This window comes from Pseudomonas graminis, from assembly GCF_004364335.1.
GTDB classification, from domain to species: domain Bacteria; phylum Pseudomonadota; class Gammaproteobacteria; order Pseudomonadales; family Pseudomonadaceae; genus Aquipseudomonas; species Aquipseudomonas graminis_D.
This window is the reverse complement of sequence record NZ_SOCR01000003.1, coordinates 1-113,107: the sequence shown is the minus strand read 5'-3', so window position 1 is coordinate 113,107 and position 113,107 is coordinate 1. Positions and strand designations below refer to the sequence as shown.

Below are 113,107 nucleotides of genomic sequence, written 5' to 3'. Positions count from 1 at the left end.
GGCATGTGCGCGCTGTCGGAATACCATTTCGCACGGATGTTCCGCGAAAGCTTCGGCCTGCCGCCCCATCAATACCTGCTCGCCCGACGCCTCAACCGCGCCCGGGAACTGCTGCGTTCGACGCGCAAGCCGTTTGGCGAGATTGCCCTGGAATGCGGCTTCGCGAGTGCCAGCCACTTCAGCAACCGGTTCAAACAGTCAGTCGGCGCAACGGCAAGTGAGTACCGGGCGGCGTTTCAGTCGCGTTAAAACTCCAGCGTCGTCGCCATCACCACCTGCCGCGAATCCCCCAGCGACACGAAATAACGGCTCACCGCCGAGCTGTAATAGGTGCGATCGAACAGGTTTTTCACGTTCAGCTGAAACTTCACTTTTTGCCCGTCCAGTCGGATTTCGTAGGTGGCGAACGCATCGGCGACGGTGTAGCCGGGCAGGTCAAAGTCATTGTCGGGATTGCCTGCACGGTCGCCGACGTAATGGGCGCCTGCGCCCGCTCGCAGCCGGCTGGCGCCCAACACCGCGCCAAAATCGTACACCGCTGAGACCGAACCGCTGTGCCGGGGCACATTCTGCAAGCGGTTGCCCTTCAGGGTCGGGTCCTCAACCATCCAGGCGTCGGTAAAGGCATAACCGCCAATCAGGCTCCAGCGTTCCGAAAGCTGCCCGCTGACGTCCAGCTCCATACCCCGCGAGCGCACCTGCCCCGCCGTGGTATACACGGTTTCTGCCGTTAGCGAGTCAAAATTCGCCACCAAAACGTTGCGCTTTCGGATGTCGAACAGCGCCAGCGTCGCACTGATGCCATCGCAAGCATCCCACTTGGCGCCCAGCTCCCACGCCTTCGATTCTTCGGGCAGGGTCGCCGAATCCAGCACGGTGCCGCCCGCCAGCGCGGCGATGCTGGAGTTGGGCTTGAACGCTTCGGTGTAACTGCCATACACCGACAGCTCATCGCTGTAGCGGTAAACGAGGCCCGCTCGCGGAATCCACTTCTGCCCGTTCAAATCCGTATTGCGCATGAACGGCTCGCCTTTACCGGCCTGCTGGTCGAACACTTGATAGCGCGCACCCGCGACGAAAATCCAGCGATCGGTGAGGTGCACGGAGTCCTGAGCAAACACCGAGTCGCTGCGCAGGATGTCGAGCTGATGGCTGTCCGCCGCACTGACCTGAGTGCCCTCCGCTTCCTGGCCATACACCGGATTCACATAGCTGAACGTGCTTTGGCTTTTCTGGCGGATCAGTTCACCGCGCGCGACTTTGCGGTATTCGTCATCAACGCCGATCAGCACCTCGTGCCGCATGCCGGCCAGCGAGGTGTCGCCGCTCAAGGTGAGGGTGGTGAAGCGATCGGTGCTCAGGGCGTTGCCGGTGCCGTCGATGGAGCGGGTCAGCGTGCCGGTTGCCGGGTCGACGGCGGTCACCCGCACCTGGCTGGCGTCGTAGGTCTCGCGGTTGTAGCTGTAACCGAGGTGGCCTTTCCAGGTGTCGTTGAACGTGTGGTCGAGCTCGAATCGATACAGATCCGAGCGCCCTTCCATGTTGTTGAACGGCTCGTCCAGACGGCGGGTCGCGGGCATGTTCAACGCACGGTTGGTACGCGGATCGATCGCCGTGCCGCGATCAAACGGCGAGAGAAATTCCCGGTGCTCGTAGGACGCCAGCACTTCGGTGTCATCGCCATACCAGGCAAGCGACGGCGCCACCAACGATTCACGGTGCACGCCATAATTGCGCCAGTAATCTTCGTCTTCGTGGTCAACGATCAAGCGATACGCCAGCCCGGTCGACGCCCCTTCAGCGCCGCCGATGGCGCCCGTGCTGTCAAATGTTCCGCCGCTGCCGTTCTTGCCTGCGCCGTAGCTTGAACCCCGGGCCGTGAGGGCGTTGGCCGACTGCAACTGTGGGCGCTTGCTGACCACATTGATGACCCCGCCGGGGTCCTGAATGCCATACAGCAGAGACGCCGGACCTTTGAGGACTTCGACGCGCTCGGCCGTGGCATTCAGGTTGCGGCCCTGCACCACCGGCATGCCATCGCGCATGATCGAACCGTCGCGGTTGTCGCCAAACCCGCGTTTCATCAGCGTGTCCTGGGTGCTGCCGAGGGTGTTGCCCTGGGTCACGCCACTCACGTTGGCCAGCGCATCGTCGAGGTTGCGCGGCGCCTGGTCGTTGAGCACTTGCGCGGGGACGACACTGACCGCCTGCGGGTTTTCCAGCGGTGGCGTGGCGCTGCGCATCACCGATGTCTCGGCTGGCAGCTGATAGCGGTAGCCGCTGGTGCGTGTGGAATCGATCTGCGTTGCGCCAAGGGAGACCGCGCCCTCAGCGGGCCGGGACTGCAGCGTAAAAGTGTCGTCGGTGGCGCGGCGGAATGTGAGAGCGGACGTTCCCAGCAGAATGCGTAACGCCTGTTCCGCACTGAACGAGCCGATCAACGCAGGAGCATCGACCGCGTAGGGCGCATCCTGGGTATAAATCACCCCAAGCCCTGTCACTCGACTGAAATCCCTGAGCGCTTGCGGCAGCGGTTTGGCCGGGATCGAAAAGTTGTAGGCGGGCACGGCTGCCTGAGCGCATGCGCTCCAGACCGCCACCACCGAAACGCCACACCAGCTTCTCACATCGTTCAACCCCGTTTGAATGCGACACACGCCAACCACTCGCTGTTGATCAGCGGATCACAATTACCCGCCCCAGCGCTTCGTACTGCTCAAAACCCACGACGGATTTCAACGCCGCCAGCACAGCCAGCGGATCGCGACTGGGGAAGCTGCCGCTGACAGTCTTCGCCGCCAGCTGATCGTTAAGCAAAATGATCCGGCCCGGGTAATAACGGTTGAGGTCGTTGATCACATCAGCGAGGGGTGTGCGGGCGTAATTGAGCCAGCCCTGACGCCAGGCCAACTGGCTTTCGCTGTCCACAGGCTGCGGCTCGCCGGTTCGCTCACGGTCATAACGGGCCCGCTGACCTGCCGTCAGGATCTGCTGCGGCGCATCGGCGGCAGCCTTCACCCCAACGCGCCCGGAAAGTACGGTGACTTGCGCACCGGCAGGCTGCAGGCGCACCTCGAACTGCGTGCCCAGCACCCGGGTTTCCCCGCGTCCGCCATCGACCACAAACGGCTCGCCGGTGTGGGTGACTTGAAAGAATGCAGCGCCACGGCGCAACTCGACGTGCCGCTCACCTGCGTCGAAATGCACGGCGATCGCGCTGTCGGCGTCCATCGTCACCTGCGAGCCGTCGGCCAGGGTCACGGTCCGGACCTGTCCAGGCTCCGACACATAGTCGGCGGCAAGATCATCCGCCCAGCGCTGCGGATTCCAGCCAAGCCCGACGCTCACCATCAGCACCAGACACGCCGCCATCGCCAGCGCCGATCCCCAGCGCGGCAGCCTTCGCGGCGTGGGCGCGTCCATTTTTCGCAGCAAGGCATCGAGCGCGATGGTGTCTTCGCCGGCCAGGGTGGCGGCAGGCTCTTCGCTGAGTTCCCACAGTACTTGTGCCTGAGCGTACGCCTCGGCATGGGCAGGATCGGCGTGCAGCCAACGGCTGAAACGCGCCTGATCGGCGACCGTCGGTTGGTTGTGCAACACGCTGAGCCAGCTCAGGGCCACGGTGTGAGGATCGGCATTCGGATGAGGAACTGAGTTCATCGACGCACGCCCCCGGATTTCCCACCCAGGGGCAAATCCCGAGCAACGTCCTGATTGACGCTCGCCTTGCAGGTCTGGAGGGCGCGCATCATGTGCTTCTCCACGGCACTCTGCGAAAGGCCCATGGCCTTCGCGATTTCGGCGTACTTGCGCCCGTGGATACGGTTGAGCAGAAAGATCTGCCGGGTTTTCTCCGGCAATCCGCGTAACGCCGTTTCGATATGGCGCAGATCGTTGCTCGCCTCCAGCGCCGCCTGAGGTTCGTCAGTCTCGGGCCGATGCGCGTCAGGCAGCAGCTCGTCGCTGAGCCGGGCGCGGGTGCTCTCATTGCGCAGATGGTCAATGGCGATATTGCCAGCGCAGCGCAGCAAGTACGTGTTGAGCTCCTCGACCTGCACCAGCGGACGCCGCCAGAACCTGAGAAACAGGTCCTGCACCAGGTCGGCCGCCGTCGCCCGGCAACCCACTCTTCGGCTCACCAGCGCCTCCATTTGCGGACGCTGGGACAGAAAAACCTCCAGAAACCGCGCGCGTGCAGCCTTCGGCGCCTCGTGGTCGAGGTCCTGACACGTTGAGTTCGAGGACGGAGGCGGATCGATCATGGTTGTGGCACGAGGTTGGGAAGGATGCGAGGCGCGATATTAATGATAAATATTCTCATGCGCAAAAGATCTCCGACGAATCTCGCAACAAATCTGCAGCGCCTGAAATGAGGCCGTGAAAAGGCTCAGCCCAGTAAAAATGGACTTGCCGGTCGAGTTCCCGCATTGGCGAAATATATTCTCGGTTCCAAGGGGTTGAATTGTTCGTGGATCGGCGCCAACACTGTGAATGAGGGCAGACGAAAAACACCTCGTCCAGACTCTCCCGAGCAAGCCAAAGTAAGGGAAGAACTATGCAAATCCAGGTCAACAGCGATAACCACATCGAAAACAGCGTCCGTCTGGAGGAGTGGGTACGAACCACGGTTGAAACTACGCTCGAACGATACGAAGAGGATCTGACCCGCGTTGAAGTCCACATCAACGACGAAAACGGCGACAAGCCCGGCCCGCACGACATCCGTTGCCAGATGGAAGCCCGGCCAAAAGGACACCAACCCATTTCCGTTACCCACAAGGCCGATTCGATCGATCAGGCAGTGGATGGAGCGGCGGTCAAACTGGACCACGCCCTGGAGCATCTTTTCGGAAAACTGCGCGGCAACAAACGAGGCGCGGCTCCGGTGATTGAAAGCGATCTGGATGACGAGCCCGTCAGTGCTGACGCGTTGCTCGAAGAAGAATTTCTCGAGAAGGATGAAGCGTTGCACGGCTGATGCAGCAGCCTTGAAGCTCTGAACTGCTGAACGAGGGGCGGGCCGGGAAACGGGCCCGCCCCTTTTTTCGCGTGCTCATCAAGCGCCAAGCGCTCGCCCTGTGAGCTGCGCTAAACATGCGGCGTGTTCACCCACCAACCTTTCGCACACAAAGAACGCATGAGGCGCGCAAATGGTGCCGAGTGGGAATTGGCCAAGCAGTTGGCCAGTACAAGATGGACCGCCCAAACAGTGACCTGCTTCTCGATTCAGGGCCTTGCGGTCCGCCTACTGGGAGCATCCGCGCCTTTCGTCCCTTGTGGCCCAAACCCTGCAAGCTTTGTATCGTCGAGCTTACACCTCACCTGCACGCCGCAGACCTATTGGCTTCGGACGCAGTGACTCGCCCAATGAGACGACGTTTCAACGGACCACTTATGGATATCACCGCGACTTCAGCGAGAGCGGCCAAGGCAGGAATCATTAACCGTTGATCGGCTTCGCGAACTAAAGGGATTCACCCCCAGTCAATTTATGCAGATCGTTAACAGGTAACAGGCCATGGACAACCCTTTTCAACTGATCACCGACGCCTTCCATCCCGACTACCGGGTCAACCTGAGCATCCAGGGCCTTGACGGGACCATCATGCTGACGCTGTCGAATGAGTCAGGTGTGGTCGCCAAACGCCTGCTCAGTGCCGAGCAACGCAACTCGCCCAAGCGTCTGCGTCGTTTAATCGAAAGCATTCAGTTCGGCATCGCCATCGAACAGGGCCATAGCGCCATCAAGATCCTGGCAGCCATGACCGACGGCGACCTCAAGCAACTCTCGCCACCGCCCACTCGAGCCAGCTTCCTCCGCCGTCCGCAGCTGACTGCCGGCATCTGAATTTTGATGCGCCTGGAGTGAGGTGATATCTATCGCCTCGCCAGCGCAGCCTCTTCGTTACGTGAATCCCGATGCGCCCTGCCACCCGCCGACGATCGCCTGCTCCCCTGTAAGTCCCGCCGATTCAGCCCCCAGACAGAAAGCACCTGTTACAACAAACCTGTAGCAAGCCGGCTGCCCCGTGACACAACAAAACGGCGAGCAGCAGAGTCTGGACAAGTCTGAGGTGACGATATGTCTCTACGATACATAGCGCTGATTGGCGCGCTGGCCCTGGCGACCGGGTGCGTGGAAGAAAGAGTGGTGCACGAGCGGCGAGTCGTAGACCGACCCGCGCCGCGCGCCGAATACGTCGAAGTCGTCGCCCCGCAAGCGCCGCCCGTGCGCGTCATCGAAGAAGAACCGGCGCCGCGTCCGGGCTACGTCTGGTCCCGCGGCTACTGGCGCTGGAACGGGAACCGCTACGTCGCCGAGCACGGCCACTGGGAAGCAATACGGCCGGGCTATCGCTATCAACATCCGTACTGGGAAAGCCGAGGCGATGGCTGGCATTACCATGTTGGGGTGTGGGTGAACTGACCGTTCTTTGCACATGAAGATGCCCCGTTGAGACGGGGCATTTTTTATGGGGTTGGGGGAGGATGGCCACCGGAGAGCAGTGAGTTGATTGCAAACAATGGCATGCACTGCGCGCTAAAGCTCTCCCACGCAAAGTCGCACTCGCTATAGCACCTTGCCAATATCACGAGAATCACGACCGCAGATAACGGCGATCAGCTAAAGTCTGTAGCGAGCGAAATCGGCGATCAGGATTGAGCATGGACATTCAGGCGTTGAGACAGACCGCAATCGAGTTACGCAAGCAATTAGAACGGTATAAAGAAAAGGAACCGGCAGCACTCGCTTTGTATGAGCATATGGAGCCTTTAATATCGGCCGCCGAGCGAGGTGAGATTAATACCCAGGTCGAAGCACGAGACATACCAGGCCATCGAATTATGGATGAATCAAACCTCCGAAAATATCGCGATCTTTCTGAAGCTTACAGCAATTTTTATGTCGAACTTATCGAAGGCCGCGGCTCGGATACGCTCAAGATGATTGAAGAAATCATGAAAAAGGTCAGGAAGTAATCCAGGCCCGTCTGGTGATGCGTATGGATGGGAAAGGCCGTCGCCACGCCCCTGTCACCAGTCCTCGGCGGCGGCTGACAACTACATGCATACCAAACGCCAGGAACTACGCCAGACAAACTTTGAATGAGTCCTTAACAATAAGGACTCATCCCGTCCCTACTCCACTTTCTCCTGCACCGACGGATACTTCGACGAAGAATACCTCACCACCAGAATCGAGAATGCCAGCAACAGCACGCCACCACAGACGTAGATAATCCCCAAATCCGGCGCTTTGTGGTGCGACACGTCACTGATCAGCAAGCGAATCAACGCGGTCACCCCGATGTAGAGCAAGAAGCGCAGGGGCATGTGGTTGGTCTTGAAATAAATCCCGACCATCGCGCCCAGTTCGAGGTAGATGAACAGCAGCAAAATATCGTCCACGGCGATGTATTCTTGCCCGAGCATGCCAATGAAGGCTTTTATCGCGGCGTAAGCGGTAACCGCCCCGATACCGAACAGCGCCAGATAGTGAAACGCTTCAACGGCCAAATTGCCCAGGCTGTTGGCACCGCCATGCAGCCTGGCCCGCATCCGATCTGCCCATTTCACACCCGCCATCCCTTACCTCCCCTGACCAAACCAAAATTGTTCATAACGAGCGCTGCGCTTCAGAGCAGCGGTGGATCTGTCGACGCAGGGCTATGGCCGCATTGATGTTCACGATGTGCTTCCTTGGGTGACCCGGACCGGATGATGCTCCCCGCGCATGACGGTTTGCTCGTGCGCGAGGTATCCGAAGGCAAGCATTAATAGGGCCATCGGCTAAGGTTGAGAACGTGACCAGTTGTCGCAAGGCCACGCTAGGCAAAAAAGTGAGCGCCCACCCCCTACCCAAGCTGCGGCGATTCACCTATGCTGCGCACTGTATAAATAAACAGTAAAAAGACGGAGCACGCTGTCTTTGCATCATCCGTCGGCCGAAGCGTTGAGCGCCCGGGCTGATCCCTTACAACTCTGGAAATGACGACGAGGCCAACAATGGCTGTTGAAACCCTTTACCGCAGTACCCGTGATTTGGAGACTACGTTCGTGGACCGCAAACTCGCCGATGCCCATGATCAGATGCTGGAACTGGCAGAACTGCTCACCGATGTGTTGATGAAGAACGTCGCCGGGCTCTCCGAAAAACACGCCGAAGACGCCAGTATTTTCATGGCAAAAAACCGCGCCGTCTTCGCTGCCGCGTTCAAAAGCAATGCCCTGGCACTCAACGAGCTGGCACCCGCGGCGGAGCCGACAGAGTAATCAGGCCCGCAACTTCGGCTGCAGCCAGTTGAAGGCCGGCTTGCCACCGAAACGATTCAGTCCGTGTCCAGCAGCCGCTCTGCCAGCTCATCTGCGACCCGTGCGGGTGAGCGCTTTTCAGCTTGCGCATGGGCGAACACCTCGGTCAGCCGGGTGCCGATTTGCGTCAGATGCGCGGTAATGCTGCCCGGGCTTTGTCCCTGGTGATGCAGGGCGACATAAATCAGGCCGCCGGAGTTGATCACATAATCCGGTGCATACAGAATGCCGCGGGCTTCCAGTTGGTCGGCAATCGCAGCGCAGCTCAACTGGTTATTGGCGCCACCCGCGACGGCGGCACAACGCAACTTGGTCACACTGTGGCTGTTGAGCACGCCGCCCAGCCCGCACGGCGCAAGGATGTCGCAAGGGGTGCTGAGCAGCGCTTCGCTGGCAATCGGCTTGGCGCCCAACTGCTCCATGGCAAGTTGCACCTTGCCACTGTCCAGATCAGCCACCAGCAACTCGGCGCCCGCCGCATGCAACTGCTCCGCGAGGGCGTAACCCACATGTCCCAGCCCCTGAATCGCCACGCGCAGACCTTCCAGGTTTTCGCTGCCCAGCCTTGCCATGGCCGTGGTACGGATCCCGGCGTACAACCCCAGCGCAGTGTGCGCAGACGGGTCGCCGACGGCCGTGGTGCTGGTGACGTGCGGGGTGAATTGGGCGATGCAGTCCATGTCCTCTCGCGACGTGCCGCTGTCCATGGCCGTGACGTAACGGCCGTCGAGGGATTGCACGAATCGCCCGAACGCCTCGAACAAGGCAGCCCGATCAGGCACGTGGGCGGGCTGCATGATCACTGCCGTTCCACCGCCCAGTGACAATCCGGCCAGTACGGCTTTGTAGCTCATGTTCCTGGCCAGCTGGATGGCGTCTTCGATGGCACTCTCTTCATTTGGATAGGAGAGGTAGCGACAGCCCCCCATTGCCGGACCTTTCTGGCTGCTGTGGATCGCGATCACCGCCTTCAGGCCGGTGCGCGGCTCAACCATCATGTGCAGTGATTGCACGCGTGAGCTTTGCATGAGAGCGAACATGGGCACTGCTCCCCTTTTTCGTACTGGCGAGTATAGGCGCTGGTTGAAAAAAAGAAGGCCGGCCCCGGGCGGATCCGGACGACGGACTGCCGTTGGCCGCGCGCGATCAATCAACGCTGGACGAAGGCAGCGGCCAGGGATAAAACAGAGTCATCCCGTTTATTCTTCTCAGCCGTCTTATCCTGCCGGAGAAGTCGATGAATCCGCGCCAGCAATGCCTTGCCTGTCTAGAACGGACCCCGCCGTCTACCTTCGAAGCGGCTTCATGGATCGCCACTGAGCACGACAGCCAGGTTGACTTTAAGGTCATCTGCGACGAGCTCACCGCTCTGCAACGCAGCGTCGGCGCGGCGCTTCCTTTGTTGCCGGCCACAGAGCTAGCCCAGCCCTTGCTGCGGCAACTGGCGACGCTGGGATTTCAGCAAGACGATGCTGCTCAGCCTAAACCCCAGGCTGCCTTGATTCACAAGGTCCTTGAACGTCGTCGCGGCCAACCTCTGGGGCTGGCGCTGGTTGCGCTGGAAATAGCGAAGCGACTGGAGATTCCGTTGGAAGGCGTGAACTTCCCGGGGCATTTTCTGCTGCGTGTGCCCGGTGCCGACCATACGCTGGACCCTTGTGGCGGACGCAGGCTCTACCCCAAAGACTGGCGGGAATTGTTGCTGCGTCAGTTTGGCGCGGACATGCCGCTCAAGGCCGAGCACATGAAAACCGCGACCCCAGCGGCGATGCTGCAGCGGCTGTCGCGAAACCTGCGGTATCTGCATCAGCTAAACGACGATTTGATCGCCGCCCTCAAAGACGCGACCCGGGTGATGGAACTGGGCCAGGCCAACACCAGCGATTACCTCGCCCGCGCCAGCCTGTACCGGCAGCTGGAATGCCCGCAGGCCGAACGGTTCGACCTGGAGCATGCATTGATGTTGAGTGATGACCCGGTTCAACGGGTGCGGCTCACTCAGCGTCTGGTTCAGCTGCCCGGTATGGGCGCGCTGCACTGAACATCAGGAGCGAGCCAGCGACCCAGAGCTGTTCTTCGCCTTTTCCAGTTGTTTCAACTTTTCGGCCTTGCGGATCGATCGTGCCTGTCTGCCTGCCTTGAATGCACCGAAGGCCGCTTTGGCGAAATAGCCCCGCGCGCGCGCTCGGTCGCCATCCTGGTAAGCCTGAACGCCGCGATACAGATCCACCGCAGCGTGCAGGGCCGTCCACACCAGCTTAGTCATCGGGTTAAGGTCAGCCAGATAACCGCCGTATTTACGTATGAATGTATACGTGTTGAGCAAGCGTCGTTCGGCAACGCTCTCGGTTTGGGCATCAATATCAACGATCAAGTGCTGCACGGCGATACCGTGCAGCCCTTCCAGGCTTTTGATCGGAGTTGAATGGCTGACCATGTACGGATTGCCATCTATCACCGATGACATCTCGAGCTTTTGCATGAGCGAGCCAATGATGCGCTGGGCTCTGTAAGGGACCCGATCATAGTAATAACGACTCATGCCTGGCCGCGCAACGGAGCGCACGACGTCTTCTTCCTGACGAAACAGATGGCCGTCCGGCGCCCCTGGGGTGTAGACCCATGCTCCCAGCCGGGCATTGTCCTGGGCCGGTTTGAAAACGTAGATGCCGGCAAAGGCTTTGTGCTCCATCATCAGCAGATGGAAAGATCCAGGCGTCTGGGCCGTGTTACCGACAATGCTGCTGTCCAGGCTTGAGGCCATTCTGACAAGCCACATGTACTGATCGGGAGTCAGCCGGCCTGCGATGTATTCGGTCAGCGCGTCACGGCGCAGCTCATAATGTGTCTTGCGCGCGAAGAGAGCGCGAACCCTGGGTGGCGGCGAGTTGGTCAGCCCTTGCGTATGCCGGCGCAACTCGGCGATGTACTCATCGGCATAATTGGACCCGCGGATCATTTCATCCACGAACGCCCCCGAAAGCGCGGACACATCCTGGCCAATGGAGGAATACACAGCGGCATCGGGGGCGAAGGCATAGTCTTCTTCCGAGTAACCCACCATGAACAGGTCGGTCAGGCACCGTAGCGTCGTGTACCGCCCAAAATCCGGCTCCCCATCGCCCGTGCTGCCGTCCAGATCAAAAAACACGGTGTCCGGGTCGATGCGCCCCGGTACTCCAGAGGCCTTCAGATGCTTGTCGATCAAGCGCTCGCACTCCTGACGGGCAGCGGCGCGCCATGGAATGACGCCGAAACTGTCATAGGCTTTCTGCAGCGCCGAGACCCGCTGTTCCAACACCACCGCCGCCATCCGATCCTGCCGGGTGATGTGTGGCGCACGAGCGCTGGAGACGATTCGATTGCGGGTCAGCATCTGCTCGATCTTGTAGTGACTCAAGCTCGACATCGCCTCAGTGAAGGAGGAAGCGTTGACGGTGACGAACAGCACACTGTCAACATTCCAGGCTGAAGGCTTCAACCGAAGGCTTTCAATGTAGGGCACCACGTGCTGGTCGGCATTAACCACGGTCTGATCCAGCAGGTACTGGGCCCCGCGGGCGCTGGCCGTCCAGCCGCCAACTTCAAACGACAACTTGCGCCAGCTGTCGAAATCGAACAGATCGCGTCCACTCGGATGTCCCGGGGCGTAGAGCACATAAAACGCGTCATCGCCGTGGGTCTCCCTGATGACCACCACATCTTCCAGTCTGCGGTCGCCGCCCTTCAGATACAGGCCACCGACACTCAAGGCGCGGCTGCTGCCGAGGTTCGACTGCGCTTGCTCGACCAACGCGAGACCACGATCGGAAAGATGACCCTGGAGTTTCGCCGCCCACGCGCTCAAGGCGATTGTGCTGGCACGCAACGCCGCCATGGCGTCCAGTGTGGTCTGGTCGCGATAACGACGCTCCAGTTCGCTCTCGAAGCGTTGTTTCAGATCAAGATCTTTCAGCAAGCGGCAGATGAACTCGAAGTCCAGTCGCGAGTGTGCATACGCAGGATCAACCTCGACATTAGGTCCCCGTTGCAGGTCGAGCTCCGGCAGGCCATTGAGGGCAAACCCTAACAATGTATCGGTGTAGACAGCGTTGAGCGGCCCGCTGGCGAACGCCATTTCGTCCGGCAGATTGATCGTCACTTTTGCCGGATCAACGGTAAAGCCCAGATGCTTCATCAAATAAGCAGCGATTTCGTTGCGGGCGAAGATTTCGGGCGACTCGGTGCCAGCCATCTGCGCCTGCATCAGCGCTTCACATCGTGACTGCTCGGCGGCGAGCCTGTCGTAGCGATGCCGATCTTCAGCGGCAGCGAACCTGATCCCATCGGGCAGACGTCGCTCCTGAATGAACGCCAGCAGGGCGAGGTAGCGGACGTTCAATGCCTCATCCAGATCGTCAAGGCGGCTGGCGTCATCGAACATTTGCAACCGTGCCTCGAACTCGGCGTCCATCGACGGAGCATCCGCGAGCAGATGGTTGATGTCGCGCAGCTGTTTTTCACGCAAGCGAGTCATCCAGTGGCTCGCGGGCTTTTCTTTGAGCCGCGAATATTCTACTTGCAGGGCGCCTGCCGGGATGCTGTCCAGCGACATCTGGTCGGCGAGGGACAGGCACCCTGCCAGCAGATACCGAGTGGCATCCTGCTCCAGACGGTGTGTCAGCGCGGCGCTCATTTCACTGACTGTGGCGAACTTCTCCACGCCGGCCGCCGGGGTGAGGAGATAGATGCCCCCATGACTGCCATCGGCAGTCAGCGGCATGACATCGACATCGTTCGCAGTCGCTGCGTAAACCCCTGCAAGGGGCAGCAGTGTCCCTTGCGGGGTGCGCAACGACAGGCCATAACGACCGTTGGCATCGGTGTCCCCGACAACACGCAACAGACGGGTCTCGTCTTGAGCGTCCAGTTCGCCGCGGCCCTTGGCCAGTCGAATGGCGTGCCCGTAAATCCAGGACTGCAATGTCCCGAAGACTTCCTCACGTGTGCCGGTAACGGCACTTTCACCGGGAATGGATTTGAACGTCGGCTCGTCCACTTCCCAATACGCATTGAGTCTGAACTTCAAATAGCCGGGCAATTGTGAGATCAGGTCCTCGCACATTGCCCTGAACGCTCCAACGCCAAACCCCGGCAACGTATAGGCGACATGGGAGGAATCTTTACGCGTCGAGAGAACGGCCTGTGGGTCATCCAGGTAAACCCTGTCCCCCATGAGGGCGTGTAGCAGGACATCAGTCAGACAGAGCGGGGCGGGATCGGCTCCCCCGGCATCCTCCCTGTGAATGAAAAGCGCGTCGGGATTGGGAAATGGCCTGAGTCGACCAAGTTGTTCGGCCAGCATTTGCCTGGCAGCCTCGCGCACAGTGGGAGCCTGACGCAGTTGCGAAACGATCAGCGCTGACAGCTCGGCCTCGTGATTGGCGTGATCGAGCAGCGAACTCGGCTTCGTATCGGTGTCATTGTTGAAAATATGATCAGTCATCTTATACAGCTCCATGATGACCGCCCTCGCCACCAAGGCATCCAGCCAAAGTGTGAAATACGTGAGCAGTCCAAAAGAGCTGTTATTAAAAGTGCTGCACCGCTGACCGATGGAATAACTATTGATGCCACGCGGCTGTGTGCGTCGACGGTTTATGCGGGAAAAGGGCCCCTTTCAACGCCGCCCGTGGAGTCATCCTACTGTTGCTGCGGCTGTAAAACTGCATGTCATAAAGCGCGCTGTTTCAGTGACAGCAAACCCCTTAACCTTCGCGCCATCCGAGCACAGCCCCTAACGCCTTCGCAGGAACGCCGTTTTTGAACGGACAGGATGTGCTTGCCCCTTGTCACCGACGTTGTGTTTTGAAGCTCCTGGATTCAACGTCTTATTTGGCCGCTGCGATTGCAGCGGCTTTTTTTTGCTTTGGGGTCAGTGACGATTTCCAGAGTCTTTATGCTTGCGATGGTCCATCCTCCCTCTCAAAAACAAAGCTCAGAAAAATCCCACAGCATTTCTAGCGACATTCCTACGCGATGTTCTGTTTAAACATTAGTCATCGGCGAGGTGGAGACACCGCGCGACGATACCCAACAATAAATGGCTAATGGAGCTCTTAACATGTTCAAGAAAAACTGACCTCGCTGATTCTGGTGGCAAGTCTGGCGTCGCTTGCTGGTGTAGCAACAGCCGAACCAGCTGCAATCAACTTGAATTTCTGCACCAAGATTTCAGGCGCTATCCCGGCCGGCACCGTTAACCCGAATGAGGAGCGGGTGATCTACGGACCGTACACGGTGACTTGCGGGACGACTTCCCATCACTTCAACGTGACAGGCGCTTCAGGGCAAGTTCCTGTGTTCGTCCAACAGCTTCAAGGGGGAAATTGGTCTTCGATAACTAGACCGATGTACGACCCATCAGGCTTGTTCGGTGCTGGCACATTCCGGCTGGTGATCGATAATCGACAAAGTCCTAAGTCAACCAGCTACTCCGGAAGCTACGTCGTCCCCATGTAACAGCTGAAGGCCTGGGGCACATTGGCTGTGTCCCGGGCCGCACCTACATCCCTCAGGCGCGAATATTCACCAATGAGCGCTCACGAGGACGCTTTGCATGTTCCTCCAGCGCCATCAGCACAGAAACAGCGGTATTCAGATCCACCACGGCGCCTCTCGCCATTTCATTGCCTTGCTTGATAGAGTCCTGCAGTCGATCGAATTGCTGGGTGAAGAACTCATACGCATTGACCTCCTTATCCATATTAATCTCGTTTCCTAGCGCATCGAACTCGACATTGATGCTAGACATAGAGCCAATAAGGTCTCCATCGATAATTCCTTGCTCGGCCAGTAGAACGCCGATTTCCATCAGTTGCCTGTTACTGGTCTTACGAGGATCAAATCCAGACAGATTGATGTTCAAGCCCTCCAGCTTTTTAACATCAGGAATGCTCTTGTCCGCCCAGTACTGACGCACCTTCTGCTTAACCGCCTCCTCTTGAGGATTGAGGCCGGAGCGCACGTTAAATTGCTTGTCCGGGACAGCGCTGTATACCCTCAGCCGCTCCTGCACCTTACTCAAATTGCCAATCATAAAACCTCCTGAAAACCGGTTGATTCTCAGGACGTGTCGGGCGATGCCGGACGGGGTTGAGGCTGAAAAACTGAAGACGGAATCATTGCCTCATTCAGAGACCGTTCCTACGTCGCGGCGAATAACCCTCCTACAAAAACGGCCAGTTCGATCACTCGAACTGGCCGCTAATCGATCAAAGAGCGATCAGGCAAATTTCTGCAGATTGGCCATCATTTCCTTGAGCGCTTCGACGTTGTCAGCGGGATGCACGGCGTCGCTGAAGTCACTGATGGCTTGCCACTGCGCCGCGACGTCTTCCGGTGAAAAGCCTGCGCGTGGGTCAAAGCCGGCGCCCAGGCTGCGCTCCCAGCGGACTTTGCCGATCCAGCCACCGCCCACTTCGTATAGGCCGGCGCTGTCCTGACACTGCTCGCTGCCCAGGTACACCACCAGCGGGCTGACCAACTCGGGCTTAAGCAGATCGAACACACTGGCCGGGATCAGGCCTTCGGTCATGCGAGTGCCACCGGTGGGGGCGATGGCGTTGACGAGGATGTTGTTTTTACGCCCTTCAACCGCCAGCGTGCGGGTCAACCCGTACAGGCCGAGCTTGGCCATGCCGTAGTTGGCCTGACCGAAGTTGCCGTAGATGCCGGAGGTGGATGAGGTAAAGATGATGCGGCCGTAGTTCTGGTCACGCAGATGGGGCCAGGCCGCGCGGGTGACTTTGTAAGCGCCTTCGACATGCACGCGGTAAACCAGATCCCAATCGGCGTCGTCCATTTTGGCGAAGCTTTTGTCGCGCAGAATGCCGGCGTTGTTGACCACAACGTCGACGCGGCCGAATGCATCGAGCGCGTGCTGGACGATCTTGTCGCCGTCGGTGACCGAGTCATGATTGGCAACCGCCTCGCCGCCCGCTTCACGGATTTGCGCGACCACACGATCGGCCGCTGAGGCGTTGGCTCCTTCGCCATGGGCCGAACCGCCGAGGTCGTTGACGATCAGCCGCGCGCCGTGTTGCGCGAACAACAACGCGTGGGCTCGCCCCAATCCCCCGCCCGCTCCGGTGACCACCACCACTTTGCCTTCAAAACGTACGGACTCGCTCATGTCGCTCTCCCCAATGATGAAGCCGGCTCTGCTCCCACTGCCCTGAATTTATCAGGAGTCAGCAAAAGCAGAAGCAGGCGCAATGGTCATCGAGTGTCAACGACTCGTAGTCGGGTCACAATCAACACGGGACACGCTGAATAGTGATCAATAACGCTGGGGGATGGCTTGGGCATGTCTCGGCCGAGATGGGGTCGTCAAGCGCTCGCCATTTAACCGTTCAGATGCCCGATGAACTCCGCCAGCCAGGGCTCGGCATCGCTTTCCGGGGTGACGGTCTCGCTGGCGTCCAGACGCAGCATCTCCTGCACCTCGAGAATCCCCAGTTCACCGAACAGCTCGCGCATCAACTCGCCGCCTGCACAAAACGTATCGCCATAACTCGCGTCGCCCAAGGCGATCACGCCGCCAGGCAGGCCACGCCAGGCAGCAGGCAGCACGTCACGGATCTGATGATAGAGCGGTTGAATGTTGTCCGGCAGCTCGCCCATCCCGGTGGTCGAGCTCACGGCCAGCAGGGCCTGGGGTGCAAAGGCCTGCAAATCGGCCAGGCTGGCGCGCGGATTGAACAGCACCTCGTGCCCCGCATCCTTGATGATCTGTTGGGCGTGGCGGGCGACCTCTTCAGCCGAGCCATACACCGAGCCCGCAATAATCGCGACTTTCATGGGTTCATCCTGTGACGGGGTAAAATCGTGCGGCATTATGCCTCAGCTCGGCGCGATGTCTTGGACGCCTGACCTCGCGCTGCAGCAGAAAACGCCAAGTGTCGAGCGCCCTCGTTGATGAAAATGACTTTCAACAATGGCGGAAACTTCCTGTCCCATTCCTGTTACCTGTACTACTTTCAGATCGGTGCTCAAATGTAGTGATGGTCAGCTATCCGCCTGGCGGACAGGGGTCGAGTTAAATGCCGAACGGGTGCAAGCTCGGCTGGAGAATGAAATCCTGAAGGGTTAACATCTTGCAACTGACGAACGGTCGCAACCAAAAAGCGAACCATCTGTCTGCTCTTTCAATAACCGGTTAATCGAGCTCGACCATGCAGCGCGACAACATTCTCACGCCGGATGAACTGGAGTTCATCCAGAACATGCAGCACAACCCCACGCTGAATCTGGGCGACAAGTCCAGCAGCCTGGTGGTGAACGGCGGCGTGCAGATTCAGGATCTTCTCACGCGTCTGGCGGCCCATGAGCAAGTCACGATCCAGGCCCAGTTCGATAATCAGCAAATGACCTTCCCGCTGCATCTAGTCGAAGACGAATTTCATGCGCTGCATCTGGAGCTGGGGGCGCCGAGCATCTTCGAGGAAGGCCCGCGCATTCGCCCATGGCGTCTGATACTGCCTGAGCCAATCCCCCTGGAAACCGAAAAAGGCTCGCTCACCGCACTGTGGGTCCATGAAGTCTCCTTCAAAGGCATCCTGCTGGAAATGCGCAAACAGACCAAGCCGCCGAAGTCCTTTGCCGCGTGGTTCACACCTCAGGGCTATGCGCCAATTGCGTTGCGTGGCACCTTCGAACGCCTGAACCATCATGGCCTTGCGGCGTATCGGTTGAGTCAGAACAATAAAGAAGACACTGAACGCCTGCGTCAGTACATTCTTCAGGAACACCGCAAGATTCACCCCTCCATGCACCTCTAGGATTGTCTGATCAGGCGATCCTGTGCCCCACTCCTCTCCCGTCCGACAAACGCCGCTGGCTTTATCGCAGGTTTCAGGAATAATCCTTGCTTGCTTTTCCCAGTGAAGCTGACGCATCGCCACCACCCCGGCAGCGCGTCATGTGATTTCCCTACCCGGGAAGCTCACTTGTTTATCGGAGATACACAATGTCTACCTCACCCGTCACGCTGATGGTTGCCCGTCGCGTCGCCCATGGCCGCTATCAGGAACTGATTGCCTGGCTGCATGAAGGCGAACAACTCGCTACAGACTTCCCCGGCTATCTAGGGTCAGGCGTGCTCGCTCCGCCGCCCGGGGATGACGAATTCCAGATTATTTTCCGCTTCGCCGATGAAGCCACCATGCACGCCTGGGAGCATTCTGCCTCCCGACGCTCCTGGCTGGTGCGCGGCAGTGGTCTGTTCGCCAAAAATTCAGTGCACCGCGTCAGCGGCATCGACGGCTGGTTCGGCGCCGTCGGTCAGCGCCCGCCGCGCTGGAAGCAAGCCGTTGCCATCTGGCTGGCGTTCTTTCCGGTGTCACTGATCTTCAACTTCGTGCTGGGCCCGCTGCTCGGTCAGCTGGAGCTGTTCCCGCGCATCATGATCAGCACCTTGATCCTCACACCGCTGATGGTGTTCTGGTTCATCCCGCTGTCGACCCATCTGTTGGCGGGGTGGCTGCACAGCAACACCCCGGCTCAGATCAACGGGACAGAACCGGCGTCTCCTCGCTAGCCTTCGGCGACGAGCGTTCTCTCGGCAGGTGCGGCGAGCGCCGGCCGTACACTGCCGACGCAGGACTGCCTCAAAAACATGTACAGCTTTCTGTAGTTGTACAAGAACCGACCGTTGGGGTAACTTTGCCCCACGGTCGTTTTCGATGGTGCAAGCGAGCACTCACTGCTTGCCATTCAGCACCGACTCGCCCGACCTCTTTCCCCGTTTAAGAATGCGTGACGACCATGGCCTGCTCCCCTGCCCCTGTCTTGATCACTGGTGCCAGCCAGCGCGTCGGGCTGTATTGCGCCGAGCGTCTGTTGGCAGAAGGCCAGCCGGTGATCATCACCTACCGCAGTGAGCGGCCGGGCGTGCAGCGCTTGCGGACGCTGGGCGCTGTAGTACTTCAGGCTGATTTTTCGTCGGAGACGAGCGTGCTGGATTTCATCGCACGACTCAAAGTGCAGACTGACAGCCTCAGGGCCATCGTGCATAACGCTTCAGACTGGCTGGCCGAGACGCCGGGAGAAGAAGCTGACGTGTTCATGCAGATGTTCAGCGTGCACATGCTGGCGCCCTACCTCATCAATCTGCACTGCGCCGACTTGTTGAGACGCTCGGCGACGGCCGACATTATTCACATCAGCGACGATGTCACCCGCAAGGGCAGCAGCAAGCACATCGCTTACAGCGCCAGCAAGGCAGGGCTGGAAAACCTGACCCTGTCCTTCGCTGCCAGGTTTGCGCCCCATATCAAGGTCAACGGCATCGCTCCGGCGATGCTGATGTTTAAACCCGACGACGACGCGGCATACCGCGCACGCACACTGGAGAAATCGGCACTGGGGATCGAACCTGGCGCCGAGGTGATTTACCAGAGCGTGCGCTATCTGCTGGATAACCCTTACGTCACCGGCACCACTCTGACCGTAAACGGCGGACGGCACGTCAAGTAAGCCGCCCCGAGGAACCATTGATGACCCTGTCACTGCCACAGCATTACCGTGAAATCCTCGTCGGCCTGGGTGAAGATCCTGAACGCGAAGGCCTGCTGGACACGCCCAAGCGCGCGGCCAAGGCGATGCAATACCTGTGTCATGGCTACGCGCAGACGCTGGATGAGATCGTCAACGGCGCGCTGTTTGCCTCCGCGAGCGACGAGATGGTCATCGTCAAAGACATCGAGCTGTATTCGCTGTGCGAGCATCACTTGCTGCCCTTTATCGGCAAGGCTCACGTGGCTTACATTCCTACCGGGAAAGTCCTGGGCCTCTCGAAGATCGCGCGCATTGTCGACATGTACGCACGACGCCTGCAGATTCAGGAAAACCTGACGCGGCAAATCGCCGATGCGATTCAGGACGTGACCAAGGCGGCAGGCGTGGCCGTAGTGATCGAGGCTCAACACATGTGCATGATGATGCGCGGCGTTGAAAAGCAGAACTCGACCATGAACACCTCGGTGATGCTCGGCGCCTTCCGCGAGTCGACCACGACCCGCATGGAATTTCTGCAATTGATCGGACGGAGCAAGTAGTCCAATGGCAAGACTCGAACCCGGCACCGCACGCATCAGGGTCAAAGACCTGTGCCTGCGCACGTTTATCGGCATCAACGAGGACGAAATCCTCAACAAGCAGGATGTGCTGATCAACCTGACGATCCTGTACGCGGCGCAGGAAGCGGTGCGCGACAATGACATTGATCACGCGCTGAACTACCGGACCATCACCAAGGCCATCATCCAGCACGTGGAAAGCAACCGCTTTGCCCTGCTCGAGCGCCTGACCCAGGAAGTGCTGGACCTGGTGATGACCCATGAGGCGGTGCAATACGCCGAAGTCGAAGTGGACAAGCCCCACGCGTTGCGTTTCGCCGAATCGGTGTCGATCACCCTGGCAGCCGCGCGCTGATTCCTGCGCTCGCCGTTGCAGGCCCACGCTTGTCCGGCCTGCCTGCCACTCTTATCATCCGCCCATCTTTACTTCCGACAGAGCACACCATGACCGAGCAACAACGTCTTGAACTCGAAGCCGCCGCTTTCCGCCGTCTGGTCGCGCACCTGGACAGCCGCAAGGACGTGCAGAACATCGACCTGATGAACCTTGCCGGTTTCTGTCGCAACTGTCTGTCCAAGTGGTACAAGGCCGAGGCCGACGAGAAGCACATCGACATCACCCTCGATGACGCCCGCGAAGTGGTTTACGGCATGCCGTACAGCAAGTGGAAATCCACTTACCAGAAAGAGGCCAGCGCCGAACAGCAAGCCACGTTCGCCAAGGAACCGAAGCATGACTGACCTGAACGCCCTGCGCGCCAGCCTGGCCAGCGGCAATCATCTGTTCGCCGACACGCTGGCCTTCATCGCCGCCCATTACGATTATCAGCCTCAGGCGTTCAGCAACGGCCCGGTGGAAAACGCCGCTGGCCAGAACGAAGGTTCTTGCAAGACTCTCAGCCTGGCGCTGCTGGAAGGCCTGAGCGATGAAGAAGCGCTGCTGGCATTTGGTGAGCACTACCGCTCTGTGCTCGATACGCCGGAAGGTTCGGACCACGGCAACATTCGAGCGCTGGTTGCCAACGGTCTGGCCGGCGTGAAGTTCTCTGCCGAGCCGCTCAAGCCCAAGGCCTGAGTGCGCGTTTGACGCTGAAAAGGCACGTTTGCCAGACATAAAAAAACCGGCTCAATGAGCCGGTTTTTTGCAGCTGTAGATCAGGTCAGAACGAAACGTTCGCCAGACCGTCCAGGTAACGCTCGACGTCCAGTGCAGCCATGCAGCCAGCGCCAGCCGAAGTGATGGCCTGACGGTAGACGTGATCCGCCACGTCGCCGGCAGCGAAAACGCCGTCAACGCTGGTGGCCGTCGCATTACCTTCGCGACCGCCTTGAACGACCATGTAGCCGTCTTTCAACGCCAACTGACCGTCAAACAGGCTGGTATTCGGCGTGTGGCCGATGGCGATAAACACGCCATCGACAGTCACTTCGGAATAGCTACCGTCGTTGTTCTTCAAGCGCGCACCGGTCACGCCCATGTTGTCGCCCAAGACTTCGTCCAGGGTGGCGTTGAGTTTGAGCTCGATCTTGCCCTCGGCGACACGTGCATGCAGCTTGTCGATCAGGATCTTCTCGGCACGGAAGGTATCGCGACGGTGAACCAGAGTAACCTTGCTGGCGATGTTGGCCAGGTACAGCGCTTCCTCTACAGCGGTGTTGCCGCCGCCGATCACTGCGACCGGCTTATTGCGATAGAAGAAACCGTCGCACGTCGCGCAGGCCGAAACGCCCTTGCCCATGAACGCTTCTTCGGACGGCAGACCGAGGTAACGGGCGCTGGCGCCGGTGGCGATGATCAGCGCGTCACAGGTGTAAGTGGCGTTGTCGCCCTTCAGGCTGAACGGCTTGCCCGCCAGATCCACTGCATTGATGTGATCGAAAACGATCTCGGTCTCGAAACGCTCGGCGTGCTCACGCATACGCTCCATCAATGCCGGGCCGGTCAGGCCGTGGGGGTCGCCCGGCCAGTTGTCAACTTCGGTGGTGGTGGTCAATTGACCCCCCGCCTGCATCCCGGTGATCAGCAACGGCTTGAGGTTGGCGCGCGCGGCATAGACTGCAGCGCTGTAACCGGCAGGGCCGGAGCCGAGAATAATCACTCGCGAATGACGTACATCAGACATGACACACTCCTATTGACCGGCCATCGTTACGCGTGGTCGGAGTCACTGGGTCTGAACCGGCGCACCGGTTGAGAGGATTGGGACTGGCGGGGCCTGTGGCTACAAGGGCTGCCCGCCGATCCTGAAAACTTGAAGCTGCCACTTGTTAGGCACAGCAACAGTGAAAGTTGGCCGCAAGCTTATCGAGGCGGAGAAGATTAAGGAAATATCGTTTCACAATCCAGCTCATAGGCCAGCCCTATGTCCATCCGCTGCTTTTTGCGAACGGGGTCGTGCATAGACTTTACCGCTGCGGGATTGTTTCAGCGAATGTCGCACCCGCAGCAGCGCTTCCGCCCCTGTCGCAAAGCCGGTAAGGTCGGCGCGATATCACTGCCTGGAGGCACACATGCCTGCACCCGTCCTGTCTGGCCCGCAATACCTGCGCGAAGGCCTGAAACTGGTCCTGAGCCCTGGCTTGCGCCTGTTCGTCCTGCTGCCGTTGGCGATCAATCTGGTGCTGTTCAGCGCCATGATCTACTTCGCCGGCCACGAATTCAGGCTCTGGGTCGACTCCTTCATGCCGACCCTGCCCGGCTGGCTCAGCTTTCTCAACTACATCCTGTGGCCACTGTTCGTGGTACTTGTGGCCCTGATGGTGTTCTTCACCTTCACCATGATCGCCAACATCATCGCCGCGCCGTTCAACGGCTTTCTTGCGGAGAAGGTGGAAGTAGTCCTGCGCGGGACGGATGATTTTCCCGCGTTCAGTTGGGGCGAGCTGGTCGAGATGGTCCCGCGCACCCTGAGCCGGGAAATGCGCAAACTGGGCTACTTTCTGCCCCGTGCCATCGGGCTATTCATCCTCTCGTGGATCCCCGTGGTGAACCTCGTCGCCGCGCCGCTTTGGCTGATGTTCGGCGTGTGGATGATGGCCATCCAATACATCGACTACCCCGCCGACAACCACAAAATGAGCTGGCAAGACATGCTCGCCTGGCTGCGTGCCAAACGGTGGCAGAGCATGAGTTTCGGCGGGATTGTGTATCTGGTGCTGCTGATACCGGTGGTCAACATCCTGATGATGCCGGCGGCGGTGGCGGGAGCGACGTTGTTCTGGGTGAGGGAGCGTGGGGCGGAGACGCTGGCAGAGCGGATTCGCTGATACAGAGAAAAGGCCTCGATTGAGGCCTTTTTGTGTGAGTGCAGGCTCTACCAGTGTTGCCACTCGCTCCTCTGGCTAAAGGCCACGGCTGGAGAAATACATTCTGATAGCTTCAATCATGACAATGATAACTACCACAACTACCCAGCACATTAAGCCCAGCATCGCCCATACACCTTCACCGAAGGTAGAACCACACTTGCAGCTTCCCTCGGCGTCGCGGTTCAGCTGGTTAATGAACGACTGCACTCTGAGCATGATCAGGAACTGTGCAAACGTCGAAATGACGGATATCCCTAACGGGATAAGTCCAAGGCCTGCCGAAGCGATGCCTTTCGAACTTGTTGCGATGTTGTGGACGAACACGACAAGTGACGGGGCGAATGCCAGAAGAATCATAACTGCCGCAAGCGTGCCCCAATGAGGCATCCCACGCTGCCCTTTCTCCTTCAGCAAGGCGTCGACCTTGCCAAACATGGACGGCACATAAATCAGTCCGAAAATGGCGCGCAGAACCGGCCAGATCGGCTTCGCCGAATACGCCTTATACCTCGACCAGTTTTTGTAATACCAGTAGAGCCCGTACAACCCGCAAGTGATAAACATCATCACCGTCAACTTGACCAGCGATACCGTATAAAACGGCGGACCGCTCGTAGGCAAAGCCGTCAAATCGGCAGCAGGTGGTGTATTGAATTGTTCGGACACAGCGTTTCCTCCAGAAGTTGAGGCGACGCATGCTAAAGGCGGAAACACTCTTTTAATCAACCTCGGGAAAATCAGGACGATTCCTACGACGGTATTCGCCACTTCCCACAGCCTTCCTGTTTAACCATGGGCATGCCCACTCCGGGCGAGTATTTGCCGCCGCACTTCAATCGCGCGGCGTAGTCACCAACAGGAGTTAAATGCCCATGGAATCAACACCCCTGACCACCCCACTAAAAACAACCGCCAATCCTGCGTCCTTTGTGATGGATCGACAGAAGAAGCCGGAGCCCCATGCCCCCGCGTTTATGCAAGCACTGGCGCAGGCGACTCAGCCGTTCGTTTCACACACCCTCAAGGCTGAATCCGCGAACCTTGCCAGGCCCGCAGAACCCCGTTCGCACCTGCAACTGACCAGCCTGAACCCGGTGCAGACGCACTACGTGCCAGAACCGGCTGCCTTCGAGCGCATCGGTGAGTCGCGGCTTGTGCCTTTCACCGTTAGCGGGTGACGCGCCCTTCGTCTGCGCAGTCATGCTCGAACCTGATCGGGGCGGATGCCGTTAAACCGGTCAGGATCTGACGAGGCCAATACCCAATCCCGGACAGCCATTTGCAGTCACAAATCCATCATTCAACCGCCACACAAGCGCAATGCCCCCCTCAGAAACTGATCTCATGAGTAAATCCCTGCGCATTACCCTGATCACCGAAACCTATGCCCCCGAAATAAACGGCGTGGCCAATACGCTCAGCCGTTTGTGCGACGGTCTGCGCCTGCGGGGGCATCGGGTGGAGGTGATTCGGCCACGGCAAAGCGAGGACGAACTGCGAGCGGCTGGCGAGGATTTGATGTTGTGCCGTGGCTGGCCGATTCCGGGATACCCCGGGATGCAGTGGGGGCAGTCGTCGATGCACAAGCTGTTGCGCCGCTGGCAGCGCAATCGTCCGGACGTGCTGTATATCGCGACAGAAGGCCCGCTCGGTCTCTCGGCATTGCGTGCCGCGCGGCGGCTGGGGATTGCCATCGTCAGCGGGTTTCACACCAACTTTCAGCACTACACGCGGCAATACGGGCTGAGCTTCGTCACTCGTCTGCTGACGACTTACCTGCGCTGGTTTCACAACCGCTCGAACGCCACCCTGGTGCCCAGTTTCACGCAGAAAACCGAACTCGAACGCCGAGGCTTCGAGCGATTGGAATTGCTGTCCCGGGGCGTCGACTGCCAGTTGTTTCACCCGTCGAAGCGTTCGAGTGCGCTGCGTGAAGGCTGGGGCCTTGAACCAGGCGATACGGCGGTCCTGCATGTGGGACGGCTGGCGGCGGAGAAAAACCTGGGCCTGCTGAAGACCACCTTTGATGGTCTGGTCAGCACCTATCCCGAAAAGAACCTGCGGCTGGTGATTGTTGGCGATGGACCGGTCAGGCCGACTCTGCAACGTCAGCTCCCGAATGCCATCTTCTGCGGCACCCAGCGCGGGGATGCACTGGCAGCGCATTATGCGTCGAGCGATTTGTTTCTGTTTCCGAGCCTGACCGAAACCTTCGGCAACGTGGTGCTGGAAGCGTTGGCGTCAGGCTTGGGCGTTGTCGCCTATGACGAAGCGGCGGCGGCCCAGCATATTCGCCACGGCCACAACGGCGCGGTGGCGATGCCAAGGGATGAGGAAGGCTTCATCGATGCCGCACGCTGGATGCTGGAGGATGACGAAACGTTGCGCCGGGTCAGACTCAATGCCCGGCAGCACGCGAGTCGCCAGGGATGGGCCGGGATCATCGACTCATTCGAGACTTACCTGCGCGCTGCAAGCGAGACGCAGGACGGGGTTGTTTTAGGGGTGTAGTCACCCATCAAACCCGTGATACCGGACCGTCACTCTAGCCGCGTCAGTGCTTCGCGGCTGAACGGCAAAATATCGTGCTCGCGGCCTTCCTTCACTTTCATCGCCCAGTCCGGATCGACCAACAGGGCGCGGCCTACCGCGACCAGATCGAATTCCTCGTCACCGAGGCGCTTTAGCAGGTTCTCAAGGCTCGCCGGCTGGGCGACTTTGTCGGTGTTGACCATGAACTGCAAAAACTCGCCGTCAAGCCCGACGCTGCCCACCGTGATGGTCGGTTTACCGGTGAGCTTGCGCGTCCAGCCGGCCAGGTTCAGGTCGGAGCCTTCGAACTCGGGCTCCCAGAAACGCCGCGTTGAACAGTGGAAAATGTCCACTCCCGCGTCGGAAAGCGGCTGGAGAAACGCGTCGAGTTCTTCCACCGTTTGCACCAGCCTTGCGGTGTAATCCTGCTGCTTCCACTGGGAGTAGCGAAAGATGATCGGGTAATCCGGACCCACTGCTGCCCTCACGGCCTGAATCAGTTCGATGGCAAAGCGGGAACGATGCGCAAGGTCGCCGCCGTATTCGTCGGTACGCTGATTGGTGCCTTCCCAGAAAAACTGATCCACCAGATAGCCATGGGCGCCATGGATCTCGACGCCGTCCATGCCGATGGCCTTGGCGCCCTTCGCCGCCTGGGCGAACGCCGCGATGACCTCGTCGATGTCTTGCTGGCTCATACCATGAACGACAACGTTGCCGTCCTTGAGCTTCTCGGTCGGGCCATAGGCCGGCACGGTGCCATCGGGCTCGGTGCCCAGACGGCGCAAAGCGCCCACGTGCCAGAGTTGCGGCACGATCTTGCCGCCTTCTTCATGAACCGCTTCCACCACTTTACGCCACCCCTCCAGCGCTGCTTCGCCGAAGAACTGCGGCACGTTCGGGTAGCCATTGGAGGCCTTGTGCCCAACGGTGGTGCCTTCGGTGATGATCAAGCCCACGCCCGCAGACGCACGACGACGGTAATACTCGATCACTTTGGCATTCGGTACGCCGCCGGGTGAAAACGAGCGGGTCATCGGCGCCATGACGATGCGCGTTGGCAACACGAGGCTGCCCATGTGGAAGGGTTTGAACAGGGCTTGAGCAGGCATTCAGACGTCCTCGGCATTCTGGAAATATGATGAAGGTCATACAGAATGAGCCGAAGCGCGAGTGATACGAAGCACTATTGACTGGAGTGATTAAGGCTCAGAAGAAGCACAGCAAAGCGAAATACTAGGGGAGTGCCTTCTCGATCGCACTCACCACTTTGGCGTCATCCGGGAGTGTGCTGGGTGAGAAGCGTGCCAGAACCCGTCCATCCTTCCCGACGAGAAATTTCTCGAAGTTCCAGGTGATGTCTCCGGGAAACTCGGCGCCTTCGCCCGCGAGCATCTGGTACAGCCGATGCCGGTGCGGTCCATTGACGTCGAGCTTGCCGCCCAGCGGAAAGGTCACGCCGTAGTTCAGCGAGCAGAACGCCTGGATCTCTTCCTGACTGCCAGGCTCCTGGCCGGCGAACTGGTTGCACGGCAACCCGAGGACACTGAAGCCCTGGTCTTTGTATTTCTGATACAGGGTTTCCAGCGCAGCGTATTGCGGCGTCAGGCCACACTTTGATGCGACGTTGACCACCAGAACCACTTTGCCCTTGAGCGGGGCGAGGGGTAGCTCCTGGCCATCCAGAGCCTTCAACTTCAGCTCGTGAAATACACTCATGACAACTCCCCTAGAAACCCTTGGCCGAAAAAGGCGCCCTGTCAGACCGCAAAAACACATGTTTTCACAAGACCGCGAGGACGCCTGGCCAGCTCACTCAGCTTAGCAGGACAATCAGTGGTGATGACCACCTTCGCCGTGCACGTGACCGTGGGCCATTTCTTCTTCGCTGGCATCACGGATGGCAACGATCTTCACATCGAAGTTCAAGCGTTGACCGGCCAGCGGGTGGTTACCGTCGACAGTGACGTCGTCGCCGTCCAGATCGCGGATGGTGACGATCTGCATCTGGCCGTCCGGCGCAGAGGCGTGGAACTGCATGCCGACTTCCAGCTCGTCGACGCCTTCAAACATGCTGCGGTTGAGGGTGCTGACCAGTTCGGCGGAGTATTCGCCGTACGCGTCTTCAGGCTCGATGGCCACTTTCAGTTCGTCGCCGACTTCCTTGCCATCCAGCGCCTTTTCCAGACCCGGGATGATATTGCCTGCGCCTTGCAGGTAAACCAGCGGCGCGCCGCCGGCAGAACTGTCGATGACCTCACCAGCGTCATTGGTCAGGGTATAGTCGATGGAGACAGCCTTATTGGCGGCGATCGGCATGGGGCGAGACCTTTTGCAAATAGATATGAGCGGCCAAGTCTAACCAAGCAATCGCGCGAAAGCGAACGCAACTCAGACGGACGGCCCCGATTGCAATCCCCGAAAGCCCCCTCCCCCCACTCGATCATTACCGGCTTTGTTCAGGACCCGGACGGGCACTGGGTGGTTGAGCTGTCCTGCGGTCACACCCAGCATTTGCGTCACGATCCGCCCTGGCAATCCCGCGCCTGGGTGCTTGATCCGGCGCAGCGCCAGGCAACAATCGGCCAGACCTTTCACTGCGGCTGGTGCGCGTCGGGGTCAGATAACGATAACCTTGGGCCCCGTTGAGACGCTGCGACTGAACAGCGTCCTGGTTTATCCGGTCCGATGGCTGAATTCATAACGCCATGACCCTTGCACTGCTCATTTTCGAGAAGCCCGCATGCAGACTTTCTTTATCGCGCCCACAGATTTTGGTGTGGGCCTGACGTCCATCAGCCTCGGGCTGGTGCGCACCCTGGAGCGCGCCGGGCTCAAGGTCGGTTTTTTCAAGCCGATCGCTCAGCCTCATCCCGGGGATCTGGGCCCTGAACGCTCGACTGAACTGATCGCCCGCACCCACGGCCTCAAACCGCCCAAGCCATTGGGATTAGCCCACGTCGAACGCATGCTCGGCGAAGGCCAACTGGACGAGCTGCTGGAAGAAATTATCAATCTGTACCAAGAGGCCTCGATTGGCCGCGACGTGCTGATCGTGGAAGGCATGGTCCCGACCCGCAGCGCCAGTTATGCCGCGCGAGTGAACCTGCACATGGCCAAGGCGCTGGATGCGGAAGTCATTCTCGTATCAGCCCCGGAAAACGAAGTGCTGACCGAGCTTTCCGGCCGCGTCGAGCTGCAGGCGCAAATGTTCGGCGGCCCGAAAGACCCGAAAGTGCTCGGCGTGATCCTCAACAAAGTGCGCACCGACGAGAGCATGGAAGCCTTCTCGGCGCGGCTCAAGGAACACTCGCCGCTGTTGCGCAGCGGTGATTTCCGTTTGCTCGGCTGCATCCCGTTTCAGGCCGACCTGAACGCCCCGCGCACCCGCGACGTCGCCGATCTGCTGGGTGCGCAAGTGATCAATGCCGGCGATTACGAACAGCGGCGCATGTCTAAAATCATCATTTGCGCCCGCACGGTGCTCAACACACTGCAACTGCTCAAGCCGGGCGTGCTGGTGGTCACTCCTGGGGATCGCGATGACATCATTCTGGCCGTGAGCCTGGCGACGCTCAACGGCGTGCCGTTGGCCGGGTTGCTGCTGACCAGCGACACCCTGCCCGACCCGCGCATCATGGACCTGTGCCGAGGCGCGTTACAGGCCGGGTTGCCGGTGCTGTCGGTGAGCACCGGTTCGTACGACACCGCGACGCAGCTCAATCAGCTGAACAAGGAAATCCCCATCGATGACCGCGAACGCGCGGAGATCATCACCGATTTCGTCGCCAGCCATCTGGATGCCAACTGGCTGCATCAGCGCTGCGGCACGCCCCGTGAGATGCGCCTGTCGCCCGCAGTATTTCGTTATCAATTGATCCAGCGCGCCCAGGCGGCAAACAAACGCATCGTGTTGCCCGAAGGCGCCGAGCCGTTGACCGTACAAGCGGCCGCCATTTGTCAGGCCCGCGGCATTGCCCGCTGCGTGCTGCTGGCCAAGCCCGAGGAAGTGAACGCCGTGGCGCGAGCCCACGGCATCGAACTGCCACCGGGCCTGGAGATTCTCGACCCGGATCAGATCCGCGAGCGCTACGTCGCGCCGATGGTCGATCTGCGCCGCAGCAAAAACCTGAACGCGCCAATGGCCGAGCAGCAGTTGGAGGACCCGGTAGTGATTGGCACCATGATGCTGGCCCTCGACGAAGTGGACGGGCTGGTGTCAGGGGTGATCCATTCGACCGCCAACACGATTCGGCCTGCCTTGCAGCTGATCAAGACGGCACCGGGCTGCACCCTCGTCTCATCGGTGTTTTTCATGCTGTTTCCGGAGCAGGTGCTGGTGTACGGCGACTGCATCATGAACCCGCATCCGACCGCCACCGAACTCGCGGAGATCGCCGTGCAGAGCGCGGATTCGGCCGTCGCGTTCGGCCTTTCGCCCCGGGTGGCGATGATCAGCTACTCCAGCGGTAATTCGGCCAGCGGCGAAGAAGTGGAAAAAGTGCGCGAAGCCACGCAACTGGCGCGTGAAACCCAGCGCGGGCTGTTGATCGATGGGCCCTTGCAATACGACGCCGCCGCCAACGAACACGTCGCCCGGCAACTGGCGCCGGACAGTCCGGTGGCGGGTCGCGCCAACGTGTTCGTGTTTCCGGATCTGAATACAGGCAACACGACCTACAAGGCGGTGCAGCGCAGTGCGGATTGCGTGAGCCTCGGCCCGATGCTGCAAGGCCTGCGCAAGCCGGTCAATGATCTGCCGCGCGGCGCTCAGGTCGACGACATCGTCTATACCATTGCACTGACGGCGATTCAGGCGGCCACCTTGCCGCAATAACATTGCGCTGCACTATCGCTTGTCCACAATAACCCCGCCGGAACCCACCGGCGGCTGACTGCCCCCCCGGAGTTCGATTCACATGGATTTCCTGCCCGCCCCTTTGCGCGGCGTCATCGCCTCGTTGCTGTTGGCGCTCAACACGATTCTCTGCTGCACGCCGCTGTTCGTCGTCGCCATCTTCAAGCTGTGCCTGCCCTTCCCGGCCGCGCAAAAGGTGACCGACTGGCTGATGAGCCACATCCACGAAGCGTGGATCAGCAACAACAACGCGTGGATGGACTTACTCGGCCACACCCGCTGGCATTTGAGCGGGCTGGAAAGCCTGGACTATCAGCACTCTTATCTGGTGACGAGCAATCACCAGAGCTGGGTCGACATCATGGTGCTGCAGTACGTGCTGAACCGGCGCATCCGCCCCCTCAAGTTCTTCCTCAAGCAGGAGCTGATCTGGGTGCCGGTGATTGGCCTCGCCTGGTGGGCGCTGGGCTTTCCGTTCATGAAGCGCTACAGCAAGGCGTATCTGGCCAAGCACCCGGAAAAAAAGGGTAAGGACCTGGCTACTACCCGTCGCACCTGCGCGAAGTTTCGCAACAACCCGGTAGGCATCTTCAACTTCGTCGAAGGCACCCGCTTCACCGAAGCCAAGCACGCACAACAGAACTCCCCGTTCCGTTATCTGTTGAAACCGAAGGCAGGCGGCATCGCCTTTGTGCTGGACGCCATGGGCGAGCAGCTGGAGTCCATCGTCAACGTGACCATTCATTACCCGGCCGGTCGGCCAGGGTATTGGGACCTACTCTGCGGGAACGTTCGCGAAGTGGTCGCGCATTTCGAAGAAGTGCAGATTCCGCCGCAGTTCATTGGCAAAAGCTACGATCAGGACGATGCCTACCGCCTCGAGTTTCAGCAGTGGATCAACCGGCTGTGGGAGGACAAAGACGCGCTGCTCGCACAGATGCACGAGCGCTACCCCGCCAGATCCTGAAGGCTGCAGCGATACGCTGCTGTAGGAGTGAGCTTGCTCGCGATGGCACTCTGTCAGACGCTTATCAGTTGCCAGACACTCCGCTATCGCGAGCAAGCTCACTTCTACAAGGGATGGGAGAAATCTGCTCGGCAAATAAAAACCCCGGCACACTGGCCGGGGTTTTTGCTCTCACGTCACTTGGTTACTGCTGCTGTTGGTATTGCTGACCAGGAATCGGCTTGAGGTTGACCTCAACGCGGCGGTTCTGGGCGCGACCGTTGACGTCGGCGTTGCTGGCGATCGGCGAATCAGGACCGGCACCGCGCACCGACAGGTGAGACGCATCAACACCCTGAGAGGTCAGGTAGGTCGCAACGCTTTGGGCGCGCTGCTGCGACAGGTCCATGTTGTGCTGGCGGCTGCCAGTGCTGTCGGTGTAGCCGACGATTTCAATCATGTTCTGGTTGTACTGCTTCAGCGAGCCAGCCAGATTGTTCAGCGGCGAATAGAAGCTGCTGGCAATGGCCGAGGAGTCGGTGGCGAACGTGATGTTGCCCGGCATCACCAGCTTGATATTGTCGCCTTCGCGTTGAACCTGGACGCCGGTGTTGGCCATGCTGGCGCGCAGAGCGGCTTCCTGCTTGTCGGCGTAGTAACCGTAACCGGCCGATGCGGCACCCGCCACAGCAGCGCCAATCAGCGCACCTTTGCCGCGGTTGTTGTGATCGATGGCAGCACCGGCGACGGCACCGGCCAAAGCACCCAGGCCACCGTACTTGGCGGTCTTGCTCATGCCGCCGGAGTTCTGCGCCTGTCCCTGATTGTCGTATGGATTCTGCGTCGCGCAGCCGGAAAGCACAGTCAGTGCGGTGGCAGCGATGATCAAACGGCGAAAGGTCAACATCAAGGAGAGCTCCTGTTTTGCTTTTCTACGGCCACACATAAGGCCGACGATTTGGGCGATTAGAGCACGATCCCCGTCAAAAATTCCTTAACGCAGGCTGAACCGCTATACACGGCCGAAGGCAGCATTTCTTTAATAAAACACGCAAATATTTATGTGCGTTTTGAACATGCTGTTCATCGCATTTATTCACTGCAAGATGGGTCAAACAACGCAACTGATCTATGCAAGCTGCTGACTAGGTTAGAAATTTTCCTATCAGGAGGGAAATTCCCACAACATTCAAGGGAGTTTCATTTCCCCAGCGCTTTCCTATACTGGCCATGCGCAAGCACAGGAAAGCGCAGCGATGAAGCAAACAACAAAGATCGCTCTCACTTTCAGGCAAGGCAGCGCTGTATTTACGCGCAAGAGCTGACTCTATGCTAAGAAAAATCCCCGTTTCCGACCTCACGCTGGGCATGTACATCCATGAGTTCTGCCGCCCGCGGGTAAACGATCCTTTCTGGACTGCCCATGTCGAGCGCGAAATCAGCGACGACGCGGTGTTACGGCACATTCAGGCATCGACCCGCGAGGTGTGGATTGACACTCGTCTTGGCAAAAGCCCTGCCGATAGCTCGGCAACCGATCAGACCTCCCCCGAGTGTCCCGACCCTGCCGAGACTGCGCCGTGCAGCCTTGAGCTGGAACTGGCCCGCGCGCGCCTGATATGTGGCCGCGCGAAAGCGGCCGTGATGACCATGTTCAGCGATGCCCGGATGGGCCGGGCGATGAACACCGAAGACGTCGATCTGCTGGTTGAAGAAATTGCCACGTCCGTGATGCGCCATCCCCACGCGCTCATCAGCCTGTCGCGCCTGAAGACGACCGATGAATACACCTACATGCATTCGGTGGCGGTGTGCGCATTGATGGTTGCGCTCGCGCGGCAGATGGATCTGGATGAAGACCAGGTGCGTGAAGCCGGCGTCGCCGGACTCATGCATGACGTCGGCAAAATGATGATCGATTCGGCCATTCTCAATAAGCCCGATCGTCTCACCTACGAAGAATACGAGGTCATGAAGCATCATCCTCAGGCCGGTCTGGAGATCCTTCAGAGCTGCGAGCGGGTGACCCGACTGGTGATGGACGTGTGCCTGCATCATCACGAAAAGGTCGACGGAAGCGGTTACCCCCACGGACTGAAGGGCGACGAAATCAGCCTGCTGGCGAAAATGGGCGCGATCTGTGACGTGTATGACGCCGTGACTTCAGACAGGCCCTACAAGAAAGGTTGGGACGCTGCGCATTCAGTTCGCGAAATGGCGTCCTGGAAAGGCCACTTCGATGCGAAGGTGTTTCAGCACTTCGTCAAGACCGTCGGCATTTACCCCGTCGGCGCGTTGGTTCGCCTGAAAAGCGAGCGGCTGGGCGTGGTGGTCGAGCAGGATGAAAAATCCCTGCTGCACCCGAAGGTGAAGGTTTTCCTCTCCACTCGAACACGCATGCCCTTCGAGCCGCACATCATCGATCTCGCCTGCTCCTCGGTACGAGACGGCATCCTCAAGTTCGAACTGGCTGAAGACTGGGGCCTTCTGGATGTGGCGAGCATGTGGGCCGGTCAGCCCGCGGCTTGAGTCTGCCGTCAGACTGATCGGTGCGATTACGCCTTAGAGACTGGTTCCCGCCGGCCTGCGGCGCAAAGAAATAATGCCGACCTGCATGCCGAAAGGTCTGAACACGGCGTTGAGGGTCTGCACCGTCGGATTCCCCTCGTCCTGCTCGATCTGGCGCAATGTGCGCAGCGAGATTTTGCACATGCTCGCGAACTGCTCCTGGCGCAATCCTGTGATCTCGGTCCTCAGCCGTTTGACGGCAGCGCCCATCGAAACGGTCCCGTCCAACAACTGACTCCGAAGCTCGTCAAGGATGATGCCGCGCTGGCGTATTTCGTCGTTCATAGCAGACGCATCGCATCGTGCCATTGTCCCGACAGGTAAAGTCGGAGGGTCAGCTGCATGGAATGCTGCTCGGCAATTTAATGCCTAACCATTGGGGCTGAAGCGCTGAAAAGGCAATTAAATGCCTAAAATGAATATTTTTTGAAAGAAATCGGCATTAAATTACCGATCGGTCAGCCCAGTAATCCAAGCTCTTGCGCCCGAGCAACGGCTTGAGTCCGTCGCTCGACGCCCAGCTTGCCGTTGATGTGGCTGGCGTGGGTTTTGACGGTGTGCAGGGAAATGAACAAGCGCTCGCTGATCTCCTGATTGGAGCAACCTTGGGCGATCAGCTGCAGCACGCTGAGTTCGCGGGCGCTGAGGTGGTCGCCGCCGTTGCAGACGGGCGGCTCACTGGTGACGCGCAGGCAAGGCAGTCCCTGGTCGGGCGCCGCTTCAGGGAGTTGCTGAAGCAGGTAATCGACCAGCCGGCATGAGGGTCGTTTATGCAGTTGCTCACGCAGCCAGTCTGGATGACCACGGATCAGGCGCTGGAAGGGCAGAACCGCACCGCCCGTGGCGAGCTGAAGGCTTTGTAGAAAGAGCTCATCGGCTTCGGGCCCACGTGATGTGTCAAGCAACAACAGGATGTGCTGACTCAGCGCGTTGAGGCCCATCAGCCCTGCGCCGATCCGCTGGGCATACTCAACCAGGCTGTGCAGCCGCGCCATCGCCTCTTCGGTGCGGCCCTGAATGTGGTCAAGGACCGCCCGCAGGGTTTCGATCTGCTGAGGCAGTTGCGGCGAGCATTCGGGGGCGGCGGCGGGTTGGTTGCCGCCATAGGTCTGCCCCAGTCGCAGCAGCCAGGCGTCAGCCAGGTCGATGCGGCCCTGGGCCAGCCACAGCTCGCATTTGGCGAGGGTGATCATTGCCAGGTAATACACCGGCGGCACGTCCCAGATGTGCATCAGCCGCTCGGCCTCGGCCAGTTCGGCGAAGGCTTCGGCGTAGCGCCCTTCGCGTCCTTCCATTCCGGCAATCACGCAGTGGCCGATCAGTACGCTGATGTCACGGCAGGCGCGCGCCTCGGCCAGCCCGGCATTCAGGCGCTCACGCCCTGCCTCCGGTTGAAGAAACTGCACCAGCAAATACCCTTCGTACAACGTCAGCCGCGCACGCACCGCGTACAGCTTTTGGGAAGACAGACCCTTCAAACGCCGCAAGCCCTGACGCACTTCCTCCATCGAGCGAAGGGTCTCGCCACGGGCCTGCAACGTGCGGGCGCGGTCGTAGTGCGCCAGCGCTTCGAACAATGGATTGGCCACCCGCTGCGCCAACTCCAGGGCGTCACGGTTCAGCGCCCGGGCGCGCCATAAGTCTCCATCGGCGATGGCCAGATTCGCCAGGGTCGACAGGCACAGCAAACGCTGGCCATAACGCTTGAGGGGCAGACTGACCAACGCTTCGCTGCAATAGCGCCGGGCCGTTTCACTGTCGCCGCGGCCTCGGGCGATGATCCCGCTCAGCGCCAGCCACTGCGCCAGCATCGAATTTTGCGCGGTCGCGGAAGGCGCCGGCAGAAATCGACTGAGGTGATTGCCCAATTCCTCGGCCGCGTCCAGCTGACACGCCAGGCCCAGCGCCCAGGCGTACAGCACGATCAAACGCGGGGTGCTGACCAGCAGGCTGTCGGGCAAGTCCATTTTCCAGCGCAACAGCATGCCGACGTTTTGCTCGGCGAGCAGCTGTTCTTCGGACAGGTTCTGCACCAGATTGGCCGCCACATCCAGGTGCCCCGCACGCAACGCCTGCTCAATGGCTTCGTCGAGCAGGCCCTGGTCGCTAAACCAGCGGCAGGCATTCAGATGCACACGCCGTTGTTGCGGCGTGACACCGGGCCCGGCCCGTGCGCGCAGCAGATCAGAGAACAAATGGTGATAGCGAAACCAGCGACCATGCTCATCCAGCGGGACCAGAAACACCTGATGCGCCTGCAGGTACCCGAGCATTTCGTCGCTGTCGTGGCTGTCGCGCGCGGCGTTACACAGGGCACCGCTGAAACGCTCCAGACAGGCGGTTTCATAAAGAAAGGCCTGAACGTCGGCCGGCAGGCAGTCGATGACCTCTTCAAGAAGGTAATCACGGATCAGCCCTTCCCCGCCGTTGACCCCCTGGGTCAGCGCATTACTGCCCGCCTCGCTGGCCGCCAGCAGCCAGAATCGCAGGCCGGCCACCCAACCCTCACTGCGTTGCAGCAAGGCGTGCAGTGCTTCATCGCTCAAGCCATTGCGCTGCGTGTCCAGCACCGCCAGCGACTCGTCGTCGGTCAGGCGCAGATCCTGCTCGGACAATTCCAGCAATTGATGGGACAACCGCAGCCGCGCGAGGTGCCAGTTCGGCCTCTGGCGGCTGGTGACCATGATGTTCATGCCCGCGGGCAGATGATTGAGGAGAAATTGCAGGCAGCGATCCAGCACCGGCCCCTGCACCAGGTGATAGTCGTCGAGCACCAGCAACAGCGGCTTGCTCAACATCAGGTGCATCGCTAGTTCGTCCAGCAGACTGTCCAGCCACTCTTCGAAGGCAAAGGGCTGGTGACGCTGACGCATCTTCAGAAGGCCGAGCGCCTGGCCGCCGAGCTGAGGAAAGAATTGCTGGAGACCGCAGAGAAGACGTTCGAGAAACCGGCCCGGGTCGCTGTCCCGGTGGCTCAGCCCCAGCCAGAGGTTCTGCCACTGATCGGGCAGGCTTTCGCAGAACTCCACCGCCAGTGAGCTTTTGCCGAAACCGGCCGGCGCGCTGATCAACAAGAGACGCCCGGAAAGACCCGCACTCAGCCGCTCGCACAATCGAGGTCTCGATACATAACCTTCAGGCAGGGGCGGACGGAAGAAACGGCCTTCCAACGCAGTTACGGCGTGATTTGCGAATCCTTGCAAACGCGACAGATCAGTCATGGCCGGCTCTTGTTGGAGTGCTTGTTGTTCGGCGTTCAGATGTCGGGAGACTAGCGGCTATGTGTAGCCTTTTGGACATTGTTAGACGAAAGACTGTAAGAAAACATATCCAATCAACAGGGCGAATGTTGGTTTATATGTCTGGGGAGGTACATGTTTGCTCGTCCGCCGACGTTTAATCGGCGGTGCGGATGAGCCGGAAGCGTGGGAGAGGCGTTGAATCCAGACGAAAAAAAACACCCCGACCACTCGGGTTGTTTCCTTTCTGCGCCATGGGGTTCAGCCATAGGGTGCAACAGCGGAGGACTTCAGTGCGCTGTAGCTGTGATCAACGTTGCACGCTCTCCGCTTATCCGGTCAGCCGTTAGCGCACACCATCCTGGCGCAGCGCATTGGGCGAGAAGTCACTGGCAGTGGCGGTGAAGCCGAAGTCGTAAGCCCTCTTCTCTTCGTTCTTCATGCCCAGCGCCAGGTAGCGGCCTGATTGCAGGTCGTACAGGGCTTCGAGGGCGTACCACGGCACTTGTTTGTCGTAGTAGTTTTCGGCGTGGGCTTCGGCCACGCGCCACAGCTGGCCACGACCGTCGTAGTGATCGATGACCGCAGCCTGCCAGGTGTCTTCGTCGATGAAGAAGTCACGTTTGGCGTAGATATGACGCTGGCCTTCTTTCAGCGTGGCGGTCACGTGCCAGACGCGACGCAGTTCATAACGCGCCAGGTCCTGATTGATGTGGCCGGCCTTGATGATGTCGGCGTATTTCAACTTCGGATCGTCAAGCTTGTAACTGTCAGACGCGATGTACATTTCCTGTTTGCCAATCAGCTTCCAGTCGTAGCGGTCTGGCGCGCCGTTGAACATGTCGAGGTTGTCGGAGGTGCGCAGGCCGTCGGCGGCGGTGCCCGGCCCGTCATAAGACACTTGCGGCGCACGGCGTACGCGACGCTGTCCAGCGTTGTAGACCCACGCCGCACGCGGCTCTTTGACCTGATCGAGGGTTTCGTGCACCAGCAGCACCGAGCCTGCCAGACGCGCCGGCGCCGTCACTTCCTGCTTGAAGTAGAACAGGATGTTCCCTGGATTCTTCGGATCGAAATCCTTCATCTTGTCGCGGAAGACGAACTCGTCGTGGAAATACACCGGGTTGAACGAGCCGTTGGTTTGTGGCGTGGCCTGAGTGACCAGGCGCGAGACGCTTCCGCCGCGATAACGGGTGATGTGGTTCCAGATCACCTCAAGCCCGTCCTTCGGAATCGGGAACGGCACCGCAGTTTCGAAATTCTCCAGGCCGTTGCCGCCGCCCACCAGCTTGGTGTTGGTGGCGTTCTTCTTGATGGCGGCGAACACGTCAGCGGGCACGGTCGCGCCACGGTGGGACGGGTAAACCGGCATTTTGTAAGTGTCCGGGTACCGCTTGAACATCGCGTACTGCCCCGGGGCAAGCTTGTCCTTGTACTGATCCACGTTCTGCGCAGTGATGGTGAACTGCGGTTTTTCGTTGGCGTACGGGTTGGCCAGGAAACCTTTGTCGTCCACAGCGCCGGCATTGGTCGGCATCGGGCTCCAGGCCGGAATGGTATTGGCAGCGTTGCCGGCTTTTTCTGCGCCCATCGGCGTCAGCGTGGTGCCCAGCTTGGCGGCCTCGGCGTCGGACACCGCAGCCATCACGCTGGTCGCCAGCAACGACAGCCCCAACACGCCCACCTGCAACAGACCCTTCGTGATTTTCATTTTCATTATTGTCCTTAGAAGTTCATGCCGAAGCTGAGCGCTACGAAGTCGCGGTCGTCCACGGTGGTGTACTTGCCGTCGAAGAAGTTGGTGTAGGAAAGGTTGGCGGTGTAGGTGTTCTGGTACTCGGCGTCGAGGCCCAGACTCACGGCCTTGCGACCCTCCTCGAAGTTGCCGCCAGGGCCCGGCGAGTAGCCGTCGACGTCGTGGGACCAGGCCACGCTCGGACGCAGGTTCACACCGGCGAACACGTTGTTGTAATCCCAGATGGCGCGCGCACGGTAACCCCAGGAATCGGCGGTGGTGAAGCCATCGTTTTCGCAGTAACGGCTGAGGTTATTCTGCGCCGCAGTGCCCAGGGTGCTGGCGTTGAGGGTCTGGCATTGACCATTCGGGAGCGGGCCAGGGCCGTAGCTCGGGTCGCGGCCATAACGCAGTTTCGATGTGCTTTCCAGACCGCCAACGTGGGTCCAGCCCACCTCACCCACCACGGTCAGACGCTCGGCGCCCATGACCTGATCGAAGAAGTGCGTGAAGGTCGTTTGCGCCTGGCTGATTTCCTTGCGGCGATAGCCTTTCTGGTCCTGGCCGGGCGCGCCCTGCAGCAGCGACACGTTCGAATTCAGCGGCGACAGGCCGGAATACAGAATGTCGGTGGTGTTCAACTGCACCGGTGCGTTCGGGCGATAGCTGACTTCGCCGCTCCACGCCGTGCCGGTGGGCAAGGTGGTAGAGAAGCTCAGGCCGAACAGGTGAATGTCTTCCGGGTATTCGACGTAGTAGCTGGAGTTGCCGGCGACCACGACGGGCAACAGTGTCGGCGCGAGAGCTGCCGCAACGCCCCGGGGAACGCCATTGGCCGCCAGACCGCCCACCAGACCCGCTGCGCTGTAGGCGCTGGCCGGCCCGCCCTTGCCGCTGAAGATCGGCAGACGGCTGTGGTAGTTCATGTAATAGGCGCCGAACTCGGTGTCCAGCGGCTCGAAGTTGTAGTGCATCGCCAGGCCATACTGGCCACTGTCCCGGGCATCGCGATCAGGGCCGCGAGCAACCACCGCGCCCTCGTCCGGGTTGCCGAAGCTCACACCGCGCGCAGCGAGCGTGTTCTGGACGGGGCCGCGTAATGCGGCAGGCAGAGCCGCATTGAGGCTGTTGCGGGTACGCAGTACGGCGAGATTGCTGTTGCAGCCGTCGGCGATGACGTCCGGTTGCGAGAAGAAGGTGCCGCAGTTGTCGACGACGGTCTGGTCCCATTCCAGCTGGTAAAAGCCTTCTGCCGACAGGTTTTCGGTCAGGCTTTGCGACAGGTAGAACATGTTGACCGGAATCAGGCCTTCCTTGATTTCCGAGCCAGGGCGACGGAATGCGGACACGTCGACCGGGTTGATGCTGTTGATGCCGCCCTGTATGAAGGTGCTTTCACCCCAACTGACGACTTGTTTGCCCAGACGCACCGAACCCGGCTCATCGGCAATGGAATAGTTGTGATAGACGAATGCGTCGAGCAGCTCGAAACCTGAGGATTTGGCGCCTTCCTTGCGGCCCGAATCGCTGATGTCCTTGAAGTCGCGGCTTTCGTCCTTGAGCTCGAAGTCGTACCAGTATTTGCCCCGCAGGAACACACCGGTGTCGCCGTACTTCAGTTCAAGATCGTGGATGCCCTTGAAGATCTTCGAAAACGTTTCACCGCTTTTGAAGTTCAAGTGACCGTCGTCAGAGGTTTGCGAAAGACCGTGACCGCCGTTGTTGGAGCCGATCAGGTTCTTGTTGGCATTCTGTGTGGACCAGCTTGCACCCACAGAGAGCGACGAGTCGAAGTTGCCTTCGATTTCTCCGATATTGAAACTGACGCCGAATGCAGGGCCGGCGAGCGTGGAAGCGAGGCTGACGGCCAGGGGCAATTTAGCCCGGCGCCAGAACTGGTTAGCTGATGTCATCGACGCTACTCCATGTGCTTTTATTTTTATGGCAGTGGGTGCTTCCGGAAACGACTCAGGCGGCCGGGCCGCAGTGCCTGGGTGTCAACGCCGATCGGGCAGCCAAACAACTGCCAAACGATCAGTGCGCCTTTACTCCGGTACCTACCTACTGCCGACTATAGCCAGCAGGTGCTGCTGCCTGATCCCTCTAAAGTGTGATTTACAGCGCCAACGCCTCTGGCACGCCGACTCCAGAGTGGCAAATCACAACGCAGGGGAGCATGGCTGAAAAAAGAGAGTTGGCAAGGAAGACGCCGGAGTAGAGCCTTCGCGGCACATTCTCAGGGTAATTAACCGATGAAAGCGGCCGCGAAGAAAAGCGTCAGAGCGTGGAGAGAAAAGCGCTGTTACTGCCCTGCCATTCGAGGATGTTCTGGCGGATCTGCTTCTTGTCGAGCTTGCCGACACTGGTCTTGGGAATTTCGGTAACAAGGGCGATCTGGCTGGGGATAGCCCATTTGTTAATGTGCCCCTGCTCCACAAACGGCTTGAGATGATCCTTCAAAGTCTTTGCATCAAGAACGTGACCTTCGCGTGCGACCAGCAGCGCAAACGGGCGCTCGCCCCACTGCGGATCAGCGATGCCGACGACAGCCGCTTCACGGACACCGGGATGACGACTGCAGAGATCCTCCAGTTGCAGCGAAGACACCCATTCGCCGCCGGTCTTGATGACGTCCTTGATGCGGTCGCGAATGTCGATCCCGCCCATGCTGTCCAGCGTCGCCACGTCGCCGGTGTGCAGCCAGCCGCCGGCCCACAGTTCGGCGCCCTTTTCCGGCTCGCGGTAATAACCCTCACTTAGCCACGGTGCCCGCAGGACTAGTTCACCCTGGGTCTCGCCGTCGGAAGGCAGGAAATTGCCCTCGCCATCGACAATCGCCGCCTCAACCAGCACGCCGGGCGCGCCGGCCTTGATTCGGTACGTGGTGCGTTCGTCTTCACTGGCCGCCATCAGGTCGTCGTTCAAGTGCGCAACCGACACCAGCGGCCCGGTCTCGGACATGCCGTAGGCCGCAGACAGCTGAATGCCCTTGGCTTTGGCCGCCTCGTACAGCGAACGATTGAGCGAACTGCCGCCGATGATGATGTGCCAGCCGGTAAAATCCATGTTCTGGGCGGCTTTGGCGTTGAGGACCATTTGCATGATGGTGGGCACACAGTGGGAAAACGTGACCTTCTCCTTCTGCCAGAGCGCCACCAGCAATTCAGGGTCGTAGCGGCCGGGATACACCTGTTTCGCGCCGAGCATGGTCGCGGCATAGGGCACGCCCCACGCATGCACGTGGAACATAGGCGTGATCGGCATGTAAACCTTGTCGCCACCGAGAATGCCTTCGACGCTGCCCATGATCGTCGCGACGGCCAGGGTGTGCAGCACCAGCTGGCGATGGGTGAAATACACACCCTTGGGGTTGCCCGTCGTGCCGGTGGTGTAGAAGGTGGTCGCCACCGAGTTTTCGTCGAAATCCTCGAACTGATAGTGCGGACTCGCCGCAGCCAACAGCGCTTCGTACTCGCCGACGAGGTTGGGCAGGTCGGCGGTAGCGCCATCGGTGTCGGTCAGTAACAGTGTTTTTTCGACCGTCGTCAGTTGCCCGGCGATGGCGTTATAGAGGGGCACGAACTCACTGTTGACCAGCACGACCTTGTCTTCGGCGTGGTTCATGGTGAACAGAATCTGCTCGGGCGAAAGCCGGACGTTGATGGTGTGGATTACCGCGCCAATCATCGGGATCGCGAACATGCACTCCAGGTAACGATGGCTGTCCCAGTCCATCACCGCGACGGAGTCACCCGCCTTGACCCCCGCCGCCGTCAACGCACCGGCCAGCCTGCAGATGCGCTCGTTGAGCATCTGATACGAATAGCGCGAATGGTCCCGGTAAACGATCTCACGGTTTTTTTCGTAGCGCACGCCTGACAGCAGCAGTCGCTTGATCAACAGAGGGTACTGGTACGCCCCTTCGGCGGGCGGAATCACACGGGTGTGCAGCATAGGACTCCCTTTTCACGGTGCAGGTGCGGGCTTGTAAATATGCACTGTAGGGGCTTGGTGCGTCGATCGGATCAGCCGAAGGGATGAATTGTTGGTCTGAGGTGCCTAAAAATCCCGACGTGGCCTAAGAAACCCTAGACCTATATAAAGAATTTTTTCGGTGCAGCCGAGATCAGTAAGTAAGGTCTCATTGGGATGCTTAACAGCTCAAGAGTGTTCCAACGTCGCTAAATGACGATGCGACATAGGTCAGGATTGATTTTCTTCAGGTGAAGCTTTAGCTTTCACGTTCAGTGCTGACCACTATGAGAGATAGGTGTGGACAAAAAGATACTTGACGAAACCAGCAAATTTTTAAGCTATGTTCTAAGGCATGAGCCGGAGGCCATCGGCTTGGAGCTGGATTCAGATGGATGGGCCGATATTGATCTGCTCATCCTGTGCGCCGCAAGAAATGAGCGCGTTCTTGATCGGGATCTGTTGGAAAAGGTGGTCAATGAAAGCGAGAAAAAAAGATTCATTATTTCCGAAAACAAACAGCATATTCGGGCAGCGCAAGGTCATTCAACTCGCACAGTAAATCTTCAACACGCGCAAATGATACCGCCCAAATTTCTCTACCATGGGACAGCCACCCGATTTCTGGAATCAATCTATGAGAAAGGGCTAAGTCCGGGAGCGCGTCATCATGTGCACTTGTCGGAAAGCCCGGAGACTGCCCATTCCGTAGGACTTCGCTATGGCAAAGCAGTTGTTCTGAAAATTGAAGCCCTTCGAATGCATGAAATGGGCTTCACGTTTTATAAAGCCGAAAACGAAGTATGGCTAATCGATAAAGTCCCTGCGGAATGGCTTCCTTTAAAAACTAGTCAATAACTTCATATGACTGTGCAACGATGTGAAGCGCTGCCCCTACAGAGTGTAGGTATACCCGAAAATGCCGGTATCTAGGCAAGCCGGGGGGCTTATTCGCGATATCCAGCATTTCTGAGCTTTTGTACTCCACCAAACAGCTCAGCAACGATAAATCCCGGTCGTCAGGGCAACTAAAAAAGCTATGCCCAGGGAACGGTGTCTTTACGAAATAGCTAGGCGACAAAAAGACAAAGGCTTTTTTTGCCCGCACGATACCGGGAAGCTCCGGATCGTAATAGATGTTAAGTGTGAGCGAGTTATCGACCCAAGACATCTCAACATCATCTTCACCATCTGAAGGCAAAAAGGTATCGAGATCCAAAAGCTTTTGAGGATGAGAAAGTCTCACTAGCCATTATCTCCTGCGTTAAGTACGGAGCCGTTGAATTTCTCAAGTTGCTCTTCGACAAGCCCCTCAACAGCAATCATGTGCTTTCACGCACCAACTTGAAAAAAGCAAACCAAACATCAATGCATCTCCGTCAACGCCAGCTTCAAACCAAGCGCAACAAGCACGCCACCCATCGCCCGATCAAACCAATGCCCCATCCGCGCAAAGCCCGCGCGAATCCGAGGCTGGCTGAACAGGCGTGCCACCAGGCAAAACCATGCGCCGGTCGCGAATGCCAGGTAAACCCCGTAGCCGGCCTGAACCAGCATCGGCGTGTGCGGGTTGATCACGACGGTGAACAGCGACAGGAAAAATAGCGTCGCCTTGGGGTTCAGCCCGTTGGTGACGAACCCGGCCGTGAAGGCGCCGCGCGCGGTGCGCTCGCCTTTGGCGATGTCCACGGGCGCATCCGATGCGCTTGCAGGTTTGGCGCGCAGTGCTTTGATGCCGATGTAAATCAGGTAAGCCGCTGCCGCCCATTTCAAGGCATTGAACAGGACGATGGACTGCGAAACGATCAAGCCAATCCCCAGCAGCGAATAGCCGACGTGCAGGAAGATCGCGGTGCCTACGCCCATCGCTGTGTAAGTCCCGGCCTTACGACCGTGGGTCACGCTTTCGCGCACGACGACGGCGAAGTCCGGACCGGGGCTGGCGACGGCCAGCAGGTGAATCAGCGCAACGGTTAAGAATTCGGGCCAGTACATTGAAGTTCTCCAGGCGTTATGGCGAGCGGCAGGCTCTGGTAGGCTCGTCACATTACCCCTCCTACCCATCGAGCAAAAGGTACAGCTGATGCCCAGTCAACGCCGAGCAGTTTTCCTGGATCACACCTCTCTGGATCTGGGGGATCTCGACCTCGCGCCGTGGCGTGAAACCTTCAGCGAACTGGTGCTGCATGGCAGTACCACAACCGATCAGGTAGCCGAGCGTTTGAAGGACGCGGATGTGGCGATTTCCAACAAGATCATGATCGATGCCGCCACGTTCGCCGCCTGTCCTAACCTGAAACTGGTACTGGTGACGGCCACCGGCGTCAACAACGTCGACCTCGACGCCGCGCGCAAACACGGCGTGGTGGTCAGCAATTGCCAGGGCTATGGCACGCCTTCCGTGGCCCAGCACACGCTGATGCTGCTGCTGGCGATGGCCACCCGCCTGCCTGACTATCAACAAGCAATCCAGCACGGCCAGTGGCAAAAATCGAAGCAGTTTTGCTTGCTGGACTTCCCCATCGTCGAGCTGGAAGGCAAGACGCTGGGGTTGTTGGGTCATGGCGAGTTGGGCGGCGCGGTCGCGAAGCTGGCCGAAGCTTTCGGCATGCGCGTGCTGTCGGGTCAGATTCCCGGTCGTCCTGCCCGCCCTGATCGCGTGCCACTGCATGAGCTGCTGCCCCAGGTCGATGCCCTCACCCTGCACTGCCCGCTCAACGACCATACCCGGGACATGATCGGCGCCCACGAGCTGAGCTTGCTCAAGCCCAAAGCCTTCATCGTCAACACGGCGCGCGGCGGCTTGATCAACGAGCAGGCACTGGCCGATGCCCTGCGCAATGGCCATCTTGGCGGCGCGGCCACCGACGTGCTGACGGTAGAGCCCCCGGTGAATGGCAACCCGCTGCTGTCGGGCGATATTCCGCGATTGATCATCACGCCCCATAGCGCATGGGGCAGCCAGGAAGCGCGGCAGCGCATCGTCGGCCAGATCAACGAAAACGCTTTGGCATTTTATGCAGGCGCACCGGTCCGGGTTGTGAGCTGACACCTGGCGCTTCGCAGGCCCGCCGATCCGCTGCACAGGGCACGTGCGCGGCGTGGCAGGCCTGTTAAACTTCGCCCTTTTTTCGAGGAGCCGATGATGGACCCGCGCAGTGAAGTGTTACTCCGGCAGGCCGATTTGTTTCAGGGCTCCTTGCTGCTGACCGGCCTCCCCGCCGACGACCTGCTGAACACGCTGCCCAACGCACGCGGCTGGAGCTGGCACGCTGGCGACTTCGACACGCTCGGTACGCGGTTTCCCGAGCGTGTGCACTTCGGCACCGAAGCGCCGGCTCAACCCTTTGAAGCCGCCGTCCTGTTTTTGCCCAAGGCCCGCGACCTCGCCGATTACCTCATCAACGCGCTCGCTTCGCGTCTGGCCGGACGTGAGCTGTTTCTGGTGGGCGAAAAACGCGGTGGCATCGAAGCCGCCGCCCGCCAGCTGAGCCCTTTCGGGCGAACCCGCAAGCTGGACAGCGCCCGGCATTGCCAGCTCTGGCAAGTCACGGTGCAAACGCCTCCGCAAGCCGTTGAGCTCGAAAGCCTGGCCAAACGTTTCGACATTGAAATCGAAGGCGGCGCGTTGAAAGTGGTGAGTTTGCCGGGCGTGTTCAGCCACGGTCGTCTGGACCGGGGTTCGGCCCTGTTGCTGGAAAACATTGACCGGCTTCCCGCCGGCCATTTGCTCGACTTCGGCTGTGGCGCGGGCGTTCTCGGTGCAGCAGTGAAACGCCGTTACCCCGAAACGAGTGTGACGATGCTGGATGTCGATGCGTTCGCCACCGCCAGCAGCCGCATGACCCTGGCTGCCAATGGCCTCGAGGCCGACGTGCTGACGGGCAATGGAATCGACGCCGCGCCGAACGACCTGGACGTGATCCTGACCAATCCGCCGTTCCATACAGGCGTCCATACCGATTACGCCGCGACCGAGAACCTGCTGAAAAAAGCACGAGAACATCTGAGAAAAGGCGGCGAACTGCGCTTGGTTGCCAATAGCTTCCTGCGCTATCAGCCGATCATCGAGGCGCATCTGGGGCCGTGCGCGATCATGGCCGAGGGTCAGGGTTTCCGGATTTACCGTGCGAAACGTGCGTGATAATTAGCGCTTGCCGAACACGAGACGTGTAGGCAGAATCCGCACCGTCCTAGGGGAGTAGTCTCCCACGAGCGCCATGCTCGTCCGGCACGCATCAACATACTTGGTCCTCAGACCATGGTGCGTGCGACCCCAGATCCGCTCAGACGGATCGGTGGTTTGACAAGACCTATGACACGAACATCCTGACCCGGGGCGGGGAGGTTGTACGTGTCATAGCCGTGTTGACCCGCCCCTTAGGAAAACCCTGATGCTGGAATCCCTGTTGGTCCCCACCGCTGTCGTCGCACTGGCTGAAATCGGTGACAAGACCCAACTCCTCGCACTCGTTCTCGCCGCTCGCTTCCGCAAGCCCTGGCCTATCATTGCCGGGATTGTCGCCGCCACGCTGGCCAACCACGCCGCAGCCGGTGCCGTTGGCGCATGGTTCAGCAGCTACCTGTCGGACGCCGTCCTGCACTGGATCCTTGCCGCCAGCTTTACCGCCACGGCGCTGTGGACGCTGGTTCCGGACAAGCTCGACGACGACGAAGCCAGTACCAGTCGCAAGTTCGGCCCCTTCCTGACCACGCTGATTGCGTTCTTCATCGCAGAAATCGGCGACAAGACGCAGATCGCGACCGTCATGCTGGCGGCTCAATACCCAAGCCTGTGGCTGGTGATCCTGGGCACAACGCTGGGCATGCTGCTGGCCAATGTGCCGGTGGTGCTGGCGGGGAATTTCGCTGCGGAAAAACTGCCACTGACGCTGATTCGTCGTCTGGCAGCGGGGGCGTTCTTCATTCTGGCGATCGTTGCGGTGTACAAGGCCATGCAGATCAGCGGCTGGGTGTAGGCCGCCAGAAACCTTGTAGGCGCGAGCAAGCTCACGCCTACAAGGTCAATGCGATGATCAGCCCTTCGGCGCCTGCTGATACAACGGCATCACCTTCGGAATCGCCGCCTGCAACGAGGCGATCCGGTTGGACGAGGCCGGGTGGGTGCTCATGAATTCCGGCTGCGACGCGCCGCCTTGGGCTTCCATCTTCTGCCACAGCGTGATCGCGGCGTTCGGGTTGTAACCGGCACGAGCCGCGAGTTCGAGGCCCAGTAAATCTGCTTCGTTTTCATTGGCCCGGCTGTTCGGCAGCGTCAGGCTGTAATCGACGACGGTGTCGGCCAACGCCAGACTGTCCTGCCCCAGCCCCAACAATGCACCGGCGCCCTGCTTCGCCATCTGCACGCCATAGGCCTTGGACATGGCTTCACGGCCGTGTTCGCGCAAGGCATGGGCGATTTCGTGGCCCATGACCGCCGCCAGTTCGTCATCGCTGAGCTTCAGCGTATCGATCAGGCCGCTGTACACGATGATCTTGCCGCCAGGACCGCAGTTGGCATTCAGTTCGTCGCTCTTGATCAGGTTCACGTCCCACTGCCACTGCGCCGCATCGGGCCGCAATTTCGGCGCCTGTGCGATCAGACGCTTGGCGATGGCCTGGACGCGCTTGCCCTCGGCGCTGCCGTTATCGAGCACGCCTTTGGATGTGGCTTCGCTGACCGTCTGCTGATAGGACTGGGCGTACATCTTGTTGACTTCGTCCGTCGACAGCATGCTGAACATGTATTGCTTGCGTTCGACACCCACCGAATCGCCGGTGGTGGTATTGACCGCCTGACACCCAGCAACCAGCAAAGCTGCCGTCACGCCACAAAGAGCAAAAATCCTGCGCATTTCGTATCTCCATTGAAACAATCGCGCCATCCTAGGCAATACGCAGGCCGAGCACCAGATGCCAGCCGTCTGCCTTGTGAAATGGCTCAGGAAAACGAGCCTGTGTAACAGGAAAGAAATAACGGGATCGCGGTTCATACCGCAAGAGACAGTGCTACAACGGCGTCAGGCATTCCGGCGCGTTGAGCTTCGGATCATTCACCAGATTGGCCAGCGGCCGTTCGCGCAGCTGCGTCTGCGGGGCGGCGAGCAGCGCTTGCAAGGTGATCAGCGGGCAATCCGGATCAAGCCAGGCGCGCTGCCCTTCTTCGTCGAGAATCAACGGTCGACGCTGGTTCATGGCGGACTGCGTGACCACGGCAACGCTCAAATAGGTGTGGCCTTCAACGGGATAGGCTTCCCAGATCGCCGCAAAGTACAGCGTCGATCCTTCGGCCGGCGTCAGCCAGAATGGCCGCTTGCGCACGCTGCCACGCCATTCATAAAAACCGTTGGCCGGCAGCAGGCAGCGTCGCTCACGAAAGGCCTGCTTGAACATCGGCTGCTCGGCCACGGTTTCAGCGCGGGCATGGGCCGGTGTGCGCGACATGTCGGTCAGCCAGGGTGGCGTCAGCCCCCAGCGCGCCCTCGCCACCTCGCGCCCAGGCTCTGCGCCCTCCTCTACCTCGGCCGGCGCCGCCCGGACCATCAAGACAGAGGCCGCAGGAGAAATATTCCACTGCGCTTGCTGGTCGCTCGGAAATCCGGGCAGGGCCGCAAAGGCAGGCGACCAGCGAAACAGCGCATAACGTCCACACATGGGTTCAGCACAACTCTTTATGAAAGCGAATGAGGCGCGCGCGACCGGGATTCAGCACAGCAACACATCGGGGTAGCTGTCCGGCTCGTCACCGGGCAGCGGAAAGGCGGCATTGTACTCGGTGATCAACTGACGCGCCTGCTCGGCCTGGTCGTCACCGACCGTCAGGCCCAGCAACCCGAACGCTGGCAAATCCCCAACGGCGCCCAGCAGATGACGCCCGGTGATGTGGGACTCGATGCCTTCACTGGCAAGCATGGCCTGCAACAGCTCGCCTTCCATCAGGTGTTCAGGCTCGTAAATCTTGCGCATCACTCGTTCTCGCTGCGGACGTCCAGCGTCCACTCTTCCCCATCAGTCTGCAGACTGAAGACGATCGGCCGGCAGCAGACGGGGCAATCTTCAATGTAGGTCTGATCGCCGCCGGACAGATCCAGCACCGCCTCCACCGGTTCGCCGCAATAAGGGCAGTCGTAATCCTGTATTTCCTGCATCGCAGTCTCCGGGCCCAGTTTTGCGTATAATCGCCGACTTGTTTGCGGGTCGAGCTTTATTTCTCAGCATCCGGGCATCAGCCTGAGTCGACATCTTCAGCGAAGCCGCCTTGTTGCGCGGTCGCCGCCCAGGCATTACGCCTGTGGTGTCGTGACTCGCTGCTGCATCCGGACTTGACCTCCTTTTACCTTAGCCGTTTCCGACAAGAGAGCATGATGGGCGAATTCGATGCCATCCGACCGTACGACGACACCGAAGTAAAAGCCGTACTTGATCGGCTGCTGGGTGACAAGGCGTTCCTCGCGATCCTCACGCATTTCCGATTTCCGCGCCTGGCCGGCTCCCTCGGCTGGATCCTGCAACCGGCCATCGCGCGCAAGCTGCGTCGCCAGTTCGCCGGCATCGACACCGTCGCGGCCCTGCAGGACAAGGTCGAGCATTACGTCGATCACACCATCGAACGCGCCACTGACGGTGTGACCTACACCGGCGTCGAGCAGTTCAAGTCAGGGACTGCGTACCTGTTTCTGGCCAACCACCGCGACATCGTGATGGACCCGGCATTCGTCAATTACGCCGTCTATCACGCAGGCTTGCCAACACCGCGCATCGCCATTGGCGACAACCTGCTGCAAAAGCCCTTCGTCAGCGATCTGATGCGCCTGAACAAGAGCTTCATCGTGCATCGCTCGATCACCGGGCGGCGCGAGAAGATGGCGGCGTACCAGTTGCTGTCGGCGTACATCAATCACTCCATTCGCAATGACTGCCAGTCGATCTGGATCGCTCAGGCTGAAGGCCGCGCCAAAGACGGCGACGACCGCACCGAATCGGCCATCCTCAAGATGTTCCACATGAGCCGCAAGGACGAGCCGTTCGGCGAAGTCATCCAGTCGTTGAACCTGACCCCGGTGTCGATCAGCTACGAGTACGACCCGTGCGATCACGCCAAGGCGCGGGAGCTGTACATCCGCGCCACCACTGGCAGTTACACCAAAGTGCCGGGCGAGGACGATGTCAGCATTGCGCTGGGGATCACCGGTTATAAAGGCCGCGTCCACGTCAACTTCGCCCCGCCGATCACCGAGCTGTTTGAGGACACCAAACTGCTGGCCATTGAAATGGACCGGCAGATCCTCGGCGGCTATCGTCTGTTTCCGGTGCACTACCTGGCGTACGCGCAGTGGGCCGACGCCGAGCCGGCGCTCCAGGTGCCGAACGCGGCTCAAGTGTTCCCGGCAGACGAACTGGAACGCGCTCAAGAGGAATGGCAGCGCCGACTCAATGGCTGCCCTGCCGAGCACCGTCCGTTTCTGATTCAGCAATACGCCATGCCGGTGCGCAATCAGTACCGCGTAAAGGCGGGCTTGCCGCTTTAAAGCCCCCTTCCCTTTCACGAATAACGGTGCCCTCAAGGCGCCGTTTTTCGTTGAGCGCCTCCGCCGGGGCCGATACGGGCCTTCACAAATGTGTCACCGCCGACACACTCAAGCGTAAGACTTGCTCGCTAAGGTCGTCGCCTATCCAAACGAGTGAAGGCGTACGCTATGCGATCCAGCAAACCGGTTGCCCATGTCATGGTGTCTTCCCTGGTACTTTCATTGCTCGCCGTGTCGGTTCAGGCCGCGAGCCGTGCGGGAGACGACACCATCAATGGCGTCGACCTGCTTTCCGGATTCGACACCCTATGGACGACCGGCGCGACCTGGGACACGGGTACACCGACCGCCCTGGGTCAGAGTCTGCTACGGCGCAACCTGCAAATCGTGGTCGACCGCGCCAACACTCGCACCCTCGCCCAGGAAACAGCCGCCTACTTCGACGATCGACGTGACCAGAGCTACAGCGCCATCAGCGGCCTCGGCTCGTTGAGCGCTGCCTACAAGACAGGTGCTGGCGCCTTCACGACCATCACGCAATTCGACGACAGCAACAAAACCGTCAAGTACGACGACAAAGGCAATGGCGCGGGTAACTCGTCTTCGGCGCTGGGCAAAGTCGTCGATCTGGTCGGCGCGGTACGCAACGATGCCTCGACCACGCCCGCCAAATCCCACTATTTGTATCCGCGACCCTGGCGGCAAAGTCTGGACGGCCAGAGCCTTGCCTTCGTAGTTGCGCCCTCCCTGCGCCCGGCAGAAAGCACAACGCCGGCCAGCGACTCGGGTTTCCCCAGCGGCCATACCAACGCCGCGTACCTGTCTTCATACGCACTGGCCTATGCCATTCCCGAGCGTTTCAGCGAGTTGATGCTGCGCGCCTCGGAAATCGGCGACAATCGCATTGAAGCCGGCATGCATTCGCCGTTCGACGTGATGGGCGGGCGCATCACCGCGACCTATTTCGCCATCGACAACCTCTCCAACCCGGCCAACGTCCAACTGCGTGCCGATGCTCGCGCACAGGCACTGACCTATTTCACGGCGCAGTGCGGCGGTGACGTCAACAACTGCATGGCGAGCATCGACCCGGCGACCGATCGCACGTCTCAACACGCTCAGGACAAGGCGCTTTTCACCTCGCGCATGACCTACGGCTTCGATCCGGTCGGGCCGACCAACCTGGCCGCCGTAGTACCGACCAACGCCGAAGTGTTGCTGGAAACCCGCTTCCCGTACCTGGACGCCAGTCAGCGCCGCGAAATTCTGGCGACCACCGAGATTTCGTCCGGCTACGCGGTGATCGATCAGTCGGGGGGCTATGGCCGCTTGAATCTGTACGCAGCAGGCGATGGATATGCGGCGTTCAATTCCAACGTGACAGTCAACATGGACGCCAGCCTCGGCGGCTATAACGCCATCGACGCCTGGCGCAACGACATCAGCGGCAGCGGCGCGCTGATCAAGAACGGCAGCGGCAATCTGATGCTGACCGGCAACAACAGTTACTCGGGCGGCACCGTGATCAACGGTGGCGTGCTGACGGGCCATGCCCAAGCCTTCGGCAGCGGGACGATCACCGACAACGCGACGCTGGTCGTCGATCAGTCGACCAACGACAGCCTCGCCAACACCCTCACGGGCAACGGTGCGTTGATCAAACGTGGGGTCGGCTCGCTGAACCTGACCGGCAACAACAGCCTGTCCGGCGCAACGACGGTGCAAGCGGGCCGGCTGGCGGTCAATGGCAACCTGGGCAACTCCATTGTCAGCGTCCAGCAAGGCGCAACGCTGGGGGGCAATGGCACCGTCGGCGGCATCAATGTCGCCCAGGGCGGCGTGGTGGCCCCGGGTAATTCGGTCGGGCAACTGAACGTCAACGGCGATGTAAACCTTGCTCAGGGCTCGGTCTACCAGGTCGAATCCGACGCCAACGGCAATGCCGACCGTATCGTCGCCAGCGGCCGTGCAACCCTCAACAACAGCACGCTTTCGCTGGTTGAAGGCGGTAACTGGCTGGCCGCGAGTCGTTATCCGATTCTGTCGGCAGCCGGGGGCGTCAGCGGTGCGTTTGCCAACGTACAAACCAACTTCGTCTTCCTCACCCCGACGCTGAATTACACGGCGACCGATGTGGGGCTGACACTGGATCGTAACGCGCAAACCTTCGCCAGCCTGGCAACGACTCGCAACGCCAGAGCCGTCGCTCAAGGGCTAGACAGCGCCGGGGCCGGCAACGCGCTCTGGCGTCAGGTCGTGCAAGACGACGCCTCGACCGCACAAGCCACGTTCAAGGCGCTGTCCAACGAGCTGCATGCGTCGACCCAGTCGGCGCTGATCGAAGACAGCCGCCTGGTGCGCAACGCCGTCAATGACCGCTTGCAGCAAGCGCAGTCGGCACCGGCACTTGGCAGCACGACGCAAACCCTCGCCGGTGACGATTCCCGTGGCGTGGTATGGACTCAAGCCATCGGTGCGACCGGCAAAACCGACAGCACCGATGATGTGTCGGGCCTCGACACGCACACCAGCGGCGTGCTGTTTGGCGCTGACGTGCCGCTCGACGATACCTGGCGCGTGGGTGCGCTGGCCGGTTTCAGCAACAGCAGTTTCGATCTGCGCCATGCGTCCGGCTCCACTGACAGCGACAACTACCATCTGGGCGTCTATGCCGGTGCCAAGTGGGGGCCACTGGGTCTGCGTCTTGGCGCGGTACGCACCTGGCACGAACTGACGGCCAAGCGCACGCTGGAGGTGCCAGGTGCCTCCGAGCGCTTCAAGGAAGATTACAACGCAGCGACCAATCAGGTGTTTGGCGAACTGGGTTACGCCATCGAGCTGGGCAATGCGCAGCTGGAACCCTTCGCCAACCTCGCCCATGTGCGACTGGACACCGATGCCTTCGATGAGAACAGCAACGCGATCAGGCTGGATAACAAGTCTCAGGACAACCACATCACCTTCAGCACCCTCGGCCTGCGTGCCGCCACTCGCCTGAATGCGGGTAGCATCGCGATCAAACCCAACGCGACACTGGGCTGGCGTCGGGCCTACGGCGACGTTACACCAGAGAGCCGCGCGGCCTTCAGCAGCGGCGACACCTTCGAACTCTCCGGCGCACCGATTGCCCGCAACGCAGCAGTGCTCGGCGCGGGTGTCGATCTGGGCTTGAGCGACACGCTGAGCGTCGGGCTTAGCTACAACGGGCAGGTGAGCAGCGATGCGTCGGATCAGACGTTGAATGCGCGGGTAACACTGGCTTTTTAAGCCATCAAAGCTTCGTGCTTACCCACGACAACAGCAGCGCGAACGCCAGGCACGCGGTGCCGAACCGGTAGCTAAGACGGATCATGCGAATGGTGGGCACGTCCATCAGGTGCATGGGTTCGTCGATCGGGGCTTGTTCGGTGAGGTGGTGCAAGTGGGCCATCTCCCGCTGCTCGCGGGTGCGGGTGGTCTGCAGCAGCCAGATGCCGGGGCCGGCCGCAAGCAAGGCGCAGAGGTTGATGGCGAGACCGGGGGCGTGATGGATGAGCGACATGGTGCCTCGATGGCGCCGCATTGAAGGCGCCGCAGACTCGGTTTGGACCTGCCGCTCACACTAGTCGCTGTCACCTTAACGTCACCTGAACCGGGCACTGTGTGGGACCTCAAACCGACCCACCGCCACGGAGAGCGTCATGCTGCACGCCCACAACCAGGACCGCCTTTACCTCATCGCCCCCAGCGACGAACAGGAAGCATTGATCGACGCACTGGCGTTCAACGTCCAGGACAGGCATTGGCTGGTGTACTGCGCGCTCGGCGGCCATGCGCACAACGATCTGCCGGAAGTGGATCTACAGACCGGGTTCAGTTTTCTGAACTTCTATCAGGCCGCTTGAGCCTCCTGAGCCTGAAATACCGAACGACCCCACTGAATACACAAAAGCCCCGGCTTCTCGCGAAACCGGGGCTTTTTGCACATCAGGGTCAGGCGTTGAGTTTACTGCCCGAGGGTGCGGCCAATGGTCTGATCCTGGAACAGGCGGGTCAGGGCGTCACTGAGTACGTCGCTGATCAGCTTGGTGTTGGTCTCCTCGTTTGGCGCCATGCCAAAACGTTGGTCCAGCGAGGCCGCGTAACGACCGCTGTAGTTACGGCCGGCGTTCTGAACGTCAGCGCGGAATGTCGAGCTGATGTTGGCTTCGGTGACGTACAGGCCTTCTTTTGGCGATTGATACTTCAGGTCGGCCAGGGTGACGGTCAGTTGCGGACCGCTACCATTCTGCACAGGCGTGAAGCCCAGCAACCGCACGCCCGCTTCAGCCTGAGCCTGCAACTGCGGCAGCAACTGCTGGCCGTTGACGGTGATCGAACTGGTTTCCGGGTACAGACCACCGCGCGTGCCCAGCGTCTGCGACTGACGGCCGTCAACCACGCGCACGACCACTTGCTGACCGTGACCGACCGGGGCCAGTTGAGCGTTCAGCTTGGGTTCCGGGGTGAGGGATTGCGGGCTGTGGGCACAGCCCGCCAGGGTCAGACTGCCAGCGGCAAGCAAACCGAACAGAACGCGACGCAACATGCTCATTTCTCCATGGGCCAAGGCACAAAATGTGCCGCAGTATAGCGACCTCCCAAGGCCGCTCACTAGGGTAAACATACGACAAAGTGCCATCGCGGCGGTTCCAGCCAGCAGGAACGCTCCCGCGGTCGAAACGAACACAATTGCGCAATCGCAACGTCACAGCGGTGTCATGCCTGGCGACCATACTTTTTTCAACTCTCCAGCAAGGAGTCCTGCCATGGACTTTCTTTGGTCGTTGTTCTCGCTGCGCCGCCGTCATCGCCACTATGCCCGTCTGGACACCCACGGCATCTGCCTGGCGTTCAAGCACTGCGCTGAAGCGCCTTGCGGTCAGGGCTGGGTCGAAGTCCACGAGGCAAACCTGTGCTGGCTGCAGCGCCCACTCCCTGCCAGTGCGCGTGTGACTTCCCGGTCACGTGCGATTACCGCCCGGCATATGCTCAGCATCTGACCGAAAGGCGAATAAAAGTCATTTTTTCTGGATCATTTCTGCCCGTTTCATCGCTATAATCTCCCCCCGATTATAAGGACGTCTCCTGATCGGGCCTCGCAGCATCGTCGATAACCACTATCGACTCCTCCGTACCGCCCACAGAGAGCCTTCCACACAGACATGTGCAGCCCGATGTGGCCGCGACGCAGACGCCGGATCGTCAATCAGTCCGAACGTCCTGCGCCAGTTCTTGCCTCACATCGCGTATGAACCTGATCTGCAGAGCTGCCACCGCGCAGCCCTTTTTGAGGTTCGCGTCTCCAAAAGAGCGTGAAAAAAACGGGTTTTCACAACTTCACAAGAGTGTGGCAAGCAAATGAATAGTTTCGCGTTTGTAAATGCACCGTTAGCGTCTGACCCAGCCCCCTTGCAAAGGACCGACCGCAACGCAGTCTCCGTCAAAAGAGCCTGAAGCCTGTCCACTACGGATTTGGTTGCACAACCGGACGCCTTGACGATAGTCGAATGGCTGCACGGGCCAGAAAATGCGTTCATGCTTGCCTTATAAAAGCATCAACCAGGCTCGTTCGGTAGCGTCCGCTGAAGATGCAAAAAATTGCGAAGAATCGGACATGGCGATCCCGGCCAGGTTGAACGAGGCACTGCGCGAACATCGCGCCGCCCGAACCTGGCGACTGACCACGGGAACGCATGCCGTCAATTTGGTGCTGCAGATTTTGGAGACGCGTTAATGGCGCATAACGAAGCAGTCGACGTAGTGCTGGTCGGGGCAGGCATCATGAGTGCCACCCTCGCCGTGCTGCTCAAAGAGCTGGACCCGAACCTCAGGATTGAAGTCGTCGAGCTGATGGATTCCGGTGCAGCAGAGAGCTCCAACCCCTGGAACAACGCAGGCACCGGCCACGCCGGGCTGTGCGAGTTGAACTACACGCCGGAAGCGGCCGATGGCTCGATCGACACCAAGAAAGCGATTCACATCAACTCCCAGTTCGAGGTCTCCAAGCAGTTCTGGGCCTACCTGGCGCGCAAAGGCACGTTCGGCTCTTCGCGCTCGTTCATCACGCCGGTTCCGCACCTGAGTTTCGTTCAGAGCGAGAAAGGCATGACGTACCTGAAAAAACGCTACGAAGCGCTCCGTACGCACCACGCCTTCTCCTCGATGGAATACACCGAAGACAAAAGCAAACTGGCCGAATGGATGCCGTTGATGATGCCCGGCCGTCCTGCCGATGAGCCCATCGCGGCGACCCGGGTCATGCACGGCACCGACGTCAACTTCGGCAACCTGACCAACATGCTGCTCAAGCACTTGGCCAGCGCGCCCGATGCGCAGGTCAAATACTGCAAGCGCGTCACCGACCTGAGCCGCAAGGGCGACGGCTGGACCGTTACCATCAAGGACGTGAACAGCGGCGATACGCGCGAGATCGACGCCAGATTTGTATTTCTGGGCGCGGGCGGCGCAGCACTGCCGTTGCTGCAGATGTCCGGCATCGAAGAGGGCAAGGGTTTCGGCGGCTTCCCGGTGAGCGGCCAGTGGCTGCGTTGCGACAACCCTGAAGTGGTCAAGCGCCATCAGGCCAAGGTATACAGCCAGGCAGCGGTAGGTTCGCCGCCGATGTCGGTGCCGCATCTGGACACCCGCGTTGTCGACGGCAAGAAGTCCCTGCTGTTCGGCCCTTACGCCGGCTTCACCACCAAGTTCCTCAAGCACGGTTCGTTGCTTGACCTGCCGCTGTCGATCCGCGCGGCCAACATCGCGCCGATGCTGGCGGTGGCCCGCGACAACATGGACCTGACCAAGTACCTGATCAGCGAAGTGCGGCAGTCGATGGAACAGCGGCTCGATGCACTGCGCCGTTTCTACCCGGAAGCCAAAGCCGAAGACTGGCGTCTGGAAGTGGCCGGTCAGCGCGTACAGATCATCAAGAAAGACCCGAAAAAAGGTGGCGTCTTGCAGTTCGGTACCGAGCTGGTGTCGGCCAGGGACGGTTCCCTCGCAGCACTGCTGGGCGCCTCGCCGGGCGCGTCGGTAACCGTTTCGATCATGCTCGATCTGATTGAGCGTTGCTTCCCGGACAAGGCTCGCACCGAGTGGGCCGCCAAACTGAACGAGATCTTCCCGGCTCGCGAGAAGGCACTGGAAACCGATGCGCAGCTCTATCAGCGCGTCAGTGCTCAGAGCGATGCCAGTCTGGATCTGGTGCAGAACAGCGAAGCGGCGACATTTGCCTGACAGCTGGCCTGCTCCAGGCAAGCTGCAAAACAAAACCCCGCCACATCAGGCGGGGTTTTGTTTTTTTGCATTAATAGGGACCTGCATAAGCCGCAAAGCGGGTTTGCAGCGTCAACCTCACTTCATCACGAACCTGACGGAGTACGCCTGCATCGAGTTGGTGCCCTTGGTCACCGATGCGATGCATTCTGCAGGCACTTTCCCGATCGATCTGCCCGTTGCGGATTTCTCCGGTGCCGGCGTGATCGAGACCCAACTGAACGTCACTGAGTGGGCCGCTGTGAACTCGCAGACTTTGCCTTCGCCGCTCACGCGGAAACTTGCAGAATCATTGCGCGGATTCTTCAACGGAATGGACACAGACGCGGTGGGTGCATCAGCCGCAAAGCCGTAGCCGGTGTAGTCCGCATTGGCCGGCGCCCAACTGGCCGATACCAGCGCGAGGTCGATGCCAGACTGATTCCACATTTCGATGTTGAGCTGGATGTTTTTGGGGTAAGCCGCCTGAACGGTGACTGACGCGACCATCATCGTGATAACGGCGAGGCTGCGAAGGACGTAATTTCCTATGGTTTGCATTTCGTGAATTCCCTTTCCAATCATTAATGCGAGCGTCCTGCACGCGTTCCTGTGAGCGTTGTCACAAGGCTGAGTATGATTCAGCACGTCGCTTTCGGTAGTCGCAAACGCCGAGGGATGCGGTAGGAAGGGTCTTTCGATTGTGTAGTGACAGCGCGGGAGCAGGAACCTGCTCTTGTGAAAGGGGAGCAACGGACGCCGAAGGATGGCGCCCGGGAATTATTCGATTCAGCCTTTCGCTTTCTCGATCAGTTCGATGTATTCCTCAGCGTTGCGTTGATCCTTGATCAGCGTAACGAAGTCATTGCCGTGCTCGTCTTTGCCGTCGAGGTCGTAACCGGCTTCCTTGAAGAATGTCAGAAACCGGCCGAAGTCATCGATGCGCAGGCCACGGTAAGCCTTGATCAGCTTGTGCAGCGACGGCGACGTGGCGTCGACCGGCTCGAAATCCAGGAACAGCTTGATCTGGGCGTCGCCGATTTCATCGCCAATCACCTGCTTCTTATCTTTACGCATTGCTGACTCCAACTGACTTGCGGGACATTTCTCGGGCGGGCAGTTTACCCCCCGCCCGGTCGCTGGCTCAACGCGCGCGTACGGTGCCTGTATGCAGGTCAGCCCAGACGTGACCGTTGGCGTAGCTGAGGAACTGGCAGTAGACCTTTTCGTTGCGCAGCAAATCCACAAGCACGCGGTATTGGGTCGCCGGGTAATACAGCGTCAGCGTGCGCGAAGGCTCGTCGTACGTCGGTTTCTTCAGGCTTTTGCTCTCGCCGTCAAAGTGGATCAACACCTCGGTGATGGTCGCGCCCTTGTTCATGGGCTTGCCTTTGAGGCGCAGGATCAGCGGCGAGGTGACCGGGATTGGCTGCTGATTCGATTGCCGCTGGCTACCGACCACCACTGAATACTCGGTGATCTGCAACAATTGCTGCTGCTCGGGTTCGCCTTCACGCACGGACAACTCGTCCGGCGGCAGGTATTGCGCGTGCATGGGTTCGGAGAGCGCGGGGAGTGGCAGCGTTAACAGCAGCATCAACGCAGCGGTACTTCGAAACGATAACGGCATGGGCGCCTCCCGAAAAAGTGGGGGGCACTCTAGCATGTGCCGCGCATTGACCCGGACACCTGTAGGAGCGTGGCTTGTCCCGCGATCTGCCGGGAACCGGCAGCAGACCAGACGATTGATGGCATCAGCAAATGCGCCACAGCCTTCACGACGACTGCGTCGCCGATCGCGGGACAAGCCACGCTCCTACAACAGCTCTCCGGTAATCACCAGGATCTTCGGCAGACACAGAAGCTGTAGATCGGTTTGGGGGGTCGTTACATGCCCTTCACGGCGTAAATGCCCGCAGCGTTGCGCCAGTAGCCTTTGTAGTCCATGCCGTAACCGAAGATGTAGCGGTCAATGCAAGGCAGGCCGACGAAATCGGCTTTCAGGTCAGGACGCGCTTTGCGGTCGTGGTCCTTGTCGATCAGCACGGCGGTGTGAACAGCGCGCGCGCCGGCGTGTTTGCAGAAGTCGATGATCGCGCCGAGGGTGTGACCTTCGTCGAGGATGTCGTCGATGATCAGCACATCACGATCGATGAACGAGACTTCAGGCTTGGCTTTCCAGAACAAGTCGCCGCCGCTGGTTTCGTTGCGATAGCGGGTGGCGTGCAGGTAGGACGCCTCCAGCGGGAAATTCAGATGTGTGAGCAGCTTGCCGGCGAAGATCAGGCCGCCGTTCATTACGCAAAATACCACCGGGTTACGGTCGGCCAGCACGCCATTGATTTGCTCGCCGACACGGGCGATGGAGGCCTCGACTTCGGCCTCGTTGTAAAGGCAGTCAGCCTCGCGCATGACTTGACGGATATGCTCGAGATCAGCGGACATGACGCTCTCCAAGGGGGCTGTGTAAGGAAAAGCGGGCAAAGGTACGCATCCGCCGACATCAGGGCAAGTGTTTCTGGACTAACGTTGCACTGCCGTTCCAGAAATGTCGACGCCCGAACCTAACCGTCAGGACAAGTTACAGCTGAATAGATTAATCTAAGCCGTTTTTTTTGCCCGCCCGCTGGAGCCTTTCCCTATGCCCATTCGTGAGATCCGCCATCCGCTGATCCGCCACAAGCTCGGCCTGATGCGCCGTGCCGATATCAGCACCAAGAATTTTCGTGAACTGGCTCAGGAAGTCGGCGCGCTGCTGACGTATGAAGCGACCAAGGATCTGCCACTCGAAACCTACGAGATTCAGGGCTGGGCCGGCACGGTTCAGGTCGAGAAGATCGCTGGCAAGAAGATCACGGTGGTGCCGATCCTGCGGGCCGGCATCGGCATGCTTGAAGGCGTGCTCAGCCTGATCCCGGGCGCCAAGGTCAGTGCCGTGGGCGTCGCACGCAATGAAGAAACCCTCGAAGCCCACACGTACCTGGAAAAACTCGCGCCGGAGATCGACCAGCGTCTGGCGCTGATCATCGACCCGATGCTCGCCACCGGCGCCTCCATGGTCGCCACCATCGACCTGCTGAAAAAAGCCGGTTGCCGCGACATTCGTGCGATGGTCCTGGTGGCCGCGCCGGAAGGCATCGCGACCGTCGAGAAGGCCCACCCGGACGTCAACATCTATACCGCGTCTATCGATCAGCAGCTGAATGAACACGGCTACATCATTCCGGGCCTGGGCGATGCCGGTGACAAGATTTTCGGCACCAAGCAGAAGGACGCCTGATGAAGCCGGATGAGTTCAACGATCCACTCTGGCGCACCATATTGTCGGGCGCGCAGATGCTGTTCGTGGCATTCGGCGCGCTGGTATTGATGCCGCTGATCACGGGCCTTGACCCTAACGTTGCGCTGTTCACGGCAGGCCTGGGCACCCTGTGCTTCCAGGTGGTGACGGGCCGTCAGGTGCCGGTTTTCCTTGCGTCGAGCTTTGCGTTCATTACCCCGATCATTCTCGCCAAGGGCCAGTTCGGCCTCGCGGCGACCATGGGCGGCGTCATGGCAGCGGGCTTCGTCTACACCTTCCTGGGCCTGGCCGTGAAGATCAAAGGCACCGGTTTTATCGACCGCCTGCTGCCGCCGGTGGTGATTGGCCCGGTGATCATTTCCATCGGTCTGGCGATGGCCCCCATTGCCGCCAACATGGCGATGGGTCGGACAGGTGATGGCGCCGCAGAGCTGATCCCGTACAACACCGCCATTGTGATTTCGATGGCCGCACTGCTGACGACGTTGATTGTTGCGGTGTTCGGCAAAGGCATCTTCCGCCTGGTACCGATCATCTCGGGCGTGCTGGTAGGCTTTGCGCTGTCGTTCTATTTCGGCGTGGTCGATGTGGCGAAAATTGCCGCCGCGCCCTGGCTGGCGTTGCCGCACTTCACGGCGCCGGAATTCAACTGGCAGGCGATCCTGTTCATCGTGCCGGTGGCGCTGGCCCCGGCCATCGAGCACATCGGTGGCGTGATTGCGGTGGGCAGTGTGACCGGCCGCGATTACCTGAAGAAGCCCGGCCTGCATCGCACCTTGCTGGGTGACGGCATCGCGACAACCGTGGCCGGCGCATTCGGTGGCCCGCCCAACACCACCTACGCCGAAGTGACCGGCGCGGTGATGCTGACTAAAAACTACAACCCGAAGATCATGACCTGGGCGGCCATTTTCGCCATTACCCTGGCCTTCATCGGCAAGTTCGGCGCGTTGCTGCAGAGCATTCCGGTGCCGGTCATGGGCGGGATTCTGTGCCTGCTGTTCGGCTCGATCGCGGCGGTGGGTATGAACACGCTGATCCGCCACAAGGTTGATCTGGCCGAAGCGCGCAATCTGGTGATCGTGTCCGTCACGCTGGTGTTCGGCATTGGCGGCGTGCTGATCGGCACCGGCAACGGCCCCGATGATTTCGGCATGAAAGGCATCGCGCTCTGCGCCGTGACCGCCATCGTGCTGAACCTGATCCTGCCGGGGAATGACGCGTGGAAGAACAAGCACCTGGATGATCAGTTGCCGTAGTTCGGAAGCGCTATGAAAAGGGGGCATCACTCACGTGATGCCCCCTTTTTTTGCTGAGAATCTGTAGGAGCCGGCTTGCTGGCGAATGCGGCTGTCGCGTCACATCGATGGCGACTGAACACACGCCTTCGCGGGCAAGCGCGCTCCTACAGTGGACCTTGCCAACACCTGGGCTTGCGTTGTTACACAACCATCGCCGGAGCCTTTTCGCACAATGTATTCAGGGCCTTCGCCCAGTTCGGGTCGTCGTTCAGGCACGGAATCAGCACCAGCTCCTCACCCCCCGCTTCCCTGAACTGCTCGGCCCCGCGGTCGCCGATTTCTTCCAGCGTTTCAATGCAGTCCGCGACAAACGCAGGGCACATGACCAGCAGTTTCTTCACGCCTTGAGCCGCCAGCTCGGCCAGATGCGGCTCGGTGTAGGGTTCGATCCACTTGGCCCGACCCAGACGTGACTGGAAGGACACCGACCATTTGCCGTCAGGAATCCCCATCAGCTTGGCGAACTCAGCCGATGAGCGCATGCATTGGGCGCGGTAGCAGACAGCGAGCACCTCAGGCGACGCCGTTTCACAGCAGTTGCCGCTTTTGAAACAGTGATTGCCCGTCGGGTCGAGCTTGGTGATATGCCGCTCGGGCAGGCCGTGGAAACTCAGCAACAGGTGATCGTAATCCTGCTGCAAATGCGGCCGCACGCTCGCCACCAAGGCGTCGAGGTATTCCTGCTGATTGAAGAACGGCTTCAGCAGCGAGAAGTCGAAATTCAGCTTCTTGGCACTGACAACGCGTTTCGCTTCTTCAATCACCGTGGTCACGGTGCTGTCGGCGAACTGCGGATACAGCGGCGCCAGGGTGACCTTTTTGATGCCTTGGGCGGCCAGGCGCGTGAGCACGGTTTCAATCGAAGGCTCGCCGTAACGCATCGCCAGCTCCACCGGACCGTGTTTCCACTCATTGACCATGGCCTGCTGAAGTCGCTTGCTCAGCACCACCAGCGGCGAACCCTCATCCCACCAGATCGAGGCATAGGCATGGGCCGACTGCTCCGGGCGCTTGATCAGAATCAGCGAGACGATCAGGCGACGCACTGGCCACGGCACGTCAATAACGTAAGGGTCCATCAGAAACTGATTGAGGTAACGGCGCACGTCGGCAACCGACGTGGACGCCGGTGAACCCAGGTTAACCAGCAATAAAGCGTGATCGGTCATGCAACACCTTGATGTCAGTGGCGGCCCAGAAGGTTTTCCAGGGCCGCGCGCAGATCAGTGAATCGGAAAGTGAAACCCGCCTCTTGGAGACGGTCCGGCCGGGCGCGTTGACCGCCCAACAGCAAGATCGACAACTCGCCCAGCAACAACCTAAGCGCGACGGCCGGCATTGGCATGAACGACGGGCGGTGCAGCACGGACGCAAGGGTCTTGGCGAAATCCCGGTTGCGAGCCGGTGCTGGCGCGCAGGCATTATAAGGACCTCGTGCATCGTCCCGGTTCATCAGAAAATCAATCAGGGCGATTTGATCCTCGATATGAACCCACGGCATCCATTGTCGTCCGTTGCCAATGGGCCCGCCCATGCCCATCTTGAACGGCGGCAACAGACGTTGCAGCATGCCGCCTTCATCGGCCAGCACCAGACCGGTGCGCACCAGTACCACTCGGATGCCCAGCGCTTCAGCACGTTGCGCGGTCTCTTCCCAGGCAATGCACAGGCGGCTGGCGAAATCTTCACTGACCGGTTGCGCGGTTTCATCGAGTTCCCGCTCACCGCCATCGCCATACCAACCGACGGCGGAGCCGGAAATCAAAACGCCGGGTTTTTGCTCGCGGCGCTCAAGCCAGGTGAGTAATTGCTCGGTCAGGGTGATGCGGCTGTCCCACAGCAGTATTTTGCGTTTGCGCGTCCAGGGGCGGTCGGCGATGGGCGCGCCGGCCAGATTGACCACCGCATCGACGTGCTGGCTGCCTACGTCATCGAAGTGTGCAATCCCGCGAACATTGGCGCCGCACAGCCGCGCCACTTCATCGGGTTTGCGGCTCAAGACCGTCAGTTGATGGCCCTGAGCGAGCCAGTGTTTACACAAACGACGCCCTATCAAGCCTGTACCGCCGGTCAGCAAGATGTGCATGACTGAGTTCCTTACGTGGCGTTCATCGCAATTGCGGAGTCTATTTCTGCACAAGCCATGAGCTCGTGCGCAGAGTGATCACTCCACTCTAGGTCACCTTGGAGCGATCCACTCCCTCGCTGTTCTTTAGGACCGCCCGATCGTGCAGTTGAACGATTCAAGCAAAGCGCCAGACTTGTCAGCGAGCCCCTGGAAAGGTCAGCCCCCAGCGTATGCAGGGCAACAACTTATACCGAAAAACGGCATTGTACAGCTTTTGCCTGAGGCGTAGTCTGTGCAGACAAGGTAACGAGGCCCCTATGACTGTCCCCATCGCAATCATCGGTACCGGCATCGCCGGACTCTCCGCCGCCCAGGCGTTGCAAGCCGCCGGGCATAGCATTCATCTCTTTGACAAGAGCCGCGGCAGTGGCGGCCGGATGTCCAGCAAACGCAGCGATGCCGGCGCATTGGACATGGGCGCCCAGTACTTCACCGCCCGCGACCGCCGCTTCGCCGCCGCCGTGCAGCAATGGCAGGCTGAGGGCCATGTGGCCGAGTGGAAGCCGCTGCTCTACAACTATCACGGCGGAGCACTCAGCCTGTCACCCGACGAGCAAGTGCGCTGGGTCGGCGCGCCGCGCATGAGCGCAATCACCCGGGCCATGCTCGGCGAGATGCCGGTGACCTTCTCCTGCCGCATCACCGAAGTCTTTCGTGGCGAACAACACTGGAATCTGCTGGACGCCGACGGCCAAAGCCATGGCCCGTTCAGTCATGTGGTGATCGCCATCCCCGCGCCCCAGGCTACGACCTTGCTGGCCGACGCACCCAAATTGGCGAGCGTCGTCGCTGGCGTGAAAATGGAACCGACCTGGGCCGTCGCGCTGGCCTTTGACACTCCACTGGACACGCCACTTGAAGGCTGCTTCGTGCAAGACAGTGCCATCGACTGGCTGGCCCGCAATCGCAGCAAGCCCGGGCGCGACAGTCAGATGGACACATGGATTCTGCACGCCACCAGCGCCTGGAGCCGCCAGCACGTGGACATGGCCAAGGAGGACGTAATCGATCACTTGCACGGCGCGTTCGCCGAGCTGATGAATTGCGCGATGCCAGCGCCGGCATTCACCCTCGCCCACCGCTGGCTGTACGCACGACCTGCCGGCGGGCGCGAAGTCGGCGCGTTGTCCGATGCGGATCTGGGCCTGTACGTCTGCGGCGACTGGTGCCTGTCCGGCCGAGTCGAGGGTGCATGGCTGAGTGGTCAGGAAGCCGCGCGACGTCTGCTGGAACACCTCAAATGAATAGAATCAATCCGCGCAAGCTGCTGCTGTCTAAATGGACGGCAGCATCCCCCCAAAACCGTGAAAAGCATTTTCTGGTGACTGAGCTGTTCTGTGATGAAGAAGGCACGGTGCTGGAGATAGAACTGCAGGCCGTGATGACCAAGCGCAGCCAGAAGATGACTTGGCAAACGCTGCAGAGTGATCAGAGCTGGCAAATGGGCTGGAAGTAAACACCTTCGAACCACCACGCCACTCTGTAATTGCGGCTAATCCCCGCATTTTGTCGCTCCACTCCGCGATCTTGTACAAATTATTTGACTTGCACTGCTACAAACCTATGATGGGCAAATGTTGTACAGAGAAACGAATCTGTATAAGAAGTTCATCGAGGGTTTGTCATGTCTGCTGTACTCGATCATTCATCAGAGCAAGCCTCCAAACCCAAGCTGGGCGTCAGCGCCTGCCTGATGGGCGTGGAGGTCAGGTTTAATGGCGGGCACAAGGAATCACACCTTCTGACCCGAGCCCTCACCGAATATTTCGATTTCGTGCCTGCGTGTCCCGAAGTTGCCATCGGTATGGGCATTCCTCGCGAAGCCATCCGTTTGGTGGGTGACCCGGATCATCCTCAGGCGGTCGGCAGTGTCCACCACGCCATGAACGTCACCGAGCAGCTGGCTGATTACGGCGAACACATGGCCACCGAGATGAGCGATATCTGCGGCTACATCTTCATGCAGAAATCGCCGTCGTGTGGTCTGGAGCGCGTCAAGGTTTACCGCGACAACGGCGTGCCGTTCGAAACCGGCGGGCGCGGCATTTACGCCCAGGCGTTCTGCGCGCGTCATCCTGATCTGCCGGTCGAAGAAGACGGCCGTTTGAACGACCCGGTGCTGCGGGAAAACTTCATCACCCGCGTGTTTGCCTATGCCGCCTGGCAGACGTTGCTGAAAAACGGTATTACCCGCCGTACGCTCACCGAGTTTCATGCCCGCTATAAATATCAGCTGATGGCCAACGATCCTGTCCAGTACAAGACACTGGGCAATCTGTTGGGCACCATGGGCCGTAATGACCCCGCCGAAATTGCCCCGCGCTATTTCAGTCAGTTGATGAGCGCGTTGAAGAAACCGGCGACCCGGCGCACCCATACCAACGTGTTGCAGCATCTGTGCGGTTATCTGCGCCAGACACTCAGTGCATCCGACAAGAAAGAAATCCAGGGCGTCATCAATCAATACCACCAAGGCATCGTGCCGCTGGTGGTACCGCTGACGCTGCTCAAACACCACTTCCGCCGACACCCCGATCCGTACATTGCCCTGCAGGTGTATCTGCAGCCGCATCCGGAAAACCTCAGTTTGCGCAACGCGATTTGACCATGACCCCTAATGAGCAAGAACCGCCGGAAGGCGACCCGCAAGACCCCGCGAGCGCCTTTGAAAACGGCTGGCTGCCGATTCGCGAAATCGCCCGACTGACCGGCGTGAACGCAGTGACCCTGCGCGCGTGGGAACGCCGATATGGCCTCATCGTTCCGCACCGGACGCCCAAGGGCCATAGGCTGTACAGCAACGAGCACGTGGACCGCGTGCTGACCATCCTCACGTGGCTGAACCGCGGCGTGTCGGTCAGCCAGGTCAAGCAGTTGATCGACGATCAGCAGGCGCCAGCGCCAAGTGTCGAGAACGACTGGGACGTTCTTCGCCAGACCCTTCAGGAAGCCATAGGCGACCTGGCCGAGCGACGCCTGGATGATTCGCTCAACCGCGCGATGTCGCTGTACCCGCCGCGCACGCTTTGTGAACAACTGCTGTTGCCGCTGCTGGCTTCCCTGGAGCAGCGCTGGCAGGGCCAGTTCGGCGCGCAGCTGGAGCGGGTGTTTTTCTACTCGTGGCTGCGCAGCAAATTCGGCGCCCGGCTGTACCACAACAATCGCCAGGTCAGCGGCGCGCCCTTGCTGTTGGTCAATCAGTCTGACCTCCCGCTCGAGCCGCATTTGTGGCTGACCGCGTGGCTGCTCAGCAGCGCCGATTGCCCGGTGGAGGTGTTCGACTGGCCGTTGCCGGCCGGCGAACTGGCCCTGGCTTGCGAATACCTCAAGCCCCGCGCGGTGTTGTTGTACTCCAGCAAATCACTGAACGTCGGCCATTTGCCTCGCCTGCTGCACAACATCGAGTGCCCGAAGTTGATTGTCGGGCCGGCGGTGCGCATTCATTCGACGGAATTATCCGCAGCCGAGGGTGAGGTCTCCGGTCTCTCTCTTGCGGAAGACCCTTTGACCGCCCAAGCCACTTTGCAACGGCTGGGGCTTCTCTAAGGAACAACTATGCAATTGATATGGCTGCGCAGCGATCTGCGTGTGCACGACAACACTGCGCTGAGCGCTGCCATGGAGCAGGGCCCGACTCTGGCCGTGTACATGATCAGCCCGGGCCAATGGCTGAGCCATGACGATGCCCCATGCAAAGTCGATTTCTGGCTGCGCAACCTCCGCGAGTTAAGCAAGGCACTTGCGGCGCTGAGCGTTCCGCTGCTGATTGTCCATGCCGACACGTGGGCGCAGGCGCCCGAGGCGATCCTCAAGTTGTGTCAGCAACACGGAATCGAAAGCGTGCACGTCAATGACGAGTACGGCATCAACGAGACCAAACGCGATCGTGAAGTAGAAGCGGCACTCGACGGCGCCGGCGTTCTGTTTCGTCGTCACCTCGACCAGCTGTTTTTTCAGCCAGGCAGCGTGCTGACCAAAAGCGGGGGTTATTTCAAGGTCTTCACGCAATTTCGCAAGGTGTGTTACGCCCGCTTGCACTACTCGATGCCGGCCCTGGTTGCACTGCCCAAGGCACAGCAGAAGCTGTCCATCAAAAGCGATGTTGTTCCGGACACGGTCAAGGGTTTCGCTGCGCCGACGGAGACTTTGCGCTCGCTCTGGCCTGCCGGTGAAAATGAAGCGCGTGACCGCCTGCAAAACTTTACCGACGAGCAAGTGTATTACTACGATCAAGAGCGCGACTTCCCCGCCAAGCCTGGCACCAGCCAACTGTCTGCGTACCTGGCGGCCGGTGTGATTTCGCCCCGCCAGTGTCTGCATTCGGCGCTGCGCAGCAACAATGGCGAGTTTGAAACGGGCAAACCGGGTTCAGTCACCTGGATCACCGAGCTGCTCTGGCGTGAGTTCTACAAGCATGTGCTGGTGGGCTTTCCCCGTGTCTCCCGTCACCGCGCCTTCCGCCCGGAAACCGAAGCACTGAAATGGCGCAATGCGCCCAAGGATCTGGAAGCCTGGCAACAGGGTCGGACCGGCCTGCCGATTGTCGATGCAGCCATGCGCCAGTTGCTTGAAACCGGCTGGATGCACAACCGCCTGCGGATGATCTCGGCGATGTTCCTGACCAAGAATCTGCTGATCGACTGGCGTGAAGGTGAGCGCTTCTTCATGCAGCACCTGATCGACGGCGATCTCGCTTCGAACAACGGTGGCTGGCAGTGGAGTTCATCGACCGGCACCGACGCATCGCCTTACTTCCGGATCTTCAACCCGCAAAGTCAGTCGGAGCGATTCGACCCTGAAGGTCGCTTCATCAAGCAGTGGGTGCCTGAACTGGCTGAGTTGAGCAAGCGCGACATTCATAACCCGACCGCCCTGGGCGGGCTGTTCGGCGTGGAGGGTTACCCTGCGCCCATCGTCGATTTGAAGGCCAGCCGCGAACGCGCGCTGCAAGCGTTCAAGTCGCTGCCGCAGCGGCAGGCCGAGACGCAGGAGAATGGGTGAGCATTCGTCACGCCGGTTAGCGGTCCGCTGCGCGGTGATTTAAACTGCCGCCCATGACTGTGATCCCTTCGCTTCAACTCCCTGCCGAACCCGCTATCACGTGCTCCACGTGCGCGGCCTGTTGCTGTCAGCTGGAGGTCATGCTGATCACCGACACCGGCGTGCCCGAGCGCTACATCGACACCGATGACTGGGGCGGCGAAGTCATGCTGCGCCTGGACGATGGCTGGTGCGCGGCACTGGATCGCGACACGATGATGTGCACGATCTACGACCGTCGGCCGCTGATTTGCAGGGAATTCGAGATGGGTGCGCCGGAGTGCATTGCCGAACGAGAAGGGATTGCGACAGCGTATCTGTGATGGTCGCGGCAAGCAGGAAGCACGGGATTTGATGTTTGCCTGGGTCAGCTGCTTTGGCTGACACATTCCCGACTAAAGCCGGTCCTACGAGGTGATTTTTCAGTAGGATCGGCTTTAGCCGGGAAAAAGCGGGAGGTACGTTGCAATTGCGGTTAAGCCCGCTCCTGCAATAACGCAATCAAACGCTTAGAACGGCATCGTGTAATGAATCGCGTAGCTTTCGATACCGTCATTGTTGGTGGTCATACCGCCGTTGGAGTAGTGAGTGGCGCGCAGGCCAACTTCATGTCCGCCCGCGAAGCGCAGACCAAAACCCAGACGGTCTTCAAACTGAAACGCGCTGCCCAGCTTGTTGCCTTCCACTTCGGTGCGCTGGAATACAGCGGCGCCGATACCGGCTTCGATGTAAGGCTTGACGCTCTCACCCGAAAACTCATAAACGAATACCGGGGAGAACGACAGGCTGTTGTTGCTGGAGCTCTTGTCGCCTTCCCAATACGTGTAAGCGCCGCTCCAGTAACCGGTCAGGCGACCGACACCGGTTTGCCACCAGCTCTGATCCCAATCAAATTGCGCACCCAGGCGATAAGTCATCGTGGACTCGCCAGTGTGTCCTACGGAAAACTCGACCCCATCAGCTTGAGCAATTGCGCTTTGCGCCAACAACGCAGCCGCAATCGCAGCCAAACAAAACAGTCGCTTCATCTGAAACATCCTATTTTCGAAAGCAGTTAGAAATTTTTTATATCGACAGAAGTGCTGTAGAAGCCGGCGGCTGAACTTTAGTTCACCCACAGCCGAAGCGATTCACGTTTTTTTCACGAAACGAAGCTTCGCACATTGTCGGACTTGTTACAAAGCACACGTAGGACGTTTCTGAAATCTTCTGGATCGCCGGTCGTCCAGAACTGAGCAGTCCGAGGATGACCGCTCGCCAGCAGGTCACGCTCACTCAATAAGCGCTGCAACTGCCGGGCTACAGCGGCGCCGGTGTCAATCAGCGTGATGGACGCCGGGATCATTTCCCGCAGCAATGGCTTGAGAAACGGGTAATGGGTGCAGCCGAGAATGATGGTGTCGCAACCTGCTGCGAGTAACGGTGCGACGTAGCCTTGGAGCAATTGGTGAATCTCCGGGCTGACCAGGTCGCCCGTTTCGATCAACTCAACCAGTCCCGGGCAGGGCTGCGTGATGACTTGCACATCTGCCGCGAAGCGATCGAGCAATGCGGCGAATTTGGCGCTTTGCAAAGTGCCCGTGGTCGCCAGCACACCGACGACGCCGGTTCGCGTCGCCGCGGCGGCGGGTTTGACCGCCGGCTCCATGCCCACCAGCGGCCAGTCAGGATAGCGGACGCGAAGGTCAGCGATGCCGGCCACCGTCGCCGTATTGCAGGCGATAACCAGCGCCTTGGCGCGCTGGTTATGGAAGAACTCGGCAATCATCGCGCAACGTTCGCGAATGAATTCAGGGGTTTTCTCGCCGTAGGGAATGTGGCCGCAGTCGGCGACGTAGAGCAAGGATTCCCGTGGCAGCAATTGCTGTATTTCCGCCAGCACCGACAACCCGCCGACGCCGGAATCGAACACCGCCACCGGCGCATCGCTGTCTCTACTCATGCTCGGCGGCAGCTCGCAGCCCAGTACCGCATACGCTGCAGCCTGGGTCGCGCTTGACTTTCAATTCGCGGAATCGCGTGCTCAAGGCGTCAATCAGCAGCAGTCGCCCCACCATCGGTTCGCCAAAGCCGGCCAACAGCTTGAGGGCCTCAAGGGCCTGCAAACTGCCGACCAACCCTAACAACGGGCCGATCACGCCTGCCTCGCTGCAGGTCAGTTCGGTCTCGCTGCCGTGCCCGTACAGGCAGTGGTAGCAGGGACTTTCCGGACGGCGCGGATCGAACACCGAGAGTTGCGCTTCGAGGCGGATCGCGGCGCCGCTGACCAATGGCTTGCACGCGGCGACGCAGGCAGCATTGACCGCCTCGCGCGTAGAAAAATTGTCCGAGCAGTCCAGCACCAGGTCGACCCCGGCAACGGCTGCGGCCAGGGAGTCGACATCAAGGGCGGCGCGATGGGGCACCAGCGTGATCAGCGGATTGATCGCGGCCAGCCGGGTAATGGCTGAATCAACCTTACTCAGCCCCACGCTCTGGGTGTCGTGAATGATCTGGCGTTGCAGGTTGGTGAGATCGACACTGTCGAAATCCGCGAGATGCAGCTCGCCAACACCGGCCGCCGCCAGGTACAGGGCCACTGGCGAGCCCAGTCCGCCGAGGCCGACGATCAACACGCGGCTCTGCTTGAGGCGCAGCTGACCGTCGATGTCGACTTGTTGCAGCAGGATCTGCCGGCTATAGCGCAGCAGTTCCTCGTCCGTCAGCACGGCACTCGCCCAAAGGTAATGCGCTCGTGGTCGCCCAGATCGCGGCGGGTCTTGATCTCTTCGAATCCGTGCTCAAGCAGCAACTCGCGAACCGCTGCGCCCTGATCGTAGCCATGCTCCAGCAACAGCCAGCCGCCGGCTTCAAGGTGCGCGGGCGCTTGCGACACAATCAGGCGCAGATCGTCCAAGCCATCGGCGCCGGAGACCAGCGCACTGCTTGGCTCGAAGCGCACGTCGCCTTCTACCAGGTGGGGGTCGTCGGAGGCAATGTAAGGCGGGTTGCTCAGGATCAGGTCGAAACGCTGACCCTCGACAGCACTGAACCAGTGGCTGTGCAAGACCTTCGCGTTATCCAGATGCAGGCGCTGGCGATTGCGTTCGGCAAGCTCGACCGCCTCTTCAACGCGGTCCACCGCCGTGACGCTCCACTGAGGACGATCCTTGGCCAGCGACAGCGCGATGGCGCCGGTACCCGTGCCCAGATCGAGCAGCGTGTGAGGAATCGCACCGGGCAAAAGCTCCAGCGCGGTTTCCACCAGCATCTCGGTTTCGGGCCGCGGGATCAGCGTATGGGGCGCGACTTCCAGGTCGATGTTCCAGAACCCTTGCAGGCCCAGAATGTAAGCGACGGGTTCGCCGGTCCGACGACGCTTGAGATAGCCCTCGAAGGCATGCGCCGCTTCGGTGCTGACAATACGCTCGGGCCAGGTGTGCAGAAAACTGCGCGGCTTGCCCAAGGCAGCGGCCAGCAACAATTCTGCATCCAGACGCGCTGTCGGAGAGTCCGGCAACTCGGCGCTTCTTAACAAGCTGGCGATGATGGTCATTTAATCACCCAGTGCCGCAAGTTGATCTGCCTGATACTCGGCAAGTAACGGTTCTATCACTGCATCGACTCCGCCGGCCAGAACTTCATCAAGGGAATAGAGCGTCAGGTTCACGCGGTGATCCGTGACTCGCCCCTGTGGAAAATTGTACGTACGAATGCGTTCCGAGCGATCCCCGGAACCTACCAGCAATTTACGCTCGCTGGCGATGGCGTTGGCCGCCGCAGCGGTCTGCTGGTCGTTGAGCTTGGCCGACAGCCAGGACATGGCCCGCGCACGGTTCTTGTGCTGCGAACGTTCTTCCTGACACTCCACCACAATGCCGGACGGCAAGTGCGTAATGCGGATGGCCGAATCGGTCTTGTTGACGTGCTGACCACCGGCGCCGGATGAGCGATAGGTGTCAACGCGCAAGTCCGACGGATTGATCTCGATGGTCTGCTGTTCGTCAGGCTCTGGCAACACCGCTACCGTACACGCAGAGGTGTGAATGCGCCCTTGGGATTCGGTCTCCGGAACGCGCTGAACGCGATGCACACCCGACTCGAATTTCAGCTTGCCGTAGACGTGCTCGCCTTCGACCCGCGCAATGACTTCTTTGTAGCCGCCGTGCTCGCCCACGTTCTCCGACAGGATCTCGACACGCCAGCCACGTCGCTCGGCATAACGGGAATACATGCGGAACAGGTCCCCCGCGAAAATCGCTGCTTCGTCGCCGCCGGTGCCGGCGCGAATTTCGAGGAACACGTTGCGGCCATCGTTCGGGTCTTTGGGCAGCAGCATTTTCTGCAGGTCAGCCTCAAGCACCAGCAACTGATCCTTGGCATCGCGCACTTCCTCGACTGCCATTTCGCGCATGTCGGGGTCGCTGTCCTTGAGCAGCGCCTGCGCGCCTTCGAGGTCGGTCTGCACTTTCTGCAGTTGCCGGTACACCTGAATCACTGGCTCGACTTCGGCGTACTCACGGGAATACGCGCGAAATTTGGTCTGATCAGAGATGACTTCGCCATCGCCAAGCAGCGCGGTCAATTCCTCGAAACGGTCGCTGAGCACATCCAGCTTATTAAGCAGTGAAGCTTTCATTGCGGGGATTTATCCGTGGAGCCCTCGTTGAGGGCAAAGAGTTCCTGGGCCATGGCCAGCGCATCGACGCGGCCTTCAGCGGACAGCTTTTTGAGTTGCACGCTGGGGGCGTGCATCAATTTATTCGTCAGGCCACGTGCCAGCGCCATCAACACGTCTTCGGCGTTGCTGCCATTGGCGAGCATGCGCTGGGCCTTGTGCAATTCTTCGTCGCGCAGGCGTTCGCTCTGCTGACGATACGCCTTGAGCACGTCGACCGCCGCCAGTTCGCGCAGGCGCGACATGAAGTCGTCGACCCCCACGCTGACCAGTTCTTCGGCCGCCTGCGCCGCGCCCTGGCGACTCTTGAGGTTTTCAGCGACGACTTCGTGAAGATCGTCCACGGTATAGAGGTAGACGTCTTCCAGCTCACCGACCTCGGGCTCGATGTCGCGCGGCACGGCGATGTCGACCATGAAGATCGGTTTGTGTTTGCGCAGTTTCAGCGCACTTTCGACGGCGCCCTTGCCCAGAATCGGCAGCTGGCTGGCCGTGGAGCTGATCACGATGTCGCTGTTGACCAGCTCGGCGGGGATGTCGGCCAACAGCACCGCGTGAGCACCGAACTGCTCGGCGAGAATATTCGCGCGCTCCAGGGTGCGGTTGGCAACAACGATACGCTTGACCCCAAGCTCGTGCAGGTGGCGGGCAACCAGAGTGATGGTCTCCCCTGCCCCGATCAGCAGCGCCTGACTGCGCTGCAAGTCGCTGAAAATCTGTTTGGCCAGACTGACAGCGGCAAAGGCGACGGACACCGGGTTCTCGCCGATGGCCGTGTCGGTACGCACCTGCTTGGCCGCGCTGAAGGTGGCCTGAAACAGCCTCCCGAGCAATGGGCCGACCGTGCCAGCCTCCCGGGCAACGGCATAGGCCGATTTCATCTGACCAAGGATCTGCGGCTCACCGAGCACCAGCGAATCCAGCCCCGACGCCACACGCATCATGTGTCGCACCGCCGCGTCGTCTTCATGCACATAGGCACTGGCGCGCAGCTCATCGACATTCAGGTGGTGATAATCGGCCAACCAGCGCAACACGACGTCAGCGGTCAGTTGATCCTGTTCAATATAAAGTTCGCTGCGATTGCACGTGGAGAGAATGGCCGCTTCCCGGCTTCGGGTCAGGCGGCACAGCTGCTGCAGCGCCTCAACCAGCTGCTCAGGCGTAAATGCCACGCGCTCGCGGACATCAACTGATGCAGTCTTATGGTTGATACCCAGAGCAAGAAAGGCCATTCAAGGTCGCTGATGGTGACGTGAAGCCGGCAATTGTCCTACTTCAATAGAGGGAGGACAACCACCGCAATACATTCAGAACGTCCGCAGCACGCTATTGTCCCTATACAGGTTGCGTATCACCGCGTTCGGGCTGCGACAAAATGTCCGCGCGCACGCTGTAGATTGAGCGTATCCAGATTTCGCGCGGGCTGTGGGTTTGCTCCCGGCCTTGTGTCATGATGCTTCCAAACCGCAGGTAAGCCGCCCCTCTTCTATATGAATAAATCCTCCGCGCTGTTCCTTGCCCTTGTCGCTCTGAGTGGCTGCCAGTCTACGTCCTCCGTTTCTACGGAGCCCTCCGCTCCGGCGAAAGAAGCGCCGTCTGCCCCCGAGGCCAAACCTCAGGTGTATGGCTCGTTCACTCAGGAAACCGTCGTCAGCCTGCTGACTGCCGAGCTTGCCGGCCAGCGCAACCGCTTCGACATCGCGCTGGACAACTACGTGACCCAGGCGATCCAGACCCAGGATCCGGGGATTTCCGAGCGCGCCTTCCGTATCGCCGAGTACCTGGGTGCCGATCAGGCCGCCCTCGACACGTCGATGATCTGGGCGAAAAACGACCCGAGCAATCTCGAGGCACAGCGCGCGGCAGCCATCCAGCTGGCGCGGGCCGGGCGCTACGACGATTCCATGCGCTATATGGAGAAGGTCCTTCAGGGCCAGGGCGACACGCATTTTGATTTCCTCGCGTTGTCGGCGTCGGAAACCGACTCCACGACGCGCAAGGGGCTGATTACCAGCTTCGACCGCCTGTTGGCGAAATACCCGAAAAACGGCCAGCTGATCTTCGGCAAGGCGCTGCTCCTTCAGCAGGAGGGCGACAGTGCCGCCTCGCTGAAACTGCTCGAAGACAACCCGCCGGGTGAAGGCGAAGTGGCGCCTATCCTGCTGCGCGCTCGCTTGCTGCAAAGCATGGACCGCGGCAAGGAAGCGATCCCGCTGCTGGAAAAGAGCATCAAGAAATACCCGGACGACAAACGTCTGCGCCTGACCTATGCGCGCATGCTGGTGGAACAGAACCGCATGGAAGACGCCAAAGTGCAGTTCTCCAGCCTGGTTCAGCAGTACCCGGACGACGACGAGCTGCGCTATTCACTCGCGCTGGTGTGCCTGGAAAACAAGGCATGGGACGAAGCGCAGGGCTACCTGGAAGACCTGGTCTCCCGCGGCAGCCACGTCGACTCGGCCCACGTCAACCTCGGCCGCATCTACGAAGAGCGCAATGACCCTCAAACCGCGCTGGCCGAATACGCTCAAGTGGGCCCCGGCAGTGACTTCCTGCCTGCGCAGCTGCGGCAGGCCGATATCCTCATGAGCAACGGCAGCACCGCTGAAGCGTCGAAGCGTTTGGCTCAGGCACGTGCCGACCAGCCTGATTACGCCATTCAGCTGTACCTGATCGAAGCCGAGACCCTGGCCAACAACAATCAGAGCGATCGCGGCTGGCAAGTGTTGAGTCAGGCGCTCAAGCAGTACCCGGACGACCTGAATCTGCTGTACACCCGCTCGATGCTGGCCGAGAAGCGCAACGATCTGAAACAGATGGAGAGCGATCTGCGGGCCATTCTCAAGCGCGAGCCGGACAACGCCATGGCATTGAACGCCCTGGGCTACACGCTTTCTGACCGCACGACGCGCTACGCCGAGGCCAAGGAATTGATCGAGCGTGCGCATCAGCTCAACCCGGAAGACCCTGCAGTTCTCGACAGCCTCGGCTGGGTCAATTACCGCCTCGGCAATCTGGATGAAGCCGAGCGCCTGCTGCGCCAGGCGCTGGAGCGCTTCCCGGATCACGAGGTCGCCGCGCACCTGGGCGAAGTCCTGTGGGCCAAAGGCGAGCAGCGTGAAGCCCGCAAAGTGTGGGCCAAGGCCCTTGAACAACAACCTGACAGCCCGGTCCTGCGCAGCACTATCAAACGCCTGACCGGCGCCGAGACCCTTTGAATTTATGCAATTGCGCCACGTACTCGTATTCAGTCTGATCGCCCTGCTCGCCGGCTGTGCCGGCATGTCCTCCCGCGAAGCCGTGCAAGGCAAGGGCGACGCCAATCAATGGCGTGTGAACAAAGAACAACTCAGCAGCCTCGACGGCTGGCAGATCAACGGCAAGGTCGGCATCCGCGCACCAAAGGACTCCGGCAGCGGCACGCTGTTCTGGCTGCAACGTCAGGATTACTACGACATTCGTCTGTCCGGCCCGCTGGGTCGCGGTGCTGCCCGGTTGACCGGTCGCCCTGGCGCGGTGTCGCTGGAAGTCGCCAATCAGGGCCGCTACGACGCGCCGGACCCGGAAACTTTGCTCAAGGATCAGTTGGGCTGGAGACTGCCGGTGTCGCATCTGGTCTGGTGGGTCCGCGGTCTGCCTGCGCCGGACAGCAAAAGCAACCTGACGCTTGACGGTGACAGTCGCCTGGCCAGCCTTGAACAGGATGGCTGGCAGATCGAGTACCTGAGCTACACCCAGCAAAACGGTTTCTGGCTGCCTGAACGCATGAAGCTGCACGGGCAGGATCTGGACGTCACGCTGGTCATCAAGGACTGGCAACCACGCAAACTGGGGCAATGAGCATGTCGCAAGCCCGACTGACACTGCCCGCCCCTGCCAAACTGAATCTCATGCTGCACATCACCGGACGCCGCGCAGACGGTTATCACGAACTGCAGACGCTGTTTCAGTTTCTCGATTACGGCGACGAACTCAGTTTCGCGCTTCGCAATGACGGTGAAGTGCGCCTGCAGACGGAAATTGCCGACGTTCCCCACGACAGTAACCTGATCGTCAGAGCCGCTCGCGCCCTCAAAGAGCAATCCGGTTGCCCGCTCGGCGTCGATATCTGGCTGAAAAAAATCCTGCCCATGGGTGGCGGCATCGGTGGCGGAAGCTCCGATGCGGCGACCACACTGCTCGGCCTGAATCATCTCTGGCAGCTTGGCTGGGATGAAGATCGCCTGGCGGCGCTGGGCCTCACGCTTGGGGCAGACGTCCCGGTTTTCGTGCGCGGGCATGCCGCTTTTGCTGAGGGCGTCGGCGAGATACTGACCCCTGCAAACCCCGAAGAACCCTGGTATCTGGTGCTGGTGCCGCAAGTATCTGTAAGTACAGCAGAAATTTTTTCAGATCCGCTGTTGACACGTGACACTCCGCCCATTAAAGTGCGCCCCGTTCCCAAGGGAAACAGTCGAAACGACTGCTTACCGGTTGTAACGAAGCGATATCCAGAAGTTGGTAACGTTTTGAATTTGTTAGGTAAATTTACCGAAGCAAAATTAACCGGAACTGGAAGTTGTGTGTTTGGGGCCTTCCCAAGCAAAGCTGAAGCTGATAAAGTCTCGGCCCTTCTTACAGAGACCCTTACAGGGTTTGTAGCAAAAGGCGCAAACATCTCGATGTTGCACCGGAAGTTACAAGCACTGCTCTAAAAGGAACCGAGTGCCAGGCACTCGTGCAACAGATACAGGGGCGTCGCCAAGCGGTAAGGCAGCAGGTTTTGATCCTGCCATGCGTTGGTTCGAATCCAGCCGCCCCTGCCATTTTCCTATAGTCATCCAGGCATACCCTAAGCCTCCAGGTACTGCGCGTGTCCAAGATGATGGTCTTTACGGGGAACGCCAACCCCGATCTGGCTCGGCGTGTCGTACGTCAGCTGCATATCCCTCTCGGTGACATCTCTGTTGGAAAGTTTTCCGACGGTGAGATTACCGCTGAGATCAATGAAAACGTTCGCGGTAAAGACGTCTTCATTATCCAGCCGACCTGCGCTCCGACCAACGATAACCTGATGGAACTCGTCGTGATGGCTGATGCCTTCCGTCGCTCCTCGGCCACTCGTATCACTGCTGTAATCCCTTACTTTGGTTATGCCCGCCAAGATCGCCGTCCGCGTTCCGCCCGTGTGGCCATCAGCGCTAAAGTGGTTGCGGACATGCTCACCGTCGTCGGTATCGACCGTGTGCTGACTGTCGACCTGCACGCTGACCAGATTCAAGGGTTCTTCGATATTCCCGTAGATAACATCTACGGCTCCCCGGTTCTGGTGGATGACATTGAAGACCAACGCTTCGAAAACCTGATGATTGTCTCCCCGGATATCGGCGGCGTCGTGCGTGCACGTGCCGTTGCCAAATCCCTGGGCGTCGATCTGGGCATCATCGACAAGCGCCGCGAGAAGGCCAACCACTCCGAAGTGATGCACATCATCGGTGACGTTGAAGGCCGTACCTGTATTCTCGTCGACGACATGGTCGATACCGCAGGCACCTTGTGCCATGCGGCCAAGGCGCTGAAGGAACACGGCGCTGCCAAGGTCTTCGCGTATTGCACACACCCTGTTCTGTCGGGCCGTGCGATCGAGAACATCGAAAATTCCGTGCTGGACGAACTGGTGGTAACGAACACCATCCCGTTGTCCGCTGCAGCACAGGCCTGTGACCGTATCCGTCAACTGGATATCGCACCGGTAGTCGCTGAGGCGATGCGTCGCATCAGCAACGAAGAATCGATCAGCGCGATGTTCCGATAAGGGCCCTGCCCTGCCGAACCATCCGTTGACGAAAAGCGCCCCGCCCCGACACTCAATGCCGGGGCGGGGCTTTTTTGCCCATACCGTGTCTGGCGCTGGTCGCAAACGCCGCTCGGTCATGGCTATATTGGAGATGCAAAATGAACGAATTTACTCTGAACGCCCAAGCGCGTACTGACCTGGGGAAAGGTGCGAGCCGCCGCCTGCGTCGTCTCGCCGCCTCCGTCCCAGCCGTTGTTTACGGTGGTGGCCAGGAAGCGACTTCGATCACCATCGAAGCCAAAGAACTCGCCAAGATGTTCGAAAACGAAGCTGCCTACAGCCACGTTATCGAGCTGAACATTGCTGGCGCCAAGCAGAACGTCATCGTTAAAGCGATGCAGCGTCACCCTGCCAAGCAGTTCATCATGCACGCTGACTTCATCCGCGTTGTAGCTGGCCAGAAACTGACCGCTATCGTTCCAGTGCACTTCATCAACGAAGAAGCACCGGTCAAGAAAGGCGGCGAGATCTCGCACACTACCACTGAGCTGGAAGTGACCTGCCTGCCAAAAGACCTGCCTGAGTTCATCGAAGTTGACCTGGGCGCTCTGGAAATCGGCGACAACGTTCACCTGTCCGACGTTAAAGCACCTAAAGGTGTTGAATTCGTCGCTCTGGCGCACGGCAAGGACCTGGACATCGCTAACGTCCACGCTCCTCGCATCGTCCAGGACGAAGAAGAAGGCACCGCAGAAGGCGAAGCCGAGTAATTATTACTCGCTAGCCGGTTGACCCGTGATGATGCTTGCCATCATCACACTCGACCCAAGGAAGAGCCCCTGACGTGACCGCCATCCAACTGATCGTCGGCCTGGGAAATCCAGGCCACGAATACGAACAGACCCGGCATAACGCAGGGGCTCTTTTCGTTGAGCGCATTGCCAGCGCACAGCGTGTCAATCTGACCGCTGACCGCAAATATTTCGGCCTGACGGCTAAATTCAGTCATCAGGGCCAAGACGTTCGTCTGCTGATTCCCACCACCTACATGAACCGCAGCGGCCAGTCCGTCGCAGCTCTGGCGGGTTTCTTCCGGATTCCTCCGCAAGCCATTCTGGTGGCCCACGACGAACTCGACCTGCCTCCGGGCGTCGCCAAACTCAAACTGGGTGGCGGGCACGGCGGGCATAACGGGCTGCGCGACATCATTGCGCAGCTCGGCAACCAGAACGGCTTCCACCGCCTGCGGCTTGGCATTGGCCACCCGGGCGACGCCAGTCTGGTGTCCAACTTCGTCCTGGGTCGAGCGCCACGCGCCGAGCAGGAAAAACTGGATGCCAGCATCGACTTTGCCCTCGGCGTGCTGCCGGATGTACTCGCTGGCGACTTCGCCAAGGCGATGCGCGTCCTGCACAGCCAGAAGGCCTGACATCACTCGAGGGGAAACACCATGGGATTCAACTGCGGCATCGTCGGCCTGCCCAATGTCGGCAAGTCCACCCTGTTCAACGCCCTGACCAAATCCGGTATCGCGGCGGAGAACTTTCCCTTCTGCACCATCGAACCGAACACCGGCATCGTGCCCATGCCGGACCCGCGCCTGCAGGCCCTGGCCGACATCGTCAACCCGAAGCGCATCCTGCCGACCACGATGGAATTCGTCGACATCGCCGGGCTGGTAGCCGGTGCATCCAAAGGTGAAGGCCTGGGCAACAAGTTTCTCGCCAACATCCGCGAAACCGACGCCATTGCTCACGTGGTGCGCTGCTTCGAAGACGAGAACGTGATTCACGTTTCCAACAGCGTCGACCCGAAGCGCGACATCGAGATCATCGATCTGGAACTGATCTTCGCCGACCTAGACAGCTGCGAGAAGCAACTGCAGAAGGTTACGCGCAACGCCAAGGGCGGCGACAAGGACGCAGTGGTCCAGAAAGGCCTGCTGGAGCAACTTATCGCTCACTTCACGCTGGGCAAACCTGCGCGCAGCCTGATGAAGAGCATGAGCGCCGATGAGAAAGCCGTGATCAAGGGCTTCCATCTGCTGACCACCAAACCGGTCATGTACATCGCCAACGTCGCTGAAGACGGTTTCGAGAACAACCCGCACCTGGATGTGGTTCGCGCCATCGCCGAAGAAGAAGGCGCGATGCTGGTGCCGGTCTGCAACAAGATCGAGGCGGAAATCGCCGAACTCGACGACGGCGAAGAAAAGGACATGTTCCTGGAGGCCCTGGGCCTTGAAGAGCCTGGCCTGAACCGCGTGATCCGTGCCGGCTACGAAATGCTGCACCTGCAGACCTACTTCACTGCCGGTGTCGAAGAAGTTCGTGCCTGGACCGTCCGTGTCGGCGCCACCGCGCCACAGGCTGCCGGCGTGATCCACACCGATTTCGAAAAAGGCTTCATCCGCGCTGAATGCGTCGCCTACAACGACTTCATTCAGTACAAAGGTGAAGCCGGTGCCAAGGAAGCAGGCAAATGGCGCCTGGAAGGCAAGGACTACATCGTCAAGGACGGCGACGTTCTGCACTTCCGCTTCAACGTCTAACGCGCTCGTGGCTATCCACGAACCCCGTTGAACGTCAAAGCCCGCGCATCACTCCGTGATCCGCGGGCTTTGTGCTTTCTGCGGTTTGCATCCGCTTGCACAACGCACCTGTCGCGGCACGGTTCAGACGATCGGTTGCGCTGCGCGAAACAGCATAACCACGCCTTCGCGTTTGAGCGTTACGTCGCGAAAGTGCGTCCGCAAATGCGCTTCGAAACCGGCCTGCGTGTCCTGGCTATTTCCGAAGATGCCTTTCTTGTTGTACACCGCCATCAGCTTGCGGCCGAAGCCGTTATGTCCTGCCTCATCCCCTAGAATCGTCGCGCCAAACAACGCGCCGTCCGGGTTCAAGTTGTGCTTGAGGTGAGCGAAGATCGCCGCCTTGGCGTCCAGCGGGCCAGGCAGGCAGTGCAGGAGGTAGAACAGGGATATCGAATCGAAACGCTCGTTCCCCGGGATCGGCGTCATGACGTCATGCTGAAGGGTGCGCGTGTCTGGCCGTCCGATTCTGCGCTTGGCAGCGGCGAGGCTGCTGGGGTTAAGGTCCATCAGAGTGATTTGGGTGTCCGGCGGCAGATTGGCTTTCGCCAGGTAATAGCCGGTGCCGACGCCGATATCCAGATGGTGTGCACGAATATTGGCGCGGAAGAACGGCAACAGCGCCTCATCGGTCGGGCAGCGCCAGGCATACCGATTGGAAATGCCGAGCACCCAGGCGTCGTATAACGCTAACGTCAGGGGTGAATAAACCGCCGCACCTGCGGCACTGCTATCGGTCATGGAAAAAATCCCCTACGGCGATGGGTTTCAAAAGACGATGTGCAAGCGACGAATCTTATACTTCGCAAGCCTTTCGTCTTTCAACCCACGCCGCACTCGCACGCAGGAGACGTGCACGCCAATCCTCCTCATGCCTTGCCTGCGCGACTTACCCCAACCGGAATCTCGCGGTGTTGTCACTCAAGGCCCGGCTGCCTTTTGTCAGGGTGTCTGCAGCCTGATTGACCGCACGCGCGCCGTCCAGCAAGCGGCCTGCAGCCTGATCCACCTGTTGGATGTTGCCGCTGACCTCGTCCGCCGTGGCGGCCTGTTCTTCAACTGCCGTGGCGATCTGCGCCAGGGTGTCAGTAACGATCTGTACGGCGCTGGCGATCTCTTCCAGCCGCTCGCCCAGCCCGGTCACCGATTGCGCATCACTCACTGCCTGACCACAGGCTGCTTCCATCAGGTTGACGGCCTGGCTGACGGTCGAGCGCAGGCTGTCCACGGTCCCGGCGATTTGCGCGGTCGACGCCTGGGTCCGCTGCGACAAACTGCGCACTTCGTCGGCGACCACGGCGAAGCCACGACCCTGCTCGCCCGCACGCGCCGCTTCAATGGCGGCATTGAGCGCCAGTAGATTGGTCTGCTCGGCGATGCCGCGAATGGTGTCCACCACGGACTGGATCTGCTGCCCCTGCTCGCTGACCTTGCTCAACGCGTTAGCGGTGTCGGTCAGCTTCTGGTTCAGTTGCTGAATGCTCGCCGTGGTGCGTTGACTGTCGCGGCTGCTGTCCTCGGCGATGCGACGAGTGGCCTGGGCGCTGCCGGACGCCGCTTCACAGCTGCGGGCGACGCCCATGGACGTCGCGGCCAGCTCGGTGGCGGCCGCCGCGATCTGGCTGATCTGCTGCTGTTGGTCTTCGACTTCGTTGAGCGTGCTGCCGGACTGCGCGTTGAGGGTCAGCACCGCAGAGCCCAGTTGCTGGGTTTCGTGGTTGACGCCCAGCAGACTGGTGCGCAGTTGCACCACCGCAACGTTGAGTGCGGTGCTGATGGCAGCCAGTTCGTCGCGCCCCTCGACGGCGACTTCGACGCACAGATTGCCGTCCCGCAGCGATTCGGCCAGCGTGGTGATGCCTTTGGCGCTGCGCTGGATTGACGCTTGGAGGCACATGAAGAGATACAGCGCTGCGAGAGCAAGAACGCTGAAAATGGCAGCCACCGGCACGAACTGCTGGGTGGCCTGTTCATGGTAATAATCGAGCCGGCTGGTGAGCGACGAGAGTGACTGCTTGCGCAGGGCCGCCAAGCCTTCGCTCACGCTGTCGACGCTGCGCTCGAACGCGGCCGGGTCGAGTTTGATGCTGCCGCCGAACACACCGTCGTCGAGCACTTTCAGTTCGGTATCGAGACGTTGGAGGCTGTCTTCATACTGACGCGTCCAGACCTCCATGCCGGGATAGGCCTTGGCTTTGAGCGAACCCACGGCCTTGACCAATTGATCACGGGCGTCGCCGATGCGACTGCGCAGGTCGCGCATCTGAAGACGGCTTTGCAACGAGAACTGCCCGGACGCGATCGACGACTGGCCGATACTTGCCATGCGCCCTACCCGCTCGACAAGGTCCGGCGCCTGCTGCGTGGCGATCTGCATCAACAGGTAGGTTTCAAGCCACGGATCGAGGATCAAACCGCTGTCCATGGCGATCTGTTCACGCAGACTTTGCAGCGCCGTAAGCGCAGAGGTAAAGCGATCGTAGCCATCCGGCCACCAGCCAACGGTGCGCAGGGATTCCGAATCCATACCTTTGACCGAGGCCTGCAGCGCTTGATACCGCGTCATGATGTCAGTGCTGGCGTTCTGTGCCTTGAGTTCATCACCAAGGGACGCAAGAGATCGGGTCAGTTCAGGGTTGGCAGCATCCAGTGCGTTCATGGCTGCCTTCGCGGCTGGCGTCGGATCATGGAGAATGTCAGCGGCCTTCCAGCGCGCGGCGCGGTTGCGCTGGGCCGTCAGCTGCACATCCAGCGCATCGAGCGCCATGAGCTGGCGCACACCGGCTTGCTCCTGAGAAATCACCTCCAGCTTGCTGCGGTAATCCTGCCCGATCATCCACAGGCTACCCGCAAGTGGCAAAATAAACAGAAAGAAGAGCACCTGAAACTTGCGCGCGAACCCGAGACGTCCGAGCAGTCGGATTCCTGGCGACAAAAGACTCTGCATAGCCGACTACTCCTCACCGACAAACGCTAAACGACGAATGATCATCGCTGGCCTGCCTTACATTCTTACCGGCAAAATGCCATGTCTGTGTTTTGAAAACGATAACCGTCCATCTTTTGAGCAAGTGGCGCATGTGGGCTTATCGAGATCTGCCGCCGCTTCCGTCTATAACGGCAGCGATGCGGCAGGCATAAGCAAGAACTGGACCGATAGCACGAAGCCATCAAACTGGGCATGAGTCCGAGGACGGTGCACGCGGCGTGCGCGAAAGTGGGGCAAAAGCACTCAGCGTAGGGAGTGAAACTGTCACCGACGTGCAGGGATGAGGAATGGTTGGAGAGTGGGGAGGCTAACCGATTGATCGTGTGGATAAATTTTTTGAAAGAGACGCTTGACACATATTCGATCTGAGCGAATAATGCGCGCCACTTGGCTACATAGCTCAGTTGGTTAGAGCATAGCATTCATAATGCTGGGGTCCGGGGTTCAAGTCCCTGTGTAGCCACCAAGTACCTCAACAAAGCCCGCCTTGTGCGGGCTTTGTTGTTTCTGGCTTTTCTCCTCTCTCCGCCCCACCCTTCCCGCAAGACCAAGAACGCCACCCATTGCCTGGACTGGATAGGGCTCTCAGTCATCCGGCTTGAAAACCGGAGCATCAGGGAATATTGCGATAGAGCATCAGCCGAGCCGTTTCATGCAGCCCCCGGGTCAGCCCACTCAAGCGACGAAACTCCTCAGGGTGTTGCGCGGCCACATCATCACGCGGCGTGGGCGATGCCAGATCATGTAGGGTCGGCGAACTGCCGTCGTGCTGCATCTGCAGCAGGAAGTCCTGGGTAACACCGCCGATGATCGGGAACATGCCCTCGCGCAGTACCAGCGGCACCACACGTTCGCCCTCTGGTGCCGGCTGCTGGATATCCCGGCCCATTGCGCCATTGCTGAAGGGCATGCCCGCCATGCCGGCCACCGTAGGCAGCAAGTCCACAAGACCGACGGCCTCCTCGATGACCCGAGGTTGCAGGCCGGGTGCATGGATCAGCAGCGGCACGTTGTTGCTTTCCAGGCCCAGTTGTTCGAAAGCCGGGGCCATGTGCGGGATCTGGCTGATGCGCGTGTTGTGGTCTCCGAAGAACACAAAAATGCTGTTGTCGTAATAGCCGCCCGCCTTGGCAATTTCCATGAGGCGCCCGATGTTGTAATCAAGCAGGCGCACGGCGTTGTATTGCTCGACGCTGCGCGAGCCAGCGGCCTGGACTTGCTCCAGCGTCACCTCTTTGGCCTGGAAGCCGTCGTTTTGCGTGGGAATGGTGAACGGCCGATGGTTGCCCGAGGTTTGCAGATAGGCGAAGAATGGCTGGTCCTTGGGCACACCGCGCAGCAGTTGATCACCTTCCTTGAACAGGTCCAGGTCGGAGACGCCCCACACATCCACTCGGGGCGAACGCCAGTGGCTTTCATCATAAAGCTGCACGCCGTTGATGCTCTGGCGGATCAGCGCGTTGATGTTCGCCCAGCCGGCGTTGCCACCGATCATGTAGAACTTCTGGTACCCCTCGAACGCGTTGATCAACGTGTGCTGCCGCGTGACCAGCGGGTTGCGCGTAGCCGTATCCTGGCGGGTCACGTCCGGCACGCCAGTGATGCTGGCCCATACGGTTTTGGCCGTCCCTGTGACGGGCACATAGAAATGCTTGAAGAACCAGCTTTGTGCGGCCAGTTTGTCCAGGTTCGGCGTGGGATTGAGCGGGTTGCCGTAGGCCCCGACGGCACTGGTGCCGAGGGATTCGAGCATCACGAAGATCACGTTCGGCGGACGCTCGCCGGCCAGGCGATAAGGCTGCACACCTTGTTTACGGATGAAATCCAGTGCCTGCGCGTCGGGTTGCTCAACCCCCAGATAAGCGGCGACTTGCGGGTAGTGCTTGCGCACGCTGGGCTCATCGAATTGCAATTGGCCGATCTTGAGCGTGTCGTACAGATACAGCACCGGATTCAAGCCCACGGCGGCCACTTGGCTGTTACCGGAAATGAACGCATCACTCCAGCGCAGGGGCACCGGGTTTTCCAGATTGAGATGGGCGACGCGGCCGAGCAAAGCCAACAGCACCGCGACAACCCCCAGGACCGAGGCCGAGGCCAGTGCCCACTTGGTGATGGACGCTGGGGAGCGATGCAGGGTGACTCGCTCCAGGCAAAACAGCGCCCACACCCAAAGCGCCACGATCGCCAGCCAGCCTGCGGTTATCCACAGCACCGGGTAGGTTTCCCACACCATCTGCTGTGAAATCTGCGCGTCCTGCAGGTAGCGCAGCACCGTCGCATTGATGCGCACACCCAGGTAGGCGTAGTGGCCGAAGTCGATGACGTAGACCAGGCCGACCACGGCCAGCGCGATGGCCAGATAAACGCGCGCCAGCCAGCGCAGGGCCGGTACCGTAGTGAGGTTCCAGCGTGGCAACCATGCGAGCACTGTCAGCGGCAGCAATAGCAACACAGCCAGGCGCAAGTCGAAACGCAGGCCGACACCCAAGGTTTCCAGCAGCCTTGGGGTGTCTAACCGCAGGCCGGAAAAACCCAGCACGAACACCAGCCGCAACGCCGCCAGCAACGCAAATACCAATCCGATCGCGCCCACGCCGTAGCGCAGGCGGCGTGATTGCAACGCCCCCATCATTGACCTCTGTGCCATTTCATAAGGAGGGGCCAGGTGCTACTGATCAACAGCCCCGCACCGGCGATCAGGCAATAACCGGTCAACAGCGGGTCGACCAGATAATCCCAGTAGTTTTCCGAAGCCTTGAGCCGCAAGGCGAACGCCAATGTGCCTATCGCCAGCATCCACACTGCCAGCGCATTGCGCAGCCACAGCATCAACAGCGCAATTGCGGCCAATAGCACAATCATCGGCCGAGGGTTGAAGCCCCAGCGGTAGGGGTCGAAATACGTCAGGCCCAGCGTGGCCGGGTACAGCACCAGGCCGAGCAGGCCAAATAGCAACACTATCTGCACGTGGTGCTGACGGCTGCCGGGCAAAACCAGCCCCAACCGGCACAACCCTGCCCACGTCATTAGCACCAAAGTGCTGATGGCCAGATCATCGGTAAAACTGCGCACATACGCCGCCAACGGCAGCTCATTGACCGGAATAAAACTCACCGCCACCAGCGCCGGCAGCAGCCACGGTCGTATGGGCGCGGTAAACCGCAGCGCGCATAGGGCCACAAACCCCAGCAGCACGAAACTCAAATGGGCCTGCCACAGGGAAAACATCAGAGGCGCTCCGCCAGCCAGGCTTCGTTGAAGCTGACATGTTTGATAAAGGTGTTATTCCACGAGTACACCAAGTGGTACATACCGTCCGGGCTACGGCTGAAGTACGGGTATTCGTATTCGAAATCGCAGCCCGCCGGTTTGCACACTCGGTAATCCAGACTGCTGAGAAAGCGCTCCGCCAATGGCAGGCGTTTAGCGCCGCTCGATGCACGGAAACCCTCACCGATGATCTCCTTGTAGGCCTCGGGGGCGAACGGTTGACCAAGCGGATCCGGCGACTCGTCCAGTTGCACCACCGTGCGCCAGTGATTGAGCTGAGCGTCGGTGCCGTACAGGCTGAGTTTGAAGCGCCCGTCCTGCAGGTCGTTGAGGGCCACCAGCAGACCATCGTCCACCGTGCCCACCGCCGCCAGTGACGAATTGGGGTTGGCTGGCTCCAAAGGGTATGGTTCGCTCCAGGTTTGCCCAGCGTCTTCGGTGCGGCTAGCCAGCACGCGGTGATGGGTGTCGCCGGCATAACGCAACATCGCCACAGCGCGCTTACCATCAAGCGGCACGATAGTCGGTTGCAGTGAGTTCTTGCCCCGACTGATGCGGAATTTGTCGATCACTGCGCCGTCGACGCTCAGGTACAGGTATTCGGCAAACTTACCCATAAATTCGTGGTACACGGGCAAACCAATTGAGCCGTCGGCATGAAACACCGGCGCGGCGCGCACCAGGGTGCTGATATTGAAAAACGGCGATGTCACCAGCTGTCTCGGTGCCGACCAACTGGCGCCAAGGTCGTTCGAAACCATCAGGTTGATCGCACTGGCGGCCCACCCGCCCACCGACACCGATACATAAAACATCCACAGGCGTTGATCCGGCCCCATCGCAATCACCGGGTTGCCCAGTTTGCGAATGTAGCGCCGGGTGCCGTCGCGGGTGCTTTCGCGCGTGGCCAGCACCTGCTCGCCGCCCCACTCACCGCTGCGCGCATCAAAGCGTGCGGTACGCACCTGCACATCAGCCGCGCCTTCACGGGAGCCAGCGAACCACACCGCCATCAAATCGCCGTTGGGCAGAGCGGTGACGGACGAAGAATGCACAAAGTCGGTGAGTTGAGTGGACACGAACCGGCTGCTGTACTGCGCCGGTGTCGCCATCTGAGAGGTATTCGGGGTGGCTTGGGCAAACGGCGCCAGCACATGGGACGGGTGGCTTTGCCATGCAGCGAAAAACACTGCCAGCAGGCTGCAAATCAATAGGGCGGAGCGCATAGGGGACCTGTCAGATTGAGGATGACTGCACGCGCTTATCCGGCAGGCGCTTCCTGCGACCGGTGAGCATGGATAACGGCAGGTTGTCCCGCACTTGGATACTTTCAAACACCGCCGCCAGTACATGCACGCAGACCAGGCCCAACAGCACATTGGCAGCGGTTTCGTGGACTTGCAGCGGCCAGTCGGAGCCCCACAGCGCGTCGACTTCCTGCATCAGGAAGCCGCTGATGCCGATGCACAGCAGCGCCAGCAACATCAACAGCATCACCAGCGCGCCAATGGGCGAATGGCCCAGGCGATGTTGCGGCCGGCCATTCAGCAGAGAGCGCAGGTGAGTTTTTAGACGTTGTGGTGTGGGCCAAAAATCCACCCAACGCGCACTGCGCGGCCCCACGAAACCCCATACTGCACGCACCAGCAGCCAGGCCATGGCGTAGTAACCCAGCCAGACATGCCAGCCCTCGCCCGCTTCGTTAAAGAAGTAATTGGCGATGAAGACCCCTGCGATAGACAGATGAAACAGCCTTACCAGCGGGTCCCACAGGCGCAGGGATTTCTCTGGCATCAGCCTTTGATCTCAGTCTTCACGGCTTTGCCGGTGACCGGGTCGTGGTAGATCTCGACTTTGCGCTTATCCTTGTCAAAGCCGTAGATCTCGTAGCAGTTGCCATCGGTAACCTTGAACTTGCTGATCTCGTAGCCTTGGGCCTTAAGCTTGTCCTGGAAGTCTTTTTCGTCTTGCCACTGCGAACGCTCGGCAGTGGTGCATTGCGGGCCGGCGACGGCCAGGGGGCTAGCAATGATCAGGGACAGCAGCAGAATTTTGCGCATGGAAAATTTCTCGGCAGATGCGGGAAACGGCACAGTGCAAAACCAACCTTAAAGCAACCTTAGTTGGCAACGAGCCGTAACATCTTTGCTGAAATAGCCCCGGCCAGAACCCGGCATGATGCCGCCGATTCCTTACAGAGATTTTTGCCATGCGCCTACTCCTCGTCGAAGATGATCGAGCTCTCGGCCAGGGGATTCGCGTGGCGTTGGGCACCGAGGGCTACACGCTGGACTGGCTGCAGGACGGCATCGCGGCCCTGCACGCCCTGCGCACCGAGAGCTTCGACTTGTTGCTGCTCGACCTTGGCCTGCCACGCCTGGACGGCCTTGACCTGTTGCAGCAACTGCGCGCCGAACAGCACGACGTGCCGGTGCTCATCCTCACCGCCCGCGACGGCACCGCCGAACGCATCGCCGGGCTAGACGCCGGCGCCGACGACTACCTGGTCAAACCCTTTGATGTCGAGGAGCTCAAGGCTCGCGTGCGTGCCCTGTTGCGCCGGAGTCAGGGTCGCGCGCAACCCGTGCTCGAACACGCTGGCATCAGCCTCGATCCGGCCAATCAGCAAGTGCGATTCCTCCATGAGGACATCACCGTTACCCCCATGGAATACCAGTTGCTGCACCAACTAATGGTGCGCCCCGGCAAAGTGGTGACACGCGAACGCCTGTCCCGCGCCCTGTACGGCTGGCAGGACCGCGTCGAAAGCAACACATTGGAAGTGTTGATTCATAACCTGCGCAAAAAGTTATCCACCGAGCTGATCCGCACAGTGCGCGGCGTTGGCTATGTACTGGTGCTTAAGCCATGAATTCCGTACGCGCACGTATTCTCGCCCCGGTACTGATGCTGATTCTGCTCGGCGACGCGTTGATCAGTTGGCTGGTGCTGGGTGACAGCCACCACGAAATCGAGGAAGTCTACGACGCCCAACTCGCCCAAAGCGCACGCCTGCTGCAAGGCGTGTTGCGCCAGGGCGACGCTGGCGAAGCGGATTGGAACCGCTTGTACCAAGCGTTTGACCAAGCCATGAGCCGAGTGGGTGAAGGAGGCGTGGCGCACCCTTACGAAACCCGCCTGACTTTCCAGGTGTGGCGCAATGACGGTCAGTTGCTGGTACGTTCCGCCGAAGCGCCAGTGTTGGCCGCACCGCCAGCTACCTTCGGCTTCCACGACCTCATGGACAACGGCAACGACTGGTGCGCCTTCCTCCTTGCCGACCCGCAACAGGGCCTGCTCATCTGGGTAGGCGAGCGCGACGATATTCGCCAGGACCTGATTCAACGCATCATGCGCCACACCCTCTGGCCCACACTGATCGGGGTGCCACTGCTCACCGTGTTGATCTGGCTGGTGATCGGCTGGGGCCTCAAACCCCTGCGCGTCATGGCCCGCAAAATCCGCGGGCGGACCGCCGAGACCTTGCAACCGCTGCACCTCAAGCCACTGCCCACCGATCTTGAACCGATGCAAACCGCCCTGAACCGTCTGTTGATCCAGGTGGATGATGTATTGGAGCGCGAACGCCGCTTCATTGCCGACGCCGCCCACGAACTGCGCACGCCCTTGGCCATACTGCGTATCCACGCGCAAAACGCCCAAAGTGCTGCAACAGCCGAACAACGGCGTGAAGCGTTGGACTTCCTGGTCAACGGGGTCGATCGCGCCACCCGCATCGGTAGCCAACTGCTAACCATGGCCCGCATCGAACCGCAACTGAACACCCCCAAGCGCAGCCGCGTGCAGCTCACCGAACTGGTACGTGAAGAGTTGGCCGAATTGACGCCCCTGGCCATCGAAAAAGGCGTGGAACTGGTGCTGGAAGGGGACGAAGAGTGTTGGGTAGAAACCGAGCCGGCTGCGTTAGCCATTGCACTGCAGAACCTGGTGACCAATGCCCTCAACTTTTCTTCTCCAGGGAGCGAGGTCACTGTGGTGGTGCGAAAGGACGAAGGGGGCATGGCCTGCTTGAGGGTTGAAGACACCGGGCCGGGAATCGATGAAGGGGAACTTGCAAGACTGTTTGAGCGATTTTATAGCAGAGGCAATGCCAATGGCGCGGGCTTGGGATTAGCCATCGTACAGATGGTGACTCGCAAAATTGGCGGCACCTTACAAATCTATAATCTGGCAAGAGGCGGCATATGTGCAGAACTCATCCTGAGCCAGACCCATAGCGAGCTTTAACTCTGCCCTCCCTGCCGAGCGGTCGGAGCCGACAAAAGCCGCCTTGTGCGGGCTTTGTTGTTTCTGGCGTCCTGCGCCTAAAGCGGGATCCCAATACGCCGATAGCCCTGTACTGCATCTCGCAGTGCACGGAGGCAATATGAAAAAGATCGCTATCGCTGGACTGGTCGCTCTGCTTTCAATCGTTTCACTTTCCGCGTCGGCGTGCCCGAAAGGGACGCATCCAACGGGCGGGACGGGCTCGCACCATAAAGGTGGCACCTGCGTGTAAGACCAGCCCGGCAATTGCCGGGCTTTTTGATGTTGTCGTCTGCGCTCGCCCAGCGCCAATCGCCCTGTGGTCCGGACGCAAGCGGCAATCCGTGACAACCGCGCCCTCGTCCAATAGATTACGCCCCTCGAAACGCTCCGAGCTTTTCGCGCCTCAACCCCAGTTAACGAAGCAGTGGATGTTCAATGTCTGATTCCCATACCGATCCGGCGGCAAACGCCGTGTCGTCGAAGCAAGCCTACGAAGAAGCCATCAACCTTTCACAACATGTGCCACAGGCCAAAACCATCAGCGAGATGGTGCTCGACGCCTTCCAGAGCGCCAAGGAAAGCGACCAGATTCGCGATCTGCGCCTGGCGATACGCGCCGCCCATGACCGATTCGATGACGACCAGGCCTACGAGCTGATGGGTCAGCTCAAACAGCTCAAGGACGCCGAAGCCGCCGACATGGCCGCCCTTGAGGACTTGAGCGCGAAGTTTCCGATCAGCCGGATTCTCTCCAGCTACAAGGACGACTCAAGTTTTCAAGAGCTCGTCTACAGCCTGGCGTTGAAGGTACTGAACCAGACGCATCAAGCGGTCAGCAACCCGAGCGGCGGCAAGAGCAAAGCGGCGCGGCCGAAGAAGGATGCCGAGGTTTTCGTCATCAGCAAGGACGGCGCCAGCGTCACCCTGCCCCTGCGCACGCCACGCTCGAAAGCCAACGCTGACCGCGAAGCCTATGAATTCCTCGGGTTCTCGTTCGTCGGTGAAGGCGATGAGGCCGAGCTGCAGAGCGAGGTGTTCGTGGACAAGGACGGCAACCAGCAGCCCGCCACGCGCAAGAACATTGTCAGCGCGATCCAGCAGCAGACGGCGTTTGAAGGGTTCAGCGCCGTTCAGCAATAAGCTGCAGCACTAAGCGCGGCCATAAGCTCAAAAGCAAGCTCAACACCCGGACCAGTGGCGATCGCAGCGCCATGATGTAACCTCAGGGGCTGGCCACAGCGGTGCCAATTGACGGTCGCCGCCCTCGAGAGGTGTTGAGCAATGCAGATTCTTGGTGAAACCATCATCGGACAACGCACTGTGCGGGGTCAGGCCGGGGAGGTGTTTGCGCTCGCCGCCGCCACGGGTGAACCCCTGACACCGTCGTTTGGCGCCAGCACGGCGGATGACGTCAATGCTGCGTGCGAACTGGCCGAAGCGTCATTCGACCGCTACCGGCAATTGAGTGACGACCAACGCGCCAGCTTCCTTGAAGCCATCGCCCAAGGCCTACTGGATCTGGGCGATGTCCTCATCGAGCGTGTCCATCTCGAAAGCGGCCTGCCCAAGGCGCGCCTTGAAGGCGAGCGGATGCGTACGGTCAATCAGCTGAAACTGTTTGCCAGTCTGCTGCGTGATGGACGCTGGCACGGCGCTGTGGTCGATACTGCAATGCCGGAGCGCCAGCCCCTGCCGCGCGCCGACCTGCGTCTGCGGCGCATCGGTCTTGGGCCGGTGGCGGTGTTCGGCGCGAGCAACTTCCCCCTCGCCTTTTCGGTCGCCGGCGGCGACACCGCTTCAGCGCTGGCGGCCGGCTGCCCGGTCATCGTCAAGGCACACCCCGCTCACTTGGGCACCAGCGAACTGGTGGGACGCGTGATTCAGAAAGCGGCGCGCGACACAGGCATGCCGGAAGGCGTTTTCTCATTGCTGATCGATAAGGACATTGCCGTCGGCCAGGCGCTGGTGAGTCACCCATTGATTCAGGCGGTAGGCTTCACTGGCTCCCGCCGTGGCGGTCTGGCCCTAGTGTCGGCGGCTCAAGCGCGGCCGGTGCCAATCCCGGTCTATGCCGAGATGAGCAGCATCAATCCGGTGTTCCTGCTGCCCGCTGCTTTGCTGGCACGCGCCGAAACCATCGCCAAGGGTTTTGTCGAATCGCTGGTCATGGGCGCCGGGCAGTTCTGCACCAACCCGGGCATCCTGCTGGCACTGGAAAGCGACGCGCTGGAAACCTTCGTGTCGGCCTCAGCCAAAGCGCTGTCCGACAAGCTGCCAACCACCATGCTGACGCCGAACATACACGGCGCTTACTGCAACGGTCTGAATAATCTGCACACTGCGCGAGGCGTGACGCTGGTGGCGCAAGGTCAGGAGGCCGAAGGCTCATTCCAGGCCCGCCCGGCCTTCTTCCGCACCGACTCGGCCACCTTCCTGGCTAATCCTGCGCTGGAGGACGAAAACTTCGGGCCAAGCGCGCTGCTCATCGTCTGCACCGACGTCGCCGATCTGCAGAAGGTCGCTGCCAGCTTCGATGGTCAACTGACCGTGACGCTGCAATTCGACGACGGCGACGAAGCGACCGCCCAGGCGCTGCTGCCAATCCTGGAGCGCAAGGCGGGACGGATTCTGTTCAACGACTTCCCCACCGGCGTCGAAGTGAGTTATTCGATGGTACATGGCGGGCCCTTCCCGGCGACCTCCGACAGCCGCAGCACCTCGGTGGGCGCCACCGCTATCGACCGCTTCCTGCGCCCTGTTTGTTATCAGAACGTGCCAGACTCGCTGCTGCCCCCCGCGTTGAAAGTCAGCAATCCGTTGAAGACCTGGCGTCTGGTCAACGGCGAGTTGTCGAAGGACTGAACTGTATCCACGTCCAGCCACTGAAACCTGTTTCACCGCGCCCCGTCCAGCATGGGGCGCGGCCCTGTCCAGCCCGGCTTGGGTCAGTCAGCGGATCGCTGCAGCACCTTGCCATCTACGCCATCGCCGATCACCAGAAAATGCCCGCCCGCCACATGGTGAAGGGTGCGCAGCGCGTCATGCCCCTCGAAATGCCAGTGCCCTTCGGAAAACACGCGCTCATCCGCCCACGCTGCGACCACTTCGCCGATGAACAGATCATGCGCGCTCTGATTGTGCGGCTCGGGAATCAAACGGCACTCCAGCCAGCCCGCACAGCCTTCCAGTAACGGCGCTTCAACGTGGGAGCCCGCGAAGGTCTCCAGCCCATACGCTTTGAATTTATCCAGGCCCTGCTCTTGGGAGATGTCCAGCCCTGAGGTCGAGCCGACTGTTTCGACGATATCGATCTGGCTGAGGGTCGGCACGTTGATCACGAACGTCCCGGAGCCTTCGAGCAACTGCCGCGTCCACACCGACTTATCCAGCACCACAGTCACTTTCGGCGGCTGGAAGTCCAGCGGCATCGCCCACGCCGCCGCCATGATATTGCGTTGACCGTCGTGGGCAGCGCTGATCAAGACAGTCGGGCCGTGGTTAAGCAGGCGATAGCATTTGGCGAGGGGTACCGGACGCCGGTGAGAAGCGGTCATGGAAATCATCCTGGCAAAGAGAAAAGTGATCGAAAACTACAGGGTTTATCGCCCCGGGGAAACGCCACCCTCAACAGCATGCTGCAAACTGTCGCGTCCCTGAACTTCACCCAAATCACGCTTTGCAGATCATGTCAAAGGTGATGTAATACTATAACAAAGTATTTCAGGCAGCCCCTTTTGTGAAACGCGATTCCCGGCTCTCTCCCTCCCTTGCAACGTCCGCACTGGCCCAATCGGCCGGCAAGCGCGTGCTGATTTCCCTCGCCGTGCTGGTCTTGCTGTGGATCGGCGTTGCCTGGGCGGTGGCGATTCCATGAGCGCTGCCATCGACCTCCACGACCTGACACTGACCTACGAGCGCCGGCCAGCGGTGCATCACGCGAACGGCCGATTCGCGGCGGGCAGCCTGACGGCGATCGTCGGCCCCAACGGTGCCGGTAAATCCACGCTGATCAAAGCCATCGCCGGCACGCTCAAACCCGCCGTTGGGCGCGTCGAGCGCAACCAGTTGGCGACGCGACACATCGGTTATCTGCCGCAAGCCGCGGAAATCGACCGCAGCTTTCCGCTCAGCGTGGCCGACACCGTGATGATGGGCGCCTGGCGCAGCATCGGCGCATTCAGGGGCGCTACGCGACAACATGCGCAACAGGCCCAGGAGGCGCTGGAGGCCGTGGGCCTGGCAGGATTCGAGCAACGCAGTATCAGTTCGCTGTCGTCGGGTCAGTTTCAGCGCGTGCTGTTCGCCCGGCTTTTATTGCAGGACGCTTCGGTGATTTTGCTCGACGAGCCCTTCACCGCCATCGACGCGCGCACCACGCGGGACTTGCTGCAGTTGATCCGCACCTGGCATGGCCAGGGCCGCACCGTCATTGCGGTGCTGCATGACATCGAGCAAGTGCGTCAGCATTTTCCGAGCACGCTGTTGCTGGCCCGGGAAATCATCGCCTGGGGCGACACCGCCGACATCCTCAACGAAGACAACCTGCGCCGCGCCAAGAACATGGCCGAGCACTGGAACCCTGACGCACAGCCGTGCGACGCCGATGCGGAGCAAACGCTGTGACGCTCTATAGCCTGCTGATCCAGCCCTTCGTTGATTTCGGTTTTATGCGCCGCGCCCTGGTGGCGTGCCTGGCGCTGGGCATCGGCTCCGGCCCGGTCGGCGTGCTGCTGATGCTGCGGCGCATGAGTCTGGTGGGCGACGCCATGAGTCATGCGGTGTTGCCGGGTGCCGCCGTGGGGTTTCTGTTTGCCGGGTTGTCATTGCCGGCCATGGGCTTTGGCGGCCTGATCGCAGGTCTCGCGGTGGCGTTGTTATCAGGGTTGGTGAGCCGTTACACAACACTGCGCGAAGACGCCAGCTTCGCCAGTTTTTACCTGACATCGCTGGCCGCCGGCGTGCTGATCGTCTCCCTGCACGGTTCAAACGTTGACCTGCTTCACGTGCTGTTCGGCACCATTCTGGCGATCGACGATCAGGCGATTTTCATGGTCGGCGGCATCGCTTCATTCACCTTGATTCTGCTGGCGCTGATCTACCGCCCGTTGATCCTCGAATGCTTCGACCCGGGTTTCCTGCGCGCGGTGGGCGGTCGCGGTTCGCTGTATCACGTGCTGTTTCTGCTGCTGGTGGTGCTCAATCTGGTGGCGGGGTTTCAGGCGCTGGGCACGCTGATGGCCGTCGGCATGATGATGCTGCCCGCCACGGTCGCGCGGTTCTGGGCACGTTCGCTCACCGGCATGATCGTGATTTCGACCGCCGTGGCGACGCTCTCGGGCTTCATCGGCCTGATCGTCTCCTACCATGCCAGCGTCGCTTCGGGCCCGGCCATCGTGCTCACCGCCAGCGCCTTCTACGGGTTCTCACTGTTCTTTGGACGCAGCGGTTTTGTACGCCGGCTGTTCCCGAGGGTTCATCTGTCCGGCTGATCGTCCTCTTACCGCAAGGAAACCACCATGAAACGTTTCACGCTTCTGACCGCCGCGCTGGCGTTGTCGGGCCTGGCCAACTTCGCCCATGCAAAAACCCTGGAGACCGTCGCATCCTTCACCGTCATCGCCGACATGGTGCACAACGTTGGCGGTGATCACGTGCACGTGACCTCGCTCATCGGGCCCAACGGCGACCCCCACGTCTACGAGCCCACCCCCAATGACGCCCAGGCGCTGAAAAAAGCCGACGTAGTATTTGTCAGCGGCTTGCATCTGGAGGGCTGGCTGGATCGGCTGATTACCGCCTCCGGCTACAAAGGCCAGCCCGTCGTGCTGTCTGACGGGATCATGACCCGCAGCATGGAAGAAGATGGCAAGAAGATCACCGACCCCCATGCCTGGAACAGCGCGGTAAACGGCGTCGTTTACGTCAGAAACATCATCAAGGCGCTGCAGAAAGCTGACCCGGACAATGCCGCCGATTACAAAGCCAACGGTGAGAAATACATCGCCCAACTGCAGGACATGGACGCCTACGCACGCGCGCAGATCAGCACCATCCCGGTCGCACAGCGCAAAGTGCTGACGTCCCACGACGCCTTCGGCTATTTCGGCGATGCCTATGGTGTGACCTTTCTCTCGCCGCTGGGCTTTTCCACTGAAACCGAAGCCTCGGCAGCTGACGTCGGCAAGCTGATCAATCAGATCAAGCAGGAGCATGTCGGCGCCTACTTCTTCGAAAACTCTGGCGACCCGCGCCTGGTGCAGCAGATCGCCAAAGCCAGCGGCGCGCACCCGGGCGGCGAGCTGTATGTGGAATCGCTGTCACCCGCAGACGGCCCGGCGGCGACCTACGTGGCGATGTTTCGCTACAACGTGGACAAGCTGACAGCGGCCATGAAAGGCCAGTGAGTTAATGCGCGACGACTGAACTGACCTCTGCCGTGCAACGTGCGTGGCAGTGATCAGCGAACCGGGAGCGCTGACGCGAGTCAATCTGTATGCTGGCGCACCGTTCGCCGACATCGACAGGATGATCCATGACCGCCCTCTCCTTCGCGCCCTTTCAGTCCCTCGCCGACCTGCTGATTCCCCACACCGTGGCGGAGAGGCTCGACGGTTCCCACGACGTTTCCCACCTGCACCGGGTCTGGAGCAACGTCTGCGCCATTCGAGACATCGAAGGCGGCGATCATCAAATCCTGCTCGCCGCCACCCTGCTCCACGACTGCGTTTCGGTGGAAAAGAACTCGCCCTTTCGCTCAAGTGCCTCGCGTCTGGCGGCGGCAAAAGCGACCGAGCTGCTTGCAGAAATGGGCTGGGACGAAGAGCGCACTCAGGCCGTCGCCCACGCCATCGAGTCCCACAGCTATTCCGCCGACATCACACCTACCTCGCTGGAAGCGAAGATCTTGCAGGACGCCGACCGCCTCGACGCCCTTGGCATGGTCGGCGTGGCGCGGCTGTTCTACGTGTCGGGGCGCATGGGCAGCCACCTCTACGACCCGGCCGACCCGCAGGCGCAACAGCGCAACCTGGACGACAAACGCTTCGCCGTCGATCACTTCAAAACCAAGATCTTCACCCTGGCGCAAGGGTTTCAAACGGCCGCAGGCCGCCACATGGCGCAGGTCAGGCATGCACGGGCGGAGCGGTTCTTGTTGGAGTTTATGGAGGAGATTGGGGCGTGAAATGTCCAGGTTCACGCTGATCCCTTTCAGCAAATAGGGTAATCGCAACAATTCCGAAACATCTCCAGCAATGTCACAAAGACATCACGGAACACCTCTATAACCATCTCTCCGGTGTTTTCGTCGATGGGATGGGTGGCAGTGAAAAGGTTATTGCGTCGTGCGGTCCGTCCTTCTTCCAGGCCTGCTTTCCTGCGTCGTTTCAGGATTACCCAAAGGTTGGTGCTGTGCTTCGGCGTGACTGCGCTGTTGCTGGTGGCGCTTGGGGTCTTCTGCCTGTTGCAGATGCAGAGCATCCGCGATCAGGGGGAGGCGGTTGAGAGCGGGTCGCTGCCCAGTATTGCCATGGCGGACGCGATCGCCATCGACCTGATCAAGTTGCGCGGCGAGAGCGCGCGGCTGATCGCCAATGCCGACGACCCCGGTGCTGTGGTAACCAGCAAGATCAACGTCGAGCAGCTGAAGAACGAGGTCGAAAAAGGCTTCGTCGACTATCTCGCCCACGCCACCGACAGCACCGAGCGGGACTCCATCAAGGCGCTTCAAGACGCCTATGGCGCCTTCATGCCGGGGCTGCACGACGAAATCGCTTTGATCGAACAACGCAAACTCGACGACGCGCGCATGCTGCTCAACACTACGCTGAGCCTGCAGGGTGACCTGATGGACATGCAGGTGCAGTTACTGCGCGAGCTGAACAAGCAAAGTGCGGCGGGCACCGTCGACGCCGCCGGCGCGCGCTTCCAGCAGACCCGAATCATCGCCGTCAGCGCCATCATGGCGGCGCTGGTGCTCACGTTGTTGCTGGCATGGCGATTGAGCCTGAGCATCATTCGCCCCCTGCGTCAGTCGCTGCACATCGCCAGCACCATTGCCCAGGGTGATCTGAGCCCACAGCCGATTCCGGAAGGTAAGGACGAAACGGCGCAATTGCTGAAAACCCTGGGCCTGATGCGCGCCAATCTTCACGGCACGATCGATCAGATTTACGCCGCGGCGGGCCAGTTGAGCCAGTCGGTTCACGAAATGGGCGCGATTGCAGAGGCCAGCGCCAAGAACCTGCAACTGCAGAACGATGAGATCGAGCAGGCGGCGGTTGCGGTGAACCAGATGAGTCAGGCTGCCGTGGAAGTTGCCGACAACGCCAGCAGCACGTCCAGCGAATCGAAGGCGTCCAACGAAGCCGCTGCTGAAGGGCGTCTGCGCCTGACCGGCACCATCGATTCGATCAAGGAGCTGACCGACAACGTCCTGGATTCTTCTCACCAGGCCGACGGCTTGGCCGAGCGCACGCTGAGCATCAGCAAGATTCTCGAAGTGATCCGCGCGATCGCCAACCAGACCAACCTGCTCGCACTGAATGCCGCCATCGAAGCCGCACGGGCTGGCGAAGCGGGCCGCGGGTTCGCCGTGGTGGCCGATGAGGTGCGTTCCCTCGCCCAACGCACCAGCGCGTCGACCACCGAGATCGAAACCCTGATCAACGATGTACAGAAAAGCACTCAGGACACCGCGCAAACCCTACGCGTCACCGCTGCCCAGGCCAATCTCACCCTGGAGCAGGCCGCTGCCACCGGTCACGCACTGACCGTCATCATCAGCGCAACCTCGACCATCAGCGACCGGAACATGCTGATCGCCAGCGCCGCCGAACAACAGGCTCAAGTGGCTAGCGAAGTCGATCGCAACCTGAGCAGCATTCGCGATCTGTCGACGCAATCGGCGTCAGGCGCTCAGCAAACCACGGTGGCGAGCAATGCGCTGTCGATGCTGGCAACCGACCTGAATACGATGGTTCAGCGGTTCGTGCTTTAACGCGCGCGCCATTAAAAATGGCCCGCAGCCATCATTGCCCATTCCAAGCCATGTCCAAGTGTTTCATCATCGAAACACCACCCACGCAGAGGGGTGTCAACGCCAACAAGGACATGAGCATGGAAAAAACAGCTGCATTGAGCATCGCACTGGCCGCATTGACGCTGAGCCTCAGCGCTCAGGCCGACGTCAACGTCAAACTGGGGAGTAAGGAGCGCGTCACACACTTGTTTGCCTACCCGAACAACTGCAATGTCATCTGCTTCCGAAACTGGACGCTGGAACAGACCGTCGAGCATTACCTCACGCAAAGTGTGCAGCGTGACGGCTATGGCGCGGCCAGGGTCGCGGTGCATAACGACAATGATGTGATCTACGCCGACATCACCGGCGTGCCGGACGGCTACGACAAACCACTCTCGGCGCTGCTCGACGCCGGCGACCTGGCCTACGCCGGCGCGAGCAAACTCAACGCCGATAACAAATTCGCCTACAACTGGTATCTGTTTCTGCCGTTAGGCATGGCACTGGAGAACCGCAAAAGCGTCGAGCTGCTGCATTTCCCGCCGGACTACTCGCTGACGCAAGCCCAGGACTATCTTTTCTCGGCCACTACCGACCGCTGGTCCGAGCTGCTGACCGATAACGGCATCCCCAAGGAGCAGACGCCGGCCTATCAAACCATCATCGACATCGCGCCTATTGCTGCGCCCTCCAACGCCGGCAAGGACCTCGAAAACGTCTACAGCTACTTCACCGATTACCAGACGAACATGGTCAAGCAGCTGACGCAAAGCGCGGCGGGCACACCGTTGCCAATGGTCGCGTTTGGCGCGCCGGTGCGTGCGTGGCTCAAGCAGCAATACAACGTGACGGTTCCGGTATTGGGCCTGGCGAGCATCAGCCCGACCACCGGCCAAAGCGTCGCCGTGCTGGGCTCCAATCACCCGAGCTATATCTGGAATGCGGCGGACAAGAGCAACTACGGCGGGGACGAAGCCAAGGCGGATGAAGCCGGTTTGAAAGTCATGGGCCAGGACCTGAGCGCGGCGTGCTGGCAAGCCGGCATGGGCCAGAAACCGACTACCGATGCAGCCGCGCTGTTGAATCAATGCACCACCAACTGGCAGGTGACCAACAAAGTGGAGACCTGCCAGTTGTTCTTTACAACGGTGCGCAAGTTGACGCCGGATCAGGCAGCAGCGAAATGCCGGACAGGCGAAGTGTCGCGGCAGATCAAGCAGCTGCAGAAGCCGCTGCCGGAAATGAAGCAGACCAAGCTGTAAGGCCTCGGCCTGTGTAGGAGCGCGCTTGCCCGCGAACACGCTTTGCCAGATGCCGCTGTGATATCTGGAAGAATGCATTCGCGGGCAAGCGCGCTCCTACAATTTGATGGACGCTTGCCCTACCCGATCACTCGCCCAGCGGACGCAGCCGATACTGTGGCGGCAATTGCTCCGGACCGCTGATGGTGGCGTTCAGACTCTTCCAGCGTCCATCCTTGATGCCGTAGATGCAGCCGTGTACCGACAACTTCTGCCCGCGATGCCAGGCATTTTGCACAATGCTGGTGTGGCCAACGTTGGCGACCTGCTGAATCACATTCAGCTCGCACAACCGGTCGACCTGTTCTTCCTCAGTTGGCAGCTTAGCCAGCAGCTCACGGTTTTCGTAATACAGGTCGCGAATGGTGCGCAGCCAGCCGTCGATCAGGCCGAACTGTCGATCCTGCATCGAAGCGCGCACGCCGCCACAGCCGTAGTGATCGGTGACGAGGATGTGTTTGACCTTCAGCACGTCGACCGCGTACTGAATCACCGACAGGCAATTGAGATCGGTGTGCAGCACGACGTTGGCCACGTTGCGGTGCACGAACAGATCGCCCGGCAGCATGCCGACGATTTCATTGGCGGGGACACGGGCGTCTGAACAACCGATCCAGAGGAATTCCGGCGTCTGCTGGCGCGCCAGCTTGGCAAAGAACTCGGGGTCTTCTTCCTTGATGGCGGCAGCCCAACGTTCGTTGTTGTCGATCAAGTCTTGTAGTTCGTTCATGCGTTGATGCCTCGGAAATGATGCTCAGCTATGACTGGGGCTCGGCACTTCAGGTCACGCGCGGTGGTCGACCGATCGGCAACGACCAATCAGGAAGCAGATGGAATCTTCGCCATGTCGTCCGGTCCACCCATTAGGACCGACATTATTGAGGATTTGCCATGAACGATTCACGCCGTCCCTTCGATGCCACTCAACCTGAGCCCATCGATGACAACGAAGACCGCATGGGATCTATGGAAGAGCTCAACTTCAACGACAACAATGAGCCGAGCGGGCGCATTGGCGACATCATTCCTGAAGATGAGCTGGACACATTGATCCCTGATGAACGCGTACGTGAAGCCGGGCTGACGGGTGCATCGACCGACGATCACAACCCGACCGACGACGACATGAGCCCGGAAACATTGATCCGGGAGGACGGCGCGCGCTCGCCCCGTGAAGCCGGCGAAGGTGGCCCGGCTGACCAGGCTCTGAGCGTCGTCGATGAGGATGATATCGGCGCGGGTGATGGTCTGGATGAGGAAGAAATGGCCATCCTTGATCCGCTGGATGGCAAGCCCGGCGTCTGACCAGCGGCTTCAGCTTCGTGGGAGCGAACCTGGTTCGCCCCACAATGCCGGCTGGATTATTCGAACAGCGTGCAGGCCATGACGATTGCGTCTTCGCGCCCACCCACTGCCGGATAGTAATCCCGACGTCGGCCTATTTCATTGAAACCATAGCGCTCATACAAACGGTAGGCTGACCGGTTGCTGTCTCGCAGCTCGAGAAAACATTCCCGGCCATTGATCTCGTAGGCACGCTTCATTAGTTGTTCCAGCAGCATCAGCCCCAAGCCACGGCCCTGACTCTCCGGTTTAACGGTGATGTTAAGCAAGTGCGCCTCATCGATGATCACGTTGATCACACCGTGCCCCACCTGCTGAGTGCCTTCGAACATCAGCCACACTTCGTATGACTTCAGCGCATCGATGAAAATGCCCCGTGTCCAGGGATGACTGAATGCGGCGTACTCAATCTTCAGCACGGCATCCAGATCAGCTTCAGTCATGCGGCGAAACGTTACTGCGTCATTCATCTACGATCTTCCAACGGCCCATCAACTGACGCATGGAGCGCCATACTTCGGCCTTACGCTGCGGCTCGTCCATCAACAGTTCCAGACCCGGCAGCGCCCAGGCTAACCCCAGGCCATCGACCTGGAGCTCAAGATTGTAGGATTCGGCGTCAGTTTCAGCCGCAAACCGCAGCGCCGGAAGTCCGATGAGCCACAGACAGGTGCAAGGTTGTTCTTCGACGCGTGCGTACAGAAAACCCTGCACGAAATCCCTCGCCGCTTCCGGACCTTGATCCATTTGCCCGCGCACCAGCAGCGGCCAGCGGACAGGCTCGCCGATAATCTGCGGGCTGTCCGGCAGGCCAGCGGCACGCAGCATGTCTTTGAGCAACAGATAGGAAGGGTCGCGGCTCTGAAACGGCTCGCCGGTCACAAGCTCCACCAACAATAGGCAACTCCCGGCGCGCAGCAGTTGCAAGGCAAACCGTGGCGGCGGCGCAACCGGCGCTTTCACCACGGCCGGTGCGGCCTCTTCTTCCTGCACAGCCTTTGGCTTGGGCGCGCTGGATGGGCGAGGTATATCGATCTTCGGGCGCTCAACTGTACGCGCAACGGGCGTGGGAGCGGCGGGTGGCGACTCGCGGTCCGGCGCGCGTGGCACATCCGCCTGAATAACCGGCGCGGGCGCATCCACTACCTGCGGCACGGGCGCAAGCAGCTCGGGACGCGACGGCGCGGCGAAAGGCAATTCAGTGCGCGGCAGCCAGCTGACCACCTGCATAGCGGTCAGATAAGCGCGACGACGAGGCTCGTTGAGCAAAGGTCAGCTACCTGTGGATAAAGTCAGGCGGGAGATTCTACAGGCCTTCACCGCTTCCCGCCGCTGTTGATCGACTGAGGGTGAAAAACGAGCCCGGCGATGCAGTACAATCGCCGCTTTTATTTGCCAGTCAGCGACCATCCAATGATCGAACCTAAGCGCGTCCTGCGCGCCCTTGCCGAACACTGGGCGCTTCTCGAGCCACTCTGCGAGCACTTCGACCAGGGCACTTTGAGCCTCAGCGAACTGCGCTTGCAGCTGGCGGCCCAGCAACTGGAGAGCACACCCCAGGACATCACCACTCTGCTGGACGTCTGGATTCGGCTCGACATTCTGGTGCCAGTGGCGAAAAGTCCGAACCGTTTCGAGCTGAACGCGCAGATCCATGATTTCCTGTCTTACCTGCGCCGCGAGCATCGGCTGGGCCTGTGCCTGGAAATCGAAGCGTACCTGCGCCACCTCGAACGGCTGGCCGGCTACATACAGGAAGCCTTCGACGCCCGCGACGCCAATGACCTGGCGCGGCAACTGCGCCTGCTGGATATGCGCGTGCGCGACGTCCTGAAGAAGCTCGCCAATGACGAGCAGGCACTGGTGGCCGTGGCCGAACGCGCCAAGACCAGTGATCGACAGATTCCGCTGCGTCAGCGTTACGCGGAAGTACTGGCGACCTGGGATGAATACGTCGAGCCGATGATCCAGCTGGTGAACGCCGATGGCGCTTTCGAACAGGGCGTACGCAAGGTAGAGAATGTGCTGCTGCGCATGCTCACCGATCAGCAACGTCTCGGCCATCTGGTCGACGACGACATGCTCCTGCGCACCCACGCGCGCATCCTCGAAATGCAGACCAGCGCGCAACTGACCTTGCGTCATGCCCGCGAGCTGCTGCTGCCGCTGCGCGAGGAGGCCCGTCGCCACAATGCCGTGACCCGCGGCGCTGCACTCGCGTTGTCGGCGATCCGTCGAAGAGGCCTCGACGCCGTGCCACAAGCGGCGATGCCGATGTTCACTCGTCCGCAAAGCACGTTTCTCGGCAGTGCCAATCAGGTTGAAGCCTACGTGTATGCACTGGCGCGTTTCGAGCCCAAGCCCGCGCGCTTCCCCAAGGCCAATGTCACTCGCAAGGGCGAGCCGCCTCGCGCGCCACGTACGGTCAGAGAGATGGTCGAGCGTTGCGAAGACGCCCTGCCGATGCCGGATCTGATGGTCTGGCTTTTGGAACAGGAGCCCACCGGCGCGACCGACGAATTGCTGTACTGGTTTTCCCGCCTGTCGCGGGACAAACGCTTCAAGCGCGAGCGTCTTGAGCGCCGCGAATACCTGACCCAGGAGCACCGCGTCAGCCTGCGCTCCTTCGCCCTGCTCTCGAGCAAAGACGCCACCCCAGAGAATTCCGAGGGCACCGCCCATGCATCTTGATCTATCCGAAATGACCCAGCTGGCGCCGATCTTCCGCGAGCTGTTCAAGGGCTACCACGTCAGCCGCCGCGACCCCGAGCTGTACGCACAACTGTCCAATCTGCAGGACCAGTACCGCGGTCTGTTCAAAGCATTGGGCTATGAGCTGGTCTGCGACACCCGTGGCTTCTACTACTTCGTGCCTGATCTCGCAGCCGCGCAGGTCAACAAGACAGCACAACGTCTGGCGCTGTTCACGTTCATCCTCGTCGAGCACTTGGCCGACCAGGGCCGCGACCCTGTCGCCGTGCTCGATGGCGGCAGCCTGGGCCGTGACGAATTGCCCTCGCTGCTGGAAAAGTACCGCGATCTGTTCCTGCAAGCTGAAGTCCAGACCCAGGAAGAGCTGGAAGAAAAAATCATGCGCCGCATGACCCAGCTGGGGTTCGCCGCCGAGGAAGTCGGCATCTATCGCTTCCTGCCGCCCATGCATCGCTTCCTTGACGTCTGCCTGTCCGTACAGCAAGACCGTGATCTGGCGGCCAGCCTGCATAGCGCCCTGCCATTGCCGGCCCCGGTACTGATCGACGACGACAGCGACGAGCGACTGCTGGAAACCGACGACCCGCTGGACCTTACCGAATTCGATGAATCCGCAGAAACCGAAGAGCAAGCGCTAGCCCGGGCGATCGCTGAAGAACAGGAGCATGACGCATGAGCCAGGAACGCTACGGCATACGCCGCTTTGCGCTGCTGAACACAGCCGGTTACAGCCTGGGGCTGTTTCCACTGGAGCATCCGCTGTCGGTCTACGGCGCGAACAACCTGGGCAAGAGCGCGTCGATCAACGCTTTGCAGTTCCCGATTCTGGCGCGCATGTCGGACATGAGCTTCGGCAAATACAGCCTTGACCAGTCGCGACGCTTCTACTTCGCTTCCGACACCAGCTACATCCTCGTCGAAGTCTCCCTGCCCCACGGCCCGCACGTCATCGGCGTGGTCGGCCGTGGCCCGGGCGGCGGTTTCGGTCACCAGTTTTTTGCCTATGCCGGCAAGCTGGACCTGGCTCACTACCAGAAGGACGACACCTGCCTGCGCCAGAAGGAGCTGTTTGCCAACCTGGAAAGCCAGGGCCTGAAAGCCTACGAGCTCAAGCCTGATGAACTGCGTCGTTTGCTGGTCGGTGGTCATACTTCGATTCCGCTGGACCTGACGCTGATTCCTCTGCGCTCGACCAGTGAACAGAGCCTGAAGACCTTCCGCGCGCTGTTCATCAACTTGCTGCACATGCGCGAGATCACCGCTGCCAAATTGAAGCAGCTGTTTCTCGACGCCTTTGAGCACAGCCTGCGTTCCGGCAGCGTCGATTACATAGCAGCATGCGAAGAAGCGTTCCGCGACGTACGACGCATGGAGCAGGACTACAACGCTCTGGTGCTTGCAGGCCCGCTGGTCGAAGCGTTGGCCAATGGCGTGAAACAGCGCGACATCCTGCGCGGCAAGCTGCATCGCCTGTCGCCATTGCTCGACTCGTTGCTGGGCACATGGCAGGACTATTCCAATGCGCGCAAAGAAGAGCTGGTCATTCAGAGCGAGCACTACCGTAACGAACAGGATTCGCTGCAGAGCGACCAGCGTGGCGGCACTCAAGAATTGATGCGCCTGGAGCGTGAGATCAGCAACATCCAGCGCTGGATCGGCGAGCTGGCAGTCCTGAAGAACCGCTTTGCGCTGGTCGACGACGTTAAAGTCCTGGAACAACAGTTACTGGCTGCAAAAGACGCTCACGATGAACTGGCCGGTGCTCTCGCGCAGTCGCGTCAGTTCAGCGCCGAGGATCTGGATGAGCGGCTGCGCGATCTGGAAAAACGTCTGAAGTCAGTGAAACAACAGCTCGATCATGCGGACAACAACAGCTATGCCCGCCTCCGTGAAGAATTCTCGCAGCCTGATGTAGAACGTCTGATGCGCCTGTTTAACAGCGCGCTGTTCAGTTTGCCACTGGGTGAGCAAGGCATCGCGCTGGATGATGGCGATGCGTGGGTGAAGTCGCTCGAAGCGATTCTCGATGGTTTCAAGGGCGAGCGCTTCGAAGTGCCCGGCCTGACTGTCAATCTGTCGAACATCGAGCCCCCAGCCCTGCAAGCGCTGGCCGATCGCGCCGCGCTGCGCGATCAGAAAGAGCGCCTGGAGAAGGAGCTCAAGCAACTGAAGACTCAACAAGCCGTCGCGGCCGACCGTGCGGCCAGCAAAACCCAGACCGAGGCTTTGTACCAGCAGGTACTGGATGCTCAGAAGGCGCTCGAAGACTTCCGCCGCGCTCAGACATTGAGCGCTGAAGAGGGCGAGAAGCTTGAACAGTTGGCCCAGATGGAAGCAGCGCAAGACGAGCTCAAACGCTCCAGTGATGCTTTTACCGAGCGCGTTCAACAGCTGTCAGCCAAGCTACAGCTGGTCGGTCGTCAGATCGGCGATCTCGAATCCAAGCAACGCACGCTGGATGACGCACTGCGTCGTCGTCAGTTGCTCCCGACCGACCTGCCCTTTGGTACGCCGTTCATGGAGCCGGTTGATGACTCGCTGGAAAACTTGCTGCCGCTGCTCAATGATTATCAGGACAGTTGGCAGGGTCTGCTGCGCTGCGATGGTCAGATCGAAGCACTGTACGCACAGGTTCGCCTGAAAGGCGTTGCGAAGTTCGACAGCGAAGACGACATGGAGCGGCGTCTGCAGTTGCTGATCAACGCTTATGCTCACCGCACTGATGAAGCGCTTACCTTGGGCAAAGCGCGGCGTGCGGCCGTGACCGACATCGCGCGGACGCTACGCAACATCCGCAGCGACTACGACAGCCTTGAGCACCAACTGGCATTGTTTAACCGTGAGATCAACCGCCGGCAGGTTTCCAACCTGGAAAGCTTCCGCATTGTGCTCGCGCCGAACAAGGAAGCGCTTAAGCACATCGACCAGATCATCCACAGCGCCGGTCAGTACGAAGAGGGCGAGACACTGTCGGTGTTCGATCTGAGCCAGAGCTCCGAGCAGGACAACAAGAACGAGGAAGCCAAGGAGTATCTGGCACGCCTGGTGGCGGCTAATCACAACCAGCTCGGTCTAAAAGACCTGTTCGAACTTGCGTTCGAGATCACCAAGGTCAACAGCCAGCCGGTTATCCACACCGACATCGATGGGGCGGCCTCCAACGGGACGACCATGACCATCAAGGCCCTGACCAACATGTATCTCTTGCTGCACCTTATGGATCGCGAGCAGGCCGGACGGATTCGTCTGCCCTACTACCTCGACGAAGCCGCTGACATTGATGAAAGGAACCAGGCAGCGTTGCTGGAAACTAGCCTGCAGTTGGGTTTTGTACCGATTCTGGCGAGCGTTAAGCCTCAAGTGTCGGCACATGTGGCCATTGACCTGGAAGGCGGCAGTGGGCCTGCGGGGATCTATATCGACGAGGCGGACTGGAAGTACATTCAGCGTCGTGATGAGGCCGCTCCGGTAAAAGCGACCCAAGCAGTTGAAACGCTTAGCGAGTAAGCAGTGCGCTTGGTAGTAGAAAGCCCTGCAGTGATGCGGGGCTTTTTTGTGGGCGCTGATTGGTGGCTCACTATAGTTGGCAGCGGGCTGTTGGCAGGTTCAAGACTTTTTCGCACGCAAAAACAAAACCCCATCTGCTTTCGCAGATGGGGTTTTGGAATTTAATCTTGACGATGACCTACTCTCACATGGGGAAACCCCACACTACCATCGGCGATGCATCGTTTCACTGCTGAGTTCGGGATGGGATCAGGTGGTTCCAATGCTCTATGGTCGTCAAGAAATTCGGGTACTGACTCGTTCTCTCGAACGCTTCAGCAAATCGGGTATGTGATCAAGGTGTCATTTGTGTGTTCGCAAACTTTCGTCTTCATGCGTCTTCACACACCGCAACCTGCCAATTTTCTGCAGATTGCTTGGGTGTTATATGGTCAAGCCTCACGGGCAATTAGTATTGGTTAGCTCAACGCCTCACAGCGCTTACACACCCAACCTAT

The 113,107-nt window shown here is 60.0% G+C and carries 111 protein-coding genes, 2 tRNA genes, 1 rRNA gene, 1 pseudogene and 1 riboswitch (1 of these 116 cut by a window edge); of the genes and pseudogenes, 63 read left to right on the top strand and 52 right to left on the bottom strand.

Features of this window, described 5'->3' with window-relative positions; genetic code table 11:
• On the top strand, positions 1-249 hold the end of the coding sequence (locus EC919_RS05560) for a helix-turn-helix domain-containing protein (RefSeq protein ID WP_133772016.1). Its footprint begins 630 nt before the window's first position; the window shows 249 of its 879 coding nt (coding positions 631-879); its start codon lies beyond the left edge, outside the window; the stop codon is at positions 247-249.
• Here EC919_RS05560 and EC919_RS05555 read toward each other — a convergent pair.
• From EC919_RS05555 to EC919_RS05545, 3 genes are read right to left on the bottom strand one after another with little or no spacing between them, the layout of a single operon-like run.
• Positions 246-2,657 carry a TonB-dependent siderophore receptor gene (locus EC919_RS05555; RefSeq protein ID WP_432213791.1) on the bottom strand — a complete coding sequence of 804 codons (2,412 nt, stop codon included), beginning with the start codon at positions 2,655-2,657 and terminating at the stop codon, positions 246-248. The genes EC919_RS05560 and EC919_RS05555 overlap by 4 nt on opposite strands.
• Positions 2,658-2,676: 19 nt before the next feature.
• Positions 2,677-3,660: a FecR family protein gene (locus EC919_RS05550; protein WP_133772014.1), complete on the bottom strand. Its 984-nt coding sequence runs from the start codon at positions 3,658-3,660 to the stop codon at positions 2,677-2,679.
• Entirely contained in the window at positions 3,657-4,262 is a 606-nt protein-coding gene (locus EC919_RS05545; RefSeq protein ID WP_133772012.1) for an RNA polymerase sigma factor, read from the bottom strand. Before EC919_RS05545 ends, EC919_RS05550 begins: the two co-directional genes overlap by 4 nt.
• Positions 4,263-4,555: 293 nt before the next feature.
• Between EC919_RS05545 and EC919_RS05540 the strand changes: the two genes are divergently transcribed.
• The 4 genes from EC919_RS05540 (at position 4,556) to EC919_RS05525 (ending at position 6,981) form a co-directional block, all read left to right on the top strand.
• On the top strand, positions 4,556-4,978 hold the full coding sequence (locus tag EC919_RS05540) for an HPF/RaiA family ribosome-associated protein (RefSeq protein ID WP_065991892.1): 423 nt from the start codon (positions 4,556-4,558) through the stop codon (positions 4,976-4,978).
• A gap of 540 nt (positions 4,979-5,518) precedes the next feature.
• Positions 5,519-5,848, top strand: coding sequence for a DUF3509 domain-containing protein (locus tag EC919_RS05535; RefSeq protein WP_133772010.1), 330 nt, complete (start codon positions 5,519-5,521; stop codon positions 5,846-5,848).
• Positions 5,849-6,082: 234 nt separating this feature from the next.
• Positions 6,083-6,427 carry a YXWGXW repeat-containing protein gene (locus EC919_RS05530; protein WP_133772008.1) on the top strand — a complete coding sequence of 115 codons (345 nt, stop codon included), beginning with the start codon at positions 6,083-6,085 and terminating at the stop codon, positions 6,425-6,427.
• Positions 6,428-6,666: 239 nt separating this feature from the next.
• Positions 6,667-6,981: a hypothetical protein gene (locus EC919_RS05525; protein ID WP_133772007.1), complete on the top strand. Its 315-nt coding sequence runs from the start codon at positions 6,667-6,669 to the stop codon at positions 6,979-6,981.
• A 159-nt stretch (positions 6,982-7,140) separates the two neighbouring features.
• Here EC919_RS05525 and EC919_RS05520 read toward each other — a convergent pair whose 3' ends face one another.
• Entirely contained in the window at positions 7,141-7,587 is a 447-nt protein-coding gene (locus EC919_RS05520) for a phosphate-starvation-inducible protein PsiE (RefSeq protein ID WP_133772005.1), read from the bottom strand.
• 420 nt (positions 7,588-8,007) lie between these two features.
• Between EC919_RS05520 and EC919_RS05515 the strand changes: the two genes are divergently transcribed.
• Positions 8,008-8,274 carry a YebG family protein gene (locus EC919_RS05515; protein ID WP_133772003.1) on the top strand — a complete coding sequence of 89 codons (267 nt, stop codon included), beginning with the start codon at positions 8,008-8,010 and terminating at the stop codon, positions 8,272-8,274.
• A 56-nt stretch (positions 8,275-8,330) separates the two neighbouring features.
• Here EC919_RS05515 and EC919_RS05510 read toward each other — a convergent pair whose 3' ends face one another.
• Positions 8,331-9,353: a Glu/Leu/Phe/Val dehydrogenase family protein gene (locus EC919_RS05510; RefSeq protein WP_133772001.1), complete on the bottom strand. Its 1,023-nt coding sequence runs from the start codon at positions 9,351-9,353 to the stop codon at positions 8,331-8,333.
• 197 nt (positions 9,354-9,550) lie between these two features.
• On the opposite strand from EC919_RS05510, the gene EC919_RS05505 reads away from it, so the two are divergent.
• On the top strand, positions 9,551-10,354 hold the full coding sequence (locus EC919_RS05505) for a SirB1 family protein (protein ID WP_133771999.1): 804 nt from the start codon (positions 9,551-9,553) through the stop codon (positions 10,352-10,354).
• A 3-nt stretch (positions 10,355-10,357) separates the two neighbouring features.
• Here the strand turns inward: EC919_RS05505 and EC919_RS05500 are convergent, their stop codons facing one another.
• From EC919_RS05500 to EC919_RS05485, 4 genes are all read right to left on the bottom strand, one after another.
• Positions 10,358-13,798 (bottom strand): dermonecrotic toxin domain-containing protein, encoded by a 3,441-nt coding sequence (locus EC919_RS05500; RefSeq protein ID WP_133771997.1) that lies wholly within the window; start codon positions 13,796-13,798, stop codon positions 10,358-10,360.
• A gap of 1,068 nt (positions 13,799-14,866) precedes the next feature.
• A complete protein-coding gene (locus EC919_RS05495; protein WP_133771995.1) occupies positions 14,867-15,391 on the bottom strand; it encodes a hypothetical protein in 525 nt (174 codons plus the stop codon).
• Positions 15,392-15,577: 186 nt separating this feature from the next.
• Positions 15,578-16,486: an SDR family oxidoreductase gene (locus EC919_RS05490; protein ID WP_133771993.1), complete on the bottom strand. Its 909-nt coding sequence runs from the start codon at positions 16,484-16,486 to the stop codon at positions 15,578-15,580.
• A 212-nt stretch (positions 16,487-16,698) separates the two neighbouring features.
• Positions 16,699-17,154 carry a flavodoxin gene (locus EC919_RS05485; protein WP_133771991.1) on the bottom strand — a complete coding sequence of 152 codons (456 nt, stop codon included), beginning with the start codon at positions 17,152-17,154 and terminating at the stop codon, positions 16,699-16,701.
• Positions 17,155-17,528: 374 nt separating this feature from the next.
• Here EC919_RS05485 and EC919_RS05480 point away from each other — a divergent pair, with 374 nt between their 5' ends.
• The 7 genes from EC919_RS05480 to EC919_RS05450 all read left to right on the top strand — a co-directional run bounded on the left by EC919_RS05480 (position 17,529) and on the right by EC919_RS05450 (position 21,507).
• On the top strand, positions 17,529-18,134 hold the full coding sequence (locus EC919_RS05480) for a hypothetical protein (RefSeq protein ID WP_133771989.1): 606 nt from the start codon (positions 17,529-17,531) through the stop codon (positions 18,132-18,134).
• A 188-nt stretch (positions 18,135-18,322) separates the two neighbouring features.
• Complete coding sequence (locus EC919_RS05475) at positions 18,323-18,892, top strand: antibiotic biosynthesis monooxygenase (protein ID WP_133771987.1); 570 nt, start codon at positions 18,323-18,325, stop codon at positions 18,890-18,892.
• Between the two features lie 227 nt (positions 18,893-19,119).
• A complete protein-coding gene (gene folM / locus EC919_RS05470; protein ID WP_133771986.1) occupies positions 19,120-19,830 on the top strand; it encodes a dihydromonapterin reductase in 711 nt (236 codons plus the stop codon).
• Between the two features lie 20 nt (positions 19,831-19,850).
• On the top strand, positions 19,851-20,411 hold the full coding sequence (gene folE, locus EC919_RS05465; protein ID WP_133771984.1) for a GTP cyclohydrolase I FolE: 561 nt from the start codon (positions 19,851-19,853) through the stop codon (positions 20,409-20,411).
• 4 nt (positions 20,412-20,415) lie between these two features.
• Positions 20,416-20,787, top strand: a complete 372-nt coding sequence (gene folX / locus EC919_RS05460; protein ID WP_133771982.1) for a dihydroneopterin triphosphate 2'-epimerase — start codon at positions 20,416-20,418, stop codon at positions 20,785-20,787.
• 89 nt (positions 20,788-20,876) lie between these two features.
• Positions 20,877-21,173, top strand: coding sequence for a DUF1244 domain-containing protein (locus EC919_RS05455; RefSeq protein ID WP_133771980.1), 297 nt, complete (start codon positions 20,877-20,879; stop codon positions 21,171-21,173).
• On the top strand, positions 21,166-21,507 hold the full coding sequence (locus EC919_RS05450) for a HopJ type III effector protein (RefSeq protein ID WP_166650493.1): 342 nt from the start codon (positions 21,166-21,168) through the stop codon (positions 21,505-21,507). The genes EC919_RS05455 and EC919_RS05450 overlap by 8 nt, the downstream gene beginning before the upstream one ends.
• Positions 21,508-21,592: 85 nt before the next feature.
• Here the strand turns inward: EC919_RS05450 and trxB are convergent, their stop codons facing one another.
• Positions 21,593-22,555, bottom strand: coding sequence for a thioredoxin-disulfide reductase (gene trxB, locus EC919_RS05445; protein ID WP_133771976.1), 963 nt, complete (start codon positions 22,553-22,555; stop codon positions 21,593-21,595).
• A 388-nt stretch (positions 22,556-22,943) separates the two neighbouring features.
• Between trxB and cysZ the strand changes: the two genes are divergently transcribed.
• Positions 22,944-23,699, top strand: a complete 756-nt coding sequence (gene cysZ, locus EC919_RS05440; protein WP_133771974.1) for a sulfate transporter CysZ — start codon at positions 22,944-22,946, stop codon at positions 23,697-23,699.
• A 75-nt stretch (positions 23,700-23,774) separates the two neighbouring features.
• On the opposite strand, the gene EC919_RS05435 is transcribed toward cysZ, so the two are convergent.
• Entirely contained in the window at positions 23,775-24,407 is a 633-nt protein-coding gene (locus tag EC919_RS05435; protein WP_133771972.1) for a DUF4234 domain-containing protein, read from the bottom strand.
• Between the two features lie 206 nt (positions 24,408-24,613).
• On the opposite strand from EC919_RS05435, the gene EC919_RS05430 reads away from it, so the two are divergent.
• Together EC919_RS05430 and EC919_RS05425 are read left to right on the top strand one after the other, a co-directional pair.
• The gene (locus tag EC919_RS05430; protein WP_133771969.1) at positions 24,614-24,919 is read left to right on the top strand and encodes a hypothetical protein; all 306 of its coding nucleotides are present in this window, start codon (positions 24,614-24,616) and stop codon (positions 24,917-24,919) included.
• A gap of 166 nt (positions 24,920-25,085) precedes the next feature.
• Complete coding sequence (locus tag EC919_RS05425; RefSeq protein ID WP_133771967.1) at positions 25,086-26,252, top strand: glycosyltransferase family 4 protein; 1,167 nt, start codon at positions 25,086-25,088, stop codon at positions 26,250-26,252.
• Positions 26,253-26,281: 29 nt separating this feature from the next.
• Here the strand turns inward: EC919_RS05425 and EC919_RS05420 are convergent, their stop codons facing one another.
• From EC919_RS05420 to EC919_RS05410, 3 genes are all read right to left on the bottom strand, one after another.
• Positions 26,282-27,385 carry an NADH:flavin oxidoreductase gene (locus EC919_RS05420; RefSeq protein WP_133771965.1) on the bottom strand — a complete coding sequence of 368 codons (1,104 nt, stop codon included), beginning with the start codon at positions 27,383-27,385 and terminating at the stop codon, positions 26,282-26,284.
• Between the two features lie 124 nt (positions 27,386-27,509).
• The gene (locus EC919_RS05415) at positions 27,510-27,992 is read right to left on the bottom strand and encodes a glutathione peroxidase (protein WP_133771963.1); all 483 of its coding nucleotides are present in this window, start codon (positions 27,990-27,992) and stop codon (positions 27,510-27,512) included.
• A gap of 114 nt (positions 27,993-28,106) precedes the next feature.
• The gene (locus tag EC919_RS05410) at positions 28,107-28,592 is read right to left on the bottom strand and encodes an FKBP-type peptidyl-prolyl cis-trans isomerase (RefSeq protein WP_074884740.1); all 486 of its coding nucleotides are present in this window, start codon (positions 28,590-28,592) and stop codon (positions 28,107-28,109) included.
• Here EC919_RS05410 and EC919_RS05405 point away from each other — a divergent pair.
• From EC919_RS05405 to EC919_RS05395, 3 genes are all read left to right on the top strand, one after another.
• Positions 28,575-28,922, top strand: coding sequence for a DUF3565 domain-containing protein (locus EC919_RS05405; RefSeq protein ID WP_133772579.1), 348 nt, complete (start codon positions 28,575-28,577; stop codon positions 28,920-28,922). The two genes, EC919_RS05410 and EC919_RS05405, sit on opposite strands and share 18 nt — an antisense overlap.
• Positions 28,923-29,016: 94 nt before the next feature.
• Positions 29,017-31,110: a phosphate acetyltransferase gene (gene pta / locus EC919_RS05400; RefSeq protein ID WP_133771961.1), complete on the top strand. Its 2,094-nt coding sequence runs from the start codon at positions 29,017-29,019 to the stop codon at positions 31,108-31,110.
• An 82-nt stretch (positions 31,111-31,192) separates the two neighbouring features.
• Complete coding sequence (locus EC919_RS05395) at positions 31,193-32,098, top strand: acyltransferase (protein WP_133771959.1); 906 nt, start codon at positions 31,193-31,195, stop codon at positions 32,096-32,098.
• Between the two features lie 184 nt (positions 32,099-32,282).
• Here EC919_RS05395 and EC919_RS05390 read toward each other — a convergent pair whose 3' ends face one another.
• Positions 32,283-32,984, bottom strand: coding sequence for an OmpA family protein (locus EC919_RS05390; protein ID WP_074884061.1), 702 nt, complete (start codon positions 32,982-32,984; stop codon positions 32,283-32,285).
• Between the two features lie 422 nt (positions 32,985-33,406).
• Between EC919_RS05390 and EC919_RS05385 the strand changes: the two genes are divergently transcribed.
• A complete protein-coding gene (locus EC919_RS05385) occupies positions 33,407-34,606 on the top strand; it encodes an HD-GYP domain-containing protein (protein WP_133771957.1) in 1,200 nt (399 codons plus the stop codon).
• 33 nt (positions 34,607-34,639) lie between these two features.
• Here EC919_RS05385 and EC919_RS05380 read toward each other — a convergent pair whose 3' ends face one another.
• From EC919_RS05380 to EC919_RS05360, 5 genes are all read right to left on the bottom strand, one after another.
• Positions 34,640-34,930 (bottom strand): helix-turn-helix domain-containing protein, encoded by a 291-nt coding sequence (locus EC919_RS05380; RefSeq protein WP_133771955.1) that lies wholly within the window; start codon positions 34,928-34,930, stop codon positions 34,640-34,642.
• Positions 34,931-35,103: 173 nt separating this feature from the next.
• Positions 35,104-37,866 carry a LuxR C-terminal-related transcriptional regulator gene (locus EC919_RS05375; RefSeq protein WP_133771952.1) on the bottom strand — a complete coding sequence of 921 codons (2,763 nt, stop codon included), beginning with the start codon at positions 37,864-37,866 and terminating at the stop codon, positions 35,104-35,106.
• Between the two features lie 364 nt (positions 37,867-38,230).
• Positions 38,231-39,595 (bottom strand): DUF1329 domain-containing protein, encoded by a 1,365-nt coding sequence (locus EC919_RS05370; protein ID WP_166650492.1) that lies wholly within the window; start codon positions 39,593-39,595, stop codon positions 38,231-38,233.
• Between the two features lie 14 nt (positions 39,596-39,609).
• Positions 39,610-41,532 (bottom strand): DUF1302 domain-containing protein, encoded by a 1,923-nt coding sequence (locus tag EC919_RS05365; protein WP_133771948.1) that lies wholly within the window; start codon positions 41,530-41,532, stop codon positions 39,610-39,612.
• 364 nt (positions 41,533-41,896) lie between these two features.
• On the bottom strand, positions 41,897-43,573 hold the full coding sequence (locus tag EC919_RS05360) for a fatty acid--CoA ligase (RefSeq protein WP_133771946.1): 1,677 nt from the start codon (positions 43,571-43,573) through the stop codon (positions 41,897-41,899).
• A gap of 318 nt (positions 43,574-43,891) precedes the next feature.
• On the opposite strand from EC919_RS05360, the gene EC919_RS05355 reads away from it, so the two are divergent.
• Positions 43,892-44,449, top strand: a complete 558-nt coding sequence (locus tag EC919_RS05355) for an RNA 2'-phosphotransferase (RefSeq protein WP_133771944.1) — start codon at positions 43,892-43,894, stop codon at positions 44,447-44,449.
• Here the strand turns inward: EC919_RS05355 and EC919_RS05350 are convergent.
• Entirely contained in the window at positions 44,439-44,837 is a 399-nt protein-coding gene (locus tag EC919_RS05350) for a hypothetical protein (protein WP_133771942.1), read from the bottom strand. The two genes, EC919_RS05355 and EC919_RS05350, sit on opposite strands and share 11 nt — an antisense overlap.
• 119 nt (positions 44,838-44,956) lie before the next feature.
• The gene (locus EC919_RS05345; RefSeq protein WP_133771940.1) at positions 44,957-45,586 is read right to left on the bottom strand and encodes a LysE family translocator; all 630 of its coding nucleotides are present in this window, start codon (positions 45,584-45,586) and stop codon (positions 44,957-44,959) included.
• Between the two features lie 88 nt (positions 45,587-45,674).
• Between EC919_RS05345 and EC919_RS05340 the strand changes: the two genes are divergently transcribed.
• The 3 genes from EC919_RS05340 (at position 45,675) to EC919_RS05330 (ending at position 48,570) form a co-directional block, all read left to right on the top strand.
• Positions 45,675-46,640, top strand: a complete 966-nt coding sequence (locus EC919_RS05340; protein WP_133771938.1) for a 2-hydroxyacid dehydrogenase — start codon at positions 45,675-45,677, stop codon at positions 46,638-46,640.
• A 96-nt stretch (positions 46,641-46,736) separates the two neighbouring features.
• Positions 46,737-47,735, top strand: coding sequence for a class I SAM-dependent methyltransferase (locus EC919_RS05335; RefSeq protein ID WP_133771936.1), 999 nt, complete (start codon positions 46,737-46,739; stop codon positions 47,733-47,735).
• Positions 47,736-47,775: 40 nt separating this feature from the next.
• A riboswitch (yybP-ykoY riboswitch) is annotated at positions 47,776-47,896 on the top strand.
• Between the two features lie 89 nt (positions 47,897-47,985).
• Positions 47,986-48,570 carry a TMEM165/GDT1 family protein gene (locus tag EC919_RS05330; protein ID WP_074884042.1) on the top strand — a complete coding sequence of 195 codons (585 nt, stop codon included), beginning with the start codon at positions 47,986-47,988 and terminating at the stop codon, positions 48,568-48,570.
• Positions 48,571-48,627: 57 nt separating this feature from the next.
• Here EC919_RS05330 and EC919_RS05325 read toward each other — a convergent pair whose 3' ends face one another.
• The 4 genes from EC919_RS05325 to EC919_RS05310 all read right to left on the bottom strand — a co-directional run bounded on the left by EC919_RS05325 (position 48,628) and on the right by EC919_RS05310 (position 50,739).
• A complete protein-coding gene (locus EC919_RS05325) occupies positions 48,628-49,446 on the bottom strand; it encodes a M48 family metallopeptidase (RefSeq protein WP_133771934.1) in 819 nt (272 codons plus the stop codon).
• Positions 49,447-49,600: 154 nt separating this feature from the next.
• On the bottom strand, positions 49,601-50,245 hold the full coding sequence (locus EC919_RS05320; protein WP_133771932.1) for an SOS response-associated peptidase: 645 nt from the start codon (positions 50,243-50,245) through the stop codon (positions 49,601-49,603).
• A gap of 51 nt (positions 50,246-50,296) precedes the next feature.
• The gene (locus EC919_RS05315) at positions 50,297-50,557 is read right to left on the bottom strand and encodes a DUF2007 domain-containing protein (RefSeq protein WP_133771930.1); all 261 of its coding nucleotides are present in this window, start codon (positions 50,555-50,557) and stop codon (positions 50,297-50,299) included.
• A complete protein-coding gene (locus EC919_RS05310; protein WP_133771928.1) occupies positions 50,557-50,739 on the bottom strand; it encodes a CPXCG motif-containing cysteine-rich protein in 183 nt (60 codons plus the stop codon). The genes EC919_RS05315 and EC919_RS05310 overlap by 1 nt, the downstream gene beginning before the upstream one ends.
• A 216-nt stretch (positions 50,740-50,955) precedes the next feature.
• Between EC919_RS05310 and EC919_RS05305 the strand changes: the two genes are divergently transcribed.
• Both EC919_RS05305 and EC919_RS05300 read left to right on the top strand, forming a co-directional pair.
• A complete protein-coding gene (locus EC919_RS05305) occupies positions 50,956-52,119 on the top strand; it encodes a 1-acyl-sn-glycerol-3-phosphate acyltransferase (RefSeq protein ID WP_208294950.1) in 1,164 nt (387 codons plus the stop codon).
• 168 nt (positions 52,120-52,287) lie between these two features.
• A complete protein-coding gene (locus tag EC919_RS05300) occupies positions 52,288-55,386 on the top strand; it encodes an autotransporter domain-containing protein (protein WP_133771924.1) in 3,099 nt (1,032 codons plus the stop codon).
• 4 nt (positions 55,387-55,390) lie between these two features.
• On the opposite strand, the gene EC919_RS05295 is transcribed toward EC919_RS05300, so the two are convergent.
• Positions 55,391-55,660, bottom strand: a complete 270-nt coding sequence (locus EC919_RS05295) for a hypothetical protein (protein WP_133771921.1) — start codon at positions 55,658-55,660, stop codon at positions 55,391-55,393.
• Positions 55,661-55,799: 139 nt separating this feature from the next.
• Between EC919_RS05295 and EC919_RS05290 the strand changes: the two genes are divergently transcribed.
• Positions 55,800-56,003 (top strand): hypothetical protein, encoded by a 204-nt coding sequence (locus EC919_RS05290; RefSeq protein WP_133771919.1) that lies wholly within the window; start codon positions 55,800-55,802, stop codon positions 56,001-56,003.
• A gap of 101 nt (positions 56,004-56,104) precedes the next feature.
• Here EC919_RS05290 and EC919_RS05285 read toward each other — a convergent pair whose 3' ends face one another.
• Positions 56,105-56,686: a YajG family lipoprotein gene (locus tag EC919_RS05285; RefSeq protein WP_037018301.1), complete on the bottom strand. Its 582-nt coding sequence runs from the start codon at positions 56,684-56,686 to the stop codon at positions 56,105-56,107.
• 220 nt (positions 56,687-56,906) lie between these two features.
• Here EC919_RS05285 and EC919_RS05280 point away from each other — a divergent pair, with 220 nt between their 5' ends.
• Both EC919_RS05280 and mqo read left to right on the top strand, forming a co-directional pair.
• Positions 56,907-57,140: a hypothetical protein gene (locus EC919_RS05280; protein WP_133771917.1), complete on the top strand. Its 234-nt coding sequence runs from the start codon at positions 56,907-56,909 to the stop codon at positions 57,138-57,140.
• A 733-nt stretch (positions 57,141-57,873) separates the two neighbouring features.
• The gene (mqo, locus tag EC919_RS05270; RefSeq protein WP_133771913.1) at positions 57,874-59,379 is read left to right on the top strand and encodes a malate dehydrogenase (quinone); all 1,506 of its coding nucleotides are present in this window, start codon (positions 57,874-57,876) and stop codon (positions 59,377-59,379) included.
• Between the two features lie 117 nt (positions 59,380-59,496).
• On the opposite strand, the gene EC919_RS05265 is transcribed toward mqo, so the two are convergent.
• The 4 genes from EC919_RS05265 to EC919_RS05250 all read right to left on the bottom strand — a co-directional run bounded on the left by EC919_RS05265 (position 59,497) and on the right by EC919_RS05250 (position 61,842).
• Positions 59,497-59,958 (bottom strand): hypothetical protein, encoded by a 462-nt coding sequence (locus EC919_RS05265; RefSeq protein WP_133771911.1) that lies wholly within the window; start codon positions 59,956-59,958, stop codon positions 59,497-59,499.
• A 228-nt stretch (positions 59,959-60,186) separates the two neighbouring features.
• Positions 60,187-60,474: a PA4642 family protein gene (locus tag EC919_RS05260; protein WP_133771909.1), complete on the bottom strand. Its 288-nt coding sequence runs from the start codon at positions 60,472-60,474 to the stop codon at positions 60,187-60,189.
• A 67-nt stretch (positions 60,475-60,541) separates the two neighbouring features.
• Complete coding sequence (locus EC919_RS05255) at positions 60,542-61,027, bottom strand: hypothetical protein (protein WP_133771907.1); 486 nt, start codon at positions 61,025-61,027, stop codon at positions 60,542-60,544.
• A gap of 257 nt (positions 61,028-61,284) precedes the next feature.
• Positions 61,285-61,842 (bottom strand): hypoxanthine-guanine phosphoribosyltransferase, encoded by a 558-nt coding sequence (locus tag EC919_RS05250; protein ID WP_037018287.1) that lies wholly within the window; start codon positions 61,840-61,842, stop codon positions 61,285-61,287.
• 196 nt (positions 61,843-62,038) lie between these two features.
• Here EC919_RS05250 and upp point away from each other — a divergent pair, with 196 nt between their 5' ends.
• Entirely contained in the window at positions 62,039-62,677 is a 639-nt protein-coding gene (gene upp / locus EC919_RS05245; protein WP_133771905.1) for a uracil phosphoribosyltransferase, read from the top strand.
• Positions 62,677-63,957, top strand: coding sequence for a uracil-xanthine permease family protein (locus tag EC919_RS05240; RefSeq protein ID WP_133771904.1), 1,281 nt, complete (start codon positions 62,677-62,679; stop codon positions 63,955-63,957). Before upp ends, EC919_RS05240 begins: the two co-directional genes overlap by 1 nt.
• 182 nt (positions 63,958-64,139) lie before the next feature.
• On the opposite strand, the gene hemH is transcribed toward EC919_RS05240, so the two are convergent.
• Together hemH and EC919_RS05230 are read right to left on the bottom strand one after the other, a co-directional pair.
• A complete protein-coding gene (gene hemH, locus EC919_RS05235) occupies positions 64,140-65,168 on the bottom strand; it encodes a ferrochelatase (RefSeq protein ID WP_133771902.1) in 1,029 nt (342 codons plus the stop codon).
• A 14-nt stretch (positions 65,169-65,182) separates the two neighbouring features.
• Positions 65,183-66,085, bottom strand: a complete 903-nt coding sequence (locus EC919_RS05230) for a TIGR01777 family oxidoreductase (protein WP_133771900.1) — start codon at positions 66,083-66,085, stop codon at positions 65,183-65,185.
• A gap of 299 nt (positions 66,086-66,384) precedes the next feature.
• Here EC919_RS05230 and EC919_RS05225 point away from each other — a divergent pair, with 299 nt between their 5' ends.
• The 6 genes from EC919_RS05225 (at position 66,385) to EC919_RS05200 (ending at position 71,490) form a co-directional block, all read left to right on the top strand.
• Positions 66,385-67,371: an NAD(P)/FAD-dependent oxidoreductase gene (locus EC919_RS05225; RefSeq protein WP_133771898.1), complete on the top strand. Its 987-nt coding sequence runs from the start codon at positions 66,385-66,387 to the stop codon at positions 67,369-67,371.
• Entirely contained in the window at positions 67,368-67,583 is a 216-nt protein-coding gene (locus EC919_RS05220) for a TIGR02450 family Trp-rich protein (RefSeq protein WP_133771896.1), read from the top strand. Before EC919_RS05225 ends, EC919_RS05220 begins: the two co-directional genes overlap by 4 nt.
• Positions 67,584-67,751: 168 nt before the next feature.
• Complete coding sequence (locus EC919_RS05215; protein WP_133771894.1) at positions 67,752-68,732, top strand: 2-thiouracil desulfurase family protein; 981 nt, start codon at positions 67,752-67,754, stop codon at positions 68,730-68,732.
• Positions 68,733-68,734: 2 nt separating this feature from the next.
• Complete coding sequence (locus tag EC919_RS05210) at positions 68,735-69,673, top strand: MerR family transcriptional regulator (RefSeq protein ID WP_133771892.1); 939 nt, start codon at positions 68,735-68,737, stop codon at positions 69,671-69,673.
• A 9-nt stretch (positions 69,674-69,682) separates the two neighbouring features.
• On the top strand, positions 69,683-71,128 hold the full coding sequence (gene phrB / locus EC919_RS05205) for a deoxyribodipyrimidine photo-lyase (protein ID WP_133771890.1): 1,446 nt from the start codon (positions 69,683-69,685) through the stop codon (positions 71,126-71,128).
• A gap of 53 nt (positions 71,129-71,181) precedes the next feature.
• A complete protein-coding gene (locus EC919_RS05200) occupies positions 71,182-71,490 on the top strand; it encodes a YkgJ family cysteine cluster protein (RefSeq protein ID WP_133771888.1) in 309 nt (102 codons plus the stop codon).
• Between the two features lie 186 nt (positions 71,491-71,676).
• On the opposite strand, the gene EC919_RS05195 is transcribed toward EC919_RS05200, so the two are convergent.
• The 6 genes from EC919_RS05195 to hemA form a co-directional block, all read right to left on the bottom strand.
• Positions 71,677-72,195, bottom strand: coding sequence for an acyloxyacyl hydrolase (locus EC919_RS05195; protein WP_133771886.1), 519 nt, complete (start codon positions 72,193-72,195; stop codon positions 71,677-71,679).
• A 113-nt stretch (positions 72,196-72,308) separates the two neighbouring features.
• On the bottom strand, positions 72,309-73,109 hold the full coding sequence (gene murI, locus EC919_RS05190) for a glutamate racemase (RefSeq protein ID WP_133771884.1): 801 nt from the start codon (positions 73,107-73,109) through the stop codon (positions 72,309-72,311).
• The gene (locus EC919_RS05185; protein WP_133771882.1) at positions 73,102-73,875 is read right to left on the bottom strand and encodes a molybdopterin-synthase adenylyltransferase MoeB; all 774 of its coding nucleotides are present in this window, start codon (positions 73,873-73,875) and stop codon (positions 73,102-73,104) included. The genes murI and EC919_RS05185 overlap by 8 nt, the downstream gene beginning before the upstream one ends.
• Entirely contained in the window at positions 73,869-74,702 is an 834-nt protein-coding gene (prmC, locus tag EC919_RS05180) for a peptide chain release factor N(5)-glutamine methyltransferase (protein WP_133771880.1), read from the bottom strand. Before prmC ends, EC919_RS05185 begins: the two co-directional genes overlap by 7 nt.
• A complete protein-coding gene (prfA, locus tag EC919_RS05175; protein ID WP_133771878.1) occupies positions 74,703-75,785 on the bottom strand; it encodes a peptide chain release factor 1 in 1,083 nt (360 codons plus the stop codon). It abuts the gene before it with no gap.
• A complete protein-coding gene (gene hemA, locus EC919_RS05170; protein ID WP_133771876.1) occupies positions 75,782-77,059 on the bottom strand; it encodes a glutamyl-tRNA reductase in 1,278 nt (425 codons plus the stop codon). The genes prfA and hemA overlap by 4 nt, the downstream gene beginning before the upstream one ends.
• A 258-nt stretch (positions 77,060-77,317) precedes the next feature.
• On the opposite strand from hemA, the gene EC919_RS05165 reads away from it, so the two are divergent.
• From EC919_RS05165 to ychF, 8 genes are all read left to right on the top strand, one after another.
• Positions 77,318-79,045 carry a tetratricopeptide repeat protein gene (locus EC919_RS05165; RefSeq protein WP_133771874.1) on the top strand — a complete coding sequence of 576 codons (1,728 nt, stop codon included), beginning with the start codon at positions 77,318-77,320 and terminating at the stop codon, positions 79,043-79,045.
• Between the two features lie 4 nt (positions 79,046-79,049).
• Positions 79,050-79,667: a lipoprotein insertase outer membrane protein LolB gene (gene lolB / locus EC919_RS05160; RefSeq protein ID WP_133771872.1), complete on the top strand. Its 618-nt coding sequence runs from the start codon at positions 79,050-79,052 to the stop codon at positions 79,665-79,667.
• Positions 79,668-79,669: 2 nt separating this feature from the next.
• Positions 79,670-80,521: a 4-(cytidine 5'-diphospho)-2-C-methyl-D-erythritol kinase gene (ispE, locus tag EC919_RS05155; protein ID WP_133771870.1), complete on the top strand. Its 852-nt coding sequence runs from the start codon at positions 79,670-79,672 to the stop codon at positions 80,519-80,521.
• 36 nt (positions 80,522-80,557) lie between these two features.
• Positions 80,558-80,632, top strand: a tRNA-Gln gene (locus EC919_RS05150).
• Positions 80,633-80,679: 47 nt separating this feature from the next.
• Positions 80,680-81,621 (top strand): ribose-phosphate pyrophosphokinase, encoded by a 942-nt coding sequence (locus EC919_RS05145; RefSeq protein ID WP_037018241.1) that lies wholly within the window; start codon positions 80,680-80,682, stop codon positions 81,619-81,621.
• Positions 81,622-81,761: 140 nt separating this feature from the next.
• Positions 81,762-82,373, top strand: coding sequence for a 50S ribosomal protein L25/general stress protein Ctc (locus tag EC919_RS05140; protein WP_065991778.1), 612 nt, complete (start codon positions 81,762-81,764; stop codon positions 82,371-82,373).
• A gap of 74 nt (positions 82,374-82,447) precedes the next feature.
• Positions 82,448-83,032 (top strand): aminoacyl-tRNA hydrolase, encoded by a 585-nt coding sequence (pth, locus tag EC919_RS05135; protein WP_133771868.1) that lies wholly within the window; start codon positions 82,448-82,450, stop codon positions 83,030-83,032.
• Positions 83,033-83,053: 21 nt separating this feature from the next.
• Positions 83,054-84,154 carry a redox-regulated ATPase YchF gene (gene ychF, locus EC919_RS05130; RefSeq protein ID WP_065991776.1) on the top strand — a complete coding sequence of 367 codons (1,101 nt, stop codon included), beginning with the start codon at positions 83,054-83,056 and terminating at the stop codon, positions 84,152-84,154.
• A 123-nt stretch (positions 84,155-84,277) separates the two neighbouring features.
• Here ychF and EC919_RS05125 read toward each other — a convergent pair whose 3' ends face one another.
• Both EC919_RS05125 and EC919_RS05120 read right to left on the bottom strand, forming a co-directional pair.
• Entirely contained in the window at positions 84,278-84,934 is a 657-nt protein-coding gene (locus EC919_RS05125) for a class I SAM-dependent methyltransferase (protein ID WP_133771866.1), read from the bottom strand.
• A gap of 148 nt (positions 84,935-85,082) precedes the next feature.
• On the bottom strand, positions 85,083-87,140 hold the full coding sequence (locus EC919_RS05120; protein ID WP_133771864.1) for a methyl-accepting chemotaxis protein: 2,058 nt from the start codon (positions 87,138-87,140) through the stop codon (positions 85,083-85,085).
• 431 nt (positions 87,141-87,571) lie between these two features.
• Here EC919_RS05120 and EC919_RS05115 point away from each other — a divergent pair.
• Positions 87,572-87,648: transfer RNA gene (locus EC919_RS05115), tRNA-Met, on the top strand.
• Positions 87,649-87,795: 147 nt separating this feature from the next.
• Here the strand turns inward: EC919_RS05115 and EC919_RS05110 are convergent.
• From EC919_RS05110 to EC919_RS05090, 5 genes are read right to left on the bottom strand one after another with little or no spacing between them, the layout of a single operon-like run.
• Positions 87,796-89,814 carry an LTA synthase family protein gene (locus EC919_RS05110; RefSeq protein ID WP_133771862.1) on the bottom strand — a complete coding sequence of 673 codons (2,019 nt, stop codon included), beginning with the start codon at positions 89,812-89,814 and terminating at the stop codon, positions 87,796-87,798.
• The gene (locus tag EC919_RS05105) at positions 89,814-90,413 is read right to left on the bottom strand and encodes a hypothetical protein (RefSeq protein WP_133771860.1); all 600 of its coding nucleotides are present in this window, start codon (positions 90,411-90,413) and stop codon (positions 89,814-89,816) included. The genes EC919_RS05110 and EC919_RS05105 overlap by 1 nt, the downstream gene beginning before the upstream one ends.
• Positions 90,413-91,681 carry a sialidase family protein gene (locus EC919_RS05100; protein ID WP_133771858.1) on the bottom strand — a complete coding sequence of 423 codons (1,269 nt, stop codon included), beginning with the start codon at positions 91,679-91,681 and terminating at the stop codon, positions 90,413-90,415. Before EC919_RS05100 ends, EC919_RS05105 begins: the two co-directional genes overlap by 1 nt.
• Before the next feature lie 10 nt (positions 91,682-91,691).
• Positions 91,692-92,249 carry a cytochrome b/b6 domain-containing protein gene (locus tag EC919_RS05095; protein WP_133771856.1) on the bottom strand — a complete coding sequence of 186 codons (558 nt, stop codon included), beginning with the start codon at positions 92,247-92,249 and terminating at the stop codon, positions 91,692-91,694.
• A complete protein-coding gene (locus EC919_RS05090) occupies positions 92,249-92,515 on the bottom strand; it encodes a PepSY domain-containing protein (protein ID WP_133771854.1) in 267 nt (88 codons plus the stop codon). Before EC919_RS05090 ends, EC919_RS05095 begins: the two co-directional genes overlap by 1 nt.
• A gap of 149 nt (positions 92,516-92,664) precedes the next feature.
• On the opposite strand from EC919_RS05090, the gene EC919_RS05085 reads away from it, so the two are divergent.
• The 4 genes from EC919_RS05085 (at position 92,665) to EC919_RS05070 (ending at position 97,586) form a co-directional block, all read left to right on the top strand.
• Positions 92,665-93,327 carry a response regulator gene (locus EC919_RS05085; RefSeq protein WP_133771846.1) on the top strand — a complete coding sequence of 221 codons (663 nt, stop codon included), beginning with the start codon at positions 92,665-92,667 and terminating at the stop codon, positions 93,325-93,327.
• Complete coding sequence (locus EC919_RS05080; protein ID WP_133771844.1) at positions 93,324-94,703, top strand: sensor histidine kinase; 1,380 nt, start codon at positions 93,324-93,326, stop codon at positions 94,701-94,703. The genes EC919_RS05085 and EC919_RS05080 overlap by 4 nt, the downstream gene beginning before the upstream one ends.
• A 456-nt stretch (positions 94,704-95,159) precedes the next feature.
• Positions 95,160-95,864 (top strand): hypothetical protein, encoded by a 705-nt coding sequence (locus tag EC919_RS05075; RefSeq protein WP_133771843.1) that lies wholly within the window; start codon positions 95,160-95,162, stop codon positions 95,862-95,864.
• Positions 95,865-96,005: 141 nt separating this feature from the next.
• Positions 96,006-97,586 (top strand): aldehyde dehydrogenase (NADP(+)), encoded by a 1,581-nt coding sequence (locus tag EC919_RS05070; protein ID WP_133771841.1) that lies wholly within the window; start codon positions 96,006-96,008, stop codon positions 97,584-97,586.
• A gap of 83 nt (positions 97,587-97,669) precedes the next feature.
• Here the strand turns inward: EC919_RS05070 and EC919_RS05065 are convergent, their stop codons facing one another.
• Positions 97,670-98,278, bottom strand: a complete 609-nt coding sequence (locus EC919_RS05065) for a flavin reductase family protein (RefSeq protein ID WP_133771839.1) — start codon at positions 98,276-98,278, stop codon at positions 97,670-97,672.
• A 182-nt stretch (positions 98,279-98,460) separates the two neighbouring features.
• Here EC919_RS05065 and EC919_RS27080 point away from each other — a divergent pair, with 182 nt between their 5' ends.
• The 8 genes and pseudogenes from EC919_RS27080 to EC919_RS05035 all read left to right on the top strand — a co-directional run bounded on the left by EC919_RS27080 (position 98,461) and on the right by EC919_RS05035 (position 105,008).
• Complete coding sequence (locus tag EC919_RS27080) at positions 98,461-98,598, top strand: hypothetical protein (protein WP_166650490.1); 138 nt, start codon at positions 98,461-98,463, stop codon at positions 98,596-98,598.
• Positions 98,595-99,347 (top strand): zinc ABC transporter ATP-binding protein AztA, encoded by a 753-nt coding sequence (aztA, locus tag EC919_RS05060; RefSeq protein WP_133771837.1) that lies wholly within the window; start codon positions 98,595-98,597, stop codon positions 99,345-99,347. The genes EC919_RS27080 and aztA overlap by 4 nt, the downstream gene beginning before the upstream one ends.
• Complete coding sequence (locus EC919_RS05055; protein ID WP_133771835.1) at positions 99,344-100,213, top strand: metal ABC transporter permease; 870 nt, start codon at positions 99,344-99,346, stop codon at positions 100,211-100,213. The genes aztA and EC919_RS05055 overlap by 4 nt, the downstream gene beginning before the upstream one ends.
• A 27-nt stretch (positions 100,214-100,240) precedes the next feature.
• Positions 100,241-101,128 carry a metal ABC transporter substrate-binding protein gene (locus tag EC919_RS05050; protein WP_133771833.1) on the top strand — a complete coding sequence of 296 codons (888 nt, stop codon included), beginning with the start codon at positions 100,241-100,243 and terminating at the stop codon, positions 101,126-101,128.
• Between the two features lie 128 nt (positions 101,129-101,256).
• Positions 101,257-101,907: an HD domain-containing protein gene (locus EC919_RS05045; protein ID WP_133771831.1), complete on the top strand. Its 651-nt coding sequence runs from the start codon at positions 101,257-101,259 to the stop codon at positions 101,905-101,907.
• A 126-nt stretch (positions 101,908-102,033) separates the two neighbouring features.
• Positions 102,034-102,864 (top strand): annotated as a pseudogene (locus EC919_RS27770) (MCP four helix bundle domain-containing protein); the annotation flags it as partial.
• Positions 102,859-103,722, top strand: coding sequence for a methyl-accepting chemotaxis protein (locus tag EC919_RS27765; RefSeq protein WP_432213797.1), 864 nt, complete (start codon positions 102,859-102,861; stop codon positions 103,720-103,722). The pseudogene EC919_RS27770 and the gene EC919_RS27765, both read left to right, overlap by 6 nt.
• A gap of 119 nt (positions 103,723-103,841) precedes the next feature.
• The gene (locus EC919_RS05035) at positions 103,842-105,008 is read left to right on the top strand and encodes a hypothetical protein (RefSeq protein WP_133771827.1); all 1,167 of its coding nucleotides are present in this window, start codon (positions 103,842-103,844) and stop codon (positions 105,006-105,008) included.
• Between the two features lie 127 nt (positions 105,009-105,135).
• Here EC919_RS05035 and can read toward each other — a convergent pair whose 3' ends face one another.
• Positions 105,136-105,777: a carbonate dehydratase gene (gene can / locus EC919_RS05030; RefSeq protein WP_133771825.1), complete on the bottom strand. Its 642-nt coding sequence runs from the start codon at positions 105,775-105,777 to the stop codon at positions 105,136-105,138.
• A 161-nt stretch (positions 105,778-105,938) separates the two neighbouring features.
• Between can and EC919_RS05025 the strand changes: the two genes are divergently transcribed.
• Positions 105,939-106,352 carry a serine kinase/phosphatase gene (locus EC919_RS05025; RefSeq protein WP_133771823.1) on the top strand — a complete coding sequence of 138 codons (414 nt, stop codon included), beginning with the start codon at positions 105,939-105,941 and terminating at the stop codon, positions 106,350-106,352.
• Positions 106,353-106,408: 56 nt separating this feature from the next.
• On the opposite strand, the gene rimI is transcribed toward EC919_RS05025, so the two are convergent.
• Together rimI and EC919_RS05015 are read right to left on the bottom strand one after the other, a co-directional pair.
• Positions 106,409-106,861 (bottom strand): ribosomal protein S18-alanine N-acetyltransferase, encoded by a 453-nt coding sequence (gene rimI / locus EC919_RS05020; protein ID WP_133771821.1) that lies wholly within the window; start codon positions 106,859-106,861, stop codon positions 106,409-106,411.
• The gene (locus EC919_RS05015; protein ID WP_133771819.1) at positions 106,854-107,660 is read right to left on the bottom strand and encodes an energy transducer TonB; all 807 of its coding nucleotides are present in this window, start codon (positions 107,658-107,660) and stop codon (positions 106,854-106,856) included. Before EC919_RS05015 ends, rimI begins: the two co-directional genes overlap by 8 nt.
• Positions 107,661-107,804: 144 nt before the next feature.
• On the opposite strand from EC919_RS05015, the gene mksB reads away from it, so the two are divergent.
• Genes mksB through mksF form a run of 3 tightly spaced genes read left to right on the top strand, consistent with a single transcriptional unit; the run spans position 107,805 to position 112,610 of the window.
• Entirely contained in the window at positions 107,805-109,082 is a 1,278-nt protein-coding gene (gene mksB, locus EC919_RS05010; RefSeq protein ID WP_133772577.1) for an Mks condensin complex protein MksB, read from the top strand.
• Positions 109,072-109,779 (top strand): Mks condensin complex protein MksE, encoded by a 708-nt coding sequence (mksE, locus tag EC919_RS05005; protein ID WP_133771817.1) that lies wholly within the window; start codon positions 109,072-109,074, stop codon positions 109,777-109,779. Before mksB ends, mksE begins: the two co-directional genes overlap by 11 nt.
• Positions 109,776-112,610, top strand: a complete 2,835-nt coding sequence (gene mksF, locus EC919_RS05000; protein ID WP_133771815.1) for an Mks condensin complex protein MksF — start codon at positions 109,776-109,778, stop codon at positions 112,608-112,610. The genes mksE and mksF overlap by 4 nt, the downstream gene beginning before the upstream one ends.
• A 165-nt stretch (positions 112,611-112,775) precedes the next feature.
• On the opposite strand, the gene rrf is transcribed toward mksF, so the two are convergent.
• Positions 112,776-112,891, bottom strand: a 5S ribosomal RNA gene (gene rrf / locus EC919_RS04995).
• Between the last annotated feature and the right edge of the window lie 216 nt (positions 112,892-113,107).

Bases quoted from the DNA above. Each gene is read 5' to 3' on its own strand.
- EC919_RS05550 (WP_133772014.1), bottom strand. From the start codon at position 3,660: ATGAACTCAGTTCCTCATCCGAATGCCGATCCTCACACCGTGGCCCTG.
- EC919_RS05545 (WP_133772012.1), bottom strand. From the start codon at position 4,262: ATGATCGATCCGCCTCCGTCCTCGAACTCAACGTGTCAGGACCTCGAC.
- EC919_RS05540 (WP_065991892.1), top strand. From the start codon at position 4,556: ATGCAAATCCAGGTCAACAGCGATAACCACATCGAAAACAGCGTCCGT.
- EC919_RS05535 (WP_133772010.1), top strand. From the start codon at position 5,519: ATGGACAACCCTTTTCAACTGATCACCGACGCCTTCCATCCCGACTAC.
- EC919_RS05530 (WP_133772008.1), top strand. From the start codon at position 6,083: ATGTCTCTACGATACATAGCGCTGATTGGCGCGCTGGCCCTGGCGACC.
- EC919_RS05525 (WP_133772007.1), top strand. From the start codon at position 6,667: ATGGACATTCAGGCGTTGAGACAGACCGCAATCGAGTTACGCAAGCAA.
- EC919_RS05520 (WP_133772005.1), bottom strand. From the start codon at position 7,587: ATGGCGGGTGTGAAATGGGCAGATCGGATGCGGGCCAGGCTGCATGGC.
- EC919_RS05515 (WP_133772003.1), top strand. From the start codon at position 8,008: ATGGCTGTTGAAACCCTTTACCGCAGTACCCGTGATTTGGAGACTACG.
- EC919_RS05510 (WP_133772001.1), bottom strand. From the start codon at position 9,353: ATGTTCGCTCTCATGCAAAGCTCACGCGTGCAATCACTGCACATGATG.
- EC919_RS05505 (WP_133771999.1), top strand. From the start codon at position 9,551: ATGAATCCGCGCCAGCAATGCCTTGCCTGTCTAGAACGGACCCCGCCG.
- EC919_RS05500 (WP_133771997.1), bottom strand. From the start codon at position 13,798: ATGACTGATCATATTTTCAACAATGACACCGATACGAAGCCGAGTTCG.
- EC919_RS05495 (WP_133771995.1), bottom strand. From the start codon at position 15,391: ATGATTGGCAATTTGAGTAAGGTGCAGGAGCGGCTGAGGGTATACAGC.
- EC919_RS05490 (WP_133771993.1), bottom strand. From the start codon at position 16,486: ATGAGCGAGTCCGTACGTTTTGAAGGCAAAGTGGTGGTGGTCACCGGA.
- EC919_RS05485 (WP_133771991.1), bottom strand. From the start codon at position 17,154: ATGAAAGTCGCGATTATTGCGGGCTCGGTGTATGGCTCGGCTGAAGAG.
- EC919_RS05480 (WP_133771989.1), top strand. From the start codon at position 17,529: ATGCAGCGCGACAACATTCTCACGCCGGATGAACTGGAGTTCATCCAG.
- EC919_RS05475 (WP_133771987.1), top strand. From the start codon at position 18,323: ATGTCTACCTCACCCGTCACGCTGATGGTTGCCCGTCGCGTCGCCCAT.
- folM (WP_133771986.1), top strand. From the start codon at position 19,120: ATGGCCTGCTCCCCTGCCCCTGTCTTGATCACTGGTGCCAGCCAGCGC.
- folE (WP_133771984.1), top strand. From the start codon at position 19,851: ATGACCCTGTCACTGCCACAGCATTACCGTGAAATCCTCGTCGGCCTG.
- folX (WP_133771982.1), top strand. From the start codon at position 20,416: ATGGCAAGACTCGAACCCGGCACCGCACGCATCAGGGTCAAAGACCTG.
- EC919_RS05455 (WP_133771980.1), top strand. From the start codon at position 20,877: ATGACCGAGCAACAACGTCTTGAACTCGAAGCCGCCGCTTTCCGCCGT.
- EC919_RS05450 (WP_166650493.1), top strand. From the start codon at position 21,166: ATGACTGACCTGAACGCCCTGCGCGCCAGCCTGGCCAGCGGCAATCAT.
- trxB (WP_133771976.1), bottom strand. From the start codon at position 22,555: ATGTCTGATGTACGTCATTCGCGAGTGATTATTCTCGGCTCCGGCCCT.
- cysZ (WP_133771974.1), top strand. From the start codon at position 22,944: ATGCCTGCACCCGTCCTGTCTGGCCCGCAATACCTGCGCGAAGGCCTG.
- EC919_RS05430 (WP_133771969.1), top strand. From the start codon at position 24,614: ATGGAATCAACACCCCTGACCACCCCACTAAAAACAACCGCCAATCCT.
- EC919_RS05425 (WP_133771967.1), top strand. From the start codon at position 25,086: ATGAGTAAATCCCTGCGCATTACCCTGATCACCGAAACCTATGCCCCC.
- EC919_RS05420 (WP_133771965.1), bottom strand. From the start codon at position 27,385: ATGCCTGCTCAAGCCCTGTTCAAACCCTTCCACATGGGCAGCCTCGTG.
- EC919_RS05415 (WP_133771963.1), bottom strand. From the start codon at position 27,992: ATGAGTGTATTTCACGAGCTGAAGTTGAAGGCTCTGGATGGCCAGGAG.
- EC919_RS05410 (WP_074884740.1), bottom strand. From the start codon at position 28,592: ATGCCGATCGCCGCCAATAAGGCTGTCTCCATCGACTATACCCTGACC.
- pta (WP_133771961.1), top strand. From the start codon at position 29,017: ATGCAGACTTTCTTTATCGCGCCCACAGATTTTGGTGTGGGCCTGACG.
- EC919_RS05395 (WP_133771959.1), top strand. From the start codon at position 31,193: ATGGATTTCCTGCCCGCCCCTTTGCGCGGCGTCATCGCCTCGTTGCTG.
- EC919_RS05390 (WP_074884061.1), bottom strand. From the start codon at position 32,984: ATGTTGACCTTTCGCCGTTTGATCATCGCTGCCACCGCACTGACTGTG.
- EC919_RS05385 (WP_133771957.1), top strand. From the start codon at position 33,407: ATGCTAAGAAAAATCCCCGTTTCCGACCTCACGCTGGGCATGTACATC.
- EC919_RS05380 (WP_133771955.1), bottom strand. From the start codon at position 34,930: ATGAACGACGAAATACGCCAGCGCGGCATCATCCTTGACGAGCTTCGG.
- EC919_RS05375 (WP_133771952.1), bottom strand. From the start codon at position 37,866: ATGACTGATCTGTCGCGTTTGCAAGGATTCGCAAATCACGCCGTAACT.
- EC919_RS05370 (WP_166650492.1), bottom strand. From the start codon at position 39,595: ATGAAAATCACGAAGGGTCTGTTGCAGGTGGGCGTGTTGGGGCTGTCG.
- EC919_RS05365 (WP_133771948.1), bottom strand. From the start codon at position 41,532: ATGACATCAGCTAACCAGTTCTGGCGCCGGGCTAAATTGCCCCTGGCC.
- EC919_RS05360 (WP_133771946.1), bottom strand. From the start codon at position 43,573: ATGCTGCACACCCGTGTGATTCCGCCCGCCGAAGGGGCGTACCAGTAC.
- EC919_RS05345 (WP_133771940.1), bottom strand. From the start codon at position 45,586: ATGTACTGGCCCGAATTCTTAACCGTTGCGCTGATTCACCTGCTGGCC.
- EC919_RS05340 (WP_133771938.1), top strand. From the start codon at position 45,675: ATGCCCAGTCAACGCCGAGCAGTTTTCCTGGATCACACCTCTCTGGAT.
- EC919_RS05335 (WP_133771936.1), top strand. From the start codon at position 46,737: ATGGACCCGCGCAGTGAAGTGTTACTCCGGCAGGCCGATTTGTTTCAG.
- EC919_RS05330 (WP_074884042.1), top strand. From the start codon at position 47,986: ATGCTGGAATCCCTGTTGGTCCCCACCGCTGTCGTCGCACTGGCTGAA.
- EC919_RS05325 (WP_133771934.1), bottom strand. From the start codon at position 49,446: ATGCGCAGGATTTTTGCTCTTTGTGGCGTGACGGCAGCTTTGCTGGTT.
- EC919_RS05320 (WP_133771932.1), bottom strand. From the start codon at position 50,245: ATGTGTGGACGTTATGCGCTGTTTCGCTGGTCGCCTGCCTTTGCGGCC.
- EC919_RS05315 (WP_133771930.1), bottom strand. From the start codon at position 50,557: ATGCGCAAGATTTACGAGCCTGAACACCTGATGGAAGGCGAGCTGTTG.
- EC919_RS05310 (WP_133771928.1), bottom strand. From the start codon at position 50,739: ATGCAGGAAATACAGGATTACGACTGCCCTTATTGCGGCGAACCGGTG.
- EC919_RS05305 (WP_208294950.1), top strand. From the start codon at position 50,956: ATGGGCGAATTCGATGCCATCCGACCGTACGACGACACCGAAGTAAAA.
- EC919_RS05300 (WP_133771924.1), top strand. From the start codon at position 52,288: ATGCGATCCAGCAAACCGGTTGCCCATGTCATGGTGTCTTCCCTGGTA.
- EC919_RS05295 (WP_133771921.1), bottom strand. From the start codon at position 55,660: ATGTCGCTCATCCATCACGCCCCCGGTCTCGCCATCAACCTCTGCGCC.
- EC919_RS05290 (WP_133771919.1), top strand. From the start codon at position 55,800: ATGCTGCACGCCCACAACCAGGACCGCCTTTACCTCATCGCCCCCAGC.
- EC919_RS05285 (WP_037018301.1), bottom strand. From the start codon at position 56,686: ATGTTGCGTCGCGTTCTGTTCGGTTTGCTTGCCGCTGGCAGTCTGACC.
- EC919_RS05280 (WP_133771917.1), top strand. From the start codon at position 56,907: ATGGACTTTCTTTGGTCGTTGTTCTCGCTGCGCCGCCGTCATCGCCAC.
- mqo (WP_133771913.1), top strand. From the start codon at position 57,874: ATGGCGCATAACGAAGCAGTCGACGTAGTGCTGGTCGGGGCAGGCATC.
- EC919_RS05265 (WP_133771911.1), bottom strand. From the start codon at position 59,958: ATGCAAACCATAGGAAATTACGTCCTTCGCAGCCTCGCCGTTATCACG.
- EC919_RS05260 (WP_133771909.1), bottom strand. From the start codon at position 60,474: ATGCGTAAAGATAAGAAGCAGGTGATTGGCGATGAAATCGGCGACGCC.
- EC919_RS05255 (WP_133771907.1), bottom strand. From the start codon at position 61,027: ATGCCGTTATCGTTTCGAAGTACCGCTGCGTTGATGCTGCTGTTAACG.
- EC919_RS05250 (WP_037018287.1), bottom strand. From the start codon at position 61,842: ATGTCCGCTGATCTCGAGCATATCCGTCAAGTCATGCGCGAGGCTGAC.
- upp (WP_133771905.1), top strand. From the start codon at position 62,039: ATGCCCATTCGTGAGATCCGCCATCCGCTGATCCGCCACAAGCTCGGC.
- EC919_RS05240 (WP_133771904.1), top strand. From the start codon at position 62,677: ATGAAGCCGGATGAGTTCAACGATCCACTCTGGCGCACCATATTGTCG.
- hemH (WP_133771902.1), bottom strand. From the start codon at position 65,168: ATGACCGATCACGCTTTATTGCTGGTTAACCTGGGTTCACCGGCGTCC.
- EC919_RS05230 (WP_133771900.1), bottom strand. From the start codon at position 66,085: ATGCACATCTTGCTGACCGGCGGTACAGGCTTGATAGGGCGTCGTTTG.
- EC919_RS05225 (WP_133771898.1), top strand. From the start codon at position 66,385: ATGACTGTCCCCATCGCAATCATCGGTACCGGCATCGCCGGACTCTCC.
- EC919_RS05220 (WP_133771896.1), top strand. From the start codon at position 67,368: ATGAATAGAATCAATCCGCGCAAGCTGCTGCTGTCTAAATGGACGGCA.
- EC919_RS05215 (WP_133771894.1), top strand. From the start codon at position 67,752: ATGTCTGCTGTACTCGATCATTCATCAGAGCAAGCCTCCAAACCCAAG.
- EC919_RS05210 (WP_133771892.1), top strand. From the start codon at position 68,735: ATGACCCCTAATGAGCAAGAACCGCCGGAAGGCGACCCGCAAGACCCC.
- phrB (WP_133771890.1), top strand. From the start codon at position 69,683: ATGCAATTGATATGGCTGCGCAGCGATCTGCGTGTGCACGACAACACT.
- EC919_RS05200 (WP_133771888.1), top strand. From the start codon at position 71,182: ATGACTGTGATCCCTTCGCTTCAACTCCCTGCCGAACCCGCTATCACG.
- EC919_RS05195 (WP_133771886.1), bottom strand. From the start codon at position 72,195: ATGAAGCGACTGTTTTGTTTGGCTGCGATTGCGGCTGCGTTGTTGGCG.
- murI (WP_133771884.1), bottom strand. From the start codon at position 73,109: ATGAGTAGAGACAGCGATGCGCCGGTGGCGGTGTTCGATTCCGGCGTC.
- prmC (WP_133771880.1), bottom strand. From the start codon at position 74,702: ATGACCATCATCGCCAGCTTGTTAAGAAGCGCCGAGTTGCCGGACTCT.
- prfA (WP_133771878.1), bottom strand. From the start codon at position 75,785: ATGAAAGCTTCACTGCTTAATAAGCTGGATGTGCTCAGCGACCGTTTC.
- hemA (WP_133771876.1), bottom strand. From the start codon at position 77,059: ATGGCCTTTCTTGCTCTGGGTATCAACCATAAGACTGCATCAGTTGAT.
- EC919_RS05165 (WP_133771874.1), top strand. From the start codon at position 77,318: ATGAATAAATCCTCCGCGCTGTTCCTTGCCCTTGTCGCTCTGAGTGGC.
- lolB (WP_133771872.1), top strand. From the start codon at position 79,050: ATGCAATTGCGCCACGTACTCGTATTCAGTCTGATCGCCCTGCTCGCC.
- ispE (WP_133771870.1), top strand. From the start codon at position 79,670: ATGTCGCAAGCCCGACTGACACTGCCCGCCCCTGCCAAACTGAATCTC.
- EC919_RS05140 (WP_065991778.1), top strand. From the start codon at position 81,762: ATGAACGAATTTACTCTGAACGCCCAAGCGCGTACTGACCTGGGGAAA.
- ychF (WP_065991776.1), top strand. From the start codon at position 83,054: ATGGGATTCAACTGCGGCATCGTCGGCCTGCCCAATGTCGGCAAGTCC.
- EC919_RS05125 (WP_133771866.1), bottom strand. From the start codon at position 84,934: ATGACCGATAGCAGTGCCGCAGGTGCGGCGGTTTATTCACCCCTGACG.
- EC919_RS05120 (WP_133771864.1), bottom strand. From the start codon at position 87,140: ATGCAGAGTCTTTTGTCGCCAGGAATCCGACTGCTCGGACGTCTCGGG.
- EC919_RS05110 (WP_133771862.1), bottom strand. From the start codon at position 89,814: ATGGGGGCGTTGCAATCACGCCGCCTGCGCTACGGCGTGGGCGCGATC.
- EC919_RS05105 (WP_133771860.1), bottom strand. From the start codon at position 90,413: ATGTTTTCCCTGTGGCAGGCCCATTTGAGTTTCGTGCTGCTGGGGTTT.
- EC919_RS05100 (WP_133771858.1), bottom strand. From the start codon at position 91,681: ATGCGCTCCGCCCTATTGATTTGCAGCCTGCTGGCAGTGTTTTTCGCT.
- EC919_RS05095 (WP_133771856.1), bottom strand. From the start codon at position 92,249: ATGCCAGAGAAATCCCTGCGCCTGTGGGACCCGCTGGTAAGGCTGTTT.
- EC919_RS05090 (WP_133771854.1), bottom strand. From the start codon at position 92,515: ATGCGCAAAATTCTGCTGCTGTCCCTGATCATTGCTAGCCCCCTGGCC.
- EC919_RS05085 (WP_133771846.1), top strand. From the start codon at position 92,665: ATGCGCCTACTCCTCGTCGAAGATGATCGAGCTCTCGGCCAGGGGATT.
- EC919_RS05080 (WP_133771844.1), top strand. From the start codon at position 93,324: ATGAATTCCGTACGCGCACGTATTCTCGCCCCGGTACTGATGCTGATT.
- EC919_RS05075 (WP_133771843.1), top strand. From the start codon at position 95,160: ATGTCTGATTCCCATACCGATCCGGCGGCAAACGCCGTGTCGTCGAAG.
- EC919_RS05070 (WP_133771841.1), top strand. From the start codon at position 96,006: ATGCAGATTCTTGGTGAAACCATCATCGGACAACGCACTGTGCGGGGT.
- EC919_RS05065 (WP_133771839.1), bottom strand. From the start codon at position 98,278: ATGACCGCTTCTCACCGGCGTCCGGTACCCCTCGCCAAATGCTATCGC.
- aztA (WP_133771837.1), top strand. From the start codon at position 98,595: ATGAGCGCTGCCATCGACCTCCACGACCTGACACTGACCTACGAGCGC.
- EC919_RS05050 (WP_133771833.1), top strand. From the start codon at position 100,241: ATGAAACGTTTCACGCTTCTGACCGCCGCGCTGGCGTTGTCGGGCCTG.
- EC919_RS05045 (WP_133771831.1), top strand. From the start codon at position 101,257: ATGACCGCCCTCTCCTTCGCGCCCTTTCAGTCCCTCGCCGACCTGCTG.
- EC919_RS27765 (WP_432213797.1), top strand. From the start codon at position 102,859: ATGCGCGCCAATCTTCACGGCACGATCGATCAGATTTACGCCGCGGCG.
- EC919_RS05035 (WP_133771827.1), top strand. From the start codon at position 103,842: ATGGAAAAAACAGCTGCATTGAGCATCGCACTGGCCGCATTGACGCTG.
- can (WP_133771825.1), bottom strand. From the start codon at position 105,777: ATGAACGAACTACAAGACTTGATCGACAACAACGAACGTTGGGCTGCC.
- EC919_RS05025 (WP_133771823.1), top strand. From the start codon at position 105,939: ATGAACGATTCACGCCGTCCCTTCGATGCCACTCAACCTGAGCCCATC.
- rimI (WP_133771821.1), bottom strand. From the start codon at position 106,861: ATGAATGACGCAGTAACGTTTCGCCGCATGACTGAAGCTGATCTGGAT.
- mksB (WP_133772577.1), top strand. From the start codon at position 107,805: ATGATCGAACCTAAGCGCGTCCTGCGCGCCCTTGCCGAACACTGGGCG.
- mksE (WP_133771817.1), top strand. From the start codon at position 109,072: ATGCATCTTGATCTATCCGAAATGACCCAGCTGGCGCCGATCTTCCGC.
- mksF (WP_133771815.1), top strand. From the start codon at position 109,776: ATGAGCCAGGAACGCTACGGCATACGCCGCTTTGCGCTGCTGAACACA.